At 58.1% G+C, this 115343-nt stretch carries 92 protein-coding genes, 3 tRNA genes, 1 other RNA gene and 3 pseudogenes (2 of these 99 cut by a window edge); 59 read left to right on the top strand and 40 right to left on the bottom strand.

What is annotated here, in order from left to right; translation table 11 throughout:
- Positions 1 to 1018, top strand: the end of a protein-coding gene (recB, locus tag JFU47_RS13885; RefSeq protein ID WP_201183581.1) for an exodeoxyribonuclease V subunit beta. It extends 2669 nt beyond the left edge of the window; only the last 1018 of its 3687 coding nucleotides appear in the window; its start codon lies beyond the left edge, outside the window; its stop codon occupies positions 1016 to 1018.
- Positions 1015 to 3117 (top strand): exodeoxyribonuclease V subunit alpha, encoded by a 2103-nt coding sequence (gene recD, locus JFU47_RS13880; protein ID WP_201183579.1) that lies wholly within the window; start codon positions 1015 to 1017, stop codon positions 3115 to 3117. The genes recB and recD overlap by 4 nt, the downstream gene beginning before the upstream one ends.
- On the opposite strand, the gene JFU47_RS13875 is transcribed toward recD, so the two are convergent.
- Positions 3114 to 4061, bottom strand: a complete 948-nt coding sequence (locus JFU47_RS13875; RefSeq protein ID WP_140681752.1) for a LysR family transcriptional regulator — start codon at positions 4059 to 4061, stop codon at positions 3114 to 3116. The genes recD and JFU47_RS13875 overlap by 4 nt on opposite strands.
- A 163-nt stretch (positions 4062 to 4224) precedes the next feature.
- Here JFU47_RS13875 and JFU47_RS13870 point away from each other — a divergent pair, with 163 nt between their 5' ends.
- Together JFU47_RS13870 and mmsB are read left to right on the top strand one after the other, a co-directional pair.
- Positions 4225 to 5751: a CoA-acylating methylmalonate-semialdehyde dehydrogenase gene (locus JFU47_RS13870; RefSeq protein ID WP_134422114.1), complete on the top strand. Its 1527-nt coding sequence runs from the start codon at positions 4225 to 4227 to the stop codon at positions 5749 to 5751.
- A gap of 10 nt (positions 5752 to 5761) precedes the next feature.
- Positions 5762 to 6649 carry a 3-hydroxyisobutyrate dehydrogenase gene (gene mmsB, locus JFU47_RS13865; protein ID WP_140681748.1) on the top strand — a complete coding sequence of 296 codons (888 nt, stop codon included), beginning with the start codon at positions 5762 to 5764 and terminating at the stop codon, positions 6647 to 6649.
- 170 nt (positions 6650 to 6819) lie between these two features.
- On the opposite strand, the gene JFU47_RS13860 is transcribed toward mmsB, so the two are convergent.
- Positions 6820 to 7164, bottom strand: coding sequence for a cupin domain-containing protein (locus tag JFU47_RS13860; protein ID WP_008024653.1), 345 nt, complete (start codon positions 7162 to 7164; stop codon positions 6820 to 6822).
- A gap of 286 nt (positions 7165 to 7450) precedes the next feature.
- Between JFU47_RS13860 and kynB the strand changes: the two genes are divergently transcribed.
- Together kynB and kynA are read left to right on the top strand one after the other, a co-directional pair.
- Positions 7451 to 8116 (top strand): arylformamidase, encoded by a 666-nt coding sequence (kynB, locus tag JFU47_RS13855; protein WP_201183577.1) that lies wholly within the window; start codon positions 7451 to 7453, stop codon positions 8114 to 8116.
- A complete protein-coding gene (gene kynA, locus JFU47_RS13850; protein WP_140681744.1) occupies positions 8113 to 8967 on the top strand; it encodes a tryptophan 2,3-dioxygenase in 855 nt (284 codons plus the stop codon). The genes kynB and kynA overlap by 4 nt, the downstream gene beginning before the upstream one ends.
- A gap of 64 nt (positions 8968 to 9031) precedes the next feature.
- On the opposite strand, the gene JFU47_RS13845 is transcribed toward kynA, so the two are convergent.
- Genes JFU47_RS13845 through antA form a run of 4 tightly spaced genes read right to left on the bottom strand, consistent with a single transcriptional unit; the run spans position 9032 to position 13398 of the window.
- The gene (locus JFU47_RS13845; protein ID WP_201183575.1) at positions 9032 to 10435 is read right to left on the bottom strand and encodes an amino acid permease; all 1404 of its coding nucleotides are present in this window, start codon (positions 10433 to 10435) and stop codon (positions 9032 to 9034) included.
- A 43-nt stretch (positions 10436 to 10478) separates the two neighbouring features.
- The gene (gene antC / locus JFU47_RS13840) at positions 10479 to 11498 is read right to left on the bottom strand and encodes an anthranilate 1,2-dioxygenase electron transfer component AntC (protein WP_201183573.1); all 1020 of its coding nucleotides are present in this window, start codon (positions 11496 to 11498) and stop codon (positions 10479 to 10481) included.
- 17 nt (positions 11499 to 11515) lie between these two features.
- On the bottom strand, positions 11516 to 12007 hold the full coding sequence (antB, locus tag JFU47_RS13835) for an anthranilate 1,2-dioxygenase small subunit (RefSeq protein WP_140681738.1): 492 nt from the start codon (positions 12005 to 12007) through the stop codon (positions 11516 to 11518).
- Positions 12008 to 12009: 2 nt separating this feature from the next.
- The gene (antA, locus tag JFU47_RS13830) at positions 12010 to 13398 is read right to left on the bottom strand and encodes an anthranilate 1,2-dioxygenase large subunit (protein WP_201183571.1); all 1389 of its coding nucleotides are present in this window, start codon (positions 13396 to 13398) and stop codon (positions 12010 to 12012) included.
- Between the two features lie 384 nt (positions 13399 to 13782).
- Between antA and JFU47_RS13825 the strand changes: the two genes are divergently transcribed.
- Positions 13783 to 14796, top strand: a complete 1014-nt coding sequence (locus JFU47_RS13825; protein ID WP_201183569.1) for an AraC family transcriptional regulator — start codon at positions 13783 to 13785, stop codon at positions 14794 to 14796.
- Between the two features lie 47 nt (positions 14797 to 14843).
- Here JFU47_RS13825 and JFU47_RS13820 read toward each other — a convergent pair whose 3' ends face one another.
- Complete coding sequence (locus JFU47_RS13820) at positions 14844 to 15317, bottom strand: Lrp/AsnC family transcriptional regulator (RefSeq protein ID WP_140681733.1); 474 nt, start codon at positions 15315 to 15317, stop codon at positions 14844 to 14846.
- Positions 15318 to 15537: 220 nt separating this feature from the next.
- Here JFU47_RS13820 and kynU point away from each other — a divergent pair, with 220 nt between their 5' ends.
- The 3 genes from kynU (at position 15538) to JFU47_RS13805 (ending at position 19703) form a co-directional block, all read left to right on the top strand.
- Positions 15538 to 16788: a kynureninase gene (kynU, locus tag JFU47_RS13815; RefSeq protein WP_201183567.1), complete on the top strand. Its 1251-nt coding sequence runs from the start codon at positions 15538 to 15540 to the stop codon at positions 16786 to 16788.
- A 103-nt stretch (positions 16789 to 16891) separates the two neighbouring features.
- Complete coding sequence (locus JFU47_RS13810; protein WP_201183565.1) at positions 16892 to 18205, top strand: OprD family porin; 1314 nt, start codon at positions 16892 to 16894, stop codon at positions 18203 to 18205.
- 88 nt (positions 18206 to 18293) lie between these two features.
- Entirely contained in the window at positions 18294 to 19703 is a 1410-nt protein-coding gene (locus JFU47_RS13805) for an amino acid permease (protein ID WP_201183563.1), read from the top strand.
- Between the two features lie 31 nt (positions 19704 to 19734).
- On the opposite strand, the gene JFU47_RS13800 is transcribed toward JFU47_RS13805, so the two are convergent.
- From JFU47_RS13800 to JFU47_RS13790, 3 genes are all read right to left on the bottom strand, one after another.
- Positions 19735 to 20106: a MerR family transcriptional regulator gene (locus JFU47_RS13800; protein ID WP_201183561.1), complete on the bottom strand. Its 372-nt coding sequence runs from the start codon at positions 20104 to 20106 to the stop codon at positions 19735 to 19737.
- A 63-nt stretch (positions 20107 to 20169) separates the two neighbouring features.
- On the bottom strand, positions 20170 to 20745 hold the full coding sequence (locus JFU47_RS13795) for an NAD(P)H-dependent oxidoreductase (protein WP_201183559.1): 576 nt from the start codon (positions 20743 to 20745) through the stop codon (positions 20170 to 20172).
- 45 nt (positions 20746 to 20790) lie between these two features.
- Complete coding sequence (locus JFU47_RS13790; RefSeq protein WP_201183557.1) at positions 20791 to 21675, bottom strand: LysR substrate-binding domain-containing protein; 885 nt, start codon at positions 21673 to 21675, stop codon at positions 20791 to 20793.
- Between the two features lie 223 nt (positions 21676 to 21898).
- Here JFU47_RS13790 and JFU47_RS13785 point away from each other — a divergent pair, with 223 nt between their 5' ends.
- Positions 21899 to 22663, top strand: coding sequence for a sulfite exporter TauE/SafE family protein (locus tag JFU47_RS13785; RefSeq protein ID WP_123365162.1), 765 nt, complete (start codon positions 21899 to 21901; stop codon positions 22661 to 22663).
- Here the strand turns inward: JFU47_RS13785 and JFU47_RS13780 are convergent.
- On the bottom strand, positions 22653 to 22967 hold the full coding sequence (locus JFU47_RS13780) for a putative quinol monooxygenase (RefSeq protein ID WP_201183555.1): 315 nt from the start codon (positions 22965 to 22967) through the stop codon (positions 22653 to 22655). The genes JFU47_RS13785 and JFU47_RS13780 overlap by 11 nt on opposite strands.
- A gap of 160 nt (positions 22968 to 23127) precedes the next feature.
- Here JFU47_RS13780 and JFU47_RS13775 point away from each other — a divergent pair, with 160 nt between their 5' ends.
- The 8 genes from JFU47_RS13775 to JFU47_RS13740 all read left to right on the top strand — a co-directional run bounded on the left by JFU47_RS13775 (position 23128) and on the right by JFU47_RS13740 (position 31712).
- A complete protein-coding gene (locus tag JFU47_RS13775) occupies positions 23128 to 23718 on the top strand; it encodes an NAD(P)H-dependent oxidoreductase (protein ID WP_201183553.1) in 591 nt (196 codons plus the stop codon).
- Positions 23719 to 23775: 57 nt separating this feature from the next.
- Positions 23776 to 24687: a LysR family transcriptional regulator gene (locus JFU47_RS13770; RefSeq protein WP_140681714.1), complete on the top strand. Its 912-nt coding sequence runs from the start codon at positions 23776 to 23778 to the stop codon at positions 24685 to 24687.
- A gap of 103 nt (positions 24688 to 24790) precedes the next feature.
- The gene (locus JFU47_RS13765; RefSeq protein ID WP_140895577.1) at positions 24791 to 25684 is read left to right on the top strand and encodes an NAD-dependent epimerase/dehydratase family protein; all 894 of its coding nucleotides are present in this window, start codon (positions 24791 to 24793) and stop codon (positions 25682 to 25684) included.
- Positions 25685 to 25906: 222 nt separating this feature from the next.
- Positions 25907 to 27352 carry a SulP family inorganic anion transporter gene (locus JFU47_RS13760; RefSeq protein ID WP_201183551.1) on the top strand — a complete coding sequence of 482 codons (1446 nt, stop codon included), beginning with the start codon at positions 25907 to 25909 and terminating at the stop codon, positions 27350 to 27352.
- A 186-nt stretch (positions 27353 to 27538) separates the two neighbouring features.
- A complete protein-coding gene (locus JFU47_RS13755) occupies positions 27539 to 28888 on the top strand; it encodes a GntP family permease (protein WP_201183549.1) in 1350 nt (449 codons plus the stop codon).
- Between the two features lie 15 nt (positions 28889 to 28903).
- Positions 28904 to 29764 carry a MurR/RpiR family transcriptional regulator gene (locus JFU47_RS13750; RefSeq protein WP_201183547.1) on the top strand — a complete coding sequence of 287 codons (861 nt, stop codon included), beginning with the start codon at positions 28904 to 28906 and terminating at the stop codon, positions 29762 to 29764.
- 1 nt (position 29765) lies between these two features.
- Positions 29766 to 31223 (top strand): N-acyl-D-amino-acid deacylase family protein, encoded by a 1458-nt coding sequence (locus tag JFU47_RS13745; protein ID WP_201183545.1) that lies wholly within the window; start codon positions 29766 to 29768, stop codon positions 31221 to 31223.
- Between the two features lie 120 nt (positions 31224 to 31343).
- Complete coding sequence (locus JFU47_RS13740) at positions 31344 to 31712, top strand: glyoxalase superfamily protein (RefSeq protein ID WP_140681704.1); 369 nt, start codon at positions 31344 to 31346, stop codon at positions 31710 to 31712.
- A gap of 42 nt (positions 31713 to 31754) precedes the next feature.
- Here the strand turns inward: JFU47_RS13740 and JFU47_RS13735 are convergent, their stop codons facing one another.
- From JFU47_RS13735 to JFU47_RS33595, 6 genes and pseudogenes are all read right to left on the bottom strand, one after another.
- A complete protein-coding gene (locus JFU47_RS13735; protein ID WP_201183543.1) occupies positions 31755 to 34556 on the bottom strand; it encodes an RHS repeat-associated core domain-containing protein in 2802 nt (933 codons plus the stop codon).
- A complete protein-coding gene (locus JFU47_RS13730; protein ID WP_201183541.1) occupies positions 34553 to 39028 on the bottom strand; it encodes a SpvB/TcaC N-terminal domain-containing protein in 4476 nt (1491 codons plus the stop codon). Before JFU47_RS13730 ends, JFU47_RS13735 begins: the two co-directional genes overlap by 4 nt.
- On the bottom strand, positions 39025 to 43212 hold the full coding sequence (locus JFU47_RS13725; protein ID WP_201183538.1) for a Tc toxin subunit A-related protein: 4188 nt from the start codon (positions 43210 to 43212) through the stop codon (positions 39025 to 39027). The genes JFU47_RS13730 and JFU47_RS13725 overlap by 4 nt, the downstream gene beginning before the upstream one ends.
- Positions 43213 to 43247: 35 nt before the next feature.
- Complete coding sequence (locus JFU47_RS13720) at positions 43248 to 45794, bottom strand: Tc toxin subunit A (protein ID WP_201183537.1); 2547 nt, start codon at positions 45792 to 45794, stop codon at positions 43248 to 43250.
- A gap of 231 nt (positions 45795 to 46025) precedes the next feature.
- Entirely contained in the window at positions 46026 to 46739 is a 714-nt protein-coding gene (locus JFU47_RS33600) for a methyl-accepting chemotaxis protein (RefSeq protein WP_403144941.1), read from the bottom strand.
- A 144-nt stretch (positions 46740 to 46883) separates the two neighbouring features.
- A pseudogene (locus tag JFU47_RS33595) lies at positions 46884 to 47810 on the bottom strand (methyl-accepting chemotaxis protein); the annotation flags it as partial.
- A 395-nt stretch (positions 47811 to 48205) separates the two neighbouring features.
- On the opposite strand from JFU47_RS33595, the gene pmrG reads away from it, so the two are divergent.
- Positions 48206 to 48877 (top strand): lipopolysaccharide core heptose(II)-phosphate phosphatase PmrG, encoded by a 672-nt coding sequence (pmrG, locus tag JFU47_RS13710; RefSeq protein WP_201183535.1) that lies wholly within the window; start codon positions 48206 to 48208, stop codon positions 48875 to 48877.
- A gap of 33 nt (positions 48878 to 48910) precedes the next feature.
- The gene (locus tag JFU47_RS13705) at positions 48911 to 49744 is read left to right on the top strand and encodes a phosphatase PAP2 family protein (protein ID WP_201183534.1); all 834 of its coding nucleotides are present in this window, start codon (positions 48911 to 48913) and stop codon (positions 49742 to 49744) included.
- Between the two features lie 122 nt (positions 49745 to 49866).
- On the opposite strand, the gene JFU47_RS13700 is transcribed toward JFU47_RS13705, so the two are convergent.
- Positions 49867 to 51306 (bottom strand): ArnT family glycosyltransferase, encoded by a 1440-nt coding sequence (locus JFU47_RS13700; protein ID WP_201183533.1) that lies wholly within the window; start codon positions 51304 to 51306, stop codon positions 49867 to 49869.
- A 345-nt stretch (positions 51307 to 51651) separates the two neighbouring features.
- On the opposite strand from JFU47_RS13700, the gene JFU47_RS13695 reads away from it, so the two are divergent.
- Positions 51652 to 52524, top strand: a complete 873-nt coding sequence (locus JFU47_RS13695; RefSeq protein WP_207202989.1) for a metallophosphoesterase — start codon at positions 51652 to 51654, stop codon at positions 52522 to 52524.
- A 12-nt stretch (positions 52525 to 52536) separates the two neighbouring features.
- Here JFU47_RS13695 and rimJ read toward each other — a convergent pair whose 3' ends face one another.
- From rimJ to JFU47_RS13620, 15 genes and pseudogenes are all read right to left on the bottom strand, one after another.
- A complete protein-coding gene (gene rimJ, locus JFU47_RS13690; protein WP_140681686.1) occupies positions 52537 to 53103 on the bottom strand; it encodes a ribosomal protein S5-alanine N-acetyltransferase in 567 nt (188 codons plus the stop codon).
- Between the two features lie 58 nt (positions 53104 to 53161).
- Positions 53162 to 54184, bottom strand: coding sequence for a sensor histidine kinase (locus tag JFU47_RS13685; RefSeq protein WP_201183531.1), 1023 nt, complete (start codon positions 54182 to 54184; stop codon positions 53162 to 53164).
- A gap of 9 nt (positions 54185 to 54193) precedes the next feature.
- Positions 54194 to 55654 (bottom strand): ATPase domain-containing protein, encoded by a 1461-nt coding sequence (locus JFU47_RS13680; protein WP_201183529.1) that lies wholly within the window; start codon positions 55652 to 55654, stop codon positions 54194 to 54196.
- The gene (locus tag JFU47_RS13675; RefSeq protein WP_342215377.1) at positions 55651 to 56127 is read right to left on the bottom strand and encodes a hypothetical protein; all 477 of its coding nucleotides are present in this window, start codon (positions 56125 to 56127) and stop codon (positions 55651 to 55653) included. Before JFU47_RS13675 ends, JFU47_RS13680 begins: the two co-directional genes overlap by 4 nt.
- A gap of 346 nt (positions 56128 to 56473) precedes the next feature.
- Positions 56474 to 57880, bottom strand: a pseudogene (locus JFU47_RS13670) (DUF2252 domain-containing protein).
- Between the two features lie 127 nt (positions 57881 to 58007).
- Positions 58008 to 58931, bottom strand: coding sequence for a hypothetical protein (locus JFU47_RS13665; protein WP_201183527.1), 924 nt, complete (start codon positions 58929 to 58931; stop codon positions 58008 to 58010).
- Positions 58932 to 59033: 102 nt separating this feature from the next.
- Positions 59034 to 59252 (bottom strand): annotated as a pseudogene (locus JFU47_RS13660) (hydrolase); the annotation flags it as partial.
- Positions 59253 to 59436: 184 nt separating this feature from the next.
- Positions 59437 to 59830, bottom strand: a transfer-messenger RNA (tmRNA) gene (gene ssrA, locus JFU47_RS13655).
- A gap of 115 nt (positions 59831 to 59945) precedes the next feature.
- Entirely contained in the window at positions 59946 to 60197 is a 252-nt protein-coding gene (locus JFU47_RS13650; RefSeq protein WP_111450480.1) for a hypothetical protein, read from the bottom strand.
- A gap of 243 nt (positions 60198 to 60440) precedes the next feature.
- Positions 60441 to 60713: a hypothetical protein gene (locus tag JFU47_RS13645; protein ID WP_201183525.1), complete on the bottom strand. Its 273-nt coding sequence runs from the start codon at positions 60711 to 60713 to the stop codon at positions 60441 to 60443.
- Between the two features lie 119 nt (positions 60714 to 60832).
- The gene (locus JFU47_RS13640) at positions 60833 to 63652 is read right to left on the bottom strand and encodes an FAD-binding and (Fe-S)-binding domain-containing protein (protein WP_201183523.1); all 2820 of its coding nucleotides are present in this window, start codon (positions 63650 to 63652) and stop codon (positions 60833 to 60835) included.
- On the bottom strand, positions 63649 to 64320 hold the full coding sequence (locus JFU47_RS13635; protein WP_201183521.1) for a LutC/YkgG family protein: 672 nt from the start codon (positions 64318 to 64320) through the stop codon (positions 63649 to 63651). The genes JFU47_RS13640 and JFU47_RS13635 overlap by 4 nt, the downstream gene beginning before the upstream one ends.
- Entirely contained in the window at positions 64320 to 65774 is a 1455-nt protein-coding gene (locus JFU47_RS13630) for a LutB/LldF family L-lactate oxidation iron-sulfur protein (protein WP_201183519.1), read from the bottom strand. The genes JFU47_RS13635 and JFU47_RS13630 overlap by 1 nt, the downstream gene beginning before the upstream one ends.
- A complete protein-coding gene (locus tag JFU47_RS13625) occupies positions 65771 to 66595 on the bottom strand; it encodes a (Fe-S)-binding protein (protein WP_201183517.1) in 825 nt (274 codons plus the stop codon). Before JFU47_RS13625 ends, JFU47_RS13630 begins: the two co-directional genes overlap by 4 nt.
- A 151-nt stretch (positions 66596 to 66746) precedes the next feature.
- Complete coding sequence (locus tag JFU47_RS13620; protein ID WP_201183515.1) at positions 66747 to 68441, bottom strand: lactate permease LctP family transporter; 1695 nt, start codon at positions 68439 to 68441, stop codon at positions 66747 to 66749.
- A 262-nt stretch (positions 68442 to 68703) separates the two neighbouring features.
- Here JFU47_RS13620 and JFU47_RS13615 point away from each other — a divergent pair, with 262 nt between their 5' ends.
- A complete protein-coding gene (locus JFU47_RS13615) occupies positions 68704 to 69471 on the top strand; it encodes a GntR family transcriptional regulator (protein WP_201183512.1) in 768 nt (255 codons plus the stop codon).
- A 116-nt stretch (positions 69472 to 69587) separates the two neighbouring features.
- On the opposite strand, the gene smpB is transcribed toward JFU47_RS13615, so the two are convergent.
- A complete protein-coding gene (gene smpB, locus JFU47_RS13610; RefSeq protein ID WP_008149046.1) occupies positions 69588 to 70070 on the bottom strand; it encodes an SsrA-binding protein SmpB in 483 nt (160 codons plus the stop codon).
- A 118-nt stretch (positions 70071 to 70188) separates the two neighbouring features.
- Here smpB and JFU47_RS13605 point away from each other — a divergent pair, with 118 nt between their 5' ends.
- Genes JFU47_RS13605 through JFU47_RS13595 form a run of 3 tightly spaced genes read left to right on the top strand, consistent with a single transcriptional unit; the run spans position 70189 to position 72341 of the window.
- The gene (locus tag JFU47_RS13605) at positions 70189 to 71592 is read left to right on the top strand and encodes a sodium-dependent transporter (protein WP_123365208.1); all 1404 of its coding nucleotides are present in this window, start codon (positions 70189 to 70191) and stop codon (positions 71590 to 71592) included.
- 7 nt (positions 71593 to 71599) lie between these two features.
- Positions 71600 to 72034 carry a type II toxin-antitoxin system RatA family toxin gene (locus tag JFU47_RS13600; protein WP_033058141.1) on the top strand — a complete coding sequence of 145 codons (435 nt, stop codon included), beginning with the start codon at positions 71600 to 71602 and terminating at the stop codon, positions 72032 to 72034.
- A complete protein-coding gene (locus JFU47_RS13595; protein WP_201183510.1) occupies positions 72027 to 72341 on the top strand; it encodes an RnfH family protein in 315 nt (104 codons plus the stop codon). Before JFU47_RS13600 ends, JFU47_RS13595 begins: the two co-directional genes overlap by 8 nt.
- Before the next feature lie 61 nt (positions 72342 to 72402).
- Here the strand turns inward: JFU47_RS13595 and JFU47_RS13590 are convergent, their stop codons facing one another.
- Positions 72403 to 72930, bottom strand: a complete 528-nt coding sequence (locus tag JFU47_RS13590; protein WP_201183508.1) for an outer membrane protein assembly factor BamE — start codon at positions 72928 to 72930, stop codon at positions 72403 to 72405.
- 97 nt (positions 72931 to 73027) lie between these two features.
- Here JFU47_RS13590 and fur point away from each other — a divergent pair, with 97 nt between their 5' ends.
- Complete coding sequence (fur, locus tag JFU47_RS13585; protein WP_003197684.1) at positions 73028 to 73432, top strand: ferric iron uptake transcriptional regulator; 405 nt, start codon at positions 73028 to 73030, stop codon at positions 73430 to 73432.
- 75 nt (positions 73433 to 73507) lie between these two features.
- On the opposite strand, the gene recN is transcribed toward fur, so the two are convergent.
- Positions 73508 to 75181: a DNA repair protein RecN gene (gene recN, locus JFU47_RS13580; protein WP_140681657.1), complete on the bottom strand. Its 1674-nt coding sequence runs from the start codon at positions 75179 to 75181 to the stop codon at positions 73508 to 73510.
- Positions 75182 to 75422: 241 nt separating this feature from the next.
- Here recN and grpE point away from each other — a divergent pair, with 241 nt between their 5' ends.
- The 8 genes from grpE to JFU47_RS13540 all read left to right on the top strand — a co-directional run bounded on the left by grpE (position 75423) and on the right by JFU47_RS13540 (position 85890).
- The gene (grpE, locus tag JFU47_RS13575; RefSeq protein WP_111450471.1) at positions 75423 to 75989 is read left to right on the top strand and encodes a nucleotide exchange factor GrpE; all 567 of its coding nucleotides are present in this window, start codon (positions 75423 to 75425) and stop codon (positions 75987 to 75989) included.
- A gap of 102 nt (positions 75990 to 76091) precedes the next feature.
- Positions 76092 to 78008, top strand: coding sequence for a molecular chaperone DnaK (dnaK, locus tag JFU47_RS13570; protein WP_008149038.1), 1917 nt, complete (start codon positions 76092 to 76094; stop codon positions 78006 to 78008).
- Positions 78009 to 78305: 297 nt separating this feature from the next.
- Positions 78306 to 79430 (top strand): molecular chaperone DnaJ, encoded by a 1125-nt coding sequence (gene dnaJ, locus JFU47_RS13565; RefSeq protein ID WP_201183506.1) that lies wholly within the window; start codon positions 78306 to 78308, stop codon positions 79428 to 79430.
- A 9-nt stretch (positions 79431 to 79439) separates the two neighbouring features.
- Positions 79440 to 80246, top strand: coding sequence for a 4-hydroxy-tetrahydrodipicolinate reductase (dapB, locus tag JFU47_RS13560; RefSeq protein WP_140681655.1), 807 nt, complete (start codon positions 79440 to 79442; stop codon positions 80244 to 80246).
- Between the two features lie 259 nt (positions 80247 to 80505).
- Positions 80506 to 81642, top strand: coding sequence for a glutamine-hydrolyzing carbamoyl-phosphate synthase small subunit (gene carA, locus JFU47_RS13555; RefSeq protein ID WP_201183504.1), 1137 nt, complete (start codon positions 80506 to 80508; stop codon positions 81640 to 81642).
- 120 nt (positions 81643 to 81762) lie between these two features.
- Complete coding sequence (carB, locus tag JFU47_RS13550) at positions 81763 to 84984, top strand: carbamoyl-phosphate synthase large subunit (protein ID WP_201183501.1); 3222 nt, start codon at positions 81763 to 81765, stop codon at positions 84982 to 84984.
- Positions 84981 to 85457, top strand: coding sequence for a transcription elongation factor GreA (gene greA / locus JFU47_RS13545; protein ID WP_046045786.1), 477 nt, complete (start codon positions 84981 to 84983; stop codon positions 85455 to 85457). Before carB ends, greA begins: the two co-directional genes overlap by 4 nt.
- Before the next feature lie 28 nt (positions 85458 to 85485).
- Positions 85486 to 85890, top strand: a complete 405-nt coding sequence (locus JFU47_RS13540; RefSeq protein ID WP_201183499.1) for an MFS transporter — start codon at positions 85486 to 85488, stop codon at positions 85888 to 85890.
- Between the two features lie 9 nt (positions 85891 to 85899).
- Here JFU47_RS13540 and JFU47_RS13535 read toward each other — a convergent pair whose 3' ends face one another.
- On the bottom strand, positions 85900 to 86208 hold the full coding sequence (locus JFU47_RS13535; RefSeq protein WP_008005472.1) for a YhbY family RNA-binding protein: 309 nt from the start codon (positions 86206 to 86208) through the stop codon (positions 85900 to 85902).
- A gap of 101 nt (positions 86209 to 86309) precedes the next feature.
- On the opposite strand from JFU47_RS13535, the gene rlmE reads away from it, so the two are divergent.
- The 17 genes from rlmE to JFU47_RS13450 all read left to right on the top strand — a co-directional run bounded on the left by rlmE (position 86310) and on the right by JFU47_RS13450 (position 102270).
- Positions 86310 to 86939 carry a 23S rRNA (uridine(2552)-2'-O)-methyltransferase RlmE gene (rlmE, locus tag JFU47_RS13530; RefSeq protein WP_007900501.1) on the top strand — a complete coding sequence of 210 codons (630 nt, stop codon included), beginning with the start codon at positions 86310 to 86312 and terminating at the stop codon, positions 86937 to 86939.
- 202 nt (positions 86940 to 87141) lie between these two features.
- Positions 87142 to 89052 carry an ATP-dependent zinc metalloprotease FtsH gene (gene ftsH, locus JFU47_RS13525; RefSeq protein ID WP_140681647.1) on the top strand — a complete coding sequence of 637 codons (1911 nt, stop codon included), beginning with the start codon at positions 87142 to 87144 and terminating at the stop codon, positions 89050 to 89052.
- 8 nt (positions 89053 to 89060) lie between these two features.
- Positions 89061 to 89912, top strand: a complete 852-nt coding sequence (gene folP / locus JFU47_RS13520) for a dihydropteroate synthase (RefSeq protein WP_201183497.1) — start codon at positions 89061 to 89063, stop codon at positions 89910 to 89912.
- A gap of 16 nt (positions 89913 to 89928) precedes the next feature.
- Positions 89929 to 91266, top strand: coding sequence for a phosphoglucosamine mutase (glmM, locus tag JFU47_RS13515; protein ID WP_201183495.1), 1338 nt, complete (start codon positions 89929 to 89931; stop codon positions 91264 to 91266).
- Between the two features lie 66 nt (positions 91267 to 91332).
- Complete coding sequence (tpiA, locus tag JFU47_RS13510) at positions 91333 to 92088, top strand: triose-phosphate isomerase (protein WP_201183493.1); 756 nt, start codon at positions 91333 to 91335, stop codon at positions 92086 to 92088.
- Between the two features lie 4 nt (positions 92089 to 92092).
- Positions 92093 to 92476, top strand: coding sequence for a preprotein translocase subunit SecG (gene secG / locus JFU47_RS13505; protein WP_017336473.1), 384 nt, complete (start codon positions 92093 to 92095; stop codon positions 92474 to 92476).
- A 22-nt stretch (positions 92477 to 92498) separates the two neighbouring features.
- Positions 92499 to 92584, top strand: a tRNA-Leu gene (locus JFU47_RS13500).
- 96 nt (positions 92585 to 92680) lie between these two features.
- Positions 92681 to 92757: transfer RNA gene (locus JFU47_RS13495), tRNA-Met, on the top strand.
- 138 nt (positions 92758 to 92895) lie between these two features.
- A complete protein-coding gene (gene rimP / locus JFU47_RS13490) occupies positions 92896 to 93354 on the top strand; it encodes a ribosome maturation factor RimP (RefSeq protein ID WP_010463487.1) in 459 nt (152 codons plus the stop codon).
- Between the two features lie 47 nt (positions 93355 to 93401).
- Positions 93402 to 94883 (top strand): transcription termination factor NusA, encoded by a 1482-nt coding sequence (nusA, locus tag JFU47_RS13485; protein WP_008024459.1) that lies wholly within the window; start codon positions 93402 to 93404, stop codon positions 94881 to 94883.
- Between the two features lie 27 nt (positions 94884 to 94910).
- Complete coding sequence (infB, locus tag JFU47_RS13480) at positions 94911 to 97442, top strand: translation initiation factor IF-2 (RefSeq protein WP_140681639.1); 2532 nt, start codon at positions 94911 to 94913, stop codon at positions 97440 to 97442.
- Between the two features lie 159 nt (positions 97443 to 97601).
- Complete coding sequence (gene rbfA / locus JFU47_RS13475) at positions 97602 to 98003, top strand: 30S ribosome-binding factor RbfA (protein WP_008149016.1); 402 nt, start codon at positions 97602 to 97604, stop codon at positions 98001 to 98003.
- Between the two features lie 3 nt (positions 98004 to 98006).
- On the top strand, positions 98007 to 98924 hold the full coding sequence (gene truB, locus JFU47_RS13470; protein ID WP_008149014.1) for a tRNA pseudouridine(55) synthase TruB: 918 nt from the start codon (positions 98007 to 98009) through the stop codon (positions 98922 to 98924).
- A 118-nt stretch (positions 98925 to 99042) separates the two neighbouring features.
- Positions 99043 to 99312: a 30S ribosomal protein S15 gene (gene rpsO / locus JFU47_RS13465; RefSeq protein WP_140681637.1), complete on the top strand. Its 270-nt coding sequence runs from the start codon at positions 99043 to 99045 to the stop codon at positions 99310 to 99312.
- Positions 99313 to 99509: 197 nt separating this feature from the next.
- The gene (pnp, locus tag JFU47_RS13460) at positions 99510 to 101615 is read left to right on the top strand and encodes a polyribonucleotide nucleotidyltransferase (protein WP_123365224.1); all 2106 of its coding nucleotides are present in this window, start codon (positions 99510 to 99512) and stop codon (positions 101613 to 101615) included.
- Positions 101616 to 101754: 139 nt separating this feature from the next.
- Positions 101755 to 101827: transfer RNA gene (locus tag JFU47_RS13455), tRNA-Thr, on the top strand.
- Positions 101828 to 101964: 137 nt separating this feature from the next.
- Entirely contained in the window at positions 101965 to 102270 is a 306-nt protein-coding gene (locus JFU47_RS13450; protein WP_140893851.1) for a DUF6388 family protein, read from the top strand.
- Between the two features lie 114 nt (positions 102271 to 102384).
- On the opposite strand, the gene nadC is transcribed toward JFU47_RS13450, so the two are convergent.
- The gene (nadC, locus tag JFU47_RS13445; RefSeq protein WP_129438593.1) at positions 102385 to 103233 is read right to left on the bottom strand and encodes a carboxylating nicotinate-nucleotide diphosphorylase; all 849 of its coding nucleotides are present in this window, start codon (positions 103231 to 103233) and stop codon (positions 102385 to 102387) included.
- Between the two features lie 285 nt (positions 103234 to 103518).
- Here nadC and JFU47_RS13440 point away from each other — a divergent pair, with 285 nt between their 5' ends.
- The 5 genes from JFU47_RS13440 (at position 103519) to JFU47_RS13420 (ending at position 110132) form a co-directional block, all read left to right on the top strand.
- Positions 103519 to 105729, top strand: a complete 2211-nt coding sequence (locus JFU47_RS13440) for a DUF1631 domain-containing protein (protein ID WP_201183491.1) — start codon at positions 103519 to 103521, stop codon at positions 105727 to 105729.
- A gap of 64 nt (positions 105730 to 105793) precedes the next feature.
- Positions 105794 to 106354 carry a 1,6-anhydro-N-acetylmuramyl-L-alanine amidase AmpD gene (ampD, locus tag JFU47_RS13435; protein ID WP_201183489.1) on the top strand — a complete coding sequence of 187 codons (561 nt, stop codon included), beginning with the start codon at positions 105794 to 105796 and terminating at the stop codon, positions 106352 to 106354.
- Positions 106351 to 107187: a regulatory signaling modulator protein AmpE gene (gene ampE / locus JFU47_RS13430; RefSeq protein WP_201183487.1), complete on the top strand. Its 837-nt coding sequence runs from the start codon at positions 106351 to 106353 to the stop codon at positions 107185 to 107187. The genes ampD and ampE overlap by 4 nt, the downstream gene beginning before the upstream one ends.
- A gap of 287 nt (positions 107188 to 107474) precedes the next feature.
- Positions 107475 to 109505 (top strand): methyl-accepting chemotaxis protein, encoded by a 2031-nt coding sequence (locus JFU47_RS13425; protein ID WP_201183485.1) that lies wholly within the window; start codon positions 107475 to 107477, stop codon positions 109503 to 109505.
- A 237-nt stretch (positions 109506 to 109742) separates the two neighbouring features.
- Complete coding sequence (locus tag JFU47_RS13420; RefSeq protein WP_140681625.1) at positions 109743 to 110132, top strand: hypothetical protein; 390 nt, start codon at positions 109743 to 109745, stop codon at positions 110130 to 110132.
- Here JFU47_RS13420 and JFU47_RS13415 read toward each other — a convergent pair whose 3' ends face one another.
- Both JFU47_RS13415 and cra read right to left on the bottom strand, forming a co-directional pair.
- Entirely contained in the window at positions 110133 to 110909 is a 777-nt protein-coding gene (locus tag JFU47_RS13415) for a TatD family hydrolase (RefSeq protein WP_201183483.1), read from the bottom strand.
- Positions 110910 to 110912: 3 nt separating this feature from the next.
- Positions 110913 to 111908, bottom strand: coding sequence for a catabolite repressor/activator (cra, locus tag JFU47_RS13410; protein WP_201183481.1), 996 nt, complete (start codon positions 111906 to 111908; stop codon positions 110913 to 110915).
- 288 nt (positions 111909 to 112196) lie between these two features.
- Here cra and ptsP point away from each other — a divergent pair, with 288 nt between their 5' ends.
- Positions 112197 to 115058, top strand: a complete 2862-nt coding sequence (gene ptsP / locus JFU47_RS13405) for a phosphoenolpyruvate--protein phosphotransferase (RefSeq protein ID WP_201183479.1) — start codon at positions 112197 to 112199, stop codon at positions 115056 to 115058.
- Positions 115058 to 115343, top strand: the 5' end (the start) of a protein-coding gene (gene pfkB / locus JFU47_RS13400; protein ID WP_201183477.1) for a 1-phosphofructokinase. 656 nt of this gene lie beyond the right edge of the window; 286 of the gene's 942 nt are visible here — the first part of the coding sequence; the start codon lies at positions 115058 to 115060; its stop codon lies off the right edge, out of view. The genes ptsP and pfkB overlap by 1 nt, the downstream gene beginning before the upstream one ends.

The raw sequence follows: 115343 nt of genomic DNA, 5'->3' as shown, positions 1-115343 counted from the left end.
GAGCTACGGTGAAATGCCTGAAGCGACCGTCGAGCACTACCATCCGCCGCGCAACGATGCGACGTTGCTTGCTCCGCTGATACCCAAGCGCAAGGCCAGCGAAAACTGGTGGATTGCTTCCTACAGTGCCCTGCGCATTGGCGACAGCATGAGCGTGGGCACTGATGAAGCGCCGGAGAACCCGCAAGCGCAAAAGCTCTTCGACGACGAACGCCTCGATCCCCAGGCACCACGAGAAGTGGTGGCCGGCGGCGCTGATATCCATCGATTCCCTCGTGGCCCGAACCCCGGCACCTTTCTCCATGGTTTACTCGAATGGGCCGGTGACGAAGGTTTTGCCGCCACACCGCAAGCGGTGGAAGACGCCATTGCCCGTCGTTGCAACCGACGTGGCTGGGAGGGCTGGATAACCGCCCTGAGCGACTGGCTGCAGCACCTGCTCGCGTCCCCGTTGCATATCGGCGGCGGGCAGGCCCCCGTGGTATTCGAGCAGCTCACCCAGTATCGGGTCGAGATGGAATTCTGGTTCGCCAGTCATAAGGTCGATGTGCTCAAGCTCGATGAACTGGTGCGTCAATACACCCACAACGGCGTGGCCCGAGTGGCTGCCGAGCCGGTGTTGCTCAATGGCATGTTCAAGGGCTTCATCGACCTGACGTTCGAGCACGACGGCCGCTACTACGTCGCCGACTACAAATCCAACTGGCTGGGCGTCGATGACGCGGCCTATACCGAGCAGGCCATGGAGCAGTCGATTCTCGACAACCGTTACGACCTGCAATATGTGCTGTACCTGTTGGCCCTGCATCGCCAGCTCAAGGCGCGACTTGCCGATTACGATTACGACCGGCATGTCGGTGGTGCGTTGTACCTGTTCCTGCGCGGTACACGCGCTTCCAGCCAGGGCGTGTATTTCGCCCGTCCTCCAAGAGAGCTGATTGAACGTCTGGACCGACTGTTCCAGGGCAAGCCAGAACCCAGGGCCGAACCCGCCTGGGAACAGGGAGTTTTGCTATGAGTCGCACCTTCGCTGATTTGCTGCCCACTTCGTTGACAGCCGAAAGCCTGGCGGATCTGGCGCCGCTGAGTCGCGCCGATGACTTGCTCTTGTTGCTGACGCGCTGGGTTGAGCGCGGCTGGCTGCGAGCGCTGGACAAAGCCTTCGTCGCTTTTCTTCATGAACTCGCTCCCGGCGATGATCCACTGGTGCTGCTGGCCGCTGCGTTGGCCAGTCATCAACTGGGCCACGGTCATGTGTGCCTGGATGTGTTCGAGACGCTCAAGGAGCCGGACTTCGCCCTGTCGCTGCCGCCGGAAGGTGATGTGCAAAGTGGCGCGATGTTGTTGCCGTCGCAATTGCTTGAGGCGCTGGACGGTGCCCATTGGTGCAAGGTCCTGGCCTCCAGCAGTCTGGTCGCATTGGCAGTCGACGGCCGCGAGGCGGCGCAGCATCGGCCATTGGTGTTATCGGGCAAACGCCTGTACTTGCGTCGCTACTGGGCTTACGAACGGCGAATCGACACCTCGCTGCGCCAACGCCTGGTCGAACACGAATCCACGCCGGATGATTTGTCCCAGCGCCTCACCCGTTTGTTCGGCCCAGCTCGGCCCGGCGAAGTGATTGACTGGCAGAAACTCGCCTGCGCCCTCGCAACCCGCAGCGCATTCAGCATCGTTACCGGTGGCCCGGGGACCGGCAAGACGACGACGGTCGTGCGTTTGTTGGCGTTGCTCCAGGCGCCGGCAGTGGAGGCGGGCAAGCCGCTGCGAATTCGTCTTGCTGCACCCACCGGCAAGGCTGCAGCCCGCCTGACGGAGTCCATCAGTCAGCAGGTCAGGACTCTGGAAGTCGATGAAACCGTGCGAGTGAAGATCCCGTCAGACGTCACCACCGTGCACCGTCTGCTCGGCAGTCGCCCCGGTACTCGACACTTCCGTCACCACGCCGGTAATCGCTTGCCGCTGGATGTGTTGGTGGTGGACGAAGCCTCGATGATCGATCTGGAAATGATGGCCAACCTGCTCGATGCATTGCCGGCCCATGCCCGTCTGGTGCTGCTCGGTGACAAGGACCAACTGGCATCGGTGGAGGCCGGCGCCGTGCTGGGCGACCTGTGCCGCGACGCCGAGGCCGGTTGGTACAGCCCACAGACTCGCCTGTGGCTGCAAGCGGTCAGTGGTGAAAGCCTGGATGCCAGCGGTTTGCAGGAAGACACCCAAGGCACTCATCCCCTGGCCCAGCAAGTTGTGATGCTGCGTCATTCACGTCGGTTCGGCGAGGGCAGCGGCATCGGCCAACTGGCTCGTTGGGTCAACCAGCAGCAACCCGAGGAAGCCCGCAAGTTGTTGGCAGCGCGAAGCCATGACGACGTCTTTTCCCTGCCCCTCAAGGGAGAACAGGACCGGGCGCTGGAACGCTTGCTGCTTGAGGGGCATGGCGATGGTCCGCAGGGTTATCGCCATTACCTGAGTCTCTTGCGCAGCCTGCGGCCACCGCTCGACAGCACGCTTGATGATCCCTGCTGGACCGATTGGGCGCGCCAGGTGCTGCAAGCCTTCGACACCTTCCAGTTGTTGTGCGCCGTACGCAAAGGGCCGTGGGGCGTGGAGGGGTTGAATCAACGCGTGACCGCCGCGCTGCTCAAGGCTCGGCTGATCGACAGCGACCAGCAGTGGTACGAAGGTCGGCCGGTGCTGATGACTCGCAACGACTATGGTTTGGGTTTGATGAACGGCGACATCGGCATTGCCCTCAAGCTACCGGAACGTGTTGGGCCGGAGGCAGGGAAGCAGGTGTTGCGTGTGGCGTTCCCGCGTAATGATGGTCAGGGCGGCGTACGGTTTGTTCTGCCAAGCCGGCTCAACGATGTCGAAACCGTGTACGCGATGACAGTGCACAAATCCCAGGGCTCGGAATTTGCTCATACGGCGTTGATTCTGCCGGATGCCCTGAACCCTGTGCTCACCAAGGAGTTGATCTACACCGGGATTACCCGGGCCAAAAACTGGTTCACCCTGATCGAGCCGCGTACCGGCGTATTCGAAGAGGCGGTGCGGCGCAAGGTCAAGCGCTTGAGCGGGTTGATGCTGGAGTTGGATGAGGTGAGCGCCGACTAATCGGCGAACAGCATCTCCCGACTTTCGCCCATCAACAGACTCTGATTTTGCTCTGTGACCGAACGGATGTAATCCCACAACAGGGTGATCCGCTTGAGCTTGCGCAGGTCCTCGCGGCAGTACATCCAGAACTGTCGTGTGATGTTGATCTCTTCCGGTAACACCGGCAGTAACCGCGGGTCCTGGGCCGCCAGAAAGCACGGCAGAATCGCCAGCGACCGCCCTTGCTGCGCAGCCACGAATTGCGCAATCACGCTGGTGCTGCGCAGGTTGGCACTGGCGCCGGGCAACACATTTGCCAGGTACAACAGCTCCGAGCTGAACGCCAGATCGTCGACGTAACTGATGAATGAATGTTTTCCCAGGTCTGCCGGGCGGCGGATCGGTGGGTGCTTGTCGAGATAATCCTGAGTCGCGTAGAGCTGTAATTTGTAGTCGCAGAGTTTGCAGCAGACGTACGGACCATGCTCCGGGCGCTCCAGGGCGATGACGATGTCCGCCTCGCGCTTGGACAGGCTGATGAAGTGCGGCAGTGGCAGGATGTCCACGGAGATCGCCGGGTAGGCGTCGACGAAATGGCTCAGCTGCGGGGTGATGAAAAAGCTGCCGAAGCCTTCGGTGCAGCCCATGCGCACATGCCCGGATAACGCGACCCCGGACCCCGAAACCTGCTCGCAGGCCATGTGCAGCGTGCTTTCAATCGACTCGGCATAACCCAGCAACCGTTGGCCTTCGGTGGTCAGGACAAAACCACTGGTCCGGGATTTCTCGAACAGCAACGTGCCCAACGCCGCTTCCAGCGAGCTGATGCGCCGCGACACGGTGGTGTAGTCGACCGCCAGGCGCTTCGCCGCGGTGCTGGCCTTGCGGGTGCGGGCGACTTCAAGGAAAAACTTGAGGTCATCCCAGTTCAACGAGCCTAGAGACGTGATGTTTTTTTGCATGATGGACCGGCTTTTATGTGCGTTCTTATTAGAAGTTTGCACATCTATACTCCAAAAACAGTCCGACAACCAATTCGCAACACGCGCCTCATCTCAAGGCGACTTTCTCGCCTTGGCTCCCTAGATAGCTCTCTAAATAAGAACAACGTCCCGGAGACCCAACATGAACGCATCGCTCACGCCAAACGAAACCACTGTCCAAACGGTAAAGCTGTTGATCGACGGCGAGTGGGTCGAGTCCCAAACCACCGAGTGGCACGACATCGTCAACCCGGCGACCCAGCAAGTGCTGGCGAAAGTGCCGTTCGCGACCGCGCAGGAAGTGGACGCCGCCATCAGTGCCGCCCATCGCGCCTTCCAGACCTGGAAGCTGACACCGATCGGCGCGCGGATGCGCATCATGCTCAAGCTCCAGGCGTTGATTCGCGAACACTCCAAGCGTATCGCCGTGGTGCTGAGCAACGAGCAAGGCAAAACCATCGCCGACGCTGAAGGCGATATCTTCCGCGGCCTGGAAGTGGTCGAGCACGCCTGCTCCATCGGCAGCCTGCAAATGGGCGAGTTCGCCGAGAACGTTGCCGGCGGCGTCGATACCTACACCCTGCGTCAACCCATCGGCGTTTGCGCCGGTATCACCCCGTTCAACTTCCCGGCGATGATTCCGTTGTGGATGTTCCCGATGGCCATCGCCTGCGGCAACACCTTCGTGCTCAAGCCGTCCGAACAGGACCCGATGTCGACCATGCTGCTGGTGGAACTGGCGATCGAGGCCGGTGTTCCGGCGGGCGTGCTCAACGTCGTTCATGGCGGTAAAGACGTGGTGGATGCACTCTGCACCCACAAGGACATCAAAGCTGTTTCCTTCGTCGGTTCGACCGCCGTCGGCACTCACGTCTACGACCTGGCCGGTAAACACGGCAAGCGCGTGCAATCGATGATGGGCGCGAAGAACCACGCCGTTGTGCTGCCGGATGCCAATCGCGTACAAGCGCTCAATGCGCTGGTGGGTGCTGGTTTCGGCGCGGCCGGGCAACGCTGCATGGCCACGTCTGTGGTGGTGCTGGTGGGCGCGGCCAAGCAATGGCTGCCAGACCTGAAAGCACTGGCACAGAAACTCAAAGTGAATGCCGGCAGTGAGCCGGGAACTGATGTGGGGCCGGTGATTTCCAAACGTGCCAAGGCGCGGATTCTCGATCTGATCGAAAGCGGCATCAAGGAAGGCGCCAAGCTTGAGCTGGATGGTCGCGACGTTACCGTTCCTGGTTTCGAAAAAGGCAACTTTGTCGGCCCGACCCTGTTCTCCGGCGTGAAACCCGAGATGCAGATCTACACCCAGGAAATCTTCGGTCCGGTATTGGTGGTGCTGGAAGTCGATACCCTCGACGAGGCCATCGCCCTGGTCAACGCCAACCCGTTCGGTAACGGCACTGGCCTGTTCACTCAAAGCGGTGCGGCGGCGCGTAAATTCCAGACGGAAATCGACGTTGGCCAGGTCGGCATCAACATCCCGATTCCAGTGCCGGTTCCGTTCTTCAGCTTCACCGGTTCCCGCGGGTCCAAACTCGGCGACCTCGGTCCGTATGGCAAGCAAGTGGTGCAGTTCTACACTCAGACCAAGACTGTCACCAGTCGCTGGTTCGATGACGACAGCGTCAACGACGGTGTGAACACCACCATCAACTTGCGTTAAGGACCCGGACATGAAAATCGCTTTTATCGGTCTCGGCAACATGGGCGCGCCGATGGCGCGCAACCTGATCAAGGCCGGCCATTCGCTGCGGCTGGTCGACCTGAACAAAACCGTTCTGGCAGAGCTGGAGCAACTGGGCGGCAGCATCAGCGCTTCGGCACGAGAAGCCGCTCAAGACGCGGAGCTTGTGATCACCATGCTGCCCGCCGCGGTGCATGTGCGCAGCGTGTGGCTGGGTGAAGACGGCGTGCTGGCAGGTATCGCCAAGGGCGTGCCGGCAGTCGATTGCAGCACCATCGATCCGCAGACGGCGCGTGAAGTTGCTGCGGCGGCGGCCAAGCAAGGCGTGGCCATGGCGGATGCGCCTGTGTCTGGCGGTACGGGCGGTGCGGCAGCCGGGACCCTGACGTTTATGGTCGGCGCTACCCCTGAGCTGTTCGCCACCCTGCAACCCGTGCTGGCGCAGATGGGCCGCAACATCGTCCATTGCGGTGAAGTCGGCACCGGGCAAATCGCCAAGATCTGCAACAACCTGCTGCTGGCGATCTCCATGGTCGGTGTCAGCGAAGCCATGGCGCTGGGCGATGCGCTCGGGATCGACACGACGGTGTTGGCGGGAATCATCAACAGTTCCACCGGCCGTTGCTGGAGTTCGGAGATGTACAACCCGTGGCCGGGTATCGTCGAAACGGCGCCGGCTTCGCGCGGCTATACCGGTGGTTTCGGTGCCGAATTGATGCTCAAGGATCTGGGGCTGGCCACGGAAGCTGCACGTCAGGCGCACCAACCGGTGGTGCTCGGCGCGGTAGCCCAGCAGTTGTATCAGGCGATGAGCCAGCGTGGGGAAGGTGGCAAGGACTTCTCGGCGATCATCAACAGCTATCGCAAACCGCAATAATCGGGCTGGAAACCTGTGGGAGTGAGCCTGCTCGCGATAGCGGTAGATCAGTTATCGTTGATGTTGAATGTGCTGGCCTCATCGCGAGCAGGCTCGCTCCCACAGGGGCAGCATGTACCCATAGATATTTACCGGGAAATCACGTCGGGTGACCTCCCGGTTTTTTTGCATCAGGCAAACACGAAATACTTGCGCACGGTTTCAACCACTTCCCACGTGCCTTTCATGCCCGGCTCAATGACGAAAATATCACCGGCACGCAGATGGATCGGCTCCTTTCCCTCTGGGGTGATGATGCAGTACCCCTCGCGGAAATCGCAGTATTCCCACTTCACGTATTCCACATACCACTTGCCTGGCGTGCAGATCCAGGTGCCCATGATTTTGCTGCCGTCTTCGCTGGTGTAGGCGTTGAGGTTGACGGTGTGCGGGTCGCCTTCGAGTTTTTCCCATTTGCAGGCATCGAGTACCGGCAGTGGGTGGGTATCGCGAAGAACGGTAATCGGTGCGGACATGATGACTCCGAGCGTTAGGGAGAACTGAAGTCGCACCCTATAGGGCTTGGTCCGGCACCAGTTGTCTGTGCTCGACATTGAGGTATCCAGAAGCGCAGCGGCCGTCGTCTGTTCATACAACACTTGGCGGTGGAAACCTGCGATGGGTACGTTGAAATTTCCTCTCGATAAACTGCCGATTCCTGGCAGTTTGTGCGAAAGCCTCAGGCTTTTGCGAACGTTTTTGCAAGAACATGCACAGGTATCACTCGTATCATTCACTTCGGAAAAGGCCGAGAGCTTTGTAATGAAAAAAACAATGTCGTGGTGGGACATCAGCCCGCCCTTGAGTACCGCAACACCGACCTGGCCGGGTGATACGCCGTTCCAGGAGGAGCGCGTCTGGACCTTCGGGCCTGAATGCCCGGTGAATGTCGGGCGTATCACGCTGTCGCCGCACACCGGCGCTCACGTCGATGCACCGCTGCACTACAGCCCGGAGGGCGCAGCCATTGGCGATGTGTCGCTTGATGTTTATATCGGGCCTTGCCGGGTGTTGCATTGCCTGGACAGCGGCCGACTGGTGCAACCTGAGCAAATAGAGAGTCGACTTGACAACCTGCCCGAACGCGTCCTGCTGCGCACGTATCGACAAGCGCCGCTGACCCACTGGGACCCGGATTTCACCGCCGTCGCCAAAGAAACCGTCGACCTGCTCGCCAGTCTCGGCGTGCGCTTGATCGGTATCGATACGCCATCGCTGGACCCGCAGCAATCCAAGACCATGGATTCGCACAACGCCGTGGCCCGTCACCGCATGGCTATTCTCGAAGGCATCGTGCTCGATGAGGTCCCGGAAGGGGACTATGAGTTGATCGCGCTGCCGCTGCGCTTTGCCAATCTCGACGCCAGCCCGGTGAGGGCAATTCTGCGTCCATTGAATTCACCGCAACGTGAGGAGCCTGCTCAATGAGCCAATGTCCCTATTCACCTGTTAACCAGACAGGGGAATGGCATAACGCCGAGCTGAATTTTTCTGATTCCATGAGCTACGGCGACTACTTGGATCTGGGGCGCATTCTCAGTGCACAGCACCCGTTGTCGCCGGACCATAACGAGATGCTGTTCATCATCCAGCACCAGACGTCCGAGTTGTGGATGAAGCTGATGTTGCACGAGCTCAAGGCTGCCCGCGAACACGTCCGGCTGGGAGAGTTGCCGCCGGCCTTCAAGATGCTGGCGCGGGTCTCGCGGATTTTTGATCAACTGGTGCATGCCTGGACGGTGCTGGCCACCATGACTCCCACCGAATACCACTCAATCAGGCCTTTTTTGGGGCAGTCGTCCGGTTTTCAGTCGTTTCAATACCGTGAGATTGAGTTCATTTTGGGCAACAAAAGCGCGACCCTGTTGCGCCCCCATGCCCATCGGCCGGAATTATTGCAGGAACTTGAAAAGGCGATCGCGACCCCTTCGCTGTATGACGAAGCGATTCGCTTGATGGTCAGCGCGGGCTTGAAGATTGACCCACAGCGTTTCGAGCGAGACCCAACCCTCCCGACAGAGCATGACGCCTCGGTCGAAGCCGCCTGGCGCGAGGTCTACAAAGATCCTTCGCGTTATTGGGATCTCTATCAACTGGCCGAAAAACTCATCGACCTTGAGGATTCGTTCCGTCAATGGCGCTTCCGTCATGTCACCACGGTTGAGCGGATCATTGGCTTTCAACCGGGAACCGGCGGCACTGAAGGTGTCGGTTATCTGCGCAAAATGCTCGATACCGTGCTGTTCCCGGAGTTGTGGCGGGTGCGTTCGACCCTCTGATCCCGTCCGTATAAAAAAGCCCCGGCATTCATTGAATGCCGGGGCTTTTTGTTGCGCTCTGGGACTATTGAGCGACTGGCAAGCCTCGATCCCTCGCTACACGCACCCGGTAGAACACGTAGATGATCAAGACCCAGACCGGGATGGCGAAGACCGAGGCGCGTATTCCCGGAATCATCCACATCACGCAGATGATCATGGCCATGAACGCCAGGCACAGGTAGTTGCTGAAGGGAAACCAGAACGACTTGAACCCTGGCACGATGCCTTGCTGGCCCATGATTTTACGAAACTTCAGGTGGGTCAGGCTGATCAGCGTCCAGTTAATCATCAGCGAGGCGACCACGAGTGCGAACAGCAACTCCAGCGCTTCGTGGGGCGCGAGGTAGTTGACCAGCACGGACAACATAGTGATCAGCGCCGAGATACCCAGCGCCCGCAATGGCACGCCCTGTTTGTTCAGTTTCATCAGCGACTTCGGTGCGTCGCCCTGTTCGGCCAGGCCGTAGAGCATGCGGCTGTTGCAGTAGACGCCGCTGTTGTAAACCGAGAGCGCTGCAGTCAGTACCACGAAATTGAGGATATGCGCGGCGGTATCGCTGCCGATCAGCGAGAAGATCTGCACGAACGGGCTGCCACTGTAGGCATCGCCCGAAGCGCCCAGGGTCTGCAGCAGTTGATCCCACGGATACAGCGAAAGCAGAACGGTGAGTGCGCCGACGTAGAAGATCAACACGCGATACACCACCTGGTTGATCGCCTTGGGTATCACCTTCCTCGGTTCGCTGGCTTCAGCGGCAGTGATGCCGACCAGCTCCAGGCCACCAAAGGAGAACATGATGAACGCCATCGACATCAGCAAACCGGTGGTGCCGTTGGGGAAGAAACCGCCGTGACTCCACAGGTTACTGACCGAAGCTTGCGGGCCCCCGGAGCCGCTGAACAGCATGTAGCAACCCAGGGCGATCATACCGATGATCGCCACGACCTTGATGATCGCGAACCAGAACTCCATCTCGCCGAAGACTTTGACGTTCATCGTATTGATCAGGTTGACCAGCACGAAGAACACCGCCGCGCTCACCCAAGTGGGGACTTCTGGCCACCAGAACTGCACGTACTTGCCGACAGCCGTCAGCTCGGCCATACCCACCAGCACGTACAGCACCCAATAGTTCCACCCGGACAGAAATCCTGCATAACCGCTCCAATACTTGTGGGCGAAGTGGCTGAACGAACCGGCCACCGGCTCTTCGACAATCATTTCGCCCAACTGGCGCATGATCAGAAAGGCAATGAACCCGGCAATCGCATAGCCGAGGATCATCGACGGACCGGCCGACTTGAGTACGCCGGCAGAGCCTAAAAACAGCCCGGTGCCAATCGCCCCGCCCAATGCGATCAGTTGAATATGACGATTTTTCAACCCCCGCTTGAGCGTTCCCTGTTGCAAGATTTCATCCGCCATCTCGTTCCCTTCTGATTATTGTTGTCAGGCCTGATTTGAAAGATCAGATATTACTCTCGGTGAATTTTTCGTAATACAGATGCACGGTCTCCAATGCCTGGGTCTGCAACCAGCTCTTGATCGACTCGACCATGGGCGGTGGCCCGCAGACGTACATGTCGATCGGCGCGTCGCGCAGTTCACTGGTGTCGAAATGCTCGGCAATGTAGCCGCGCTTTCCTGCCCATTGTGGCGAAGGATCGCTGACGACCTCGGTGTAGCGAAACCCCGGAATGCGCTCGGCATAGGCGGCGATGCGTGTGCGCTCGCACAGATCGGCAGCGTCTCGCACGCCATAGTACAAATGCACCGGTTGCGCGCACCCGCGCTCGGCGAGTTCGTCGAGCATACCCAGCAGCGCGGAAAGCCCGGTTCCGCCGGCCACCAGGATCAGCGGTTTGGCGACGTGCCGAAGATAGAAGGCGCCCAGCGGTGCCTCCAGGGCGATTTCATCACCCACCTGACAGCGTTCACGGATGTAGTTACTCATCACGCCGTCGGGCAGCAAGCGAATCAGGAACTGCAGCTGATTGCTGTTACTCGGTCGATTGGCGAACGAGTAGGAGCGCTTGCTTTGCGTTCCAGGGATCAGCAACCGGGCGTATTGCCCCGGCAAAAAATCCAGCAAGCCTGTCGTGCCCAGATCCAGATGCAGGATCGCAGTGCTGGCTGAGACCTGCCTGACTTCAGTGACTTTGCCGCTGAGTTGCTCGGGGCCCGAGGCGTTGCACAGGCTGGAAGCGAAGTCGAAATAAAACGCAGCATCGGACTTCACCCGAGTCTGGCAGGTGAGCATTTTGCGTTGTTGCAGGTCCTGGTTGGAGAGGGCTTCCTCATCCACATAGTCCTGGCTGTAGTCGCCCGACTCGCAGCGCCCCTGGCACGTTCCGCAGACGCCTTCGCGGCAATCCAGAGGAATGTTGATGCCGTTGCGCAGGGCGGCGTCGAGCAGTATTTCGTTAGGCTGTACGGGAAAGAACAGCGTCTTGCCGTCGGCAAAGCTGAACGCGACCTTGTGGTTCATGCCCGGTCTCCATGGTTTCAGAGGTGGTAGAAATCGAGCACCGAGTTGATGGTGTCGTTGAGCAGCAGGACATGCTTGCGGGTGATCAGCCAGCTGTCTGCGTGAGGCTTGAGGCGATAGGTCGCGCGGCCGTAGAACTGTTCGGACGTGGCCAGGCGATAGAACAAGGTGTGCCAGTTCAGACGCACCTCCAGCTCGCCGCCCTCGACCTCTTCGATCCGTACGTTGTTGATCAGGTGCAAGGTGCGCGGCATCGGCGTTGAGGACGCGGATTTGCCCGTGCGCAGGCGGAACACGCGGTCCTCCAGACCGGAACGATTGGGGTAGTAGATCAGCGACATTTCGCGCTTGGGGTCGACGGTGTAAACGTGTTCCGAGTCCCACTGCGGCAGGTGAAACTCGCTGTGCTCGTCGAACAGCTTGATATAGGCGTCCCACTCCTGGGCGTCGCACAGTTCGGATTTGCGATAGAAAAACTGTTCGATCTGGTACTGCAATTGCGCATTCATGTTCACACCTCACGTAGCTTCAGGGATTTCGCTTCCAGGCCATCGAGCAGGAATTTCTGCCAGTTGCTGTGCTGGTTGACGTAAAGCCCTTCGTGGGTGAATTCGGTTCCGGTCATGGCCGGGGCGATGCCGATCGACTCGCTGTTGGGCGTGGCGCCGGTTGCCCATTGGTGACTGCCACGGGAAATATCGCTCCAGCGTTCCAGGCGTGCCTGGAAACCACGCTGGGCTTCGCGGAACTCCACCAGGTCATCCGGAGTGCCCAGACCCGACACGTTGAAGAAGTCTTCGAACTGACGAATCCGGTTTTCACGATCCGCGTCCGACTCGTTTTTTACGCCCAGGCACTGGCTGATGATTTCAGTCTTGTTCCAGGCTATCGGGCGGATTATGCGCAGTTGCGAGCTGATCTGATCGAGGAAAAACAGGCTCGGATAAATGTTCAGATTACGCAGTCGGTGCATCATCCACTCAGCTTTTTCCTGACCGTGTTCTTCGATCAGCCGCGGCATGATCGTGGCGTAACCGGAGCGCACCGTCGGGTTCGGCATGTCACTGAACAGCAGGCTGTGGCCGTTATCGAAGGCGAACCAGCCGTCATCGGTATTGGCGTCGCCAGCGCCGAGTTTGCTGTAGTCGAGCGTGGTGCCGCTGTCAGTGCCGTTCTCGCTGTTGACCTGCTGGCGGTGTTGCACGGTGGCCACGTAGTTGTAGTGGACAGTGCTGACGTGATAACCGTCGAGGCCGTTTTCGTTCTGCAACTTCCAGTTGCCGTCATACGTGTAGGCTGACTTGCCGGGCAGCACCTCCAGCTCACCGGTGGGCGATTGGGCAACCATCATGTCGAAGAACACTTTGGCGTCGCCGAGGAAGTCTTCGAGGCTGTTATCGGCATGAACATCCAGGCTGATAAACACAAACCCCTTGTAGCTCTCGATGCGTGCTTTTTTCAGGCCGCGTGTGGCCTTGTCGAACCCTTCCGGGTATTCGCCGGGCGCCTTGACCTTCACCAGGCGGCCGTCGCTTTTGTAGCACCAGGCGTGGAACGGGCAGGTGAAGGTCGACTGATTGCCCTTGCCGACACGTGTCAGGGTCGTGCCGCGATGCTGGCAGGCGTTGATCAACGCATTGAGCTGACCGTCACCGTCGCGGGTGATGATCATTGGCTGGCGGCCGGCGCGCATAGTGATGAAGTCGTGATTGTTGGCCAACTCACTTTCGTGACAGGCATAGATCCAGTTCTTCTCGAAGATCAGTTCCATCTCCAGATCGAACAACTGCGGTTCGGTGAAAATGTCCCGGGCGATCCGGAACACGCCGTCTGTCGGACGGAAGTCCAGGCAGCCTTCGATAAATGATTTCCACTGCTCGACGTTTTTTTCGCCACTCATGGGTGTGTACCTTTTTTATTCGGACTAATCGGTTGCGCTCATTAGAGAGAGTGGGGCGGGCAGGGGTCTATCCGGTTTGTCGACGAAGGCAGTCCATAAAATTTGTGCGGTAACACCCCCGTATCGAGCTGGGCAGGTACTACTCAAACGTCGCCTGACGCGATGGACGGCTGCACCTGATTGCAGCAATCAGGTACTGTTTTGCAGGACGTCGGATGCTGTTCGATGACACTTCCGGGCTTCAAGCCGGGCGCGTTGTCCGCTTAGTAGATGATTACTATCCGCTGGGTTGGTACCGTCGTTTTGTGGCTTGGAATTTGCTCTTTCCTGCCTGATACGCGCCCTCAGAGCGCGCTTGAAAAATACCGCCGTGGGTGCCCCGTGATGAGTAGCAAAACTGATCCGCAGTTTCGCGACATTCGTATTGATAGCTTTGACGTTGAGGGTGCGCGGAACTGGATGTCCGGTATCTGCGGGCCCCATCGACTCGTGACCACCACTCCGGAGCGGATCCGCTTTCATCACAGCGCCAATGTGTTCAAGTCGATGGCCACAACCCTGGGCACGATTGAGTACGGTACCGACGTCACCGTCGATATCGAAGACCCTGAGCACTTCAGCAGTTACAGCCTGAGTTTGCCGTTGGTGGGCGAGCAGGAGCTGAGCAAGAACGGCAGCGTGGTGAAGTCCAATCGCGATCAAGGGGTGATCATTTCGCCGAATGAAAACCAGGTGCTGGCGATCTCCGGCGATTGTCGCAAGGTCCAGGTGGTCATCACCCGCGCCGCCATGAGTGAGTCTCTGGAAAGCATGCTGCAGCGACCGTTGGATGCGCCTTTGCGTTTCGAGTCGGTGATGGATGCGGTCGACGGGGCGTCGGCATCATGGTGGCGCATGGCGCGTTATTTCATCGCCGAGCTGGAACGCAGCAGTGAATTGTATGAACAAGTGGCCTTCACCCGGGATGTCGAAAGCTCTTTGATCAAGGGGCTGATCCTCGCCCAGCCGAACAATTATTCCGAAGAACTGCGGGACGTGTTGGGCGTGAAGCTGCCGCACTATCTGATCCGGGCCCGGCAATACATTCACGCAAACGCCCGGGAAGCTCTGCATCTGGAAGACATCGAAGCCGCGGCCGGAGTCTCGCGCTTCAAATTGTTCGAAGCGTTCAAGAAGTACTTCGCGCTATCGCCGATGGTCTACCTGAAAAAATACCGCTTGAACGCCGTGCGTCAGGACATTCTTGAGCACGGTTCTGCGCGCAATATTTCCGAGATCGCCATGGGGTGGGGCTTCACGCACCTTGGGCGTTTTTCTGCCGAGTACCGCAAGTTGTTCGACGAATCCCCAAGCATGACTTTGCAGCGTAACGAAGCCCGGAGCATGCGCGGCTTCTGAGGATCAGGACGCCCAAGGAGTTATCGATATCTCCCTGGCGGTTTCCCTTACTTGCGCACCACCAGATCAAGCAACTCCTCTCGCTCCTTGATTTTCTGCAGGACGATTTCCGAGCGGATATCGGTGACACCTGCTGTGCGGTTCAGATGGTTGACGATGAAATCGGAGAAGTGTTTGAGGTTGCGCGCCTGGACTCGCAAAACATAGTTGCTCGCGCCGGTAATCACATAAGCGGTGACCACTTCCGGCCACAACTGAACCTTCTTGATGAAGGTTTCGTGCCAGTCCTCGACGTCCTGTCGCAACGATACATGGACGATGGCTTCCAGTTCGATTCCCAGCCGTTCGGCATTCAGTACCGCGCGATAGCCGGTGATGATTCCCTCACTTTCCAACAGGCGCAAACGGCGTAAACACGCCGACGGGGACAGGGCGACTTTCTCCGCCAATTCCTGATTGCTGATGCGGCCATCCTGTTGCAGTTGGTGCAGGATTCGCAGGTCTGTCGAGTCGAGATTCATGGTTGGAGTAAATCCGCGTTTATTGGAGTTAGATTCGAATTTTCTGCGAGATAACTACTATAAGGCTGCTCACTTTGCACGAAAATTCTCCAAAGCTTCGTTCATTATTTCTCCACCGAGAAGGGGGGAATAGCGCCTGAAACATGGCACTGAAACCCTGGATCGACCCGATTATCGCGACCTGCCCGGACGGCATGTCATTCAAAAAACAGGACACTCAATGACGACAAGAAACGATTGCCTGGCGCTTGATGCTCAGGACGCTCTGGCGCCACTGCGTCAGCAATTTGCACTGCCCGAAGGCGTGATCTATCTGGACGGCAACTCCCTGGGCGCGCGACCGGTTGCTGCATTGGCGCGTGCTCAAGCGGTGATCGCCGAAGAATGGGGCAATGGCCTGATCCGCAGTTGGAACAGTGCTGGCTGGCGCGACCTGTCCGAGCGTCTGGGCAACCAATTGGCCGGGCTGATTGGCGCCCGTGATGGTGAAGTGGTGGTGACCGACACCACCTCGATCAACCTGTTCAAGGTGCTCAGCGCCGCCCTGCGGGTACAGTCCACACGGTCGCCGAAACGGCGAGTGATCGTTACAGAATCCAGCAATTTTCCGACCGATTTGTACATCGCCGAAGGTCTGGCGGACATGCTGCAACAGGGCTACACCTTGCGCCTGGTCGGTAGTCCCGAGGAGCTGCCGCAAGCGATAGACCAGGACACCGCTGTGGTCATGCTCACCCACGTCAACTACAAGACGGGCTATATGCACGACATGCAGGCCCTGACCGCGCTGACCCACGAATGCGGCGCGCTGACCATCTGGGACCTGGCGCATTCCGCCGGTGCGGTGCCGGTCGACCTGCATCAGGCACGTGCCGATTACGCCATCGGCTGCACCTACAAGTACCTCAATGGCGGTCCCGGCTCGCAAGCGTTTGTCTGGGTGTCGCCCGATCTGTGTGATCTGGTGGCGCAGCCGTTGTCTGGCTGGTTCGGGCATTCGCGGCAGTTTGCCATGGCGCCTCGCTACGAGCCGAGCGAGGGTATCGCTCGTTATCTGTGCGGTACCCAGCCGATCACTTCATTGGCGATGGTCGAGTGCGGTCTGGATATTTTCGCCCAGACCAACATGGCCAGCCTGCGCTGCAAATCCCTGGCGCTGACTGACTTGTTCATCCAGTTGGTCGAGCAGCGTTGTGCCGCACATGAGTTGACGCTGATCACCCCGCGCGAACACGCCAAGCGTGGCAGCCACGTCAGCTTCGAACATCCCGAAGGTTACGCGGTGGTCCAGGCTCTGATCGCCCGTGGCGTGATCGGTGACTACCGCGAGCCTCGGATCATGCGCTTCGGCTTCACCCCGCTGTACACGACCTTCACCGAGGTCTGGGATGCGGTGCAGATCCTGGGCGAAATTCTTGATCAGAAAACCTGGGCGCAAGCGCAATTCCAAGTGCGCCATAGCGTCACCTGAATCTCCGAGGTCCTTGTCTTGCTGCCGGATTTCACCGGTAGCAGGCTTTCGGTCGCCTCCAATAAAAAGTTCTGTGAAAACACAATAATAAGGAGCACGCAGAATGAAACTGTCCCTCTGGCCCGCCTTGCCGCTCGCCATCACTGGTTGTCTCGGTCAAATGGCCTGCGCCGCCTCCGACACTGGATTCGTCGAAGACAGCAGCCTGACCCTGACTAGCCGTAACTTCTATTTCTACCGCAACAACCTCAATAATCCTGGCGGTCAGAACTATCGGGACGAGTGGGCTCACGGGATCATGCTCGATTACCGCTCCGGCTATACCCAGGGCACCGTGGGTTTCGGCATCGATGCCTATGCGCAACTGGGCATCAAACTCGACAGCGGCAGGGGCCGAACCGGCACCGGTTTGCTGCCGGTCGATTCCGATGGTCGCCCCGAGGATGAGTATTCCGAAGCGGGCGGTGCGCTCAAGGCGCGGATCTCGAAGACCGAACTCAAGTACGGCAACCTGACCCCGCTTAACCCGGTATTCGGTACCGGCAATGCGCGACTGTTCACCCCTCAGGCCAATGGCTTTCAGCTGACCAGCAGCGAATTGAAAGGGCTGATGTTCGACGCCGGGCACTTCACTTCTGGTAACGACAGTACCTCGACCAACGACGATGGCGCCCTCAAGGCACTGTATGCCGGGGTGGAAACCCGCAGTGTCGATTATCTGGGCGGCAGCTACGCCCTGAGTGATCAATTGAACGTCAGCCTGTACGGTTCGCAATTCACCGATATCTGGCGGCAGTACTACGCCAATACCAACTACAGTTTCGCGCTAAGTGAAAACCAGTCGCTGAACCTGGATCTCAATATTTACCGCACCGATGACACTGGTCAGAGTCTGGCCGGCAAGATCGACAACACCACGTGGTCCCTGTCCACCGCCTACAAGGTCGGCGCGCATCGATTGACCCTGGCGTACCAACGCGTCGATGGCGATGAGCCGTTCGACTACCTGGGTTTCGATCAGCAGCCGGGTACTTCGATTTTTCTCGCCAACTCGATTCAAGTCCTCGACTTCAACGCCCCCAACGAGCGCTCCTGGCAATTGCGTTATGACCTGGACATGGCACCTTTCGGCGTGCCGGGCCTGAGCTTCATGTCGCGTTACGTCAGCGGTGACCATATCGACGACAGCCACTACGACGGCGGGGCCAATGGCGCTTATGGACGTTACGGCAGTGACGGCAAGCGCTGGGAACGCGACATTGAAGCGCGTTACGTCGTGCAATCAGGCAAGGCCAGGGATCTGTCGGTGCGAGTGCGTCAGGCCAGTGTGCGTTCGACCGCTCAGGTGGCCCTCGCGGACACCACCGACAACAACGAAGTCCGGGTGATCATCGAGTACCCGCTGAGTATTTTCTGATCCGTGCCCTGCTGTGTGTGGCTGATCCCCACGGGTAATTACAACGAGTTGCTCTCTTCAAGAAAGACAATATTCAGAGGACGGAAAAATGACCGATACCAGCGGTTTTGAAAGCATATCCAAACGCGAACAAGGCCTTAGGCGCCAGCTCACGTCGGGCCAGATGAGCATGATTGCCATTGGCGGTGCGATTGGCACCGGACTGTTTATGGGCAGCGCCTACGCCATCAACTATGCCGGGCCGAGCGTGCTGCTCAGCTACGCCATTGGCGCGATCATCACCCTGCTGTTGATGGGCTGTCTTGCGGAAATGACCGTCGCCCATTCGACCTCGGGTTCGTTCGGCGCCTATGCCGAATTCTATGTCAGCCCATTGGCCGGATTTCTGGTGCGCTATGCTTATTGGGCGGCGATTGTGCTGGCTGTCGGCACGGAAGTGACGGCGGTGGCGATGTACATGAAGTACTGGTTTGCCAACGTGCCGGAGTGGATATGGATCGTCTCGTTTTCCAGCATCCTGATCGTACTCAACGCCATTAGCGTGAAGACATTCGGCACCTTCGAATACTGGTTCTCGACCATCAAGATCGGGGCGATTGTCGGTTTTATCATCCTCGCGGTGTACGTGGTATTCGGTTCCGGTAACGCGGATTACGGTGTGCACAATTACACGGCCCATGGAGGCTTTTTCCCCAATGGTCTGCAAGGGATGTGGATCGCGGTGATCGTGTCGATCTTCAGCTATTTGAGCGTAGAGATGATCGCGGTGGCCGCCGGTGAAGCGCAGGACCCGGAGCGGGCAGTGAAGAAGGCCTTTCGCGCGACTATCGTGCGGTTGGTGGTGTTTTACCTGCTGACCCTGGCGCTGATGTTGGCCATCGTACCGTGGGTTCAGGCGGGTCACGCCCAAAGCCCATTCGTCACGGTCATGCAAACCATCGGCATTCCCGGCGCAACCGGGGTGATGAATTTCGTGATTCTGATCGCGGCGTTGTCGGCGATGAACAGCCAGCTCTACATCACCACGCGCATGATGTTCAGCCTGTCCCGTGGCGGCTATGCACCCAAATCCATGGGCGTATTGAGCAAGACCGGGATCCCGCTGAATGCCTTGTTGCTGTCGAGTTCGGGCATTGCCCTGGCGACCTTGCTCAACGTTCTGTACCCGGAAAGCTCCTTCACCTTGATGATGGCGATTTCCATGTTCGGCGCCATTTTCACCTGGTTCATGATCTTCCTGACGCACTACTGTTTCCGTCGCTACCACGAGCGCAATGGCGAACGAAAACTGTCTTTCCGTATGCGCCTGTTCCCGTACACCACATTGTTGGGGTTGGTGCTGATGGGCGCGGTGATGATCACCACCTACTTCACCGAAGCCTTCAAGATGACCCTGGTGTTCGGTGTGCCTTTCCTGCTGGTCCTCACGGTTGTCTACGGCCTCTTTTTCAGAAAACCCAAGGCGGCCGAGGCATTGAGTCCGCTGCCAAAGGTTTAGACAGGAGATGCCTGGTGTCGGCCGGTGGTTTTCAAAGACTGCCGAGCCGGCATTGATCCTGAGCACTGTTGAGGCTCGCCTCGAAGGCTTCCAGCCCGCAATGGAGTTGCTGCAGTGCGCCGATACTGTCCATCAGTTCGCGTTTCTTGTCGGCTATGGCTACTTGAGCAAGCTCCCACGGAAGTGCCTCGCCCCGGTGTTGTTGAAACATCGCCTGCAACTCTTTGAGCCTGAATCCCAGTTGTTGAGCACACTTGATGAAGATCAGCAGTTCGACGCTTTGCTGGTTGTAGATCCGGTATTTGCCACTGCGCTGTGCGGGCGGTAACAAGCCGATGGCTTCGTAGTGGCGGATACTCTTGACTGTGCTTCCCGACAGCCGCGCAACTTTGCCGATGTACATGAAAAATCCCTTTTTTGAATGTCCCGGAGTGCGCCCAAAAAGCCAGCGCATTATCAGGGAGATTCAATGGCTGGCAATAGCGTTCGCTTGTTTGAGCCACGTCTCGCGTTGCGCTGCTTTGGAGCCGAGAATCGGCCCGAAGGTGAGGGTCCTGGTTGGCTTGATGCCGCAGAATTCCAGGGTGGTTTTGCGTACCTGATGCAGTCCAGGCATGCGATAGATCCAGCGGTAATACCAGGACGGCGTGTCCATAGTCACCAGCAAATGCGCGCTTCGTCCATGCAGGAGTTTTTCGGGAAAGGCTTTGCCTTTGCGGTATTTGAAAGCGAAACCCGGCAGGAACACCCGATCGAAAAAGCCTTTGAGCAACGCCGGAACTCCGCCCCACCAGATCGGATAAACCAGTGTCAGGTGCTCGGCCCACACAATGTCCGCCTGGGCGCGGCGCAAGTCGACTTCCAGTGGCTGGGTCTGTTGATAACCTTCACGCAGCACCGGGTCAAAGTCCATTGCGCCTAGAAACAACTGGCGCACCTCATGCCCGGCGCGCAACGCCGACTGTGCGTAACGCTCGGCGAGTGCGCCGCAGAAGCTGTTGCTCGCCGGATGCCCGAGAATCACCAGAATTCGTTTGCCCATCGTCTCGTTCCTTGAAGATGAAAGCTCAAGGGTAAAGTCTGCCCCTCAGGGGAGAGTCAAGGCATGCAGCAAGGCCTTGGCGTAACCGGGCAAGGCGGCGAACTCCCGAGCACAGAGCAACAGTTTGCGCGTGGCCCAAGGTTCTTGCAGGGCGAGACTCTTGAAGGATTGTTCGCCACGCCAGCGCTCAACCGCCGCGAGGGGCACGATCGCCAGCCCGGCCCCCCGAGCGACCATGCGCATCACGCCATCGAAACCGTCGGCGCGGATGCGGATTTGCATGCGTGACCCGGTGTGCAGCGCCTGTTCTTCCAGGTACACCGCCAACGCGCTGTTGGCGTTCAGGCCAACGTAGTCGTGGTGCAAGGTGTCGCTGAAGCTCACGCCCCCTGCGTGTGCCAAGAGATGATCGCGGGGGGTTATCAGCACCAGTGGATCGTCGCGAAACGGGCGGGTCTGCAGGTCATCGGTGTCCACGGCGTCAGAGACGATGCCCAGGTCTGCCGCACCTTGGCGCAAGGCGTGGGTGATGCGAGCGCTGGGCAGTTCTTGCAGATCGATGTCGAGGTTGGGGTGGCTGCGAAGAAAGTCCGCGAGCAACTCCGGCAGATATTCGGTCATCGCTGTGGTGTTACACAGCAGCCGCACCTGGCCTTTGACGCCGTTGGCGTATTCGGCCAGATCCTGCTGCATGCGTTCGGCCTGTTGCAGCAGGACACGGGCATGTTGCGCCAAGGCCTTGCCGGCCGGGGTCGGGCTGACACCGCGGCGACCTCGCTCGAGAAACTCGATCCCCAGTGAAGCTTCCATGGCGCGGATGCGCGCACTCGCCGCCGCCAGGGACAGGTGGCTGCGAGCGGCGCCGGCGGTGATGTTGCCGCTGTCGAGGATGTTCAGGTAGAGGCGCAGGTCGGTCAGGTCGAAGTGCATCGCAGCAAGCTCGGAATAGGTGTTGCCTGATAGGACGCTTTCGCGAGCAGGCTCGCTCCCACAGTAGACCGAGTCAGCCCGGACGACGCGGTCACCTGTGGGAGCGAGCCTGCTCGCGAAGGCGTCAGTAAAAACGACGAAGCCTTAAGCCTCTTGCTGAACAAGAGGCTGCCTCAGTATATGGCAGATTTTCAAGCAGCCAATCCAGGCTCACGATAGCGCCATGAATACTCTCGCCGCGTTCTATCAAAACCTCGGTCTTGCCCTTTCATTGATGGTCATCGCTACCTTTCTGCTGGCCGGCATGATCAAGGGTGTGATCGGCCTCGGCCTGCCGACCATCGCGATGGGTTTGCTCGGTCTGGCTATGGCCCCGACACAGGCTGCCGCGCTGCTGATCATTCCCGCGACGCTCACCAATGTCTGGCAACTGGCATTCGGCGGGCATTTACTGGGATTGTTCAAACGCCTGTGGCCGATGTTGCTGGCAATTTTCATCGGCACCGGGGCCGGCACGTTGTGGATCGGCATGGCCGGTGGTCATTGGGTCGTGCGGGGATTGGGCGCTGCGCTGTTGCTCTATGCGTTGAGCGGATTGTTTCTGCCGACCTTGCGTGTCGGCCGTCACACCGAGCATTGGCTCGGTCCGCTTTGCGGCCTGTTGACGGGCGTTATCACCTCGGCCACCGGCGTCTTCGTGATTCCGGCCGTGCCTTATCTGCAAGCGCTGGGCCTGAGCAAGGATGAACTGGTGCAGGCGCTGGGATTGTCGTTCACCGTCTCGACCCTGGCCCTGGCTGCCGGCCTGTTATGGCGCGGTGCGCTGGGCGGTGGCGAGTTGACGGCGTCGTTGCTGGCGCTGATCCCGGCGGTGCTCGGCATGTTGCTGGGGCAATGGCTGCGCCAGCGGATCAGCGCCGTGCTGTTCAAGCGTGTGTTCTTCATCGGCCTGGGCGTGCTCGGCGGCCACTTGTTGATCAGCGGGTAGCGGACGACGGGCTAAGCATCTCGATGGCGCGGATATCGAAATCCCGTTCCAGGTACTCATCGCGCTGGTCGAGGAATTGCTTCATGTGCGGCAGGTTCGAGTGCACGTCCAAGTGAGCCTGGGACTGCCAGATCTCGTAGAAGATAAACAGCGTCGGGTCCTGTTTGTCGCGCAACATGTGGTACTCGATGCAACCGGGTTCGGCGCGGCTCGCTTCCACATAAGCGCTGAAAAACGCTTCAAAGGCGTCAGATTTTTCCGGGCGGGTCTTGGCGTGCAGGATGAAGCCTTGCAGTTCACTCATCAGAAATTTCCTCAAATTCAAAATCGGCGCAAGTGTATGGCAACAATCGCCTGTCGATTCGTGCGTATTGGTCAAATGAATTTTGTGAATCCGGCGCTTATTCCGCGCGAGGCAGATCGATACTCTGCCGCCATCGAATTCCAACCTTCCGAGACCTTTCATGAAAAAAGTCCTGTTGCTCAATGGCGGCAAAAAATTTGCCCACTCCGATGGCCGCTACAACGCCACCCTGCATGAAGCCGCGCTGAGCGTGCTGGATCGCGGCGGTGTCGACGTGAAAGCCACCTTCATCGACGAGGGGTACGACGTCGCCGAAGAAGTCGCCAAATTCCTCTGGGCCGACGTGATCATTTATCAGATGCCCGGCTGGTGGATGGGCGCGCCCTGGACCGTGAAAAAGTACATCGACGAAGTCTTCACCGAAGGCCATGGCAGCCTTTACGCCAGTGACGGTCGTACCCGTTCCGATGCCTCGCAAAAGTACGGCAGTGGCGGCCTGTTGCAAGGTAAGCAGTACATGCTTTCGCTGACCTGGAACGCACCGCAGCAAGCCTTCGACGACCCGACCGATTTCTTCGAAGCCAAGGGCGTGGACGCGGTGTACTTCCCGTTCCACAAGGCCAACACCTTCCTCGGCATGACCGGCTTGCCGACATTCCTGGCTGTCGATGTGATGAAACGCCCGAATATCGAGGCTGATGTGGCGCGCTATGAGCAGCATTTGACCGAGGTGTTCGGTCTGCCGGCGTAAGGTTCCTTTTGCCCCGCATCCAGCTACTATCAAGCCAGTTTTGAATGAGGGGCATCCGTGAAAGCCAGATCCGATGAGTTGCAGATTTTCGTCTGCGTGATTGAGTGCGGATCGATTTCCGCTGCGGCCGAACAGGTCGGGCAAACGCCTTCGGCAGTCAGCCGTACGCTGTCGCGGCTGGAGGCGAAACTCGATACCACGCTGATCAATCGCACCACGCGGCGCATGGACCTGACCGAAGAGGGCAAGTACTTCTTCGAGCACGCCAAGCTGATTCTCGATCAGATGGACGAGCTTGAAGAGCGCCTGACCTCACGTCAGCAAACCCCGTCCGGGCGTCTGCGAATCAATGCCGCATCGCCGTTCATGCTGCACGCCATCGTGCCGTACATCGACGAGTTCCGCCGGCTCTATCCGGACATCCAGCTGGAACTCAACAGCAACGATCTGATCATCGATTTGCTCGAGCAAAGCACCGACATCGCCATCCGTATCGGCACGCTTGCAGACTCGACCTTGCATGCCCGCTCTCTGGGTTGCAGTCCGCTGCACATCGTCGCCAGCCCGGCTTACCTGGAAAAACACGGCGTACCTGCGCAGGTGGCAGACCTGGCCGGGCATACGCTGCTGGGCTTTACCAACAACGAAGGCCTCAACCAATGGCCGCTGCGCTACGTGCATGGCGACCGCTGGCCGATTCAGGCTTCAATCAGCGCCTCCAGCGGCGAGACGATCAGGCACTTGGTGCTGGAAGGTCAGGGCATTGCCTGCCTGTCGCATTTCATGACGATTGATGACATCCGCGCCGGACGTTTGCAGGTGCTGCTGGCGGATTTCAACAGCGGCTATCGTCAGCCGATCAACGCGGTGTACTACCGTAACTCGCAACTTGCGCTACGGATTCAATGCTTCCTGGACTTTATCCAGGGCAAATTGGCGGCTTACGCGAACGCGGATTTCAAGGGCTGATTCGTGACCCCTGCGCAAGAGTGAATTGGGCAACGCTGTCTGTTTCCGCAGGCATCGGTCCTCGATACTGGCTGCATCACTTATTAACGCAGGGAGTCTCTCCATGAACGTATTCGTAACCGGCGCTGCAGGTTTTATCGGCGGCTCCATCGCCACGGGTCTGGTCCGTGCCGGCCACAAGGTCACCGGTCTGGTGCGCAGCGCCGAACAAGCCAATGAACTGAGCGCTCTGGGCATCACCCCGGTGCTCGGCACGCTTGACGACAGCGCATTGCTGGCCGAGCAGGCCCGCGCGGCCGACGCCGTGATCAACGCCGCCAGCAGCGACCATCGCGGCGCGGTAGAAGCGATGCTCGATGCACTTCGCGGTTCCAACAAAGTGTTCCTGCACACCAGCGGTTCGAGCATTGTTGGCGATGCGTCGGGCGGCAAATCCAGCGACGTTATCTATTACGAAGACAACCTGCCGGCACCTACCGTCGACAAGGCTGCTCGCGTGGCCATCGACAACCTGATCCTCGCCGCAGCGAAGGACGGGGTGAACTCGGCAGTGATCTGCAACACCCTGATTTACGGCCACAGCCTGGGCGTCAAACGTGACAGCGTGCAGCTTCCACGTTTGCTGAAACAGGCGCGTAAAAGTGGGGTGGTCCGGCATGTCGGTACCGGCCAGAACATCTGGTCCAACGTGCACATCGAAGACGTGGTCTCCCTGTACCTGCTGGCGCTGACCAAAAACGTACCGGGCACCTTCTACTTCGTCGAAAGCGGTGAAGCGTCGTTCATCGACATGACCACTGCGATTGCCCAAGCGCTGAAGCTGGGTGAGCCACAAGATTGGCCGCTGAAGGACGCCGAAGCCGAGTGGGGTTATGAAATGGCCAACTATGGCCTGGGCTCCAACAGTCGGGTTCGCGGTAAAAAGGCGCGGGAGTTGCTGGGCTGGGCGCCGAAGCGGACATCGGTGATTGAATGGATTCGTGACGAGATGGTTTGAGTTCGCTCTAAACCGCTTCATCGTTCATCGTCGGAACGCCGCCCGGAGCCGGCTCGCTCCCACAGTGGATCTTCGTCGTACACAAAATCTGTGTCGAGTGCAGATCAAATGTGGGAGCGAGCCTGCTCGCGATTGCGTTTCTGACGACCCAACAACTGGCCGGGCCGCCCTCAATTCCGTAACATCCGCCCCCTCTTTTCCCGCCTGTATTTTAGGTCAGCCATGAAACCCAAACATCTGCGCGCCGATACCCTGGCCGGGCTCACCACGTCTTTCGCTCTTCTACCCGAATGCATCGCCTTCGCGCTGGTTGCGCACCTCAATCCATTGATGGGGCTTTACGGCGCTTTCATCATTTGCACCCTGACCGCGCTTTTCGGTGGGCGACCGGGCATGGTGTCCGGCGCTGCCGGGTCGATGGCCGTGGTGATTGTTGCGTTGGTGGTGCAGCACGGCGTGCAGTACTTGCTGGCCACCGTGCTGCTGGGTGGGTTGATCATGCTGGCGTTCGGGTTGCTGAAGCTTGGCAAGTTGGTGCGCATGGTGCCGCACCCGGTGATGCTCGGCTTCGTCAACGGTCTGGCGATCATCATTGCCCTGGCGCAGCTGGAACACTTCAAGAGCGGTGACGTCTGGCTCAGCGGCACGCCGCTGTACTTGATGGCAGGGCTGGTTGCCGTGACGATGGCCATCGTTTACTTGCTGCCGCGCCTGACGCGCGCCGTGCCGCCGGCGCTGGTGGCGATTCTGGGCGTTGGACTGGCGGTTTATCTGCTCGGTCTGCCAACCCGCACCTTGGGTGACATGGCGCACATTGCCGGCGGTTTGCCGACCTTTGCGCTGCCAGACATTCCCTGGAGCCTGGAAACCCTGCGCATCATCGCTCCTTACGCGATATTGATGGCGTTGGTCGGCTTGCTGGAAACCCTGCTGACCCTGAACCTCACTGACGAGATCACCGAGAGCCGTGGTTACCCGGATCGCGAGTGTGTGGCGCTGGGGGCGGCCAACATGGTCTCCGGGCTGTTTGGCGGTATGGGCGGTTGCGCCATGATCGGGCAAACCGTGATCAACCTCAGTTCCGGTGGTCGCGGTCGGCTGTCCGGTATTGTGGCCGGTGTGCTGATTCTGCTTTTCATATTGTTTTTGTCGCCGCTGATCGAACGCATCCCGCTGGCCGCGTTGGTTGGGGTCATGTTCGTGGTGTCGCAGCAGACGTTCGCCTGGGCCTCGCTGCGGGTGTTGAACAAAGTGCCGCTGAATGATGTGTTGGTGATCATCGCGGTAACGGTCATTACGGTGTTCACCGATCTGGCCACCGCCGTGCTCTGCGGGATCATCATTGCGGCGCTCAACTTCGCCTGGCAGCAGGCCCGCGAGCTCTATGCCGACAGTCATCTTGAAGTGGACGGCAGCAAGCTCTACCACCTGCACGGCACGCTGTTCTTCGCCTCGACCACGCCTTTTCTCAACCAATTCGACCCCGCCAACGACCCACCCGTAGTGACGATCGATTGTCGTCACCTGAGCTTCGTCGACTACTCGGCGATAGCCGCGCTAAAAACGCTGCGTGAACGCTACGCCAAGGCCGGCAAGCACCTGCGCGTGCTGCACTTGTCCGAACGCTGCAAGAAACTGCTCAAACGCGCTCGCGTGAATCACGACTAACACCAATCCCGGCAGGTGTGATGAAAATCTACCTGCCTGATTTTCATGACCTACGACCTCCCATACCTCTGCGCGACATCCCTTATCCCTCCACGAAAATTACTTTCACCTCGTTTGAAAATCACACCTCGAAATGTTTTATGAGTTTCACAACCCATTCGACGTGACCCTTTCGAGGAGTACCGCATGACACCGTCCTTCGGCTATTGGCTGCTGGTTTACGCCGCCATCGCCATCATCGCGTTGATCGTTCTGATCGCCCGTTACCGACTCAATCCGTTCATTGTCATCACCTTGGTGTCCATCGGCCTGGCGCTGCTGGCCGGGATGCCGCCGTCGGGCGTGGTGGGGGCGTACGAAGCGGGCGTCGGCAAGACGCTGGGCCATATCGCGCTGGTGGTCGCACTGGGCACGATGCTCGGCAAAATGATGGCCGAGTCCGGCGGCGCCGAGCAGATGGCGCGAACGTTGATCGACCGCTTCGGTGAGAAAAATGCGCACTGGGCGATGGTCTGCATCGCTTTCCTTGTAGGACTGCCGCTGTTCTTCGAGGTCGGTTTTGTACTGCTGGTGCCGATCGCATTTACCGTGGCGCGGCGCGTGGGCGTGTCGATTCTGATGGTCGGTTTGCCGATGGTGGCCGGGCTCTCGGTGGTCCACGCGCTGGTGCCGCCACACCCGGCGGCGATGCTGGCCGTGCAGGCCTATCAGGCCTCGGTGGGGCAGACTTTGCTCTACGCGATCCTGATCGGGATTCCGACCGCGATCATCGCCGGTCCCTTGTACGCCAAGTTCATCGTGCCGCGCATTCAACTGCCGGAAGATAACCCGCTGGAGCGTCAGTTCCTTGAGCGTGAACCGCGCGACAGCCTGCCGGGTTTCGGCATCACCATGGCGACCATTCTGTTGCCGGTGGTGCTGATGCTGGTCGGTGGTTGGGCCAATCTGATTTCCACGCCGGGCAGCGGTTTCAATCAGTTTGTGTTGTTCATCGGCAATTCGGTGATCGCCTTGCTGCTGGCGACCTTGCTGAGCTTCTGGACGCTTGGCCTGGCCCAAGGCTTCAACCGCGAATCGATCCTCAAATTCACCAACGAATGCCTGGCGCCGACCGCCAGCATCACCTTGCTGGTGGGCGCGGGCGGTGGCTTGAACCGGATTCTGGTGGACGCTGGCGTCACCGACCAGATCGTCAGCCTGGCCCAGGTATTCCACCTGTCGCCGCTGTTGATGGGCTGGCTGTTCGCTGCATTGATGCGCATCGCCACCGGATCTGCCACGGTGGCCATGACCACCGCGTCGGGCATCGTCGCGCCGGTGGCCATTGGTCTGGGTTATCCCCATCCAGAGCTGTTGGTGCTGGCGACAGGCGCGGGGTCGGTTATCTTTTCCCACGTCAATGACGGCGGTTTCTGGTTGATCAAGGAATACTTCAACATGACCGTCGCCCAGACCTTCAAGACCTGGACGGTGCTCGAGACCATTATCTCGGTCGTCGCCTTCGGTCTGACCGTTGGCCTTTCTTATCTGCTTTAGCCGGAGCCGCCCGCCATGGACATCCTCTACCAGATCCGCGCCCGTCAGGATTCCTTCAGCGCGGGTGAAGGACGCATCGCTCGGCTGATGCTCGACGACGTAGGATTTGCCTCCGCCGCCAGTCTCGATGAGCTGGCGCTGAGAGCGGAAGTCAGCACCGCCACACTCTCGCGTTTTGCCCGCACCGTTGGCTGTCGCGACTTGCGCGATCTGCGCCTGCAACTGGCTCAAGCCAGCGGTGTCGGCAGTCGCTTTTTGGACCCGGCGGGCACGCCCGAGCAGTCGGCGTTTTACGGGCAGATCGTTGGCGATATCGAGTCGACCTTGCGCCAGCATCTGTCGGCGTTCGACGAATCACGTTTCGCCGATGCGGTGAAGCTGCTGGGCAAGGCGCGGATGATTCACGCCTTCGGCATGGGAGGTTGCTCGACCTTGTGCAGTGATGAATTGCAAGTGCGGCTGGTGCGATTCGGCTACCCGATCTCGGTGTGTCACGACCCGGTGATGATGCGCGTCACCGCCGCCAGCCTTGATGCCGAGCGCGCCGTCATTGCCTGTTCGCTGACCGGCCTAACGCCCGAACTGCTCGAGGCCGTCGAGCTGGCGCGCAGCTACGGCGCACGAATTGTCGCCATCACCCGGGCCGACTCGCCGCTGGCGCAATTGGCTGATGTGCTGCTGCCGCTGCAAGGTGTCGAAACCTCGTTCATCTATAAACCCACGGCGGCGCGCTACGGCATGTTGCTGGCCATCGACGTACTCGCCACCGAGCTGGCGCTGGCCAATCCTGAAGACAATCAAGAGCGTCTGCGGCGGATCAAACTCGCCCTGGACGATTACCGCGGCGGCGACGATCACTTGCCGCTGGGAGACTGACATGATGTACGACACGCTGATCCGCAACGCCCTGATTATCGATGGCAGCAACGCGCCCGGTTATCCCGCCGACGTGGCGATTCTGAACGGCCGCATCGAGCGTATCGGTAACTTGCACGATGCCAGCGCCACCGAAGAAATTGACGCCGCCGGTCGCGTGTTGGCACCAGGTTTCATCGACGTGCACACCCACGACGACACCGTGGTGATCCGCCAGCCGCAAATGCTGCCCAAGCTCAGCCAGGGCGTGACCACGGTGATTGTCGGCAACTGCGGGATCAGCGCTTCTCCGGTGAGTTTGCGCGGCGATCCGCCCGACCCGATGAACCTGCTCGGCACCGCCGCGGCGTTTGTTTATCCAAGGTTCAGCGACTACCGCGCCGCCGTCGAAGCGGCGAACACCACGCTGAACGTGGCTGCACTGGTCGGTCACACGGCGCTGCGCAGCAACCACCTCGACGACCTGTTTCGAACCGCAACACCCGATGAAATCACCGCGATGCGCGAGCAACTGCGCGAGAGTCTTGAGGCCGGAGCGTTGGGTCTGTCCACGGGGCTTGCCTATGCCAACGCGTTCTCGGCTTCCACCGATGAAGTGATGCAATTGACCGAAGAGCTGACCGCCTTCGGCGCGGTCTACACCACCCATTTGCGCAGCGAATTCGAGCCGGTGCTGGAGGCCATGGACGAAGCATTCCGGATTGGCCGCCACGCGAAATCGCCGGTGATCATTTCCCATCTCAAATGCGCAGGCGCGGGTAACTGGGGGCGCAGTCCGCAACTGCTAGCGTCCCTCGAACACGCGGCGAAAACCCACCCGGTAGGCTGCGACTGTTATCCCTATGCGGCAAGTTCATCGACGCTGGACCTCAAGCAAGTCACCGACGCTCATCGCATCACCATCACCTGGTCAACGCCGCACCCTGAAGCGGGTGGCCGTGACCTGATGGACATCGCCGCCGAATGGGGCGTGCCGCTACTTGACGCCGCTCGACGCCTGCAACCGGCCGGCGCGGTGTATTACGGAATGGATGAGGCGGATGTACGAAGAATCCTCGCGCATCCGCTGTCGATGGTCGGCTCTGACGGTTTGCCGGAAGACCCGTTTCCGCATCCTCGTTTGTGGGGCGCTTTCCCACGGGTGCTCGGGCATTTCAGTCGCGACGTGGGGCTGTTTCCGCTGCACACCGCCGTACACAAGATGACCGGGTTGTCGGCGGCGCGATTTGGATTGAAGGAACGTGGCGAAATCCGTGAAGGACATTGGGCGGATCTGGTGTTGTTCGATCCTGTGACCATCCGCGATGTGGCGGATTTCAATGATCCGCAACGGGCGGCGGAAGGGATTGATGGGGTGTGGATCAATGGTGTTTTGAGTTACAGCGAAGGTCAGGCAAATGGAAGAAGGGAAGGGCGGTTTCTGGCGCGGCAAGGGGACTTGCGTGATGGATTTCAGTAAGCATTCCGAGTGCTGCGTCACAGTGATGGCACATTGAAACTAAAGAAAGCCATTACCAAGCCGAAGCGCTGACATCTCGCCCGGCTACACTCTGGGCCTTATCAGTCTGGGAGCAACTCCATGAGCTTCGGCAAAACCACCCCGGTCCTGCGGATTTTCGATGAAACCAAGGCATTGGAGTTCTACGTCGACTTCCTGGGGTTCAAGATCGACTGGCAACATCGCTTCGAGCCGAATTTTCCGCTGTACCTTCAGGTTTCCCGAGGAGAATGCGTGCTGCATTTGTCAGAGCATCACGGCGACAGCTCGCCGGGTTCGGCACTACGTATCGAGACGGACGAGCTGGAGGCGTTTCAGCAGCAACTGCTCGCCAAGGAATACAAGTTTTCGCACCCACAGATCCAGGCCATGCCCTGGGGGAGCCAGGACATGACGATCAGTGATCCGTTCGGGAATCGGTTGGTGTTTACCAATGCGATCAGTGTTTGAACGGATTGGGCTTTTGGGAAGCGTTTCAGTCAGGCCACGCTGTCAATGTCCAGGGCCGTTTATTTGCTGTACGCGAGCGTTATACGCTGCGTAATTTATGGGCGTGCGATGGGTCCAGACCTGGACCGATTTGGGAATGATGCCGCTGCAATTTAAGCAGGCTATAAATGGCTTTGGCGCGTGCGGACCGATTAATTTAGTGGTGGAAAGATTCGTATTCGAAAGCATTCTTTCAGCCTTGTCCGGGAAGAGAGCAACAATTGAGTTCAGCGCCCGCACCTCGCCATGAGCCCCTGGTCCTCCGGTCAGTATGGGAATGATCCCGTCACTGTGCTCGATATGCTTTTCAATTAAATCGCGGGTCCATTGCTGGAGTTCATGGGCGTTCGCGGCTGTTCTGCTTAGTGTTGGGTGCTCCTCCAGCATATCCAGACTTATTGTTATTCTTTGAAGCCGGTCATCTTTCGTGGCGCTATATCGACTGGCCAAATCTGTCATGTAGTCAGCCGTATTACCGATCTTGTAGCTTCCGAAGCTCAAGTAGAAGTCAGGGCTTGTGGCGGTGCCTGCATAATTGTTATCTACCCCGGAGTAATTCCGCGGGCCAGATCTTGGCCCATTCAAGTTGTAGAACCGGCTGGCGTTCACGATCCCCTCATCCCGCTCATCCCAAAAGTCGGCAGTAGAGTGAACAACAAGATCTTTCAGACTATTTTTGCTGAGGCCGAATTCGGGATCACGTCCACCGGCATCTTCGGTTGGCTTTTTCTGTTTCTTTGCTGTGCCGCCCGCGTTGGCATTCGCAGTCGTTACGATTTTTTTCGCAACTTCATCCTTTAGCCACGGGGTAGTGAAATCAATGAATTGTATTTTGCCCAACCCTTGGTGATCGATAAATCTAACGGGGTTATTCCCCACCATGGCGTACAGATTCAACCCGTCCACCGGGCCAGCCGGATCGGGGCTGATCCAGCGCTGCAACCACGGCGCGTAATACCGATGACCGTAGTAATACAGCCCACTGGCATCGCGCTCCTTGCCGGAATACCGGATGGTTCGGTAGTCGGCCTCCACGGCCGAGCGGGACGCTACCCATGCCGTTCCTCCATACGGCAAGTAACTCTCCTGACTGATCAGCCAGGCCTTATCGTCGAGTTCGATTGAACTTGAACCCAGATGATCATCGAGGCTATAGCGCAACTGGTTTGCCGCGATGCCGTCCGGCCGACCTTTGGTCCAGTGCAGGTAGCGAACATTGCAGCGCCCGGCTTGCAGGGTGATGACTTCCAGTCTTTCGTTATGGCGGGTACGAATTTCGAGGCCCGGCAGATAGCGGACCTCTCGGGTGTGAGTCACCGACGCGGCATGGGTTGTGTGGATTTTTCGTACGCGTTGCCCGTTACTGTCGTAGCAATAACGTTCATCGTCATCAGGGCCATCCTCACGCGTCACCAGCACTACGTTGTCAAGTTGATCGCGTATGTTCCATTGCAGCGATCGGCCGGGTTGCAGTGCTTGCAGATTGCCGTTTGTATCGAATGTTGCGGTCACACCGGGCGTTGAGTCGCCCTTGTTCCAGGACAAGAGGCGATTGCTTGCCGCTGCAACGTTCAGCGTCCGGGTGTAGTTATTGCGATCACGCACATGGCGCAGTTCGGTCAAGTTACCACCCGCGTCGTACTCGTACTGTTCTGAAAAGTTGAACAGTTGCAGCGCATCAACAGGTGCCCTGCTGGACATGGGGAGGTGGGGTTGGTTGTTCGGTCCCGCTGCTTCACGACCTGTAGCGCTGATCAGTTGATAGAGGCTGTCGTAGGTAAACGTGCTGACGGCTTCAACCTTCTGGTTACTGCCGAACTGTGCCGGCTGGGCTTTGTCTTCGATTTTCGTCACATTGCCCACGGCGTCATAGGCGTAGTGAAGATCTTGCAAGATGCTCGACGAAACGGATGCGCTGAGTGAGGTCAGTCGACCGCTGGCCGGGTCGAACACTGCACGGCTGATAACATCATTCCCGGCAGTCTGGGATTCAACCTGACCAAACGCGTTATAGCGCAGATCCTTGAAGATGATCTGTTCAGTCGTCGCCTCCTTGATCAACAGGCTGACGGCCTTGAGCTGGCCGGATACGTCAAACGAGAAGCGCAGTCGATGTCCGCCTGCATCGATCTGTTGTATGGATTGTCCCAGTGCGTCGTACTGCCAGATCGTCGCATGTCCTTTACTGTCTTCAAGCAGGCTGTCACATGCTTTCTCGTCAGCCGGCCAGTTTGGTCGATCGGCGTTGCGCAGGAAGTGCCGCGTATGGCCAAGGGGTTTGGCGCAGATCGCGTGTCCTTCAGTAATCAAGGTGCCGGCGCAGTCATCATGACGAGTCAGCTCTCCACACAGATTACGTGATGCGTTCTGTGGAGAGCTGTCGCCGTAGGTCATACGCTCGACTACGTTCAGGGTATCGCCTGCTGCTTGTTCCTGGATGCTGACCGGCCTTAGTTGGTCGTCGTAGTGGGTGTGCCGAACATTGCCGCGCTGGTCCCAGTTACGCACTATGTGTCCTGCGTCTGCGGGTAGATTGACCTGCCACCCGGCGTCAACACTGTCTGTCTGTAACAATCTGCCGGACAGGCTGTAAATGCTGCTCAGATTGGCCCTGGACTCGCCGTGGGACAGTCGTGGATCCCACTGCGCAACCAGACGCCCCGCAATGTCATGCAGTTGGCGCGTTATCCTTGCCTGTGCTGTTGCGGCCGCGTCGCTACGCCAGTAAGCGACATGCCGGGTTGTCAGACCTCGGCTGTCGACCGCGGTCAGCGTCGGTGTCTTGCTATGCAATTGCGCGCTCATGCGGCACCTCCGGAAATGGCAGGTGTCTTGGGCGTGATCTCTTCGAGCGTATCGTTCTCGTCCTCCTCAACGGTGTACCAGGGATGTCGGGTTTGCCGCCGCATATAGGAAAGGTCGCCTTGTCTGGCGAGTCGTGTGCAGGCTGGTCGGCCCAGCGCATCGTAAAACTGCAGGTCGTAGTGGCCGAACTGCCGCAAGGACACATCGTTGATGTACTGATGGTGATTGGCAAAGTACGGCCGGTAAGTGCGGATCGCCAATCCCTTGTTGTTGTATTCAACCCGTTCGCTGATACGCCAGCGCATAGCTGACACCAGCTCGAGCGGTTTTCCATTTTCAAGCGTCAATCCACCCTTGGCGTCGACAACATAAGCGGTCCCTGATTCAACCAATTGCTTGCTTTGCAATGTTCGGCCGAAGCCATCAAGGCAAGTAACGCTGATGTGGATTTGTTGCTGCTTGTCGTCGGGGTAACGATCGGCGACCAGGGTGGCGACGTGTATCGGCTCACGGGGCGACTTGTCGATTTCGATCTTCAATTTCTCATCATCGGCAGAGTGCTTCTCAAGTGCCGCCAGACGATCTCGGGCACGATTGCAAATAAACCCACCGGGCAGCAAATCGCCCTTGGTTATGCAGCGCGCCAGCCAATCAGCCTCTTTCATGGCCGCCTCCGAGATGCATCCCATCCAGCTGAACGGCGCTGAAAATGTGGTGCTGGCGGCTTTCTGTAACGCTTTTTTACCGTCTGCGATGGCATCGCCGGGCCTGGTGAATGTCGGGCGCTTGTAATCAGCAATCGGTTTGAAACCTGTGGGTTTGTTGCCTTCGGTGCCGTAAAAACTGTTGGCCAGCAACCGGCCAAAGCTGTTGTAGAGAGCTTCCTGGACGTTGCCGTTCGGGTCGACGATGCGCAGAGGTAGAAGCGAACGATAGTCGTAGGTTGCTTGAGTGGCACAGCGATCGGGCAGCCTGAACTCAGTGATCAGACAACAATGCTTGTCATAGAAAACCTTGGTCACGCCTTGGCTCTTACTCGCTTGGAAACTCTTTATTTTGTAGAAGCCCGCCAAAGTGGCGTAGGTCGAAAAAGAGCTTTTGACCGACCAGAATTTTTCTGAGGACGCCGAAAAAAAATCGGTCATGCGCTGATAGCCAATTTGTTCGATCAGCTCTTCTGTGGGGCGACTCGCCTGCGGCAATACGTCGAAAGCAGTCAGGGCCGTTTCGTCGAGCTCGGCAGTTTCCAGATAGTCGGCAAGGGCTTCGAAGTGCGCGACACCCTCCTCGAGGGTTTCTGCGGTTGAGGTGTTCTTATAGCGCTGCACCGAAAGGCCAGTCAGAACACTCTGGTGGGTCCAGGCTGATTCCTTTACCCGTTCGAGGAGTTTTTCGTACGTCATGTCCTTTGCCGGCAGCCCTCCATTCTCGGGCGCCTTGGGTCGTTTCTGTGCCCGGGTGCGCTGACGATAGGGCAGGCCCAGTCGCCATCCTTGGGGCGCATCCAGATGGATGAACTCGGCGCGGGTTTCGCTCAGGTAGTAGAACTGTTGCGCCGGATCATGCGCATCGTGCCACCATTGTTGTTGATCGGTATCGCTGAAGGGCGGGGTGTCGTCGGCGGCTTTGCGTCTGGCGTAATGGACACTCACGCTGTGGGTCAGAGCGCCGTACGGGTCATGCCGCAGATTGAAGGTGTGCTGACATTGCGGGTCATCAGCGATGCCTTCGTATTGATAGCTGATGGATTCCAGCGCCAAAGGCAACATCCGGGCGTAGTGCCGTTTGCCTTGCGGCACTTGCAGCAAGCGAACCCGATAGCGGTTTTCCTGGACAGAATAGAGCGTGCTGATTCCTGAGCGCTCATCGATGCCAAAGACTTCGCTGCGCAGCACTTGGCCACTCAGGGCGCGTGCCATTTCCAGGGTTGTCGACAGGTCTGGCGAATCGATTACAGCGTCACTGTCAGTCTCGGACCGGTATTGGCAAAGCAGCGATTTGCCCGGTTCCACAGCGTGTTTGTCAGTGACGTCGAAACCGTCACGGGGCATGTCCACCGCTTGTCCCGTATGGAACCAGCTCTTTGTCAGGCATGGCGTTGTAAAACCTTGCAGTGGGGTATCACTGGGGGGCGTTTCACTGTCGACCTGTAGCAATAAGCCGAAGCCGCGAAACTCCCGCTCGATACCATCGTAGTAGCCTTGGCGATAGGAAAAACTCTGGGTCAGGCGATTGCCAGTGATCTCGTCGAGTTGGGTCTTTTTCGAGACCACATGCATGGCAAATGGTATGTGACAGATGGGAGGTTTGCCGGCTTTGATTTTCTCCGCTTTCTCATCCAGCCATTCCTGCGCCGAACTGCGATAACTGATGCAGTTTGCGGCGCCCATATTGTTATTGGCGCCGATGAGCAAATAGGGTTTTGCACTGACGAAATCGTAGCGCCAATGGCGGGGCGTCATGTTCGGCGTGCTCAGTATCAGGCTGGAGCAGCCGAGCCCTTGAAGGCTGTCGAAGCTCACCTGACATAAACTGTTGAAGCGAACACCCTCTGGCCAGGTCAGCCTGACCGGCGGAGCAAAGCTGTTGCCGCTGCGGTTCATATAGATAAGCGCATGCTTGGACTCCAGGTAAATCAGGTCGGTAGCACCAGAGCCGTCCAGATCCGCCAGACGAATACGCGAAGCGTCGAACGCCTCGTATGCAATGCCCGGCGACCCGAGCACGAGACCTTTGCCGAAACGCCCGCGGCCCAGGTTTGGCCAGCACGTCACTTCGTTGTGACGTATGCGTACCAGGTGTTGTTGACCACTGCCGAGCATGTCGCTGAAGGCAACCAGTTCGCCGGGTGAAGACGTCAGCACGGGAAGGTCGTCTTCATCCTTTTTACGAGGCACTTCGACAGCGGGGGCGAAGCCTTTCTTGCGCCGGTTGGCGTACAACCGGACGCTTCGGGGTCCTATCATGGCGAGGTCGCTGAGTCCGGCACCCATCAGGTCGGCCAATTGGCTTTTTCGCTGGAAAAACTCAATCGGGAACGCATCGAACGTGGCAAATCCTGACCACTTTCGCTCGGCATCAAGCGAGAAAAACCCGCTTGACTTCGGCTGGGCAGTGATCAAGTCCAATCGACCATCGCCAGTCAGATCGCTCAGTGACTGAAACGCCATCCTGGCGGATGCAGCCGTCGGTACTGCGGGGACGACGCGCAGCTGGTCGTAAGCCACCTCGTTGCTTTTGGCTTTGGCGCGAATGGGTTCGCGGTAGTACCAGCCAGCGCTATCCCGATACAGCACACCCGCCAGACCTTCGCCGTACAGGTCCACCAATTGATAACGTTGCCCGTCGTTGAGACCGGTCATGTTCTGAAACGGCTGCCAGGTGCTGGAGGTTGCCGGTAGTTCAAAGGCGCTGTAGGTGAATTCCATGGGCGGGCGGTTTTCGGCGGTCGTCGACTCTGCGTAAGCCTGCTCATGGGCGGCGCTCAGATGCTGATACCCCAGAGGCGTCTGTCGGTAATCGATTAACAGGCGTCTGACCAGAACCGGATCGTTACCCAGCTCTGCGGGAAAACGATGGAACATTAGCACCTGGCGGCACAGGCGATGTGTGCGTATTTCAAAGCCATAGGCGAAACTGGAAAAAGCGTCGCTGCGTGTTAGCCATTGCTGTCCGGCGTACGCCGGTTTCTCTTGATAATCCAGGCTGCGTTCGCCGTAGTCGAACACCAGTTCGAAGTGCCATTGCACCGTTTTCAGCTGATCCGGTTTCCATAAATACAGCTGCGCGTCGGCCTTGAAATTGCCATAGCTCACGCTGCTCAGGTAGCGCTGCGCCTTTTCTGCCGTGTACTGGTAGAGAATGTGCTCGCCGTGCGGGTTCACGCTTTCCTCCAGCAACCATTCGGCAACACGGTTCGCATCCTCGGGATCGGCGCGACGCGATGCCGGTTGTCTGCCGAACACGTGAAGGCTGCCATCGGCACCGTGCACCAGCCAGAAACCCGGTCTGTCGTTTTTGGAAGACCAGTGTTCGATTCGGTCAAAGCTTTTTTCGAGGCGCGGGAAGTGGCGTACCACGGTGTAGGTCGTATCCAGTTGCAGATCGTTGTAGCGAGTAATGTTGGTTGTGAGCGTGCCCTGAGCGCCTTGCTCGGGCATCCACACCACTGCGCCGGGGCCGACGATCTCGTCATCGTCGGCATAGGCCGGCACACCTTTGCTGGTGCGTCGCGCCACGACAGGCAAAGAAACTCCCCAGCCGATGCCAAACTCACTGTTACCGACTGAACTGCCATAGCTCAGCGACAAGTCAGGTGCGAAGCCGCGTCCCGGAGAAATGGGTAAGGCGACTTCATACGAGGCAGCACCCTGGGCGCCGATATCGCCAAAACCCTTGCCGATGCTTTGAATGGCGCCCCCGCCTTTTGGCAGTACAGGAGCGGCGACGGACATTGTGCCTTGTTCACTCATCGCGAAACTCCAGGCCTTTTGGCCGTGTATTTCACATGCACGATGATGTCGGTCAGCGAATCAAGCATGGCTTTCTGCGCCGTGTGGTTCGGGAAGGTCAGGCGCCACGTTGAAATCGCCCCGGTGTATTCGAAAGGCAGGTAGCGTTCATCGAGGAGGTTGAGAGTGAACAGGCCGCTATCGTCGTCTCCGGTGGAAAGCGCGACTTGTTGTTTAACGCGCGGATCCTTGATGCTCGGTCCTTTGGTATCGGTAGACAGGTACATCGAACTGGACGTTTGAGTCAGCGTTGCCCTGATGTTTTCGTAGGGGCTCACAATGCCCGGTATCGTCACGCTGAGGGTCTTGATACGCCGCAGGTAATGTCCTTGTCCCTTCCAGTCGTCTTCAAACATTTTATGGGTCAGTTCGAAATCACAGCTCCCTTCCTCTATGAGCGAGGTGTGAATCTGCTCCCAGGTCCGATTGATCTTGCTGGTCTTGTCCTTATCCCTGAGAGTTCTCAGGGATACGGTTTTAGTGATTTCCAGGCCGCGACGGTTAGCCTTCAGGAATTCGGCCTGCATTGTCACCAGGCGGCTCTTGAGGCTCTCACCTGCTGAAAGACCACGGTAAGTGGTGTTCCACTTCCCGGGTTGAATGAACCGTCTGGTGTAGTCGGCGCACTCGTATTGCCAGCAGGCCTCGGCGGCCAGGCATAAGTCCAGCGCCACTTCATAAGCCTGTTCATACAACGTTGAAAATTGATTGTTGAGCCATTGATAAAGCTGCTTGTTGGTAAAGCGCTTGCGGAGAAAGTCGTGGTTGTCTCGGGCATGGCTCAATGCTGTTTCAGCCTGTTTCAGCTGCAGGCGAGTGACCTTTTCCTGCTCGGCAGATTGCGCGATTTGTGCCGTGATCTGTGTCAGCTCAAGTTGTGCCTGATTACGATTCAACGCCCACTCCTCCCGACGGCGAGCGAACTGTGCATTACGGTCGAGGTTGCTCGCCTCGGAACGAGCCTGCGTAGCTCGCAGCTGTGCGAGAGCGCTGGTGGCATAGGCTGTCCCTTCCCAGCGCGAACCACCGTTGGCGACGCCAAAGATGTTTGGAATCAGCATCAGGCCGCCTGCGACGGCCTGGGCGGATGCTGAAGCCATTTCTTCGGTGGCGCTGCTCAAATACAGTCGACCAGCCTCGGCTTCTTCCGGGGTTACATCTTTCTCCAGTAATTGCTCGTAGTGCTTCAACCGCCCGAGGGTGACTTGTTTGCCAGTGTTTAAAAACTCACGGTTTTTACTATCAACGCTGAGCGCCTGGGTTTGTAACGCGACGGAAATTTTTGCCATGTCCCAGGCTTGTTGTTGCTGCTGCTCTTGCAGATGAGCCTGTTCCTGGCGTTCGATCAGCGACAATAGCGTGGAACCGAACTGGATCACGCTGTCTACCGCACTCAACGCCTGACTGTGCATGGCGTTGAAGCGATAGTGCCAGAGCGCAGGTTTGTGTAATTGCGAATTGGCGCCATAGGAGACGCCCGACGCACGGAGGCTGACCAGAACTTTCGGGTCCATGGGCGCCGCGAACAATGGCAAACGCAACGGCTTGCCGCTGATGTCGATGTTGTGTCGCAGGTTGTACAGGCGACTCTCGACAATGTCCCAGCGTTTGAGTAGCTCCGGGTTGAACGGCACGCGCAGGCTCGAAGTCTGGATAGCAGGCAGCGCCTCTCGTACGTCTCCTCCTGGGAGCCTGATCGAGCCATTGGCGTTCAACAGGTTCAGTGTCTTCTTAAGTGCACGGCGCTTCTCGGTGTGGTTCGCGCTCAGTGCTTTCAAACTGATGGACGACCATTGATCCGCCCATTGAATAACCGGGCGCGAGCCAAGAAGAGTCGATGCTCGCATATACCAAAGCTTTGCCTCGACGAGACTATCTGGCGTCAATTCCCGGTACGTGGCATCGCCCCGATTGATCAAGATGTCGAGATAAAGCAAGTAAAGCGCCTTGCGAGCGTGCACTGGGTAGCTTTGGGAAATCATGTGCGGATCATGCGGGGCGCGAGCGGCATAGGAGGGCACGTCGGTGCCGGTCAAGGGCACAGTCTTCCAGCATTCGGACAGTCTTCGGCCCGGATCGAAGAGGTATTTGATCCAGCGTTCGGCCTCGACGTATCGCCCTTCCGCGTTTAATCGATGTGCTATCAACCAAGGTAAATTAAGGAACAGCTCTGCGTAATAGCGGCCGTTGGGGCCGTGAAAGTCCATGGATTGATCAGAGTCGCCATTAGATATTTTCGGTTCCCGCAACTGTTGTGTTTCCCGGCTGAACAGTTCATCCAGACTGTTCTCGGCACGACCGGTCAGCTCGGTGGCAAGCAAGGTATTGAGTCTGATGGGTTGACGATCTACCAGACCGATATCGCTGTGCAGTATCAATGAGTCTGAAAAATCGAGATATTGCACTGAATTATTATTTGAAAGTTTTGGAGTGCTAAAACGATCCGCCGTACTAACTTCAATGCCCCCGCCAAACCAATGCTCGTCATTTTCATGTATTGTTAAACCATATTGGAATATTTCAGTGGTTCTAATTAGGTTGCAATTTTCAAAATGGAAGTGGTACGAATCCGTCCCTGAGATAAGAGGGGTGGTTTGAACGAGTTGGGGCATTGCTGACTGTTGAACTACAAATAAAGAAGCTGCTTGCGAGTTTGAAATTAAGTCCGGATTTAGATTCAGGTAAATGATTGTTTCTGAACTATGCATCGCGTAATCTACTTTGTAGTATATTGAGTCAGTTGTCAATAATGGTGTCTGGGTAGGGGCAGGTTTTATGGTTCCATGTTTCGTGTGATTTGTTTCCTGCTTTGATTGCAGGTAGAAAACAGGTTTGGATAACTCGTTTATAGGGTGTTTGTGAATGTTGTATGCAAGTTTGTAATGCGGAAGTGAAAGAGGCTCTAGTATGTTGTAGCTCCGAGAGGGAGGGCCAGGGATGTGAGTAAGATTTTTATTAATGCTTGCGGAACTTAAAAAGAGAGGGGTGTTGTTTTGCTTGTGCTCATAGCGATTCCACCCGTCGTAAACACCGTTTGTATAGGACGTCCTTGGCAGCATTAATTCTGCTTGCTCGCCATACAATACGATGGCAAGGAGCAGAACGTCTTGTGAATTCTCTCTGTTTTGGACGGCTACCGTATTTATACGTGATTTTATTTTGTCTGGGTGCAGGTCGGATAATGGAGTTTCTTCGATAGGGCGTGATGTGTGTTTGCCAAGCAAGCCATTATTGACATATTCGTTCAAGACCGTTTGCGGTGAGCTCCAGGTGTCGTTAGTCTTTTTGTAGCAGTAACTCATCAACAGTTGGGGGTCTCTTCTATTTTCTGTTACGCCCGCCGGGTCTTGATGAATGCACTGGGCCCAGGTAACGAACAGCCGATTATTGAACCAGACAGGGCGAATGGTGTGTTCGATGGCGTCGTGCGGAATAGGGATATCTGCTTTTTCCCAGTCCGACCATGCGTACGGTTCGGGATGGTCCTGTTTGACACGTTTTCCACTTGCGGTTTTCTCGCCGTTATATGGCCGTTCGGCCATGTTCAGTGAGCGCCAGAAATAAGTATGCCCGGAGCGTGATTTGGCAATGAAATAGTATTTGCTATTGGCGAAATCCGTGCCGTCAATATACCCATTGAGAATGTTTAGATTGGATACTTCCTCAAAGCGCGTCAGGTAAGATTTTACGGCCGACTCAATGGCCTCAGGTTGAATCCGGCTTTGGTTTATGTCGTTTTTCAGTTGTTTGAAATTATCGCTGTCCGTGTTTCTGAGGCTTGGATCGAGGTAAATCTCAGGGTAATACAATAGTTTTTGGTGGCCCGCCCAGATTGAGTAACGACGCATTTCGTCGGTCCAGGTCTTTACTCGCTCAGGCGTTTTAGTCGCTGGGCCGTAGCCGGGCTCCATGTCATGCAGAATGCGGTAAGTGTATTGCTGCAGGCTGGCAATGGCACACGCAACGGGGGAAGTGCGAACACGCTGGCTAACCTGTACATCAAGCAACCAAAACTCGCTGAGATCCTCGACAGTCTTTAGCTTGAGTGTCTTTTTGGTGGTGTCGGAGGGCACAACTTTCTTCAAGTAATACGCCAGCTGAACATCGCGCAGGGTTTCATCAAGTTTTGTTAGTGCATCGTTCATATTCAATCCTTGAATATTTGCAAAAGAAAGGCGTGTCAGAAATGAGCCGCGATCAGGGCTTCCCCAACGGTTTTCCAGTCTGCGGCGGGTTTTTCGGTGTTTAACGAAGCTGCCAGTTTCAGGTTGTTGACCGACAGGCCTGTCTCTTCGCAGCATTTTTTGCAGCGTATGACCCAATCCACTTCTTCCATTGATCGGGCGCGCTGGTGCGGCAAATCGGCAGTCAAGGTACCGACCTCTTCAATCGTCCAGTTCAGGAGCTCAGCCAGTGAGGTGTTGGAATTGTTAATTGCCACAGCGTCCGACTGTCCATTGGCCTGTTCTAGGTAGTTCAGAAGCCTGGTTTCTGCTTGTACATGGTGGTGGGTGCAAGTACTGAATCGATCAAGCAGATACAGCGTATGGGGCGTCAGTGTCCCGCTGTTGCCGTGTGCAAGCCATGCCGGGTTATTCAGCAATTTCAGTAATGAGGCATTGCTTATCAACAGCGCCTGTATTGCCTCGGTAGCGCGCAGTGCGCTTGCGAATAACCGTGGTTTTTTCCCGGAGACGAACGTCTGCGGAGTCATTTCATCGAAAATCGCGACTTCGGAAGTCTCGGCCAATTTCATCGCGCACGGGACTTGTTCCCTGGTAAGAGCGGCCACATCGTGCAGAAGTTTTTGCACCAGAAAAACTTTTTTCTCATCCGTGTCATGCGGACTGTTTTGAACGGTTTTAATTTGATCTTCCAGTGTCGGGTTCAACGCCAGTTCGTCCTGGGTTTTATCGAGTAAGCGGCACCATTGCTTGACCGAATAGTTATTTTGCTTGAGCCAGTCAACGGCCCAATCCATCGCCATCAGTACGTCGAAAATGTCGCTTTCGGAACTGCTTTCCGCCTTTATGGTCCCTGTCACCAACGACTTACAGAATGCTTCGCCCCCCAGCAATCGTGCCAAGTCTGTGCATTCAGAAGGTGACAAGCCAAACATCTGGGCGATTCGTGCCTGACGGTAAATGGCAGAGGCGCTCGAGAGATCATGTTTGAATGACGTCAGGTGTTTCTTGCTTTGTCGCGCGATAAGTAGAAAGTCATCCTGTGTGACACTCGAATCTAGCCCCGCTTTTAAAAAGTGTAGTGTCGCCAGGGATTCAGGGGCGTCGATATCAATGTCTTTCCCATTGTTTTCTATCAGAGGGCTCGTGGATGGCTTGGTTTTACTGAATACCTGATCGAACAATGATTCGCGATCACCGCAGGAGTAAGTTGGCATGTTGTGGTAAAGCGAAGCAAACTCTTCTGGCTTGATGCTAAAGCGCTTGTTCATGTAGTGATACACGCCGAGTGCCCGTAACATGTTGCTGTTCATGCCACGATGTATGCCCGGTGCCGACAGGTCGACGTTAGTAGTTAAAGTGTCAAGCTCGGCGAAGGAAATATCTGTCCAGCGGTGCAGTCGGATCATTCGTAGCATGCGATCCAAACGGTGTGTGTTTAAGTTGTAAAATTTCTGGTCCGCCGCAAAAACTTTACCGTCTGATTTTCTATTAATGTACAGGCAGCCATAAAGATGGCGAGCGGACCATAAGTTATGAATTGACTCGTTTGGGAAATATTTACCGTAAGCCAGTAATTGTTCAATCTGATCGCCTGTCAGTCCGGTTAACTCCTGGAAACTATTGACGCTCCACAAAAGATGGTAGTTTTCAGAGCCGTAGGCATTCCATGCCACATCGTCACCGTACGGCGCGGTGAGCAGTTTCTGTTGTTCCGGACTTAAACCTGATAGCAGTTTTTGAGACTCGGCTCGCGTTCTCGAAGTTCCTCCATAAGTCGAATTTACTCCCGAGAACGGCAGTTCAAGACTGACCCGATAATTAAACTCACCCAGCGCCGGCTTATCATCGCCCAACGCGAGCAGGCATTTGTGATGATGTAAATCGTAGGGCAACTGAAGCGGATAGTGCTCGCTGGCCAATACCTCTTGAACGGTCTTTTTGTTGTTGGTTTTATCCAGATGTTGTTGGATATGAGTCTTCAAGGTGTCGTTGACGATGCTCCGCGTCGGGCGTTCAACGAAAGTGCTTTGTGCGTCCAGCATTAATGCCGGGAGATCAGGGCGGCGTTGTTCCAAGGTGATTTTGTTTGAGTGTGTAGATGATTTTTCCAGTTCAAGGGCAAACCGATACAGCGCCCTCAGATAGGCCGCGGGAGAGTTGTTGGCCGCTATATTGCCTTCATGGCAAAACTGGTCCCAGTTTTCCTTGAACAGCGATTGATAGGTGATGGGTACGGATGCCTGTTCGGAATCTGCGTTTCGTCGGTTACGCTGTATAACGTCGTCGGACGATACCTGATGCTCGTAATACAGACGATTAATCATGTGTGCACATGCAACCGCGTTGTCATAGATCTGCTGTGCATCGGCAGCGCTGTGCAGTGCTAGCGCATTAGCAAAATCTTCCGGCGACATGCTGACGATGTCGAACACCGAGTCAATCTGCATATTCTGCATAGCTGTTTTGAATTCGGTGTTTGTTCCGTCTTCGCTGGAAGTAGGGTCAACGAGTGGGTACAGAAGGGCGTCGTTATCGTCCATGTGTTGTGTATCTCCTGATCGAACAGAGTGTTCCGGTCAGAAGAAACTACAGAAGCTAGCAGCACGGGGAGATAGGAGGACTGAGATTGATCCGTATGAAAAGACGATTTTTCGTGCGGGTTCTTAGGGGAGGGATGCAGGTTTTTCAGGCAGATGCCGATGGCAGGCTCGTTGCCAATGGCTCCCACCTTGCGTGGGAGCCTTGGCAAATATGAGTCATAGGGGTGAGGGTTAAACCCTGAAGTGGCTAACCATCATCTGCAACTGATTGCCCAACCGCGCCAGTTCAACACTGGACGCAGCGGTTTCATCGCTGGCGGCGGCAGTCTGTTCGGACACGTCGCGCACGTTGATGATGCTGCGGCTGATCTCTTCGGCCACGGCGCTTTGCTGTTCGGCGGCGGCAGCGATCTGCTGGTTCATCGACTGGATGTTGGACACCGTGCGGGTGATGTTTTCCAGTGACACGCCAGCCTTGCGGGTCAGCGCAACGCTGCTGTCGGTCAGGGCGCGGCTGTTGTTCATCACGGCGGACACTTGTTGTGTGCCGTTCTGCAGACCGGCCACCAGGCCTTCGATTTCTTCGGTGGATTTCTGCGTGCGCTGAGCCAGGCCACGGACTTCGTCGGCAACCACGGCAAAGCCACGACCGGCTTCACCGGCACGGGCGGCTTCGATGGCGGCGTTGAGCGCCAGCAGGTTGGTCTGTTCGGCCACGGCCTTGATCACGTCCATGACGCTGCCGATCTTGTCGCTTTCCTGTTGCAGCACGCTCATGGCTTCGGTGGAGCGTGCCACTTCGGTGGCCAGGCGCTCGATCTGGGCGATGGCTTCGTTGACAACCTTATCGCCTTCGCGGGCTTCGCCGTCAGCAGCGGCGGCCGCCTGGGAGGCTTCTTCGGCGTTGCGCGCAACTTCCTGCACGGTGGCAGTCATCTCGTGCATGGCGGTCGCCACTTGATCGGTTTCGATCTTCTGGCTGTTAACCCCGGCGCTGGTTTGCTCGGTCACGGCGGACAGCTCTTCGGCAGCGCTGGCGATCTGGGTGACGCCGTCGCGGATGCCGCTGATCAAGTCGCGCAGGGTTACACCCATGCGAGCGATGCCTTGTTGCAACACGCCGAGTTCGTCGCGGCGAGTCACTTTGACGTCCTGGGACAGGTCGCCGCTGGCGATGCGTTCAACCACGGCCAACGTGTCGCGCAGCGGGCCGGTAATCTGACGGGTGATGATCACGGCAGCAATGATGCCTACCAGTAACGCCAGCAAGGTGCTGATCAGCTGAAGTGTGCGAGCCTGGGCGCTTTCGACGTCACGGCGGTCGAGCTGGATCTGATACAGCTGGTCGCTCAGGGTTACGATAGCGGCGCCCTGGTCGGTCATTTCCTTGCGCGCCTGCACTGCATCGCTGTTCGCCGCTTTATAAGCCTGCAAGGCGCTGCGGTAGTTGGTCAGTGCGGTTTCCAGCTGACGCAGGGCGTCTTGCTGGGTGTCGGCGAAATGCACGTTGAGGGGGGTAAGGCTGGCGATCGCCACGTCCAGTTGGCCGACGGCTTTTTGCTCGGTCTCGGCGTTGGTGGTCGCGGTGTAGCCGCGCACTTCGTAGCGGGCCAGCAAGAAGGCTTCCTTGGCCGCCGTGATGGCCTGGAATTGTTCGAAGCGCTGGTCGCTCAGAGGCATTTGCTGCACGCGGGTGTTGATGGCGTTGATCAGCGTGTTGGCGGTGTCGGCATTGGCGCCCATGGTGTCGCGCGCGCTGTTACCGGTGCGGTACGCGCTGCGCATTTTGTTCAGGGATGTCTTGTAGGCGTCGATGACGGCGCCTTGCTCTTTGAGCAGCTTGAGGTTTTCCGGGCTCTTGAATTTCACCAGCAGCGCTTGTTGCTGAGCGGAAAACGCCTCGAGCGTGGTCTGGACGTTCTGTGCGGCGGTTTCGTCGCCGTTGGTCAGCATGTATTGCAGGCGAACCACACGCAGCTTGGTCAGGCCGGCATTGAGCTGGGTGATGTCGCTCATCCAGTTGCTGCGGTCAATCAATCCGCCCAGGCTCGTCCAGCCGGTCAGGGCGAGGACGCAGGTCAGGGCCAGGACCAGGCCGAACCCCAGGCCCAGCTTCATGTTCACGCTGATATTGCCGAACCAGCTATTCATCAAAAGTCCTCCAGGAACGTTGTGCTTCTAGATCGTCGGTTGGCTGGAAGATTGTTGTTTTTGGTCGCCAGCAAGGTGTGTAGCAGGACTGTATCGGCAGCCATTGCGAGAGCTGAATGGTTTTTGCGGGACCGATGTGTAACAAGGCTTTTGTGCAGGTCTTAAGCTTTTTTTCACATGCGTTTCACCGACTGCCGACGCCAGCCTACTTACTCTCGCCGCACCGAAGAAAGTGATGCGTGCCTGAGAGGCGGTTTGATGTGGTATTGAGACTGAGTCTGTTCGGGGTAAAACGCTCGATTGATCTGAGCCGTTTTGCCCGCTATCGCAATGCGGCTGTCGTGCTCGGCTCGGCGCTGTTGGTGATTCCGCTGACGGTGTGGCTGTTGCGGCCGGCCGCTGTACCGGACCTGGCCCATGGCAATGTGGCCGGCGCCCGGGCGTTGGCGGCCGATTGGGCCAAGGGCAACGTAATCGTGCTGGTGCGTCACGTCGAACGCTGCGATCATTCCAGCGCCGCCTGTCTGAGCGGTAACGATGGCATTACCGCTCGCGCTCGCAGCGTCGCGGTGGGGGTCGGTGCACAGTTCGAGCAACTGGGGCTGAGCAGGGCCGACATCTACAACAGCCCCATGATCCGTACAGCGCAGACCGCTGGCTACATGTTCAACAAGGTCGGAGTCGGTGAAGAATGGTTGATCAATTGCAAGGGCAGCATGCTGCGTGACACTCTGGCGCACAAGGTGGCCGGGCGAAACCTGATTCTGGTGACCCACAGCGAATGCATGTCGCAACTTGAGAAAGACCTCAAATTACCGGCTTCCACTCTCGGTTATGGTGCTTCCTTGTTTATTTCTGCCGAAACGCCTCAGGCGCCGCACATGCTCGGCTTCATCGAAGCCTCGGATTGGCACTCGGTGACCACCGAATGAGTTTTTAATCATCTCTCTGGATCAGGACACACCATGCTCACTGCTTCCCACTACCGCTTTTACTGGGCGAACTTCGGCATTCCGCTGGCCTGCGCGGCCGTGGTTTTCCTGCTGTTCGACCTGACCAAAATCGACATCGCGTTCAATGATCTTTTTTATGATCCGATCACCAAGACGTTTCCGCTGGATCATATCTATCTGTTCGAAAAGATCACCCATAAATGGGCGCGGATCATCCCGAACTGGACCGGTGAGATAGCGATCATCGGCGCCTTGCTGTCGTTTCTCTGGCCACGCCTGAAGGCAGAAAAGCACTCGAAAATCATCGCGTTCCTGGAAAAAATCAAGGCCGCGCCGGTGCTTCGATTTGCCAACAAGCACCGTCGGGACTTTCTCTATGTGGTGTTTGCGTTCTCCATCAGCACGGGTGTCATCCACTACCTCAAGGGCCACACCAGCGTGTACTGCCCGGTCGAAACGACCCAGTACGCGGGGAAAATCGAGCATAAGGAGTGGTATCAGAATTTCGATCTGCTGAAAGTCGCCGGCAAGGGTCGCTGCTGGCCGGGCGGGCACGCCTCGGGCGGTTTCACCATGCTGGCGCTGTACTTCGTGGCGCGCCGCTACCGCTGGCGCTATTCCAAAGCGGTCATGTACGGCTCGCTGCTGCTCGGTTTTGTCTACGGCACGACGCGGGTTGTGCAGGGCTGGCATTACATGTCCCACACCTTGTGGGCCGGGATCTTCGTGTGGCTGGCGTGTTTGCTGACAGCGCTGGCGTTCTACGGGCGGGCGCGGCTGGAGCAGCCGGTGCTGCAAGCGCATGAGCGGCCTGAAAACGCTGCTCAGACGCAGACGGTTAGCTGATTCAAAAGGCTTGAACGACAAAACCCGCCAACCCTGAAGAGGGGGGCGGGTTTTTTATTGCTGTCCCGTGGCGCGGCGGTTGGGAGATGGCCTTCGGTGTGACTGAACCGCCGGCAGAGGGTTCACTCCCCGACGAAATAATACGCCTGACGCCCCACCATCATGATCTTCAGCACCTTCAACGGAGCGGCCGGTTCGCTCTCACCCGGCATCACCGCCACATTGCTCGGGGACGCCTTTAAAAACTCATGCAGCTGCGCCTCGGTGTCCAGTCCCTTGATCACCCGTTGGGTGTAGAACACGGTGGCACCGTCTAGCCGTTCATTGGCCTGGAACAGCGCGACTTGCTGCCCTTTGGCCTGTAGCGTCTGAATGTGTTCGGTCAGTGGCAGGAAGGACAGCTCGACGTCGGCCCGGGGTATTGCCCATTGCGCGGCGGCCAGGTAACTGGCGATCACCACCGTGAGCAAACCGGCGGCCACACCTTGTCGGTGCCGGGCAATACGGCCGATCAGGCTCGAGGCGCCTTCACGGGCCTTCAGTCTTTGGAGCAGGACGTGGGCATACTCCGCCGCAATCACGGCGGCGGCGGGCGTCATCGACATCAAGTACACGGTGCGCTTGCTCGAGGCCAGCGTCAGCACGACGAACTGCGCCAGTATCCACAGGGTAAAAAACAGCAAATAACGGTTGGCCATCAGGCTTTTGCGAAAGTGCCACAACCCCAGATACACCAGAATGTTCCAGGGCAGGAACGCTTCCGGCAGCTTGGCCAGGTAGTAGTAGAACGGTTCGTAATGCCCGGCTTCGACGAAAGAGCCGCTGAATCGGCCGACGCTGTTGGTCAGCAGTACTTCGCTTACGGCATGGGCACCGTCGCGTTGGTACAGCGCAGCGAGCCAGATCAGCAGCGGGATCAGCCCCAGCAGTGTCAGCAGCCCAGGTCGTAGCCAGTCGGCCACTTTCAGGCGTTTGTCTATCAGGCTCTCGGCAAGCAGGAACGCGAGGATCACCACCCCGGGCATCGCCAGTCCCAATACACCTTTGCTTAAAGTGGCGATGGCAATCCCCGCGGCAAACAGCAAGGCGTTGCCAACCGTGGCGTGCCGTTGTCCCTGGAAAAACGCCAGCAGCGCCATGGTCACGCCGAGGGCGAGCAAGGCGTCCTCACCGACACCGCGCACGTTGCTCCAATAACTGGCCATGGTTGCCAGCAGGATCCCGGCGGTCCAGGCAATCGTCTTCGGCCGGCCGAACCGGCGCAGCATGGCGTACAACACCATCACGGTGAACAACCCGGCAAACGCCGATGCCAGCCGCACCGTCCACGGCGTGCCACCGAACACACGGATCGCCCCGGAGTCGAGCCAGAGGCTCAGGGGCGGTTTCTCCAGGAAGGATTCACCGAACAGGCGCGGCGTCACCCAGTCGTCATCCAGGTACATTTCCATGGCGATCCCGGCGACCCGGGCTTCGGTAGAACCTTGCAATTGATGGTTGCCAAAGGCGAAGAAAAACAACAAGCAACCAAGCAGGAAAAGCAACGGGGCAGGACGCGACATAAGGTTCTGGCCATTGACGAAAGGGGGCCGAAAAAAAACGGGCTAAAAAAAGTATACGGGGCGAATTCTTAACAAAGTGTGAACAACTGGTGTGATCTATTAATAGCAAATGTCGACCCTTGCTTTCCCTTAATGCCTGGCTGGCCATGCCAAGTGAGCCCTTGATTGAAGCGACCCCAAACTCCATCGTCCGCTGCAAAACGTTTTGTCCCCGGAAAGGCTGTTCGCAGGCTAAGCATCGTCGCAATCATCTTGCTGATTGGCGCAGCGATAGTCGGGTACTGGATATTTACACCGCCGGCGCCGTTTGTTCCGTTGAGTGGTCTGGATCCTTCCGCCGTGTCGATGATTGCCTTGGGCGACCAAGGCAGCGGCGATCTGCAACAGTGGCGAGTGGGGCAGGCCATGGAGCGAGTCGCGGCCAGAGACGGGCGGCTGGACATGGTCGTGCTGTTGGGCGACAACTTCTATGGCAAACCGCTGACCAGTACCCACGACCTTGGCTGGCAAATGAAATTCGAGCGCGTCTATTGGGGCCAGTGGCTGAGTCATGTGCCGTTTTACGCCGTACTGGGCAATCACGATTACCCCAAGTCGCAAAAGGTCGAACTCGAATATGGCCGGCTGCGCAAGGGCTCGGGTCGCTGGCAGATGTCGAGCAACTTCTACGTCAAGGATTTCGGCAGCGTCGATGGGCGCCCGTTGGTGCGAATGGTGTTCCTCGACACCTCGGCGCCACGGGAATCCTTTCAGCGTCAGATCGACATGCTTGACCAGGCCTTCCAGCAACCGGGACCGGCACCTGTATGGCGCATTGCGGCGGCCCATCACCCGGTCCGCAATCATGGCCAGCATGGTGAGGACGGTGAACTGGTCAACCTGTTGTTGCCCGCACTGGAACGCAACAAAGTCGACGTGTTCCTCGCCGGGCACGACCACAATCAGCAACTGCTACTGCGCGCGGCCGAGCCAGCCTGGGTGGTTTCCGGGGCCGGGGGTCAGAAACTCTACGCCGTTGGCGCCGCAGCGCAGGACACCTCGTTTGCCACCGCACACGCCGGTTTTGCCAAACTTGATTTGAATCCCAGCCAATTGCGGCTGACCTACTATGACGATCGAGGCAACCTGGAAACCGGTTATCGTTGGGACCGGGATTGTCAGTGGATGGCCAAAGGCTGCCTGTTGCCCGACGTTGCGCAAAAGGTGGTCGTGCAATAACACGATGAGCGCTTAGCGGTACTCGGTACTCGGCGCCGGGTTGATCAACGCCGTCAACACATGATCCTGCCAGCGCCCGGCGATACTCAGGTAGGCCTTGGCGTAGCCCTCACGTTCAAATCCCAGACGCTCGAGCAGCCGCGCACTGCGTTCATTGCCAGGGATGTAATTGGCCATGATCCGGTGCAGCTTCTGCTCATCGAACATATAGCCGATTCCCGCCTCCAGTGCTTCCAGCATCAAGCCCTGGCCCTGATGAGATTCGTCGATGTGGTAACCGAGATAGCAGGCCTGAAACGCCCCGCGAGTGATGCCGCTGAAGTTGCAGGCGCCGATCATCTGACCGTTGTCCGGATCCAGCAACGCGAAATGCACCGCCAGACCGGCCTGGAAAGCGCTGGCTTGCACCTCAAGGCGCGGGCGGATGCGTTCAGGGCTGTGGTAATCGACGGGGCGAATCGGCGACCACCGGGCGAGATGCCTCAGGTTGCGTCGGTAGAAGTCGCTTTCCAGCGCCGCCTGTTCAGGGTCGAGCACTGCCAGCGTCAAGCGTTTGCAGGGCAGGGATAGCAGCGGCATAGGGCGCTCCGGTTCACGGGGGATCGTCGCGCAAGCATTACGTGGCCTGCGGAAAAACTCAAACCGCCAGCGGCAACGTCACGATAAAGGTGCTGCCCTTGCCGTCACCGTCGCTCATGCCGATGACCGTGCCGCCATGGGCTTCGACCAGCTCGCGAACGACTGTCAAGCCAATGCCCAGGCCCGCGCCATTGAAGCCGACCGCGTGAACATCCTGCACAAACGGGTCGAAGATAAACGGCAGCGCCTGAGCGGAAATACCGATGCCGTCATCGCAAATGCTTATCTCCAGCACGTCGTCCTTGGCCGTGACCGAAAGCGTGACATTGCCACCCGGTGGCGTGTATTTGGCCGCGTTGCCCAGCAGGTTGCCGAGAATCTGCGTGAGGCGCACAGGGTCACCATTCATCGCCAACGCGCACTCGGGCAGTTCAGCGGTGAAGTGCAAATGGTGAGCCGTCATCACCGGGCTGCACACGTCGATGGCCTGATGGATGATCTGCACCATGTCCACGATGCGGCAATCGAGGCGCAACTTGCCGGTGCTGGCGCGGGAGACATCGAGCAAATCGTCTACCAGCCGCGACATGTGCTGCACCTGGCCTTCGATCAGTGCCTGCATGCGCGGCAGCTCCTCACTGGGCACGCGTACCAGACGTCCGGCGATCATGCTGATGGGTGTCAGCGGATTGCGCAGTTCGTGAGCCACCAGGGTGAGGATGTTGCGTTGTTGTTCCAGGGTGTGTTCGGCCGAGGCTTGAAGGTCTTGCGCGCTGAGGGCCGCGATCACCAATTGCGCGTTGGCTTCACGCATCTCCAGGAACAGTCGTTGTTCTTCCTGCGTGCGCTGGGGTTTTTCTGCATCGGACTGCGCCAGCAAAATCGCCAGCACCAATTGCTGATTGGCCTCGATCAGTTGCTCGACCTGCTGGCTATCGACCAGCCGGGTGTTGGCGTCGCTCAGCTCTTTTCGCAGCGCCGCCAGCACCGCCCGTGCCTCAACAGTTTTCTGGCCGAGCAGGAACAGTTCGCGAGCGGCGGTGGCCATCGCTTGCTCGTTCTTGCCATTGGCCTCACTCATGGTTTTTGCTCATCCGTCGTCTTTGCCCAAACGCTGCCGGGTTGGCCGGCCACCGAGTAAGCCTTCCTGGTCTGGCAACATCTCGCCGATGTGCAAACCGTTATTGTCGATGTGGTACTGGCGCAACTCATCGGAGTGAGCGCTGGCCCGCACCTTGACCACGGCCATGATGCGCAGCAAGCGGCTCTGCACTTCAATGTAGCGCTGAACGATGATGGCGTCGGTGAGAAATGCCGTGCCGTAAGGGCTGAAGCGCAGGTCGGTGTAGCGGTCTTCCAGCTCTGAGGTCATCAACACGCTGACCCCGGTGCTCGTCAAAGCAGTGACCATGCGCGACAGCGACTCGCGAAAGTCTTCGCGGAAGGTCGGCGCGAGCGCCAGTTCGAAGCCAGACAGCGAATCGATCACCACGCGGGTGGCTTTCAGTCGGCTGATCTCGCTGAGCAGTAAATGCACGATTTCGTCGATGGACAGGTCCGGGGCGCGGCTGTCCACCAGACTGACCTGTCCGCTCTGGATCAGGTCCGCAAGGGTGGCGTTCTGGGAGTGATTAGGCCGTTGTTCAAACACCGCGATCACGCCGGTTTCACCATTTCTCGCGCCCTCGGCGAGGAAGGTGGACGCTAGAATGCTTTTGCCCGAGCCCGACGGCCCGGCCACCAGCAAGGAATAACCACGGGGCAGGCCACCACCCAGCATCTCGTCGAGCTGTGGCACGCCCATTTTCAGGCGCTTGATGGGGAACTCCAGTGGTGCTTCAACCGGGTTCAGGGCCGCAGGCGCAAAAACCTTGATCCCCGACGTCGCGATACGGAAGGTGTGCAGCCCTGGCAGCGTTGGCTGGCCGCGCATCTTCATGATTTCCATCTTGCGCACCATGGAATTGCGCTGAACGCTCTGGCGCAGCCAGATCAGGCCGTCGGCCACGGTGAAAATCGGGTTGGTGTCGGTTTCGGTGAAGTATTCGCCGATCAGGAAGGTCGTCGCCTGCCAGGTGGTCATCAACATGCCCAGTTGCTGAACGAACTGCGGCAGATTGTTGTTCGGGTTGTCCTGGGTCTGGCTGGCCAGCACCACCGAACGGAACGAGTCGACGAACACCAGTGACGGGGAGTGAGCCTCCACCTCGCTGACGATACGCCGCAGCACTTCGTCCAGATTCCCGGCCAGGGTGTCGTCCGCCAGGTTGACGTAGCGGATCGACTGGTTGATCGCTTCGCTGTCGAAAAAGTCGAATTGCTGCTGGTAACGCAGCATCTTCAGCGGCGGCTCGCCGAGCACCGTAAAAAACAGCGCCGGGCGCTCGGGCGTCGCCAGGGCGAACATCATCTGATGCGCCAGGGTGGTTTTGCCACAGCCAGGCGGGCCGGCGATCAGGTTGAACGAAAACTCCGGCAATCCTCCGCCCAGCACCTCGTCCAGTCCTGGCACGCCGGTGGCCAGGCGGTTGATAGTCACTTTGGTGCTCATGGCGAAATTTCCTGCGAAGGGGTGTCGCTCAAAGAAGGTTCCCACACGCCACGAAGCAAACGTGCGGTGAGCGAGGGCCCGATCAGCGTGGTCAGCAGCTCATAAAACGTGGTCAGCAACACGTCACCGAAAAACAGCGCATCGGTTTCGCTTTGCGCGACGAGTACGGACTTGAGGGCAGTCAGATCCAGGGAGGCCGCCTGCACACTGTCATAGGTGCCGGCCAGGCGCGGATGCCTGGAGGCGCACAGATGAAGGCTGCGGCGATAAAGCGCGACAACCCCTTGTTGGCCGATGATGGGCGTGAGGGCTGCGTCCATATCCTGCAATATTGATGCGATCGCTTGCGCGACTGTTGCAATGTCAGCGTTGGGGCCAACGCGGTGCGCCAGAGAAGCTACGATCTGGCGGCTCTCTTCGCTTAGCGTGGACATGGCTAACTGATATCCGATGAACAGTGCTTGATGGTACACCCTATGGCGGTGCCGGGAGTGGTTTGCGTCAGGGGATTGCGGCAGGGCCCGAAAACCTGACTCTTTCTAGAGTATGGCTCTATAAAGTCCCTCCGGTTGGTGCACAAACAAGGAAACATTGGCTTTTTTGGCGAAATCGGATCGGCTTTTTGATCGTTTAAAGTGCCCATAGATACTGTTTTGAGCCCACTGAAAACAAAACAGCAGGCAAAAAAAAGCCCGCGGGAGGGCGGGCAAACCGTAGTTTCTTGAATGAGCGAGCGCAATGTACCCGTTGGTGAACGGTCGTGGGATGAAGAAAAATTCATGTCGATGAGTGCCCGCCGCTTCAGACCCTGAGACACGCCTACGGCAAATGATCCGCTGCAAAGTCCACTTCCGAGCGTGCCCGCAAACGGCCCTTGCGGCAAGCCTGCTGGAATCGCTCAAAGTCGCGCTCATTCTGCTCGGCGTAGCTTTGCGCATACTTGAACAACGCGTCGGCCAGTGCATCGCTCTTGCCGATGTAGCCGCTGATGTGTGCTGCGTTTCCCGACGATTTGGCATGGGCGCGGGCCAACGCGCGACCACAAATGCGTCCGTAGGCGGCGAAGGTGTCCGCATCGAACGTCTCGAGTTCAGCCGAGACTTTCATGTCGCGCAACTGGCGCACATAGAAGTGTCGACCGCTGGGGCCGGTGGTCCAGCCGAGGAACAGGTCACTGGCCGATTGCATCAACCGTTGGCCATCGACCACGCGCTGACCGTTATGCCGCACCCGCGATTTAGTCTTCACATAATCGGCAAGCACCGAACGACGTGCCTCCTTGAACTGCAGGAACAGCGGGAACTCCTGATCATCGGTCAGCAGGGCCACCAGGCATCGAGTCCCGACGCTGCCCACTCCGACCACTTTGAACGCCATGTCCTGAACGTGAAAACGCGCCAACAACTCACGACGGTCGGCTTGCAGTGTGCCGGGATAGTCGCGCATGAAGGCGTCGTAAAGCGCACGCTAGTCCGACAGGCGCAGCCAGTCGTCGTCGGCATCCAGCAGCGTGGTGTTTTCGTGTAAATGGAAAATTTCCGGCAGGTCATCCCGAATGATCAGTCGGCCATGTGTGTCACGTTCACTGATTTTCGGTAGCAGTTCAGCATGGGTGCGACGTTCAGCTTTTTCGATGGCGCGCTCTACATGCTCCAGTGTCGCTTTGCTCGCCTGCTGCCGCAGATCGCGGTAACTGATGGACTCGTACCAGGTTTCCATGGCGCTTTGTTCGGCGCATTCGAGCATGGTCTGCTGGTAGGCGCCGACCACCTGGCGGCAGACAGTTTCTTCGACCGTGTCGCCATGGCGCAGGTCGCGTGCCGCCACCACGAAGCTCGCCACCAGCCGTTTCAAGTCCCACTCCCAAGGGCCGGGATGGGCTTCGTCAAAATCGTTGACGCTGAACAGCAGATTGCGTTCCGGCGTTGCAAAACCGCCGAAGTTCATCAGATGACTGTCGCCGCAGATGGGCGATATCAGGCCCATGCTGGATGTTGCGGCCAAGTCGTGGGCTTGCAGCAGCGCGTTGCCGCGATAGAAGGTAAACGGCGAGACCAGCATGCGGCCATAGCGCAACTCGACCAGCGACTTGATGCGGCCTTCACTGGACGTTTTGATCAGCGGCAGCGGGTCGCGATTTAGTTTCCCTATGGCCGCCTGCGAACTGCGGGAGCAGTTCTTGCGTGCATCCTTGCCTTGCTTCAAGCGGTCGTTGAGGGTGGTCATGTGGGCTCGTTTGATGAGTGTTTTTGAACGTGTGAGAGATGAGTGTAGAAGGGCTCCGGGTCTTCATCCGAAGTGTTTGGGCTTTGATCGTGGGGGCGAACGGGAGCAACTCAGCAACGAGCGTCCTTCAATACTCAGTCGTCCCCAAAGCCCTCAAAACCCACCCCGCCTCACCAGGCATCAACGTGTACTGAACCTGCCGAATTTTCCCCGTCCTGCCCGCATCGGCATCTGTGCTGTCATAAACCGGGAACCGTTGCACCAACGCATTTTCCACCACGGCAAACTCATCCTCGCCCTGGTAGCCCACGGCTGTTTTCGGGTTCTCGCTGACAGGCGGTAGATAAATCTCGCTCAGCGACTTTTTGCGGTTGGCAGCGTAAGCAATGAGCTTGCCCGGCATCCCGCGTCCCGGTGACCTGATGAAGACGTAAATCTCTGGAGAGCCATTGCGATCAAGGTCGGCGACCTCTGCTCTGACGATGGTGCCGGTGAGGGGGCGTACGATCTCTGAGTTATCTATTTCCAGACCTTGGGGGGCAATGCGTAGAGCACGATTTCCATCGATCGACACGCTCGTCACGTGAAAGCCAATGCCCTGCAATTCAAGTGTCTGGTCGAACGGCTGGTTGCTATCCGTCGCATCACCCGAGTTCAGGCTTAATGAAAGGCTGTAGTTGGCCACTTCATTGCGCCGAGCGGCGTTGCGCATCAGGTATACCTGAACCGTATATTCGCCATCGGCGGGCAATGGTCCCAGAAAGTGATTGCCCATGATCGATCCGTTAAACAACGCATAGTCCGCACCTTTCGCGGTGATGTTGAAGTAGGCAGAGGCGTTGGAAGACTTGAAGTCCACGGTCATCATTTGGCCGGCCTTGGCGTTTAGACGGTACTGAGCAGTGAGCGGGCCTTTGATGGATTGGGCGAACCTGACGGTGTCGGAGCCATTTTTGAAGGTGACCTGCTCGACACGATGAGCGATCTCGGAGGCGGCGTGTACAGGCACAGAAACCATGGCGGCCAGGACGGCTGCGATCCATATGTTCATGTTGATCTTCCTGAGTGAGTGGTTGCTCAAGCGGTTGCAGGTAAGCCCGCAGCATAGGTCCAGTTGCGTTGAATCGCCGACTAATACGTTGATTACAACTCACCCGTGCTTGATGAAAATGCGATCGACCAGGATCAGGCTGTCATCGTCTGGTGCGGGGTGCCCGCCGAGTTGTTTCGGGAAGGGTGTTTTGGATTCGTCGTGGCGCTCGACGGTGGCGACGCCGGGCAGGGTATCGATGAGTGTCTGGATACGTTCGATGAGCCATTGATGTGGGGCGAAACCGGGCTGGACGTCGATGATGAGGAGGGCTTGGCGCATGGGCGTCTCCGTGGGAGGTCGCGACGACGATGATGGCTTGGCTGCGGGGTTTTTTGTGGTGGTCTTGCGAGCCTTATCGCGGGCAGGCCTGCTTTTGCCGGGGGTGGTGATGCTGCCTACAGATATGACCAAACCCCAGATGCAACAAAACCCGCACTTGGCGGGTTTTGTTTTGCTTCGTATTTGGTGGAGCCGGGGGGATTTGAACCCCCGTCCGCCAGTACTCCGCTGTCGGTACTACATGCGTAGCCGTGTCTATTAAGTTAACCCTCAGCGACCCGACGGGCAGGGTGCTTTGGGCGAGTTGTGTAAGTTTTAGCCGCTTCGTCCACAACGTACTGCACGGCGATTCTGTTCTATATGACAATCACTTTGGGTTTACAGACATCCCCTGATGATTGCTGGACCCGAAGGTACCAGGAGGGAAGGGCTAAGGCTGCTTACGCAGCGAGAGCGTATTCCCCGTAGGTTTCGTCATTGGCAACTATAGAAAGTTGCAACAGTGGATTTACGAGTTCTGTTACCAACTCGGCATGCACCTAAAGTTTCGCAACCGGCGTCGAATCCTAAACGGCCCCGAGCCTGTTGCTCTGTGAATCAAAGTGAGCAACAAGCCTGCGCAGTGTACGCCAACACACGTCAGAAGGCCAACCGGAAGGTTGGCCGCGAGTGATTATGGGTTGGGTTCGTTGCTCAGTTTGTCAGCGCCAATGCCTGGATGGCCTCGGTGGCGCATTTCTTGTCGTCACCGGCGGCTTTTGAAGTTTTGGCGCTGGCCAGCAGTCTTTTGATCTCCGGTGCGTTGGTGGAGGTCGCTGGTAGCGCATTCACTTTGGCTTCGAGCTCCTGCAGTTTGCTCGTACAAAGGTCGTTGTCCGCTGCAAATACGGGAGAGGCCAACATTGCAGCAGACATGAACAAACCAGCGAGTGCGGTACGTTTCATGGATATCTCCTTGTGCTGATGGTCTCGGTGCTGCCGTATGAGTGGGCGGCTCGGCCGAGGTCGGAAAATAAGCCACGATTGATGGGCCTACTTAAAAGACCACGAAGCTGCGCAGGAATTCGGTTTTTTCAATCCGAAACAGCCCCAAGCCTGTTGCTCTTTGAATCCTGATGAGCAACTAGCTTGTGCGGTGTACGCCAACAAGGCCCACAAGGCCAACCCGAAGGTTGGCCTTGTGCTGGGTTACTTCCCGCCTTTGTTCGCGTTCTTGAGGTCCTGGATGGTTTGGGTGGTCTCGGCGATGCAGTCGTCAGTCCCTTCCTTGGTGCCTTTTGCCTGATCGGCTTTGGCGTTCTTGACGCTGTCCATTACCTGTTCAGTCATTTCCGGAGGAATCTGTGCCTTGGCATTTTCGATGGTTTTCAAGTTGACCGCACAGAGGTCTTCGGCGGCAAACGAGGTGGACGCCATCAGCGAGGCAGTAACGAACAGACCTAACAGTACAGAACGTTTCATGTGTATCTCCTTGAACTGAGGGTCCAGACTTCGCTGGCCGTCAGGACGGGCTGCCGAGTTTGGGTAAAGCCCGGTAGCGACCGGGCTAATTCTGTGGACTACGGCAGCGCGTCAGGGTTCTATCTCTCTTGCGTAACCCTTGCCTGCGTTACCCGATCCACCAGATAGACTAGCCCGTGGTAATCAATTCCGCCGTGCTGCGTCAGACCTATCTCACACGTGCGGCTGGTCGAAATCCCCTCGCTGCATTGCTGAACCGCATTCTTGAGCGTTCTTAACGAATGAGCGTTCAATTGCGGCGTAGTGAAACCCTTGTCCCCGGCAAATCCGCAACAGTGAATGCCCTCGGGAATCACCACGTTTTTGCTGCACTTGCGCGCCAGATCGATCAATGCCTGACTTTCCCCAAGGTGCTGGGTGCTACAGGTGACGTGCACTGCGATTGGCGCTTCCTGGGGCGTGAAATCAAGACGATCCATCAGATGCGTACGAATGAAACGCACCGGGTCGTACAGGTCCAGGCGCACATCACCCAAGTCCTGGGCGAGGCGCAAGGTGCAGGGGCTGGTGTCGCAGTAGATCGGGTCGAGCCCGCCGCGACTGGCGTGCAGCAAGGCGCCGATCAGTTCCTGGCGTTTGTGTTCGGCCTGTTCGGCGTAGCCCTTGGAGGCGAACGGTTGCCCGCAGCAGAGGTTGTCCAAATTGTCCGGGAAGACCACTTGGTAACCGGCCTTTTCCAGCAGCCCACGGGTTTTGTCGTACAGCGACATTTGCTCTTTATCACCCGCCGCCGGGCCCATTGCCCGCGACACGCAGGCCGCGAGGTACACCACTCGAGGGCGTTCGTCCGACACTGTCGGGCTGAAGCGAATGGCTTTTTCCGGTTGCGGCATGGCGTTGGTCCACTGTGGGACCTGACCTTTGGATAGGCGCGTCAATGTTGCCGAAAGCTTTGCCAATCGTGGCGCCCCCAACAGCATCCGCGCGCCATTGGCCACATGCAGGGTGAAACGCGCGCCTTGCAGCGCAGTGGCGAAATTGCCTTCCAGCCAATTGGCGGTTTTCGTATGAGTTGCCTTCCGGCTGCGGAGCTTTTTCACCAGCTCGCCGGTGTTGATTCCTACAGGGCAACGTTGTGCGCAGAGGCCGGTGGCGGCGCAGGTATCGATGCCTTGGTATTCGTACGCGGCTTCGAGTTCGGTGGTGTCCACGCCAGCGCGTTTCTTCGCCTGAATGTCACGCCAGATCACGATGCGCTGGCGCGGGCTCAGGGTCAGGCCTTTCGACGGGCAGACCGGTTCGCAGAAACCGCACTCGATGCACTTATCCACAATCTCATCGGCGGCCGGCAACGGCTTCAGGTGCTTGAGGTGGATCTGCGGATCCTCGCTGAGCACCACGTCCGGGTTGAGAATGCCGTTGGGGTCGAGCAGGCGTTTAAGCTGCCACATCAACTGGTAGGCATCGCTGCCCCATTCCAGCTCGACAAAGGGCGCCATGTTGCGCCCGGTGCCGTGTTCGGCTTTCAGCGAACCGCCGAATTCCACCGCAACCAGTTGCGCCACGTCGTCCATGAACGCCTGATAGCGTGCGACTTCTTCCGGGTTGTTGAAGCCTTGGGTGAAGACGAAGTGCAGATTGCCTTCCAGCGCGTGTCCGAAAAGGATCGCTTCGTCGTAGTGATGTTTGTCGAACAGCTCGATCAGGCGGTTTACGCCGATGGCCAGTTGTTCAACCGGGAAGGTCACGTCTTCGATGATCACCGTGGTGCCGGTTTTGCGCACGGCGCCGACGGCGGGGAAGGTGTCCTTGCGGATCGCCCAGAGCCGGGCGTTTTCCACCGGGTCTTCGGTGAAGTCGACCTGTTTTTCCACCGGGAACGAGGTCAACGACGCCATGATGTGCGCCAGTTGTTCCTGCAGCAGTGTGGACGATGCGGCGCGGGATTCGATCAGCAAGGCGCAGGCATTGTTCGACAGCTGTTGTACGAAAGCGGGCATGCCGGGTTTGTCCTGCACCGAACGCAAACTGCGTCGGTCCAGCAGTTCGACGGCCGACACCGGTTGGCTTTTCAGCACGGTGACGGCGTTGCAGCAGGTCTCCACGTCCGGAAATACGATCAGCGCCGAAGCCTTGTTCGGGTGGTCGATCACCGTGTCGTAAGTCACCGCGCTGATGAAACCGAGGGTGCCTTCGGAGCCCACCAGCAAGTGGCTCAAGATATCCACAGGCTCGTCGAAATCCACCAGGGCGTTGAGTGACAGCCCGGTGGTATTTTTCAGACGGTATTTGTGGCGAATTCTCGCCGCCAACTCGGCATTGGCGCGGGTTTCGCGGCCCAACGTTGCCAGGCGTTCAAGCAGCGTAACGTGGCTCTCACGAAACGCCGCAACACTCGCCGCATCTTCGGTATCGAGACGGCTGCCGTCGGCCAGCACCAGACGAATGCCAGCCAAGGTGTGATAGGTGTTTTGCGCCGTGCCGCAACACATGCCACTGGCATTGTTGGCGACGATGCCGCCGATTTTGCAGGCATTGATCGACGCCGGGTCCGGGCCGATCTTGCGACCGAACGGTGCCAGCCATGCGTTGGCCTGTGCGCCGATCACACCCGGTTGCAGACGGATTTGCGTGCCTTGGCCCCGGATCTCGCGACCGTTCCAGTTATCCCCCAGGACGATCAACACCGAGTCACTGATGGCCTGGCCGGACAGGCTGGTGCCGGCGGCGCGGAAGGTCACCGGGACTAGATCCCGTTGCGCCAGTTTCAGCAGCGCGACTACTTCATCTTCTGACTCGACACGAATCACCAGTTTCGGAATCAGCCGGTAGAAACTGGCGTCGGTGCCGAAGGCCAACGTTGACAGCGGATCGTCGAAACGTCGCTCCTGGGGAATCAGTTGCTGCGCATCTCGCAGGAAAGCCGCGGGTAGATTCATTGGTCCTCCAGGATCATGACCACGAGATCTTTCGGACCGTGAGCGCCGTAGGCCAGGACCTGCTCGATGTCGGCGGTTTTCGACGGGCCGGATACCAGCAGGGCGTTGGTCGGCATGCCTTGGGCCCACTCGAATTCCTGCTGCACTTGATAGAAGTTGTCGCGGATTTCACTGGCCTTGAGCAGGGCGAAATGCACTGGCGGCACCAGGCTCATCAGGCGCGGTTCTTCCCGCGTCGGCCAGAGAATCAGGCTACCTGTGGCGGCGATTGCGCCGAGGGTGCCGGTCAGGCTGGCCGGCGTGTCATTGAACAATTCGGTCTTCCATTCTTCAACCGGACGGTCGTAGGATTTGAGCGTTGGCAGATCAGGATTTTTCGCCCAGTGCTGAGTGATACGTTGACCGTGAGGCGTCGTCGGTGCAATCAACAAACTCGGCAACTGACGGTCCCGCAACAATTGAGCAAGCAACGAAGGCCAACCTTCGGCGGACGTCAGGTGGATTTCGGTGTGTACCGCTTCCATCAGTTTGCGCAGCTGCGGGATGCGTTGCTCGGCGGTGTACGTGTAGGGCGCTGTCACCAGTTCGACGTCGAACTCGTCAGGCACCGGTGTGGCGCCGGTCAGACTTTTCCGTAATTTGGCGAGGATATTTTGCTTGGCGCTCATCAGCGATCTCCCTGTTTGGCCAGATGCTCGCGGGCCATGTCATGCAGTGAGCGGGCAGCGGGTTTCGGTGCGCTGTGGTTTTGCGTCCAGGGGCCGACGTTGCTCGGCGCCAGTGCTCGCAAGCGAGTAGCGAAGAAGCCGAACAGTCGATAAAGCGTGGGTGAACTGTTGAGCTTCGCCCAGGCATTCCAGATAAACCGTTCTTTGCGCGAGTACTTGCTGCCCTGGCCGCGCATCACTTGATGAGGGCTGTCCGGGGCTTTGACGTTCTCCTCCCGTAGGCGACGCAGCAGTGCCGGAATCGGAATTTTTACCGGGCAGACTTCACCGCAAGCGCCACACAACGACGAGGCGCTCGGGTGGTCCGGGACTTTCGCCAGACCGACCATGTGCGGGGTGATGATTTTTCCGATAGGCCCAGGGTAAACCTCCCCATAGGCATGGCCGCCGATTCGGGTGTAGACCGGGCAATGATTCATACAGGCGCCGCAGCGGATGCAGTTCAGGGTCTGGCGCAATTCGCTGTCGGCGAAGGCCTGGCTGCGACCGTTGTCGAGCAATACCAGGTGCACTTCCTGCGGACCGTCGAGTTCATGTTCCTTGCGCGGGCCGGAGATCATGTTGACGTAGGTGGTGATCGGCTGGCCGAGGGCTGAACGGGTCAGCAGTGACAGCAGCGGCACCACATCGCGCAGGTTTTCCACAACTTTTTCGATGCCGGTGACGGCGATGTGCACCGGTGGCACCGTGGTGGTCATGCGCCCGTTGCCTTCGTTTTCCACCAGCAGCAAGGTGCCGGTTTCGGCCACGGCGAAGTTCACGCCGGAGACGCCGATGTCCGCTTCGAAGAATTTCTGCCGCAAGACTTTGCGACCGATCTGAATGAGTTGGTCAACGTCCTTGGTGTATTCCACGCCAAGTTTGTCGTGGAACAAGGACGCGACCTGACCGGCATTCTTGTGGATCGCCGGCATAATAATGTGTGAAGGCTTCTCGTGGTCGAGCTGGACGATGTACTCGCCCATGTCCGATTCCAGGCATTCAATGCCCTGTTCAGCGAGGAAGTGATTCATTTCCATCTCTTCGCTGACCATCGATTTGCCCTTGATCACTTGCCGCCCCTCGTGAGCGCGGATGATCGAGAGGACGATGCCATTGGCCTCGTCTACCGTTTCCGCCCAGTGCACTGTCACACCGTTGCGGGTCAGGTTCTGTTCAAGCTGCTCGAGCAGGTCGGGCAACTTGGATAAAGCACGGGCGCGGACAGTATTGCCCAGCACTCGCAAATGTTCTCTTTCGTGGGCATCGCTGAAGGACGCTGCCCGTTTTGTCATCAGCGAATCCATCGCCGTGCGAAAGTTATTTCGCAGTTGCTTGTCACCCAACGCCTTGTGAGCCCGGGTGCGAAAATCTTCTTCCACGGCAACCGTAGGAATAATCGCGGAAGCGTTCATTGAACACCTCCGGTTCGCTGCCAGAGGAAACTGGCCAGGTGTTGGCCGCGCAACGCTTCCTGCTGTTTCTCCAGTGAGCCGTTGATGTTCATCAGGCAACCGCAATCGGCACTGAGTACCTTGTGCGCGCCGGATTCCTTCAACGACCGGGTCTTGTCAGCCACCATCGCGCCGGAAATGTCTGGCATACGGACGCTGAAAGTCCCACCGAAGCCACAGCATTCACTTTCATGGTTGTGGTCGACTCGCTCCACATTGCTCAGCTGCGCCAACAACTCGCGGCCATGCAAGTGGGTGTTCATCTCACGGCGTGCCGAGCACGACGTGTGCAACGCTACTTTGACTGGCTCGCCACTGTCCTTGAGCTGCACCTGGCAGACAAACAACAGAAACTCGGCCAGTTCATAAGTCCGGGCAGCCAGCGCCTGAACCTGTATCAGCGTGTCCGGCTCGTCCTTGAACAAGTCGACGTAGTGTTCGCGCAACATCCCGGCACACGATCCCGATGGCACCACCACCGGAAAGTCCCCGGCAAACAGCGCCAGTTGCGAGCGTGCCACGGTCCTCGCCTGCTCGGTGTAACCCGAGGTGTAGGCCGGTTGCCCGCAGCAGCTTTGCCCCTGCGGATACTCGACACGAATGCCTTCGCGTTCCAGCAAGTGAATCGCGTCCATCCCGGCTTCAGGGTAGAACAAATCCACCACGCAGGTTCCGAACAGGTAGACCCGTGACGGTTTCTCGCTGGGGTATTGCCGAGGCTCGGGCAGTGGCGGGGCGACGCGGGTCGCATTCGGCGCTGCGTTGTAAAAAAGCTCGCTCATCAGGCGTGTCTCCGGGTAGTCCCGGTTATCCGTCTGTTGAGGCTGCTGAATATAGAGAGGCAAGCTTTCAGCAGCCTTACAGACCGGGTTGTGAATAGCTGACGCCGGAATCGTGGTCCGGCGTCGGTTTTATCGGTGTTTTCTGTAGTCCTTAGTGCACCAACATGCCAGTGAGCCAATAGGCCTGGATGTAGGTAATCAGGCCGACGATCGTTGCGAAGAACAGGCTGTGCTTGAGGGTGAAACGGAACAGATCCGATTCCTTGCCTACCAGGCCGGTCGCGGCGCAGGCCACGGCGATCGATTGTGGCGAGATCATCTTGCCGGTCACGCCACCGCTGGTGTTCGCCGCAACCAGCAACACATCGTTGACGCCGATCTGGTGCGCAGTGGTCGCTTGCAGCGAACTGAACAGTGCGTTGGACGAGGTATCGGAACCGGTCAGGAACACACCCAACCAGCCGAGGAACGGCGAGAAGAACGGGAAGGCTGCGCCGGTGCCGGCCAGTACCAGAGCCATGGTCGAAGACATGCCCGAGTAGTTGGTGACGAAGGCAAAGGCGAGCACCATACCGATGGACAGAATCGGCCAGCGCAGCTCGTAGAAGGTCTCTTTCAAAGTGGTAAGACCAGTTTTGACATTGATCTTCAGTACCAGCATCGAGATCAGCGCGGAGAAGAAAATCGCCGTGCCGGTCGCGGAAATCGGGTCGAGTTTGAACACCGCCGGGATAGCGGTCGGAGCGGCCACGATCGGTGCGACCTTGATCACCATTTGGTCCAGGTGCGGGATCGCGAAGTTGAACACCCAGCTGTACATCGACCCGCCAGCGGCAAACATCGCCTTGAAAGGTTTCAAGGTCCAGATGGTCACCAGCACGGTGAGGATCAGGAAGGGTGACCAGGCTTTGAGAATTTCACCGAGGCTGTAGGGCGAAGCCACGGTGCTGCGCGGCAGGCCGAAACCGCCAGCGCTGGCGCTCACCACGGAAGCCGAGACGGCACCGACGATGTGTTGACCTGCGGCGCGTTTCGGTTGCCAGACTTTCAGGAACAGTGTCAGGGAAATCAGGCTGACCAGGGCCGAGGTGATGTCCGGCAGTTCCGGGCCGATGAAGTTCGATGTGAAATATTGGGTGATGGCAAAGCTCAAGCCGGCCACCAGTGCTGCCGGCCAGGTTTCGCGAACGCCGCGCAGGCCATCCATCATGAACACCAGCCAGAACGGCACGAACAGCGACAGCAGCGGCAGTTGGCGGCCCGTCATGGCGCCGATCTTGAACGCGTCGATACCGGTAACTTGCCCGGCGACAATGATCGGAATCCCCAAGGCACCGAAAGCGACCGGTGCGGTGTTGGCGATCAGACACAGGCCCGCAGCGTACAACGGGTTGAAGCCCAGTCCTACCAACAGTGCGGCGGTAATCGCGACCGGCGCACCGAAACCGGCGGCACCTTCCAGGAAGGCGCCGAAGCAGAAGCCGATCAGCAGCACTTGCAGGCGCTGGTCGTCGGTGATCGACAGCACCGAGCTGCGGATCACTTCGAACTGACCGCTCTTGACCGTCAGTTTGTAGAGGAATACCGCCGCCACGATGATCCAGGCAATCGGCCACAGACCGTAGGCGAAACCATAGCCGGCGGCGGCGAAGGCCATGTCGACGGGCATCTGGAAGGCGAAGATCGCCACGGCGATGGACAAGGCCAGTGTGATGCTGCCGGCCACGTGTCCTTTGAGTCGGAACACGGCCAATGCCAGGAAGAAAAACACGATGGGGATAACGGCCGCGAGCGCGGACACGCCGAGACTGCCGAGCGGAGTATAGAGCTGTTGCCAGGTTTGCATATGGGGTGGCCCCTAATTGTTGTTGGTCAGGCACTGGTCAGCGTTCTTGGATAATTGGTAATACCAATTTACAATCGCTGTTGGCTAGGGTAAAAGCCTTGTAGGCGGCGTGTCAATTTGCCGCTCTAAAACTTTTGTCGAATACGCGGTGCAGAAGTCATCTGGTCCGTTCGACCAAATGCCGTCTGGCAGGTGCTGACACAGCCCTGATAGGCCAGAATAGAGACCCCGGCGAGACGTCGGGATCGTGGAGAATTGAGTTATGGGGTTTGATCAAATTCGTCAGCGCCGTTTGTCTGACGATATTGTCGAGCGGCTCGAGGGGATGATTCTCGAGGGCACGCTGAAGGCGGGTGAGCGCTTGCCGGCCGAACGTGCGTTGGCCGAGCAGTTCGGCGTGTCACGCCCTTCGTTGCGCGAAGCGATTCAGAAACTGGCGGCCAAGGGCTTGCTGGTCAGTCGCCAGGGTGGCGGCAATTATGTGGTGGAGTCGCTGGGGTCAACCTTCAGCGATCCGCTGCTGCATTTGCTGGAAAGCAACCCTGAAGCGCAGCGCGATCTGCTGGAATTTCGTCACACCCTGGAAGCCTCCTGCGCCTATTACGCAGCCATGCGTGCTACGGACGTTGATCGCGAGCGATTGACCGCGGCCTTCAACGAATTGCAGGACTGCTATACGCGTCACGACGAGGTAAGTCGGGCGGAAGAGGGGGCAGCGGATGCGAAATTCCACCTGGCAATTGCTGAGGCCAGTCACAACGCGGTGTTGCTGCACACCATTCGCGGCTTGTTCGATCTGCTCAAACGCAACGTGGTGACCAATATCGGCGGGATGTACAAGCAGCGTACAGAAACTCGCGACATGCTTATCACGCAACACCGGGAGTTGTACCTGGCGATTATTGAAGGAAGGGCCGAGCAGGCGCGGGAAGTCTCCAGCCGACACATTTTGTACGTGCAGGAAGTGCTGGAAGAAGTGCGTCAAGAAGTACAGCGCATGGCTCGGGCGGAGCGGCGCAAGGGGATGTGATTGTTTGAAACAAAAGATCGCAGCCTGCAGCAGCTCCTACATGGATACGCGATCTATGTAGGAGCTGCCGCAGGCTGCGATCTTTTCGCTAGCGCCACAACGCTCAGGCTGAAAGATTAATCTTCCTTGCCCTTGTTGCGCACCGCACGCTGCAACTCGCGACCGGCGTCGCGTTCGCGTTCGGTATCACGCTTGTCGTATTCCTTCTTACCCTTGCCCAGGGCGATCTCGCACTTGACCATGTGCTTGCTCCAGTACCAGGACAGGCACACGCAGGCATAACCTTTTTGCTGCACGGCCGTGGCCAGCTTTTCCAGCTCGCGCCGGTTGAGCAGCAATTTTCGGGTGCGGGTCGGATCAGCTATGACGTGGGTGCTGGCGGTCATCAGCGGCGTAATGTGGCTGCCGAGCAGCCAGGCTTCGCCATCCTTGAGCAGTACGTAACTGTCAACCAGTTGTAGCTTGCTTGCCCGCAGACTTTTTACTTCCCAGCCGGCCAGGACCAGACCAGCCTCGAACTTATGCTCGATGAAGTAATCGTGTCGCGCCTTTTTGTTTTGCGCGATGGTCCCTGTTGGGTGTTTCTTCTGTTTAGCCATAGGGGCGGCATTATAGGGAGTTGCACGCGAGTCGGCTACGGTATCGCTACGTGCTTGAGCAGGTTGATTGAATCCCGGACAATGCGGCCTCTTTTTTGAACGCTTGGGCGTGATAACGATGTCGACAGACAAGGTTTCTGTCCACGGCAGTTGGGCTAGCCGCTGGGTCTTCATACTCGCCGCGACGGGCTCGGCCGTGGGCCTGGGTAGTATCTGGAAATTCCCGTACATGGTCGGCGTCTACGGCGGCGGCGCCTTCGTGCTGATGTTCCTGGCCTGTATCGCGCTGATCGGTGTGCCGGTCATGCTGGCCGAAACCCTGATCGGCCGTCGTGCACGTCAAAGCCCGGCCAACGCCTTAAAGGTATTGGCGCTGGAAGCCGGGCACTCGGGTAAATGGTCCTGGGGCGCATTCGCCGGGATGATCACGGCATTGCTGATCCTGTCTTTCTATAGTGTGGTGGGCGGCTGGTCTCTGGATTACATCATCGACATGGGCCGTGGCGACTTCCAGGGTGCAACGCCCGACCAGGTCGGCGCGTACTTTGGCAATGTCATTGCTGATCCGTGGCGCCTGACACTTTGGCACACGATTTTCATGCTGCTATCGGCCGTGGTGATCGCCAAAGGCGTGGTTGCAGGTTTGGAGCGCAGCTTGCGGATCATGATGCCGCTGCTGTTTGTGATGGTGATTGTTCTGCTGGGTTACAGCATGACTACCGGGCATTTCATGGAAGGCGTGCATTTCATGTTCGACTTCCACCCGGAAAAAGTACTCGACGGCTTGCTGCCCGCCATGGGGCACGCGTTTTTTTCTCTGAGCGTGGGCGTCGGTTCGATCATGATTTACGGCGCTTATATGCCAAAGAACTCATCGATTTCCGGCACCATCGTCGGCGTGGCACTGCTCGATACCTTCGTTTCCCTGGTGGCCGGCCTGGCGTTGTTTCCGATTGTGTTCGCTGGCGGTCTGAACCCAAGCGAAGGTCCTGGCCTGATGTTCGTCAGTCTGCCCTTTGCCTTCGGTAACGTAGCGTTCGGCCAGTTGATGGGCGTAGTGTTCTTCGTGCTCGTAGCGATTGCTGCCTGGAGTTCGGCGATTTCCCTGCTTGAGCCGATGGTGGCTTACCTGGTTGAACGCACGAAAGTCAGCCGCGCGTGGGTCACCTTCTGGCTGGCATTTATCTGCTGGTTTGTCGGTCTGGGCACGGTGTTTTCCTTCAATATCTGGAAAGAAGCCAAATTTTTCGTGAACGAAGGCGGGGTGTTCCACCTCTATCAATGGGGTGCGGCCGGTGGCCTGGACTTCTTTGGTGTGATTGATTTCTTCACCTCGCGGATCATGTTGCCACTCGGTGGTTTGTGTTTCGTGGTGTTTGCAGGCTGGGTGATGGGGCGTGAAGCGGTACGAGACGAGTTGTCGATCCGCAGCCCGGTGTTGTTCACCCTGTCCTTGTTCTTGATGCGCTATGTGGCGCCCATCGGCATTCTCGTAGTGTTTGCCGCCCAGCTGTGGAAGTGACGCTGACATGACGACACACATTCAACGTTCGGCCCTGCTGCCGTACCCGGCACAAGCGCTGTATGACCTGGTCAACGACGTGGCCCGTTATCCGGAATTCCTGCCGTGGTGCTCCTCGGCCGAAGTCCTGGAGAGTTCTCCTGAGCATATGCGCGCTAGCGTCGGCGTGGCCAAGGGCGGGCTCAGCCAGCATTTTGTAACGCGCAACACGCTGGTGCCTGGGCATTCGATCGAGATGAACCTCGAGGAAGGCCCGTTCAATCAATTGCATGGCGTCTGGGTGTTCAAGCCGTTGGGCGAGAAAGCCTGCAAGATCAGCCTGGACCTGTCGTTCGATTACGCCGGGCCGATTGTCCGCGCGACCCTGGGGCCGTTGTTCAATCAGGCGGCCAATACGCTGGTGGATGCCTTCTGCCAACGCGCCAAGCAGATGCATGGTTGAGGCCGTGATCGACGTTGAGGTGGTGTATGCCGCCATTGATCGTCAGGTGCTTCTCTCGGTGACGGTTCCGGCAGGAACAACCGTGCGGGCGGCTTTGCTGAAGTCAGGCATCGGCGAGGCGTTTTCGGAGCTGGATCTGGCCAGTTGTCCGGTGGGGATCTTCGGTAAAGTGATCGCTGATCCGGACAGGCATCTTGCCCAGGCTGGAGATCGCATCGAGATATACCGGCCATTGCTGGCTGATCCGAAAGAAGTTCGTCGGTTGCGCGCAGCCAAGGCTGCTGAGGCCAAAACCCGGAATCAGTGATTCGCTCAAATGCTGGACAATAAAAAACCCGGACATGCCGGGTTTTTTATTGCGTCGCAAACTATTGCGGCGAGGTTTCCAGAGGTTCTGGAGTCGGGACTGGAGCGGTTTCTACACCGTCGACATCCTTCTGGATCTGGTCCAGCAACGAACCTGGCTTGACCGGTTTTTCTGGTTTCGGCTTCTCGGCGTTTTCTGCTGGCGCAGCAACTGTAGCGCCGCTGTCCTTGCCGAGAATGGCTTCGTCGCGGCTCACGCCTGGCATGAAATCACCAGAGAGGCTGACAAGCTGGTCATTTGGGTTGAAGATAACGCTAATCCGTTCCTGTTGGCGTTCACCACCACCCGGTTGCAGGCTGTACAGATAATCCCAGCGATCGGCATGGAACGTGTCGGTCAACAGAGGGTTGCCCATGATAAACCGTACTTGCTTGCGGGTCATTCCCGGGCGTAACTGGTTTATCATGTCCTGCGTGACGACATTGCCCTGCTGGATGTCGATTTTGTAAACCCCGGGGAATGAACAACCGGCGAGTGCGAGCAGTCCCACAAAGGTGAAACTGGTTAGCAAGAGCTTGGTGTTTTGCATCGGTGGGCGACTTCCACTATCTTGGCTGGGACAACGTAAACGCCGATCATACCCGCATTAAGAGAAGCTGCGAAGCAGCATCGCGAGAAAGCTGACCATGGTTGAAAATAGCGAACTACGCAAAGCCGGCCTCAAAGTGACCCTTCCACGGGTCAAAATTCTGCAAATGCTCGATTCCGCCGAGCAACGCCACATGAGTGCCGAGGACGTCTACAAGGCGCTGATGGAGGCTGGTGAGGACGTCGGTCTGGCCACGGTTTACCGTGTCCTGACCCAGTTCGAGGCAGCAGGCCTTGTGGTGCGGCACAACTTCGACGGGGGCCATGCGGTCTTCGAACTGGACGACGGCAAGCATCACGACCATATGGTCAACGTCGAGACCAGTGAAGTGATCGAATTCTTCGACGAAGAAATCGAGCGACTGCAGAAGGCAATCGTCGACAAGTATGGCTTCGAGATGGTTGATCACAACCTTGTACTGTACGTACGCAAGAAAAAGTAAGCATGTCGCGCGAACTTAAGGTTCGCGAAACGAGCGAAGGCGACCCCAGGGTCGCCTTCGTGCTTTCTGCTGGTCTTAAATTTTCGCGGTGACGACCATTTTCCTGGCATGAGCCAGAGATTCCTTTGTAAGGTCGATGCCTCCCAGCATCCGCGCCACTTCTTCAACACGATCGTTCTTGCTCAGCTTGGAGACGGCTGTGTGAGTGGCATCTTCGCCGCGCACTTTGTGTACGAATAGATGTTGATGTCCCTGCGCTGCTACTTGGGGCAAGTGAGTTACCGTCAATACCTGCCCGCGCTCCCCAAGTCGACGCAGCAATTGGCCCACGATTTCGGCGGTCGGGCCGCCGATGCCCACGTCCACTTCGTCGAACACCAGGGTCGGTACGCGGGAGGTCTGCGCGGTGATCACTTGAATCGCCAGGCTGATCCGTGACAATTCGCCGCCGGATGCCACTTTTGCCAGCGCTTTCAACGGTTGGCCCGGGTTAGCACTCACCAGCAGCTCTACCTGCTCAAGGCCATTGGGTAGCAGTTCATCGCTACTGTTGGGGCGCAGTTCGATAGTGAAGCGCCCGCCGGGCATGCCCAGTCGCTGGATTTCCTGCTCTACGGCGCAAGCCAGGCTGCTCGACGCCTGATGACGCAAATCGCTCAGCTCACGAGCCTTCTCCTGATAATGACGGGCATAGGAGGCCAGTTCATCGCTCAGTCGCTCGATGGATTCGTCGTTGGCATTCAGGGTTTCAATTTCATCCAGCAAACGCTGCTGCATCTCGGCCACTTCAGTCGGCTGGATGCGGTGTTTGCGCGCCATGGTATAGATCGCATCAAGGCGTTCCTCCAGGTACTGAAGGCGCGCTGGATCGGCATCGAAGTTATCAAGGAAGCGGTTCAGTTCTCCCACGGCTTCTTCAACCTGGATCTGTGCACTGGTCAGCAGGCTGCTGGCTTCACCCAGGGCCCCAATCGAATTGTTGACGCTCGAAAGGCGATTGAGGCTGGCGGTGAGGGCGTTCAGCACATTCCCGGAATCACTTTCGCTGCATTGTTCGACCACTTGCCGGCAAATGCCCAGCAGGGTTTCGGCGTTGGTGAGGTTCTTGTGTTCCTGTTCCAGCTGCTCTAGCTCACTTTCGCCGAGGCCGAGGTTTTCCAGCTCTTCGAGTTGATAGCTGAGCAATTGATGGCGAGCGCGCTGCTCATCGCCGGAATTGGAAAGGCGTTCCAGCTCCTGGCGGGTCTGGCGCCAGCGTTGGGCGGCCAGGTGTACCTGGCGGGCAAGGTCCGTTGCTCCCGCGTACTCGTCGAGCAGGCGGCGATGCGTGTCGGTCTTGAGCAGGGATTGATGTTCATGCTGGCTGTGGATATCGATCAGCAGTTCGCCCAGGGCTTTGAGGTCGCCGAGGGGGCAGGGCGTGCCGTTGATGTAGCCACGCGAGCGCCCTTCGGCGGTGATCACCCGGCGCAGAATGCACGGGCCGTCGCTCTCCAGGTCACGCTCGGCCAGCCAGGCACTGGCTTCTGGAATGTCGACCAGATCGAAGGTTGCCAGGATATCGGCCTTGTCGGCGCCGGGGCGAACCACGCCGCTGTCGGCGCGATCGCCCAGGGTCAGGCCGAGGGCGTCGAGCATGATCGACTTGCCGGCGCCGGTTTCCCCAGTGATCACGCTCATCCCGCGATCGAGTTCGAGATCGAGATGTTCAACGATGGCGTAGTTATGTACGGACAGGTGCACCAGCATAAAGGCCGCTCCCAGGCTTTAGGTCTGGTTATTTATACAGTGTTTTGTTTCTGGCTGACAATGCCCTCCCTTAGCTCGATTTGCTTGATCCGACGAAATCCTTAGTGCGCCTGGGAATGCCAATGCAGGTGTTTTTTGTAGGGTTAATAAATCAGCGCCCCTTGAAGCTGAATTTTGCGGCCCCATATAGCTGGGCAGAAGCGCGAGTTGAGCTCGCGGACGATATTGAAAGGAGAAATCTATGGCTGACGAACAGACAGTGGATACGCAAAATCTAGACGCCGATCAGGCTGCCCAGGTCTCGGGTGATGAGCTGGCGGCTCGTGTTCAAGTGCTCGAAGAGCAATTGGCTGGCGCTCATGATCAGGCTTTGCGTGTAGCGGCTGATCTGCAGAACGTCCGCCGTCGCGCCGAGCAGGATGTAGAAAAGGCTCACAAGTTCGCACTGGAGAAATTCGCCGGTGACTTGTTGCCGATCATCGACAGCCTGGAGCGCGGTCTGGAGTTGTCCAGCCCGGACGACGAAAGCATTCGTCCAATGCGCGAAGGCATCGAGCTGACCCTGAAAATGTTCCAGGACACCCTGAAGCGTTATCACCTGGAAGCGATCGATCCGCATGGCGAACCATTCAACGCCGTTCAGCATCAGGCAATGGCCATGCAGGAAAGCGCCGACGTCGAGCCGAACAGCGTGCTCAAGGTGTTCCAGAAGGGCTATCAGCTCAACGGTCGCCTGCTGCGCCCGGCCATGGTCGTGGTCAGCAAGGCGCCGGCACCGGTTTCGCCTTCGATTGACGAGCAGGCTTGAAATTAGCCGCAAGGCCCCCATTTAGAAGTCAAGCGTTTAAGTGCTACCGCAGTTAGCCACCACTGCTGCGGCAACCAAATCCAAAGTTTCGGGAGAGTGAACATGGGCAAAATTATCGGTATCGACCTGGGGACTACTAACTCCTGCGTCTCCGTGCTTGAAAACGGCGTAGCCAAAGTTATTGAAAACGCTGAAGGCACGCGTACCACGCCGTCGATCATCGCTTACGCCAACGATGGTGAAATCCTCGTTGGTCAATCGGCCAAGCGTCAGGCTGTGACCAATCCGCACAACACCCTGTATGCGGTGAAGCGTCTGATCGGTCGTAAGTTCGACGAAGAAGTCGTACAGAAAGACATCAAGATGGTCCCGTACAAAATCGCCAAGGCTGATAACGGCGATGCGTGGGTTGAAGTGAACGGCCAGAAAATGTCGCCGCCACAAATCTCGGCTGAAATTCTGAAGAAAATGAAGAAGACCGCCGAAGACTACCTCGGCGAGCCAGTGACCGAAGCGGTGATCACCGTTCCGGCCTACTTCAACGACAGCCAGCGTCAAGCTACCAAAGACGCCGGCCGTATTGCGGGCCTGGACGTAAAACGTATCATCAACGAACCAACCGCAGCCGCTCTGGCATACGGTATGGACAAGGCGAAGGGCGATCACACCGTGATCGTTTACGACTTGGGCGGCGGTACTTTCGACGTTTCCGTGATCGAAATCGCTGAAGTCGATGGCGAGCACCAGTTCGAAGTATTGGCCACCAACGGTGACACGTTCCTGGGCGGTGAAGACTTTGACATTCGTCTGATCGACTACCTCGTTGACGAATTCAAGAAAGAAAGCGGCATGAACCTTAAAGGTGACCCGCTGGCCATGCAGCGCCTGAAAGAAGCCGCCGAAAAAGCCAAGATCGAACTGTCTTCGAGCAATTCGACCGACGTGAACCTGCCGTACATCACTGCAGACGCCACCGGTCCTAAGCACTTGAACGTGAAAATCTCCCGCGCCAAGCTCGAAGCGCTGGTAGAAGACCTGGTTCAACGCACCATCGAACCTTGCCGCATCGCTCTGAAAGACTCCGGCATCGACATTGGCGCCATCAACGACGTGATCCTGGTCGGCGGTCAGACCCGTATGCCACTGGTTCAGAAGCTGGTGACCGAGTTCTTCGGTAAAGAAGCGCGTAAAGATGTGAACCCGGACGAAGCGGTTGCCATGGGTGCTGCTATCCAGGGCGCAGTATTGGCCGGTGATGTGAAAGACGTTCTGCTGCTGGACGTTAGCCCGCTGACTCTGGGTATCGAAACCATGGGCGGCGTGATGACCGCGCTGATCGAGAAAAACACCACGATTCCTACCAAGAAATCGCAAGTGTTCTCGACTGCCGACGACAACCAGGGCGCTGTGACCATTCACGTGCTGCAAGGTGAGCGTAAGCAAGCCGCTCAGAACAAGTCTTTGGGCAAGTTCGACCTGGCCGAGATTCCACCAGCACCACGTGGCGTGCCACAAATTGAAGTGACCTTCGACATCGACGCCAACGGCATTCTGCACGTAGGCGCCAAAGACAAGGCTACCGGCAAGACTCAGTCGATCGTGATCAAGGCCAACTCCGGTCTGTCCGAGGAAGAGATTCAGCAGATGATTCGCGATGCTGAAGCCAACGTCGACGCAGATCGCCAGTTCGAAGAGCTGGCAACCGCTCGCAACCAGGGCGATGCGCTGGTTCACTCGACTCGCAAAATGGTCGCAGACGCTGGCGATAAAGTGACTGCTGAAGAGAAGACTGCAATCGAAGCTGCTGTTGTTGCGCTGGAAGCCGCTGTCAAAGGCGACGACAAGGCCGCGATCGAAGCCAAGGTTGAAGAGCTGTCGAAAGTCTCCGCTCCAGTGGCGCAGAAGATGTACGCCGAGCAGGCTCAACCTGCTGAAGGTGCTGCACCGCAAGGCGAATCGGCTGAGAAGGCTGACGACGTCGTCGACGCTGAGTTCGAAGAAGTCAAAGACCACAAGTAAGTTGTTGGTCGGCCGGTTGACTGCCTTTAGGCAGTGACTGGTAGGATGTCGCCGCGCGGGGGCTTGCTCCCGCGTTGGCGTGTCTGGAGTTAGCGAATTTTTACAGCATGCGACAAGGCTCGTGTGTTGGCGGTATGGCCGGGAATGCTCCTGCTTTTCGAGCTGAAAGTACCGCATCGAATCAAAGACCAGGATCGTTGAATTGACGTGAGTTGGGTCCGGGCCTGTATTGGGGCTCAACGAGTTTGGCAAGGCTCAGGAGAGGTTTGCCGGACGTCCTTAAGAGTGCAAAGACTTATGGCAAAGCGTGACTATTACGAAATATTGGGTGTTGAGCGTGGCTCTAGCGAAGCAGACCTGAAAAAGGCCTACCGTCGCCTGGCGATGAAGCACCACCCGGACCGTAATCCCGATGACAAAGCGTCGGAAGATATGTTCAAGGAGGCCAACGAGGCCTACGAAGTCCTGTCCGATTCCAGCAAGCGTGCGGCCTACGACCAGTATGGTCATGCCGGTGTCGATCCGAGCATGGGCGGCGGTGGTGCCGGGTTTGGCGGTCAGAACTTCTCCGACATCTTTGGTGATGTCTTCAGTGACTTCTTCGGTGGCGGTCGCGGCGGTTCTCGTGGCGGCGCTCAGCGCGGCAGCGACCTGCGTTACACCCTGGAACTGAATCTGGAAGAAGCGGTGCGCGGCACGACCGTGAATATCCGTGTTCCGACATTGGTCAACTGCAAGCCGTGCGACGGTTCGGGTGCCAAGAAAGGCTCCTCGCCGATCACTTGCCCGACGTGTGGCGGTATCGGTCAAGTCCGTATGCAGCAGGGCTTTTTCTCGGTGCAGCAGACATGCCCGCGCTGCCATGGCCAGGGCAAGATCATTTCCGATCCGTGCGACTCGTGCGACGGTCAAGGTCGTGTCGAAGAGTACAAAACCCTTTCGGTGAAAGTGCCGGCCGGCGTCGATACCGGTGATCGAATTCGTCTGTCCGGCGAAGGCGAGGCGGGGGCTCAGGGTGGTCCGACTGGCGACCTGTACGTGGTGATCAACGTGCGTGAGCACGCGATCTTCCAGCGCGACGGCAAGCACCTGTTCTGCGAAGTTCCAATCAGCTTTGTCGATGCTGCGCTGGGTGGTGAGTTGGAGATTCCGACCCTCGATGGTCGAGTCAAACTGAAAATCCCTGAAGGGACTCAGACCGGCAAGCAGTTCCGTGTTCGCGGCAAGGGCGTTGCGCCAGTGCGCGGTGGCGGTGCTGGTGACTTGATGTGCCGAGTGGCGGTCGAAACCCCGGTCAATCTGGGGCGTCGTCAGCGCGAACTGCTGGAAGAGTTCCGTAGCTCGCTGGCAGATGACAACAGCCATTCGCCTAAAACCACGGGTTGGTTCGAAGGCGTGAAGCGCTTCTTCGGCGATTTGTAAGGAGTCGGCATGCGACGTATAGCTGTGATGGGCGCTGCCGGGCGCATGGGCAAGATTCTGGTCGAGGCGGTTCAGCAACGCGCACCGCTGACCGGGCTGACGGCAGCCATCGTGCGCCCCGGCAGTACGCTGATTGGCGTGGATGCTGGTGAGCTGGCCTCGCTGGGGCGGATCGGCGTTCCACTGTCCGGCAATCTGGATGCAGTGGCTGATGAGTTTGACGTGCTGATCGACTTCACGCTCCCGGAAGTCATGCTGAAAAACCTGGCGTTCTGCCGTAAGGCGGGCAAGGCCATGGTGATCGGCACGACAGGGCTGGACGCCGCGCAGAAGCAACTGCTGGCCGAGGCCGGCAAGGAAATTCCGATCGTGTTCGCAGCCAATTTCAGTGTCGGTGTAAACCTGTCGCTGAAGCTGCTCGACATGGCTGCTCGTGTGCTGGGTGATGACGCGGATATCGAGATCATCGAGGCTCATCATCGGCACAAAATCGATGCGCCTTCAGGTACGGCTCTGCGCATGGGTGAAGTCATCGCAAATGCCCTGGATCGTGATCTGCAGAAGGTTGCGGTGTATGGCCGTGAAGGCCATACCGGTGCTCGCGAGCGTGAAACGATCGGCTTTGCCACTGTTCGCGGTGGTGATGTGGTCGGCGACCATACGGTGCTGTTCGCCTGTGAGGGTGAGCGACTGGAGATCACGCATAAAGCGTCCAGTCGCATGACCTTCGCCAAGGGCGCGGTACGTGCTGCGTTGTGGCTGGACGGTCGTGAACCGGGTCTTTACGACATGCAAGACGTACTCGATCTGCGTTAAGATGCGCCCGAAACCGGGTTCCAACACAGTGTTTGGGCCCGGTTTTATTACGCCAAGCGACGTCCTGTCGCATTCTCCGGCCTTTAAGGCTCATTGGCGGTAGACCAAAAATGCCTTTTTCTGTAAGCTACAGCTTTAGTGTGTCCACTAAAAGCGCGCAGAATTATTCGGTGAAGAAGCGGGGTGACGTGTCCATACGTCACTCCGCTTTTTTACAACCTGCGATCGCCCTTTCAGGCTTTATTTACGGGAGGTCTTCTTGACTAAGCCAGCCATACTCGCCCTTGCTGATGGCAGCATTTTTCGCGGCGAAGCCATTGGAGCCGACGGTCAAACCGTTGGTGAGGTGGTGTTCAACACCGCAATGACCGGCTATCAGGAAATCCTTACCGATCCTTCCTACGCCCAACAGATTGTTACCCTGACTTACCCGCACATCGGCAACACCGGCACCACGCCGGAGGACGCCGAGTCCAACCAAGTCTGGTCCGCTGGCCTGGTCATTCGTGACCTGCCGTTGGTTGCGAGCAACTGGCGTAACACGATGTCTCTGTCCGACTACCTGAAAGCCAACAACGTTGTGGCAATCGCCGGTATCGACACTCGCCGCCTGACACGCATTCTGCGTGAAAAGGGCGCGCAGAACGGCTGCATCATGGCCGGTGACAACATTTCCGAAGAAGCCGCCATCGCCGCCGCTCAGGGGTTCCCTGGCCTCAAAGGCATGGACCTGGCGAAAGTCGTCAGCACCAAAGAGAAATACGAGTGGCGCTCGACTGTCTGGGATTTGAAAACCGACAGCCACGCGACTATCGAAGCCTCCGAGCTGCCGTACCACGTAGTTGCCTACGACTACGGCGTCAAACTGAATATCCTGCGTATGCTGGTCGAGCGCGGTTGCCGCGTGACGGTAGTGCCCGCGCAGACACCAGCGGCTGAAGCGCTGGCATTGAAGCCGGACGGCGTGTTCCTGTCCAACGGCCCTGGTGACCCGGAGCCTTGCGACTACGCGATCCAGGCGATCAAAGATGTGCTGGAAACCGAAATTCCGGTCTTCGGTATCTGCCTTGGTCACCAACTGCTGGCCCTGGCCTCCGGTGCCAAAACCCTGAAGATGGGTCACGGTCACCACGGTGCCAACCACCCGGTCCAGGATCTGGACACCGGTGTGGTGATGATCACCAGTCAGAACCACGGTTTTGCGGTAGACGAAGCGACCCTGCCAGCCAACGTCCGCGCGATCCACAAATCGCTGTTCGACGGCACCCTGCAAGGTATCGAGCGTACCGACAAGAGCGCCTTCAGCTTCCAGGGTCACCCTGAAGCCAGCCCTGGCCCGAACGACGTAGCACCACTGTTTGATCGCTTCATCAACGAAATGGCCAAGCGACGCTAATCGCTCGCCTTTGATGTAGCAAAGCTTGAGGGCGGTCCCGACACACGGTGGCCCCCTCAGGTCTTCAAAGATTGAACAAGACGGCTTGCCGACTGACCTGCGGATTTGAGTGACAAACCCATGCCAAAACGTACAGACATTAAAAGCATCCTGATTCTCGGCGCTGGCCCGATCGTGATCGGCCAGGCCTGCGAATTCGACTACTCCGGCGCCCAGGCCTGTAAAGCCCTGCGCGAAGAGGGTTACCGCGTCATCCTGGTGAACTCCAACCCAGCGACCATCATGACCGATCCGGACATGGCTGACGCCACCTACATCGAACCGATCAAGTGGCAGACCGTTGCCAAGATCATCGAGAAAGAGCGTCCGGACGCGCTGCTGCCGACCATGGGTGGCCAGACCGCTCTGAACTGCGCACTGGATCTGGAGCGCGAAGGCGTTCTGGAGAAGTTCGGCGTAGAGATGATCGGCGCCAACGCTGACACCATCGACAAGGCTGAAGACCGTTCGCGCTTCGACAAGGCGATGAAATCCATCGGCCTGGACTGCCCGCGTTCGGGTATCGCCCACAGCATGGAAGAGGCCAACGTGGTCCTCGAGAAGCTCGGCTTCCCGTGCATCATCCGTCCGTCCTTCACCATGGGCGGCACCGGTGGCGGTATCGCTTACAACCGTGAAGAGTTCGAAGAAATCTGCGCCCGCGGTCTCGACCTGTCGCCGACCAAAGAGCTGCTGATCGACGAATCCCTGATCGGCTGGAAAGAATATGAGATGGAGGTTGTCCGCGATAAGAAGGACAACTGCATCATCGTCTGCTCCATCGAAAACTTTGACCCGATGGGCGTGCACACCGGTGACTCGATCACCGTTGCTCCGGCACAGACCCTGACGGACAAGGAATACCAGATCATGCGTAACGCCTCGTTGGCGGTACTGCGTGAGATCGGCGTGGAAACCGGCGGCTCCAACGTTCAGTTTGGCATCTGCCCCGACACTGGCCGTATGGTCGTGATCGAGATGAACCCGCGTGTATCTCGCTCTTCGGCACTGGCCTCGAAAGCCACTGGTTTCCCGATTGCGCGTATCGCTGCCAAGCTGGCGATCGGCTACACCCTGGACGAGCTGCAGAACGAAATCACCGGCGGCGCTACTCCTGCATCCTTCGAGCCGTCGATCGACTACGTCGTCACCAAGCTGCCACGCTTCGCCTTCGAGAAATTCCCGAAAGCCGACGCGCGCCTGACCACTCAAATGAAGTCGGTCGGTGAAGTCATGGCCATCGGCCGGACTTTCCAGGAATCCCTGCAGAAAGCCCTGCGCGGTCTGGAAGTGGGCGTTTGCGGTCTGGACGAGAAGCTCGACCTGAGCAACCCGGAAAGCATGAGCGTGCTCAAGCGCGAACTGACCGTGCCGGGTGCCGAGCGTATCTGGTACGTGGCTGACGCCTTCCGCGCCGGCCTGTCGGTCGAAGACATCTTCGGCATGAACATGATCGACCCGTGGTTCCTGGTGCAGATCGAAGATCTGATCAAGGAAGAAGAGAAGGTCAAGACCCTGGGTCTGGCCAGCATCGACCACGACTTGATGTTCCGCCTCAAGCGCAAAGGCTTTTCCGACATGCGTCTGGCCAAGCTGCTGGGCGTGACCGAGAAGGCTCTGCGTCGCCACCGTCACAAGCTGGAAATCTTCCCGGTCTACAAGCGCGTTGACACCTGCGCGGCCGAGTTCGCCACCGACACCGCTTACCTCTACTCGACGTACGAGGAAGAGTGCGAAGCCGCGCCGTCGGGCCGCGACAAGATCATGATCCTCGGCGGCGGTCCAAACCGTATCGGCCAAGGCATCGAGTTCGACTACTGCTGCGTACACGCGGCACTGGCGCTGCGCGAAGACGGTTACGAGACCATCATGGTCAACTGCAACCCGGAAACCGTTTCGACCGATTACGACACCTCCGATCGTCTGTACTTCGAGCCGGTGACCCTGGAAGACGTGCTGGAAATCTGCCGCGTCGAGAAGCCAAAAGGCGTGATCGTCCAGTACGGCGGCCAAACCCCGCTGAAACTGGCTCGTGCCCTGGAAGAAGCTGGCGTGCCGATCATCGGCACCAGCCCTGACGCTATTGACCGTGCCGAAGACCGTGAGCGCTTCCAGCAAATGGTTGAGCGCCTGAACCTGCGTCAGCCGCCAAACGCCACTGTGCGCAGCGAAGACGAAGCGATTCGTGCGGCCAGCAAGATCGGTTACCCGCTGGTGGTTCGTCCGTCCTACGTACTGGGCGGCCGTGCGATGGAAATCGTTTACGAAGAAGAAGAGCTCAAGCGCTACCTGCGCGACGCGGTGAAAGTGTCCAACGACAGCCCGGTGCTGCTCGACCACTTCCTCAACTGCGCCATCGAAATGGACGTGGATGCGGTCTGCGACGGCACCGACGTAGTGATCGGCGCAATCATGCAGCACATCGAGCAGGCCGGCGTTCACTCCGGTGACTCTGCATGCTCCCTGCCGCCGTACTCGCTGCCTGCACACATCCAGGACGAGATGCGCGAACAGGTCAAGAAAATGGCCCTGGAACTGGGCGTTGTCGGCCTGATGAACGTTCAGTTGGCGCTGCAAGGCGAAGACATCTACGTCATCGAAGTCAACCCGCGCGCTTCCCGTACCGTACCGTTCGTGTCCAAGTGCATCGGTGTTTCCCTGGCGATGATCGCGGCTCGCGTGATGGCCGGTAAAACCCTGAAGGAAATCGGCTTCACCAAAGAAATCATTCCGAACTTCTACAGTGTGAAAGAAGCGGTGTTCCCATTCGCCAAATTCCCTGGCGTGGACCCGATCCTGGGCCCAGAGATGAAGTCCACCGGTGAAGTGATGGGCGTGGGCGACACCTTCGGTGAAGCGTTTGCCAAAGCCCAAATGGGCGCCAGCGAAGTGCTGCCGACCGGTGGTACCGCGTTCATCAGCGTGCGTGATGACGACAAGCCACTGGTTGCAGGCGTGGCCCGTGATCTGATCAACTTGGGCTTCGAAGTGGTCGCCACTGCCGGTACTGCCAAGCTGATCGAAGCCGCAGGCCTGAAAGTGCGTCGTGTGAACAAGGTGACCGAGGGTCGTCCGCACGTGGTCGACATGATCAAGAATGACGAAGTCACCCTGATCATCAACACCACCGAAGGTCGTCAGTCGATCGCTGATTCGTATTCCATTCGTCGTAATGCCTTGCAGCACAAGATTTACTGCACCACTACCATTGCTGCTGGCGAAGCTATCTGCGAAGCGCTGAAGTTCGGTCCCGAGAAGACCGTGCGCCGCTTGCAGGATCTACACGCAGGATTGAAGGCATGATCAAATACCCAATGACCGTCAAGGGCGCTAAAGCCCTGGAAGAAGAACACGCTCACCTGACCAAGGTCGTCCGTCCGAAGCTCAGCCAGGACATCGGTACGGCCCGCGAGTTGGGAGACTTGAAAGAAAACGCCGAATACCACGCTGCTCGCGAGCAGCAAGGTATGGTCGAGGCGCGGATCCGCGACATCGAAGGCCGCATGCAAAACGCGGTGATCATTGATGTCACGACCATTCCTCACACCGGCAAAGTGATCTTCGGCACCACCGTTGAAATCGCCAACGTCGAGACGGATGAAAGCGTCACTTACCACATCGTTGGTGAGGATGAGGCTGACTTCAAGCTCGGCAAGATTTCGGTCGGCTCGCCATTGGCCCGCGCCTTGATTGCCAAGGAAGAGGGTGATGTGGTTGCCGTGAAAACGCCTGGCGGCGTTATCGAGTACGAGATTGTCGAAGTTCGCCACATCTAAGCGCAGGCGCCCGCTACGCGCGGGCGCCTTGCTTTGGCAGCTGACTCAGATGTTGTGGGTTGGTGGTCTGTGGCTATTGCACATCGGTCTGCTGCCGGTGCTGGGCAAAATTGGCCTGGCACCGCTGCTGATCGACGAAATCGCAGGCATGCTTGATGCGCTGATGGTGGGGTTCGCCGCAGCGTGTGTGATTTTTCAGGCTTTGGTGCTGGTTCAGGCCGAGGGCCTTGCCAGTCTATGGCGCGATACTCGCGGGCAACTTCTGCTGATGGCGCTGTTCGCGTGTGCGATGTATGTCGCGGTGCGTATCGGTTGGCCGGATGCCGTGCGTTGGCAGGTGTTCAGCTATCTTGTTCTGGGCTTTTCCGGGCTGGTGCTGGTGTTGCAGCCGGTGCCTGGATGGAGCGGCAGGGTGCGCGAAGCACACCCTTGACCCTTGTCATCACTTGAAGCGATGGACGTTCGACAGCTGCTTGTTGACGCTGAAGTTCTTGCGGTAAATCAGTGCCATCTTGCCGATGACCTGAACCAGGTCCGCTTTGCCGACCTTGCACAGTTCTGCAATGTTCGCCAGGCGCGACTCGCGATCGAGGATGTTGAGCTTGATTTTAATCAGCTCGTGATCCGCCAAAGCGCGTTCAAGTTCGGCTAACACACCTTCAGTCAAACCGTTGTCAGCCACAGTCAAAACTGGTTTCAGATGGTGGCCAATGGATTTGTACTGTTTCTTCTGCTCTTGAGTGAGCGGCATAATCTGACCCTTTAGTCTGGATTCTGTAAAATGGCGGCCATTTTACCCGAGGGTTCGTGGATCCGCCCAATTAATCACGACCCTTATCATCGAGGTGCCCAATGGCGCGTTCCAAGACAAGCCTTGGTTGGCTGAAAAGACATGTCAATGATCCCTATGTGAAGCAGGCGCAGAAGGATGGTTACCGCTCGCGTGCGAGTTACAAGCTTCTGGAGGTCCAGGAGAAATACAAGCTGATCCGTCCGGGTATGAGCGTTGTCGACCTGGGTGCGGCGCCCGGCGGCTGGTCGCAGGTCACTAGTCGGCTGATCGGTGGTCAGGGGCGTCTGATCGCCTCGGACATCCTGGAAATGGACAGCATTCCGGACGTGACTTTCATCCAGGGTGACTTCACCCAGGACGAAGTGCTCGCTCAGATCCTTGAGGCCGTGGGTAATTCGCAGGTGGACCTTGTGATTTCCGATATGGCCCCCAATATGAGTGGTACGCCTGAGGTGGACATGCCAAAAGCCATGTTTCTATGTGAGCTGGCTCTTGATCTGGCGGCTCGGATACTCAAGCCGGGTGGTAATTTCGTGATCAAGGTGTTTCAGGGCGAAGGGTTTGATGCTTACGTGAAGGACGCTCGTCAGAAATTCGACAAGGTCCAGATGATCAAGCCGGACTCTTCCCGTGGCAGTTCCCGCGAGCAATACATGCTGGCTTGGGGCTACCGCGGCCGTAGTGAGTAAATCGAGGTTTTTTTGCGGGTCGATAGGATTTTCGTATTTCGCCCCGTGAGCATTAGCGAATATTGTGTAGAAAGTGTTTCACAAAGGGTTACAGACGGCGCCTGCCAGAGTCGTAGGTAATGTAGTAAGTTAGGCCGGTGAATATCATGCGAAGCGCGCGCCATTAGCGGAGCTTGCTTCAGAGGGTAGTTAATTGAACGATATGGCAAAGAATCTGATCCTGTGGTTGATCATCGCGGCTGTCCTGGTGACAGTGATGAACAACTTCTCCAGCCCTAACGAGCCGCAGACCCTCAACTATTCCGACTTCATCCAGCAGGTCAAGGATGGAAAGGTCGAGCGCGTAGCGGTTGATGGCTACGTGATTACCGGCAAACGCAACGATGGCGACAGCTTCAAGACCATTCGTCCGGCAATCCAGGACAACGGTCTGATCGGCGACCTCGTGGACAACCATGTCGTAGTCGAAGGCAAGCAGCCTGAACAGCAAAGCATCTGGACTCAGCTCTTGGTCGCTAGCTTCCCGATCCTGGTGATCATCGCCGTGTTCATGTTCTTCATGCGGCAGATGCAGGGCGGCGCCGGTGGAAAGGGCGGGCCAATGAGCTTCGGCAAGAGCAAAGCGCGCCTGCTCTCCGAGGATCAGGTGAAAACCACCTTGGGTGACGTTGCTGGTTGTGACGAAGCCAAGGAAGAAGTCGGTGAGCTGGTCGAGTTCTTGCGTGATCCGGGCAAGTTTCAACGTCTGGGTGGTCGCATTCCTCGCGGCGTGCTGATGGTGGGTCCACCTGGTACCGGTAAAACCCTGCTGGCCAAGGCGATTGCTGGCGAAGCCAAAGTGCCGTTCTTCACCATTTCCGGTTCCGACTTCGTAGAAATGTTTGTCGGTGTTGGTGCCAGCCGTGTTCGCGACATGTTTGAACAGGCCAAGAAACACGCTCCATGCATCATCTTCATCGATGAAATCGACGCCGTCGGTCGCCACCGTGGTGCCGGCATGGGTGGCGGTCACGACGAGCGTGAGCAGACTCTCAACCAGTTGCTGGTAGAGATGGACGGCTTCGAAATGAATGACGGCATTATCGTCATCGCTGCAACCAACCGTCCGGACGTACTGGACCCTGCGTTGCTGCGTCCGGGTCGTTTCGACCGTCAGGTTGTCGTCGGTCTGCCGGATATCCGTGGTCGCGAGCAGATTCTCAAGGTTCACATGCGAAAAGTGCCAATGGGTGACGACGTCGCTCCGGCTGTGATCGCTCGTGGTACCCCTGGTTTCTCCGGTGCCGACCTGGCTAACCTGGTGAACGAAGCGTCGTTGTTCGCGGCCCGCGCCGGCAAGCGCATCGTCGAAATGAAAGAGTTCGAATTGGCCAAAGACAAGATCATGATGGGCGCCGAGCGCAAATCCATGGTCATGTCCGAAAAAGAGAAGCAGAACACCGCTTACCACGAGGCAGGTCACGCTATTGTTGGGCGCGTCGTGCCTGAGCATGATCCGGTCTATAAGGTGTCGATCATCCCGCGCGGCCGTGCGCTGGGTGTGACCATGTTTCTGCCGGAAGAAGATCGCTACAGCCTGTCCAAGCGTGCATTGATCAGTCAAATCTGCTCGTTGTACGGCGGCCGTATTGCTGAAGAAATGACCTTGGGCTTCGACGGCGTCACCACCGGTGCGTCAAACGACATCATGCGTGCCAGCCAGATTGCACGGAACATGGTAACCAAGTGGGGCTTGTCGGAAAAACTCGGCCCGTTGATGTACGCAGAAGAAGAGGGCGAAGTGTTCCTCGGTCGCGGCGGTGGCGGTCAGGGTACAAGCTTCTCCGGTGAGACGGCCAAGTTGATCGACTCCGAAGTGCGCAGCATCATTGATCAGTGCTACGGCACGGCCAAGCAGATCCTCACCGATAACCGTGACAAGCTCGACGCCATGGCTGATGCCTTGATGAAGTACGAAACGATCGACGCTGATCAGATCGACGACATCATGGCGGGTCGTACGCCTCGTGAGCCTCGCGACTGGTCAGGCGGCGCCGGTACCTCCGGAACTCCTCCGGTGGCACAGGATCCGCGTCCGGAAACACCGATCGGCGGTCCGGCTGCTGACGTTTAAGGTTTGAAATGACTTCTGTTCAGTCCTCGACCCGGTTGCCTTGCGGCAATCGGGTTCTTGATTTAGCCGTGACGCACGTCATGGGTATTCTCAACGTCACTCCCGATTCCTTCTCTGATGGCGGCCAATATAGCCAGCTTGATGCGGCCTTGCGCCACGCTGAGGCTATGGTGGCGGCCGGCGCGACGTTGATTGATGTCGGTGGCGAATCGACCCGGCCGGGTGCCAGGGTGGTATCGCCGCTGGAAGAGCTTGAGCGCGTAGCTCCGGTCGTCGAGCGAATACACCGCGAGCTGGATGTAATTATCTCGGTCGACACTTCCACGCCAGCTGTCATGCGCGAAGCCGCACGACTTGGCGCGGGGTTGATCAATGACGTGCGCTCGCTGCGGCGCGATGGCGCTCTGGATGCGGCCGCGGCCACTGGCCTGCCGGTCTGTCTGATGCATATGCTCGGTGAGCCGGGCGACATGCAGGACAATCCGCAGTATCAGGACGTCACGAAAGAGGTGGGCGAGTTTCTCGCCGAGCGCATGGCTCAGTGTGCGTCGGTAGGAATTACAGCGGACCGGATCATCCTTGATCCGGGCTTTGGCTTCGCAAAAACCTTGGAGCACAATCTAAGCTTGTTCAAGCATATGGAGGCCCTGCATACCTTGGGGCGGCCCCTGTTGGTCGGGGTCTCGCGAAAGAGCATGATAGGCCAAGCGTTGAATCGTCCGGTTGGCGAGCGTCTGTATGGTGGTCTGGCGCTCGCAGCGCTGGCTTCGGTCAAGGGAGCGCGTATATTGCGCGTCCATGATGTGGCCGAAACCGTCGATGTGGTGCGAATGATCGCCGCAGTGGAATCAGCCGAATAAGAATGATGGAGCACTTATGACTAAGAAATACTTTGGCACCGACGGCATTCGTGGTCGGGTTGGCGAATATCCGATTACTCCTGACTTCATGCTCAAGCTCGGCTGGGCTGCTGGTATGGCGTTCCGCAAAATGGGCGCCTGCAAGGTATTGGTGGGCAAGGACACTCGGATCTCTGGCTATATGTTCGAGTCTGCGCTCGAGGCCGGACTTACGTCGGCAGGTGCCGATGTCATGCTCCTGGGCCCGATGCCGACACCGGCCATCGCCTACCTGACGCGTACCTTCCAGGCCGAAGCGGGAATCGTGATCAGTGCCTCGCACAACCCTCACGATGACAATGGCATCAAGTTTTTCTCCGGGAAGGGCACCAAGCTTCCTGATGAAGTCGAGCATATGATCGAAGAGTTGCTCGACACCCCGATGACCGTGGTTGAGTCGAGCAAGATCGGCAAGGTATCGCGCATCAACGATGCTTCAGGCCGCTATATCGAATTCTGCAAAAGCAGCGTCCCGACTGGCACCAGCTTCGCGGGCCTGAAGATCGTGATCGACTGCGCCCACGGCGCGACCTACAAGGTGGCGCCTAGTGTATTCCGTGAGCTGGGGGCCGATGTCGTTGTGCTTTCTGCTCATCCTAACGGCCTGAACATCAATGAAAATTGCGGTTCGACCCATATGGAGCCACTGCAAGCTGCTGTATTGGCCGAGCATGCTGATTTGGGTATCGCCTTTGACGGTGATGGTGATCGGGTTCAGATGGTTGATCATACCGGTGCTGTCGTCGACGGTGATGAGTTGCTGTTTATCATTGCTCGCGACCTGCATGGGCAGGGCAAGTTGCAGGGGGGGGTGGTCGGTACGCTGATGAGTAACCTGGGGTTGGAATTGGCCCTGGCGGATCTGGCAATTCCTTTTGTGCGGGCCAATGTTGGCGACCGGTACGTAATCTCCGAGTTGCTGGAGCGCGGTTGGCTGGTGGGTGGTGAAAATTCGGGCCACATTGTCTGCTTCAACCACACCACCACCGGTGACGCGATCATTGCCGCGTTGCAGGTATTGATGGCGTTGAAGACCCGCTCCGAGGGGCTGGCGCAATCGCGTCAGGCGCTGCGCAAGTGCCCTCAGGTACTGATCAATGTACGATTTGGCGGTGGTGCGAGCCCTCTTGATCATCCATCCGTCAAGGAGGCTAGCGAGCGCGTTACCAAGGCTATGGCTGGTCGTGGGCGTGTACTGTTGCGCAAGTCCGGGACGGAGCCGCTGGTGCGGGTCATGGTCGAAGGCGAGGACGAAACACAGGTTCGTGGCTACGCCGAAGAGCTGGCAAAACTGGTTACTGAAGTTTCTGCCTGATTTCGGCTTGCCAGCCATGATTGTGTTGGGTAACATCTGCGCCCACTTTGACCGACGAGGTACAGCATGCGTCGCCCTATGGTAGCTGGTAACTGGAAGATGCACGGTACCCGCGCCAGCGTCGCTGAGCTGATCAATGGCCTTCGTCATCTGGCCTTGCCGAGCGATGTTGATGTAGCGGTATTCCCGCCTTACTTGCATATCAATCAAGTGATTGATGGCTTGAACGGCAAGTCGATTTCGGTCGGCGCGCAGAACTCTGCGGTGGAATCCATGCAGGGTGCGTTGACCGGTGAAGTTGCGCCGAGTCAGTTGGTGGATGCAGGCTGTTCTTTTGTGCTTGTCGGGCACTCCGAGCGCCGCCAGATAATGGGCGAGCAGGACGGAGTGCTGATTCGCAAGTTTGCAGCGGCACAGGCATGTGGCTTGATTCCGGTGTTGTGCGTAGGGGAAACCCTTGAAGAGCGCGAAGCTGGAAAAACTCTAGAGGTTGTCGGGCGTCAGCTAGGCAGTATCATAGAGGAGCTCGGTGTTGGTGCTTTTGCAAAAGCGGTAATTGCTTACGAGCCGGTCTGGGCCATTGGTACCGGGCTGACTGCTTCGCCGCAACAGGCGCAGGATGTGCATGCAGCCATTCGCGCTCAGTTGGCGGCAGAGAATTCTGAGGTCGCGCAAGGTGTGCGGCTTCTATACGGCGGCAGCGTGAAGGCGGCCAATGCGGTCGAACTGTTCGGCATGCCGGATATCGATGGGGGGCTCATTGGTGGGGCTTCCCTGAATGCAGATGAGTTCGGTGCGATTTGTCGCGCCGCGGGAAACTGAAAAAATGCTGGAAACAGTCGTAGTCGTTTTTCATCTGCTGGGTGCATTGGGCGTAGTTGCTCTGGTATTGCTGCAGCAGGGTAAAGGTGCGGATGCTGGCGCGTCTTTCGGAGCAGGTGCTTCAAATACTGTGTTCGGAAGCCAAGGTTCCTCTACCTTTCTTAGTAAGTTTACTGCTATACTTGCCGCCGGTTTCTTCATAACCAGCTTAGGGTTAGGTTACTTTGCTAAAGAGAAAGCTCACCAGCTGACTCAAGTAGGTTTGCCAAACCCGGCAGTGTTGGAAGTTCCAAAGCAACAACCGGCTTCTGATGATGTACCGGTGCTTCAAGAGCAAAAGTCGGCTACTCCAGCGACTGACGTGCCTCCAGCTCAAGAGCAAAAGTAAGAAGGGTTTCAAACGTAGTATTGCCGAGGTGGTGGAATTGGTAGACACGCAACCTTGAGGTGGTTGTGCCCATAGGGTGTAGGGGTTCGAGTCCCCTTCTCGGTACCAATTATCAGGAGAGCCCGCTGTTGCGGGCTTTCTTGTAGGTGGAAGGTTACATTGACCCTGTCAGGGATCGGTCGTATACTTCCGCCCCAGCTTTGTCGCGGGGTGGAGCAGTCTGGTAGCTCGTCGGGCTCATAACCCGAAGGTCGTCGGTTCAAATCCGGCCCCCGCAACCAGTTTAAGGAGCCCCTTTTAAGGGGCTTTTTGTTAGCTGGACACTTTCAACGCCGCTGTTCGACGGCGTTTCAAGGATGGGCGTTTCGCCCATTTTTTTATTTTGCACAGCATGCACATACATGCACGAGGGGGTTCAGGTGTCGAGCAAGCTAGAAGAGTTGCAGGCCTTGCTGGCCCCGGTGGTCGTGGCCCTAGGCTATGAATGCTGGGGTATTGAGTTTTCGGCTCAAGGTCGCCACTCAATGTTGCGCGTTTATATCGATAAAGAGGGCGGCGTGCTGGTGGACGATTGTGCCATTGTCAGCCGTCAGATCAGCGGTGTTCTGGATGTTGAAGATCCAATCGCCGTTGAATACACCCTTGAAGTTTCCTCGCCTGGCATGGAACGCCCGCTGTTCACTATTGAGCAGTTTGCAAAATTTGCCGGTGAACAAGTGAAGATCAAGCTGCGCTCGCCTTTTGAAGGCCGACGCAACTTTCAGGGCCTTCTGCGCGGTGTAGAAGAGCAGGACGTCGTGGTGCAGGTAGAAGACCATGAGTTCCTGTTGCCGATCGATATGATCGACAAGGCCAACATTATTCCCAGTTTTGACTGAGACGCGGATCCCGCGGATCCAATGGCTTGCGAAAGGCGAGGCGTACGATGAGCAAAGAAGTACTGCTGGTTGTTGAGTCGGTATCCAATGAAAAGGGCGTACCGGCAAACGTAATTTTTGAAGCGCTGGAGCTGGCTCTGGCCACTGCTACCAAAAAACGTTTCGAGGACGAAGTCGATCTGCGTGTGGAAATCAATCGCCACACCGGTGCTTACGAGACATTCCGTCGCTGGACTGTCGTCGAAGAAGCTGACTTGGACGATCCTGCCATCGAAACCTGGCCGAGCAAGGTTGCAGAAACGCATCCTGGTGCTCAGGTTGGTGATGTAGTCGAAGAAAAGATCGAGTCCATTGAGTTCGGCCGTATCGCTGCACAGACTGCCAAGCAAGTCATCGTGCAGAAAGTTCGCGAAGCCGAGCGCGCTCAAGTCGTTGATGCCTATCGCGAGCGCCTGGGAGAAATCATCTCCGGCACCGTGAAAAAAGTGACCCGCGACAACGTGATCGTCGACCTGGGCAACAACGCCGAAGCGTTGCTGGCTCGCGAAGACATCATTTCTCGCGAAACCTTCCGGGTTGGCGTGCGTCTGCGTGCGCTGCTCAAGGAAATCCGCACCGAGAACCGCGGCCCGCAGCTGATCCTGTCGCGTACCGCGCCGGAAATGCTGATTGAGTTGTTCCGCATCGAAGTGCCGGAAATCGCTGAAGGCCTGATCGAAGTAATGGCTGCGTCCCGTGATCCGGGTTCGCGCGCCAAGATCGCGGTCCGCTCCAAGGACAAACGCATCGACCCGCAAGGCGCTTGCATCGGTATGCGCGGTTCGCGCGTCCAGGCAGTGTCGGGTGAGTTGGGCGGTGAGCGTGTGGACATCGTCCTGTGGGACGACAATCCGGCTCAGTTTGTGATCAATGCAATGTCGCCGGCTGAAGTGGCGGCAATTATCGTTGACGAAGATGCCCATGCAATGGACATCGCCGTTGGCGCAGACAATCTGGCTCAGGCCATCGGTCGCGGTGGTCAGAACGTGCGTCTGGCTAGCCAGTTGACTGGCTGGACCCTGAACGTGATGACCGAATCGGACATCCAGGCTAAGCAGCAAGCAGAAACCGGCGACATCCTGCGCAACTTCATCGACGAGCTGGAAGTCGACGAAGACCTGGCACAGGTGCTGGTAGATGAAGGCTTCACCAGCCTGGAAGAGATTGCCTACGTACCGTTGGAAGAAATGCTCAACATCGACGGCTTTGACGAAGAAACCGTCAACGAGCTTCGCGCTCGCGCCAAGGATCGTTTGTTGACCAAAGCCATCGCTACTGAGGAAAAGCTGGCAGACGCCCATCCGGCCGAAGACCTGCTCTCGCTTGAGGGTATGGACAAGGATTTGGCGATGGAACTGGCGGTGCGCGGCGTAATTACCCGCGAAGACCTGGCCGAGCAGTCTATTGACGATCTGCTCGACATCGACGGCATTGACGATGATCGTGCCGGCAAGTTGATCATGGCCGCCCGAGCCCACTGGTTCGAGTAATTAGGCGCGGCCTGAGGAGAGAAGTGCATGACGCAAGTCACGGTGAAACAACTGGCCGATGAGGTCAAAACACCGGTAGAGCGCCTGTTGCAGCAGATGCGTGAGGCAGGTCTGCCGCACACCGCCGCCGATGAAGGTGTGAGCGATAGTGAGAAGCAGTCTTTGCTGACTCACTTGAAGAGCAGCCACAAGGCGAAAGTGGAAGAACCGCGCAAGATTACATTGCAGCGCAAAACCACCAGCACCCTGCGTGTTGCTGGCAGCAAAAGCATCAGCGTTGAAGTGCGCAAGAAGAAAGTCTTCGTACAGCGCAGCCCGGAAGAAATCGAAGCCGAGCGCAAACGCGAACTGGAAGAACGTCGCGCAGTAGAAAATGCTGCTCGTCAGAAGGCTGAAGAAGAAGCCAAGCGTCGCGCCGAAGAAGAAGCGCGTCGCCAGCCTGCTGCTGCGCAATCCGCTACTAACGACGCCGTTGCAGCACCTGCTGCAGTTGCCGAGCCAGTACGTGAAAGCGCGCCGGTTGTGGCGGCTGCACCAGCGCCGTCTGCCGACGTTCGTAACAAGCCGAACGAACAGCGCCGTCCGGATAAACCACGTGCCGACGATAACAATCGTCGCAGCGGTGGTGGCGACGGCGAGCGTAAAAACGCTCCGCATCGTGCCTCGGTCAAAGAGAAAGCGCCTGCTCCACGCGTTGCCCCACGTACTACCGACGAAGAAAGCGATGGCTTCCGTCGTGGTGGTCGCGGCAAGGCCAAGCTGAAAAAACGCAACGCCCACGGTTTCCAGAGCCCAACCGGCCCTGTCGTGCGTGATGTGCAGATCGGCGAGACCATCACTGTTGGCGATCTCGCGAATCAGATGTCGGTCAAGGCAGCTGAAATCATCAAGTTCATGTTCAAACTGGGTACTCCAGCGACCATCAACCAGGTGCTTGATCAGGAAACTGCTCAACTGGTAGCCGAAGAACTGGGCCACAAAGTGACCCTGGTCAGCGATACCGCCCTGGAAGATTCCCTGGCCGAGTCCCTGAAGTTTGAAGGTGAGACGTTCTCCCGTGCGCCAGTCGTGACCGTAATGGGCCACGTTGACCACGGTAAGACCTCGCTGCTCGACTATATCCGTCGTGCCAAGGTAGCTGCTGGCGAAGCCGGCGGTATCACCCAGCACATCGGTGCGTACCACGTTGAAACTGATCGCGGCATGGTCACTTTCCTCGATACCCCGGGTCACGCTGCGTTTACCGCAATGCGTGCTCGTGGTGCCAAGGCGACTGACATCGTGATCCTGGTCGTTGCAGCGGACGACGGCGTAATGCCGCAGACCATTGAAGCAGTCCAGCACGCCAAGGCTGCCGGTGTTCCTCTGGTAGTTGCTGTGAACAAAATCGACAAGCCGGGCGCTGATCTTGATCGCATCCGTAGCGAACTGTCGGTTCACGGCGTGACTTCGGAAGAGTGGGGCGGCGACACCCCGTTCGTATCGGTTTCGGCGAAAGTCGGTACTGGCGTGGACGAGTTGCTCGAAGCTGTTCTGCTGCAAGCTGAAGTTCTGGAACTGAAAGCGACTCCTTCGGCTCCAGGCCGTGGCGTCGTGGTTGAATCGCGTCTCGACAAAGGTCGTGGCCCGGTTGCTACCGTTCTGGTTCAAGACGGTACCCTGCGCCAAGGCGACATGGTGCTGGTCGGTTCGAACTATGGCCGTGTACGTGCCATGCTCGACGAGAACGGCAAGCCAATCAAGGAAGCCGGTCCTTCCATCCCTGTCGAGATCCTCGGCCTGGACGGTACCCCGGACGCTGGCGACGAGATGAGCGTGCTGTCGGACGAGAAGAAAGCCCGTGAAGTGGCTCTGTTCCGTCAAGGCAAGTTCCGCGAAGTCAAACTGGCTCGCGCTCACGCCGGCAAGCTGGAAAACATCTTCGAAAACATGGGTCAGGCAGAGAAGAAGACGCTCAACATCGTCCTCAAATCCGACGTCCGTGGTTCGCTGGAAGCGTTGAACGGTGCCTTGAACGGCCTGGGTAACGACGAAGTGCAAGTGCGTGTTGTCGGTGGCGGTGTCGGTGGTATCACCGAGTCCGACGCCAACCTGGCACTGGCCTCCAACGCTGTACTGTTCGGCTTCAACGTGCGTGCCGATGCTGGCGCTCGCAAGATCGTCGAGCAGGAAGGTCTGGATATGCGTTACTACAACGTGATCTACGACATCATCGAAGACGTCAAGAAAGCCCTCACCGGTATGCTGGGCAGCGATGTTCGCGAGAACATCCTGGGTACCGCTGAAGTGCGTGACGTGTTCCGTTCGCCGAAGTTTGGCGCGATCGCCGGTTGCATGGTTATCGAAGGTGTTGTTCACCGTAACCGTCCAATCCGTGTACTGCGTGAAGACATCGTTATCTTCGAAGGCGAGCTGGAATCCCTGCGCCGCTTCAAGGATGACGCTTCCGAAGTACGTGCCGGCATGGAATGCGGTATCGGCGTGAAGAGCTACAACGACGTCAAAGTCGGTGACAAGATCGAAGTCTTCGAGAAGGTTCAGGTTGCTCGCAGCCTCTAACTCGCGCACTTCAAGGGCCACGATGAGCCGCCGCATGCAGATGCGCGGCACAGCGTCAGGACTCTAAACGCAACGCCCGGTCTGGCTTTTGTCAGGCCGGGCGTTTGCCGCTTTCAGACCCTTCGGGTTTCACCGTGGGGCAGTAACAGGTAACAAGACATGGCAAAAGAATACAGCCGTACCCAACGTATCGGCGATCAGATGCAGCGTGAGCTGGCACAGCTGATCCGTCGTGAAGTCAAAGACCCGCGCGTCGGCCTGGTCACCATTACCGCTGTTGAAGTCAGCCGTGACGTCGGTCACGCCAAGATCTTCATCACCGTGATGGGGCAAGACAACGCCGAAGACATCGCGCAAAGCATCAAGGTGCTCAACTCCGCCGCCGGTTTCCTGCGCATGCAGTTGGCTCGCGAAATGAAGTTGCGCAGCGTTCCACAGTTGCACTTCCACTACGACGAAAGCGTCGTGCGTGGTGCTCATCTGTCGGCATTGATCGAACGTGCGGTAGCTGAAGACAATCAGCATCCGGTTGCGGCAGAAGCCGAAGACACCAAGGAGTAATCGGTGGCTCAGGTCAAACGTATCCGTCGTAACGTCAGCGGCATCATCCTGCTCGACAAACCACTGGGGTTCACCTCCAATGCGGCGTTGCAGAAGGTTCGCTGGTTGCTGAACGCCGAGAAGGCCGGGCACACAGGCAGTCTCGATCCGCTGGCCACTGGCGTGTTGCCGTTGTGCTTCGGTGAGGCCACCAAGTTTTCGCAATACCTGCTCGATTCCGACAAGGGTTACGAAACCCTGGCGCAACTGGGCAAGACCACCACCACGGCGGATGCCGAGGGTGATGTGTTGCTGGAGCGCCCGGTGACCGTTGGTCGCGCCGATGTCGAAGCAGTACTGCCGAAATTTCGTGGGCAAATCAGTCAGATACCGCCCATGTACTCGGCGCTAAAACGTGATGGCCAGCCGTTGTACAAGCTGGCCCGGGCAGGTGAAGTAGTGGAGCGCGAACCGCGATCTGTTACTATTACGCGCTTGGAATTACTGGCCTTTGAAGGTGATACTGCGCGGCTTGCAGTGGATTGCACCAAAGGTACCTATATCCGCACCCTGGTGGAGGATATCGGTGAGCAACTCGGTTGTGGCGCATACGTTGCTGAACTGCGACGTACCCAGGCCGGGCCTTTCACGCTGGCCCAGACAGTCACGCTGGAAGAGTTGGAAGCGGTACATGCCGAAGGAGGCAACGAAGCGGTCGACCGCTTTTTGATGCCCTCGGACAGCGGCCTGCTGGATTGGCCACTGTTGCAGTTCTCGGAGCACAGCTCGTTCTACTGGCTTAACGGCCAACCGGTACGAGCCCCGGATGCACCGAAGTTCGGCATGGTACGGGTACAGGATCACAATGGTCGCTTCATCGGTATCGGTGAAGTGAGCGAAGACGGGCGCATCGCGCCACGTCGACTGATTCGGTCAGAATGACCGAACGAGGGTGGCTGTTAACAGGCACGGTCACTTCCTCATTTTTAGATACAGGGATTTGTCCCTGGCCTGTTGAAACCGTTTCTTTGAAACAGTTTCCTGATAAAAGGATTGCCTCATGGCTCTCGACGTTCAAGAAAAAGCTCAAATCGTAGCTGACTACCAGCAAGCTGTTGGTGACACTGGTTCGCCAGAAGTGCAAGTTGCACTGCTGACCCACAACATCAACAAGCTGCAAGGTCACTTCAAGATCAACGGTAAAGATCACCACTCCCGTCGTGGTCTGATCCGCATGGTAAACCAGCGTCGTAAGCTGCTGGACTACCTGAAAGGCAAGGATCTGGGTCGTTACCAGGCTCTGATCGGTCGCCTGGGTCTGCGTCGCTAATAAGCGATTGCGCTAGAGGTTGGTTGTCTGTCGTACGTCAGTGGGTTTCCCGCTGGCGCATGGCAGGCTCCCAGCCTCAAGTTTTATCTGGATACCTGCTTTACCTGGACAATGACAGTCGGGCCGATTCCCGGCGTTGCCCAAGAATTTCGCAAGAAGACAAGTTCCCCAAGAGCCACAAAAGAAGGTAGGACACCGTGAACCCGGTAATCAAAAAATTCCAGTTCGGTCAGTCGACCGTTACCCTCGAGACTGGCCGTATCGCCCGTCAGGCCTCCGGCGCAGTATTGGTCACCGTTGACGACGACGTCAGCGTGTTGGTGACTGTGGTCGGCGCCAAGCAAGCCGATCCAGGCAAGGGCTTCTTCCCTCTGTCCGTTCACTACCAGGAAAAGACTTACGCTGCCGGTAAGATCCCTGGCGGTTTCTTCAAGCGCGAAGGCCGTCCTTCCGAGAAAGAAACCCTGACTTCCCGACTGATCGACCGTCCGATCCGTCCGCTGTTCCCAGAAGGCTTCATGAACGAAGTGCAGGTTGTCTGCACCGTCGTTTCCACCAGCAAGAAGACCGATCCGGACATCGCTGCGATGATCGGTACCTCGGCTGCCCTGGCTATCTCCGGCATTCCTTTCGATGGCCCGATCGGCGCTGCACGCGTTGCGTTCCACGAAAGCACTGGCTACCTGCTGAACCCGACTTACGAACAACAGAAAGCTTCGAGCCTGGACATGGTCGTTGCCGGTACTTCGGAAGCCGTGTTGATGGTTGAATCGGAAGCCAAAGAGCTGACCGAAGACCAGATGCTGGGCGCGGTACTGTTTGCTCACGACGAGTTCCAGGTGGTGATCAACGCCGTTAAAGAACTGGCCGCTGAAGCTGCCAAGCCAACCTGGACCTGGGCTCCTGCGCCTGAAGCCACCGCTCTGCTGGGCGCTATCCGTGCCGAGTTCGGCGACGCGATCTCCCAGGCTTACACCATCACCATCAAGGCCGACCGTTACGCTCGCCTGGGTGAGCTGAAAGACCAGGTTGTGGCCAAGCTGTCCGGTGAAGAAGGTCAGCCTTCCTCCAGCGAAGTCAAAGCTGCTTTCGGCGAAATCGAATACCGCACCGTTCGCGAAAACATCGTTAACGGCAAGCCACGTATCGACGGCCGCGACACCAAGACCGTACGTCCTTTGAACATCGAAGTCGGTGTTCTGCCAAAGACCCACGGTTCGGCTCTGTTCACCCGTGGCGAAACCCAGGCTCTGGTAGTCGCGACTCTGGGCACCGCCCGTGACGCACAACTGCTGGATACCCTGGAAGGCGAGAAAAAAGACCCGTTCATGCTGCACTACAACTTCCCTCCGTTCTCGGTAGGTGAGTGTGGTCGTATGGGTGGCGCTGGTCGTCGCGAAATCGGTCACGGCCGTCTGGCCCGTCGTTCTATTGCAGCCATGCTGCCTGCTGCCGACGTGTTCCCGTACACCATCCGTGTTGTATCGGAAATCACCGAGTCCAACGGTTCGAGCTCCATGGCTTCGGTCTGCGGCGCTTCCCTGGCTCTGATGGATGCCGGCGTTCCGATGAAGGCACCGGTTGCCGGTATCGCCATGGGTCTGGTTAAAGAAGGCGAGAAATTCGCCGTCCTGACCGACATCCTGGGTGACGAAGACCACTTGGGCGACATGGACTTCAAAGTAGCCGGTACCGCCAAAGGTGTGACCGCGCTGCAGATGGACATCAAGATCAAAGGCATCACCGAAGAAATCATGGAGATCGCTCTGGGCCAAGCCCTGGAAGCGCGTCTGAACATCCTCGGTCAGATGAACCAGATCATTGGCCAGTCGCGTACCGAACTGTCGGAAAACGCTCCGACCATGATCGCGATGAAAATCGACACCGACAAAATCCGTGATGTCATCGGTAAAGGCGGCGCGACCATTCGTGCGATCTGTGAAGAGACCAAGGCTTCGATCGACATCGAAGATGACGGCTCGATCAAGATCTTCGGCGAAACCAAGGAAGCGGCTGAAGCGGCACGTCAGCGCGTTCTGGGCATCACCGCAGAAGCTGAAATCGGCAAGATCTACGTCGGTAAGGTTGAGCGCATCGTCGACTTCGGCGCATTCGTCAACATCCTGCCGGGCAAGGACGGTCTGGTTCACATCTCGATGCTGAGCGATGCTCGCGTTGAGAAAGTGACCGACATCCTGAAAGAAGGCCAGGAAGTGGAAGTACTGGTACTGGACGTGGACAACCGCGGCCGTATCAAGCTGTCCATCAAAGACGTAGCAGCAGCCAAGGCTTCGGGCGTTTAATCACTCCCCACGCCTGACCGCTTCAACGTTATAAAAAATGCCCCGCAGTGAAAGCTGCGGGGCATTTTTTTGCCTGCAAAAAAATGAGACGAGCCATGAAGTTGCCTGACCCCAAAGTCAGTGCTAGGTTTAGCCCACTGCCCGTGTAGCTCAGTTGGTAGAGCAGCGCACTCGTAACGCGAAGGTCGCAGGTTCGATTCCTGTCTCGGGCACGAGCGACACGTTGTTTTCAGATGATCCCGAATGGTTCTGAAGGCCAGACAAACCGGGCTTCAAACGGTTTTTTTGCGTCAGAGAGATCCTTGATGATCCAGATCCATCTTCCATTCCCCAGATCAAAGAGAACGCCATGACCGTTAAAGAATTGACCCAAGAAGCCAGACACGAAGAAGCGCTGAAGAAGTATTTGCTGGAGTCGCCCCAGCTAGCCGAAGAGATCAAGGACTTGCCCGCCGACGATCAGAAAGACCAGGTCCAGTGGGCATTCGAGGATGAGGCAGAATCCCAGGGCTTGCAGCCGTGGGAACTGACGCTCAAGTACACCTCAACTCCTGAAGAGTTCGAGGCTGCGCGCCTTGTTCTGCACAAGGAGGCTGCCGAGGTGTTGGGCGTCGAGTGGGAAGAGTACTGCGAGATGAATAATCTGGTGGTCTGACCTGTGGGAGCGAGCCTGCTCGCGAAGAGGGCGTGTCAGTCGACGTAATTGACGCCTGACTCACCCCTTTCGCGAGCAGGCTCGCTCCCACATTTGGCACGAGTGTTTTCTCGATCAAAGGCTCAGGCGCATCGACAGGTCGACAGCCTTCACATCCTTGGTCATCGCACCAATCGAGATGTAATCCACCCCGGTTTCGGCGATCGGTAGCAGCGTGCTTTCGTTGATACCGCCGCTGGCCTCCAGTTTCGCCTTGCCGCCGTTCAGGCGCACGGCTTCACGCATGTCATCCAGACTCAACTCATCGAGCATGATGATGTCGGCACCGGCCGCCAGGGCTTCCTTCAGCTCCTCCAGGCTTTCCACTTCGATCTCCACCGGTTTGCCCGGGGCAATCTTGTGCGCGGCTTTGATGGCCTCCGGGATGCCACCGCAGGCGGCAATATGGTTTTCCTTGATCAGGAAGGCGTCGTACAGGCCGATGCGGTGGTTATGGCACCCGCCGCAGGTCACGGCATACTTCTGCGCCAGACGCAGCCCCGGCAAGGTTTTGCGGGTGTCGAGCAACTTCACCTGGGTCTCGGCAACGTAATCCGCCAGGTACTGCGCGCGCGTGGCCACGCCAGAAAGCAACTGCAGGAAGTTCAGTGCACTGCGTTCGCCCGTTAGTAGCGAGCGCGCCGGGCCTTCGAGGTGGAACAGCACCTGATTGGGTTTCACCCGCTCGCCATCGCGCACCTGCCAGTGCACCGCAACACGTGGATCCAGCTGCCGAAACACTGCATCAACCCAGGCTGTGCCGCAGATGACGGCAGCGTCGCGGGTGATGATCGTGGCTTTGGCCAGGCGTTCGGCCGGGATCAGCTGTGCGGTGATGTCGCCGCTGCCGATGTCTTCGAGCAACGCACGGCGCACGTTGGCTTCGATTTCGGCGGTCAAATCGGCGAGACGTAGATTCGGCATAACGGACTCCACAAACAAAGTGGCGCGATTATAGGGCCATGGCGCTAGGCAACCCAAGGCATCAGAGGCATTCCCATCGCTCTGAAACCTGCATTTGGTCGATTCGCCTGTGCAATCGACACTCAGTCAGCGTGTGCCATAAGCGTCTATTTCAATGGGAAACGCAGAGTCTGCTGGTAGAGGGGACATCTTTTGCAAGATAATCCGCCTTGCTTTTGACGTCATGGCTTTGACGTGGATTTGGATTGACGATTATTCGAAGACTCACCGTTTCAGGAGGCCTGAATGCACAACGACGGGAATGTAGTGCCTTTGCACAAGGTTGCTACCGACCAGGCGACCCACTCGCCGCTCGCCCGCCTGCCTGTGATTCTGCTTCAGGTTCGCGACAAGGCCGCCCAACAGCTCAGGCATGGTTTGCAGGAACTGTTCGATAACGCCGACGACACACTGTTCGAAATGGCCGACCGGGCCCGCAATGACGTCGAACAGAACCTCTTCTTCGAAGCCATGCGCGACTTGCGCCTCAAGCGCAAAAACATCGAACGCGGCTTTCTCGAACAATTCTTCGCGGCTTTTGTCAGCCTCACCCAGTACGACATCACTCAGTCCGCCTCGCCCCAGACGTTGGTCTTCGACGCTTCGGTGGCGCTGCCCGATGACGACATGGAGCGCAGCGTGACAGTGGAGGCGATGGTCAGCAAAGTGCTGAACCGCGACGGCTTCGCCCTGGACCAACTGATCGCCCGACTCAGCGCACTGCTGGGCAGGGAACTGCTCGATCAGCACAATCCCATGGGGCCGGCGATGCTTTGCGGGTACTTTATGCAGGCCGGGCGCAACCTGGGGGTGGAGATCAAGGTCAAGCTGATCATCCTCAAACTGTTCGAGCGCTATGTGCTCAGGGATGCCAATCAGCTCTACGCCGAAGCCAATCAGTTGCTGATCGCTACCGGTGTTCTGCCGGACCTTAAGCCCGCCCCTGCGCGTCGGGCCAAGGATCGTGCGGCGTCCAGCGTCGGAGCTGAACCCGCGCCGGCCAACACTCGCGCAGGTGTCCCGCCGATCGACGACAGCGTGCAGGAAGTCTTCGCCGCGTTGCAGGAATTGCTGTTTCACGTGCGCGGCAGTGTCGCGCCGACTCTTGAAGCCAGTGCCCAGACACAGCCGATTTCCACCTGCGACCTAATGCGGCTGCTCTCGCACTTGCAGCAATATGTGCCGGCGCCGGCAGCCCAGGACGACTTCGATCTGCGAAACCAGCTCGAACAACTGCTGACCCGGGTCAGCGTCAAAAGTGGCAAATCACGCGTGGTCGGGGTGGCCGACGAAGACGTGATCAACCTGATCGCCATGCTCTTCGAATGCATCCTCGATGACCGCAACCTGCCGGATTCGCTCAAGGCGTTGATCGGCCGTTTGCAGATCCCGATGCTGAAAGTGGCGGTGCTCGACAAGAGCTTCTTCAGCCGCAGCAGTCACCCGGCCCCACGCCTGCTCAATGAAATCGCCACCGCAGCCATGGGCTGGGGCGAGTGCGACGACCATCAACGCGACAGCCTGTATCTGCGCATCGAGCAAGTGGTACAGCGGTTGTTGAATGATTTTGTCGATGATCCGGCGGTGTTTTCCGAAATGCTGGCCGATTTTCTCGCCTTCACCAGCGACGAGCGCCGTCGCAGCGAGTTGCTGGAGCAACGTACCCGTGACGCCGAAGAAGGACGCGCCAGGACTGAGCTGGCCCGTCAGCGCGTCGAACAGGTACTGAATCAGGCCTTGTTGGGCAAAGTATTGCCGCAACGGGTGGTGGTGTTTGTCCAGGAAGCGTGGAGCCAGGTGCTGCTGCTGACCTGTCTCAAGCACGGCGATCAGTCGGCCGAGTGGCACGCCGATGTGCAGTCGATGGAGCAATTGATCTGGAGCGTGCAGCGTCATGATGAGCCTGATGCGAGCCTGCGCTTGTTGGCGCTGGTGCCTGGGTTGCTCAAGTCGCTGCGCGACGGGCTGAGCGGTTCGGCCTTCGATCCGTTCGCCACCAGCGAATTTTTCAGCGAGCTGGAAGCCTTGCACGTTCAGCTGTTCGAGCGTCCAGGGCAAAAGCTTGAACAGCCTGTCGATACGCCGGTAATGGTCCAAGTGCTGCAGGAAATCGTCCTGCGAACCGCGGACGAAGGGCCAGCCGAAACGGCGTCAGTGCGCTTGCCGGAGGACGATGCCGGTCTGCTTCAGGTCGATCAACTGCGGTTGGGGTGCTGGGTCGAGTTTCAGGAAGACGAGGAAAACACCCTTCGCTGCAAGCTGGCGGCGATTATTGAAGCCACCGGCAAATACATTTTCGTCAATCGCACCGGGATGAAAGTGCTGGAGCGCAGCCGCACCGGTCTGGCGCAGGAATTCCGTCGTGGCGCGGTGCGCGCGCTGGACGACACTTTGCTGTTCGACCGGGCGCTGGAGTCGGTGATCGGCAACCTGCGGCGCCTCAATCACGGCAAGTGATCGCGCGCCGAGGGTCTATCGCGGCATACTGGGCGCCTACACAGTCGTCGTTGAAGGAACCTGTATGCAGTTGGACCCCGCGAGTGGTTGGTGTCAGGGCGTAGATATTTGCCCCTCGCCCAACTTCAATGCGCGCCCCTCGGACGAAATTTCCCTGCTGGTGATCCACAACATCAGTTTGCCGCCTGCGCAATTCGCCACCGGCAAGGTGCAGGAATTTTTCCAGAATCGTCTGGATGTCACGGAGCACCCCTACTTTGAAGGGATCGCCAACCTGCGTGTGTCTGCGCACTTTCTGATCGAACGTGACGGCACCGTCACTCAGTTTGTCTCTTGTCTTGAGCGTGCCTGGCATGCCGGCGTCTCGAGTTTCGAAGGGCGGGAAACCTGTAACGATTTTTCCGTGGGTATTGAACTTGAAGGCACGGATGATCTGCCGTTCACCGACGCTCAGTATCAAGCGTTGACAACCCTGACCCGACAGCTGCAAAGCGCGTTCACGGCCATCATCGCACAGCGCATTTGCGGGCACAGCGACATCGCACCCGGGCGTAAAACCGATCCTGGGCCGGCGTTCGACTGGGCACGCTATCGTGCCGCCCTGGCAAAAGAGGAACAACAATGAGTTTTCTGGTGTTGCTGTTGGCGGTCTGGATCGAGAAATTCTCGGCCCTGCGTCATCGGGTTCAGCGCGATGGTGGATGGGTTCGCGAGCTGAACAAGCTTGAGGTCAGTCCGCGTCTGGCGAAAAGTCCGTGGCTGATCCTGGTGATACTGGTGTTGTTGCCAGTGGCACTGCTGGGTTTGCTGCTGGTGGTACTGGACCCGGTGGCTTACGGTTTGCTGGCGTTGCCGGTGCACCTGCTGGTGGTGATTTACAGTCTGGGCCGCGGTGATCTGCTGGCCGGTCTCGGGCCGTTTCGCGATGCCTGGCGTCGGGAAGACCTGCAAGCTGCCGCTCATGTAGCGGACCGCGATGTGGGTATCTGCGCCGATAGCGGCGAACAACTGTTGGAACGGGTCGAGGGGCATCTGCTGTGGGAGGCTTATCAGAGCTTTTTCGCGGTGATTTTCTGGTACTTCCTGCTGGGGCCGGTTGCAGCCCTGAGCTATCGACTGCTGGCCCTGGCCGAAGAGCACGGGCAAAACCCGGCCGTGGTCGAGCGCGCCGTAAAACTGCGTCATGCGTTCGACTGGGTGCCGGTGCGTCTGCTGGCGGCGAGTTTTGCGTTGGTCGGCAATTTTGTCGCGGTCGGCCGAGTGATGTTGCACGAGCTGCTGAACTGGAACATCAGCGCCGCCCAATTGATCGAGAAGGTCGGGCTGGTGGCGGGTGAAATCCCGGCGCCAGTGGTCGGGCCTGACGGCATCAACAGCCTCGACCGGATCTGGGAACTGCTGCTGCGCGCGGCAGTACTCTGGTACGCCGGTTTCGCGTTGTGGACCGTCCTTCCGTAATGACGCTGACCCCTGTAGCAGCTGGCGCAGCCTGCGTTCGGCTGCGCAGCAGTCGCCAATTCATTCACCGCGGTTTGTCTGGCTCACTGCGTAATCAGTATTTACGACTGCTGCGCAGCCGGACGCAGGCTTCGCCAGCTGCTACAAGACCGCGTGCATCTCGCCGTTAACCTTAAGTTACAAAACCTCCCGTCGATTTAGGCTATACAGAGCTAGCGCCGAATAGTGGCTATCTGCTGTCGACCCGCGCCTGCCAATAAAAATAAGAAATCAAAGGGAGACTTCCAGTGAAGAGCTTGCTCTATCCCGCCGTCGCGCTGATGAATCGCCTGAGCTTTGGCATGAAGTTCAGCCTGATCAGCGTGCTGTTCCTTGTGCCGATGTTGGTGACCAACTTCTATCTGGTGCGCGATTCTTATCGAGAATTCCAGGGCACCCGGGTCGAGCTGCAGAGCCTTGACCTGCTGGGCAGCAGCCTGACGTTACGGCGCGATCTGGAAACCCTGAACAACCTGGTGCAGATCAACGTCACCCTTGGTCAGTCCGGCAAGGCTGGCAATGTCGAGTCGCAGATCAGTACTCTGGGGCAAAATGTGCTGACCCGTTTGCAAGGGCTGACGGCGATGACCGCGGACCCCGAGCAAATCATGGTTTTCGATGGCAAGCGCGATGAAATGATCGCCGCGTTCAAGGCCCAGCAAGCGGAAAACTCCCTGCAAAGCAAAAGCGCGATGATCGGCAAGTTGCTCGGCAACGCACAAATTTTCAGCCAGATCATCGCCAGTCAGGCCGGCCTCAGCCGCGACACCCAGAGCGACATGCGCCAGCTGAGCGAACTCATCACCAATGTCACCCCGCCCGTGACCCAGCTTCTGGGCGAAGGCCGGGCGATGGGCTCTTTTTCGCTGGGGCAGGGCTTTCTCAACTCGGCATCGAGTACCCGTTTTGATGAGTTGCTGGCGCAGATCGAAAAACTGCACGCCGAATATGCCCTGAAGTTGCAGGACGCGCTGGGCTCCAGCAAAGCGGCACGGGAAACCCTGGCCGCTCAGGCCGATAGCAGCAAGGCATCGTTGAAAAAGGCCAGTGAACTGTTCGAAGAGCAGGTAGTGATGGCGGACACGCTGGATGCGCCGTGGCAGGGCTTTTACGATCAGGTCACGGGCCTGATGGACAAGACCTACCAACTCAACGAAGCCACCCTGAAGTTTCTCGGCACCCAGCTGCAACAGCGACTGGAGCAGAACCGCACCCATATGGTCTTGCAGGCCGTGGCGCTGTCGGTGGTGTTCGTGTTGATTTTTTACCTCTATGGCGGCTTCTACGCCTCGACCCGCACCACCCTCAAGCGTCTTGGCGCGGTGATGGATAAGGTCGCGGCCGGCGACATGACGGTGACTTTCAGCGCCAACAGCCGCGATGAACTGGGCGAGTTGGGCGAGGTGTTCAACGGCACCGTAAAGAAAATCCATGACCTGATCGAGCGGGTGGGGCACACCGTCGGTGAGGTCGAGCGCCAGGCCGGGCAGGTGCAGAACGTCTCCACCCAGAGCAACCAGGCCGTGGCGGGGCAGCGCTCGCAGATCGAGCAGGTCGCCACGGCCATGAACCAGATGTCGGCCACCTCCCTTGAGGTTGCACGCAGTGCCGCAGCAGCGGTCAGCAGCGCTCATAGCGTCAACGATGAGACCATCAGCGGGCGCGGGCTGGTGGAATCCCAGCAGGGCAGCATCGCTGCACTGGCCAGTGAGATCGACCAGTCGGTGCTGGTGATCAATCAGCTGGCCAGCGACAGCCAGTCCATCAGCCGTGTGCTGGAGGTGATCAAGAGCATCGCCGAACAGACCAACCTCTTGGCCCTCAACGCCGCCATCGAAGCCGCTCGGGCCGGTGAGCAAGGCCGTGGTTTTGCGGTGGTGGCGGACGAGGTCCGGACACTGGCCAAGCGCACCCAGCAATCGACCGAGGAAATCGAGCAGATGATCGCCAAGCTGCACAGCGGTGTCGGCGCCGCGGTGAAGGCGATGGGGACCAGTCATCAGATGGCCAACGGCACGGTGGGGCAGTCGGAAAAGGTTCAGCAAGCGCTGGAAAACATCCTCGGTGCCGTCGGCATGATTGTCGATCAGAACCAGCAAATTGCCGCCGCGGTAGAGCAGCAGACCGCCGTGGCCCATGACATCGACCAGAATATTGTCGAGATTAACCGTGCCGGTGAGCGTACTGCCGAAGGTGCACACCAGACGGAGGACGCCAGTCGCGCGTTGTCGGCTCAGGTGGTGGAGCTGAAGCAACTGATCAGCGCGTTCCGGGTCTGAAGCCACCCCGGCACACCTGTGGGAGCGAGCCTGCTCGCGAAAGCGGTCTTCAGTCGACATCAATGTTGAGTGATATACCGATTCGCGAGCAGGCTCGCTCCCACAGGTTTTTATGCTCCGTCTGTAGTATTTGTTCCCTTCTCAGGTAGGCAATGTCCGGTTTTCATCCGTCGTCTGGTTTTTGGTCTTTAATGACGGAAGATCAATCACTTGGACCTGCCCTGAGGAGGCTCGGTTATGTCAGCTGTAACGATTGGAATCCAGGGTCATTGCGCTCATTGCGGGAGCACACTTCTGCTCAAACCCTGGCAACTCAACGCCATTGCGATCAACGAAGCGTTCGAGTGTTCCCACTGCCAGAAAGCGTTGCAACTGAACGATCCGAAACAGATCAAGCGCTTCAAGTCCCTCGACTCCCTGGCATTGCTGCGGGCGAGCACGTTGGTCATGGTTTGTACCGCGTTGCTGGTGGCGTTGGTGTTGGAGTGGATCGGGATGTTCAGCGTCGTGGAGCAACTGAATTTTTCGCTGTTGGCGATTTTCGTCTATTTCGCCGTCATGCGGTTTGCCCGGCACCGGCAACACATGACGCTGACGCTGGAAGCCGCCAAAGCCCACGCCGACTGATTACCAGTTGAACAGCTCACAAGCGTTGACCGTGCTGGCGGCGGCCAATTGCTCAGGGCTGATTGCCATGATCCCGGCCAATGCCGAGCAGATCGCCGGCAGATGCGCCGGGCTGTTGCGTTGGCCGGGGAACATGGCGGGCGCCATGTCCGGCGAATCGGTTTCCAGTACCACCGATTCAAGCGGCAATTCGGCCAGCACACGATGCATGCGCAGGGCCTGAGGCCACGTCGCGGCACCGCCCAGGCCCAGTTTGAAACCGAGTTTGATGTATTCGCGGGCTTCTTCTTTGCTGCCGGCGAAGGCATGAATGATCCCCGCGCGTTTCAAGCGAAACCGTTTAAGCGTGGCAATCACCGCCGCGTGGCTGCGTCGCACATGAATCAGCGCGGGAAGATTGAAGTCCGCCGCCAGTTGCAATTGCGCATCGAACAGTGCCTGTTGGCGTTCACGGTCCAGGGTTTCGATAAAGTAATCCAGACCGATCTCGCCCACCGCGCACAACTGTCGATGACCCGCCAACCGGGTCAGCCAATCACCCAGTTCGTGTAAATCTTCAGGGCGATGATCACCCAGATACACCGGATGCAAACCGAACGCCGCATACAGATCGGGATCGCTCTGCACCAGATCCCAGACCCGCTGCCAATTGCCCTGATAAACCCCCAGCACCACCATCCGCCGCACCCCGAGGGCGCGGCTCTCGGCCAGCAGCGCCTGACGATCCTCGTCGAAGTCCGGAAAATCCAGATGAGTGTGGCTGTCGATCAGCTCCACGGTTCAGTCCTGGCGAATACGCTGTTTGAAGGTCCGCGCGATGGCCTGCACACCGGGTCGGTAATCCGATTGCTCGATGGCCGCCAGGGCCAGTTCCAGAGCCTTGTCGGCGATGAGCTGATGCTGTTGGGCCATGGCGTTGACCGGCAGCGGCAGGAAATCCAGCAGCTGTGTGTCGCCGAAGGTGCCGAGGCGCAGCGGGCGGGTTCTGAGCGGGAAGTCGTGCAAGGCATCGAATACGCCCTGAAGTAGCACGTAGGATGTGGTCACCAGCGCATCCGGCAAATGGCCCAGACGCTGTAGCAGTTCTTCCATCAACTGTTTGCCGCACTCACGGCTGAACGACTCGCCGTGTTCGATCAGTACTTCGCCTTTGAACCCGTCCAACGCTTCTTTGAAACCGCCCGCCCGCTCCTGGCTGATGCTCAGTTCCGGGCGTGCGCCGATCAGTGCGATCTGTTTGGGCAGCGGGTCCAGTAGACTGCGGGTCAGTTGCAGGCTGGCCTCGCGGTCATCACTGATCACCGAACAGAAATGCTCAGGCTCCATGACCCGGTCGATCGCGATGATCGGAATGCCCTTGGCCTGCAATTGGCGATAGCTGTCATCGCCGGCCGGCAGGCAACTGGCAACGATCAATGCATCGCAGCGTCGGGCCCGGAACAGTTTCAGCAATTGTCGTTCGCTGTCCGGTGCATCGTCGGAACTGGCGATCAGCAGCTGATAGCCGCGAGCCCGGGCGCCTTGTTCCAGCAGTTTGGCGATGCGCGCGTAACTGGGGTTTTCCAGGTCCGGCAGAATGAAACCCAAGGTGCGGGTGTGCCGACTGCGCAGCCCGGCAGCTTGGGGATTGGGCGTAAAGCCATGTTGTTCGACGACCGCACGCACGCGCTCGACGGTGGCACTGCTGATACGTTGTTGTTCTGCCTTGCCATTGATGACATAGCTGGCGGTGGTAACGGACACACCGGCCAGTTGGGCGATATCACTGAGTTTCAACCCGGGTTTTCCTTGTTTTTTCGAGCTTGCCTCGACATTTTCGCCAATCCTACCCGATTAAGGCAGGCGACCATCGTTGCGACGCATCCGACAATTGGACTTCAAGGATGAGACATTATCGAGTAACGTGCCAATCATTCTAGATTAAACGTTTCAGCAAGCGTATTTTCTACGTTATGGGCTCCTTTGCCGGTTCTGCCGCGAAACCGCCAAAAGTTGTGACTAAGGGCCTAAGCTGAATCATTCAAAACAATACCTGGCGTCAAAAGGCGCCAAAAAGGAGAAAGCATGCTCGAGCTCACCATAGAGCAGATATCCATGGGCCAATCGGCTGTGGATAAGTCCGCAGCGTTGCACCTGCTGGCGCAGCATCTGGTCACCGATGGCCTGGTGGCCGAGGGTTATCTCGCCGGGTTGCAGGCGCGCGAAGCCCAGGGCTCGACCTTTCTCGGTCAAGGTATTGCCATCCCCCACGGTACGCCGGAAACCCGCGATCAGGTGTTTTCCACCGGCGTGCGGCTGATGCAGTTTCCTGAAGGCGTGGACTGGGGCGACGGTCAGATCGTCTACCTGGCGATCGGTATTGCGGCCAAATCCGACGAACACCTGCGCCTGTTGCAATTGCTGACCCGCGCCCTCGGCGAAACCGACCTGGGCCAGGCGCTGCGTCGCGCCAGTTCCGCCGAAGCTTTGTTGAAACTGCTGCAAGGCGCGCCGCAAGAACTGGCGCTGGATGCACAGATGATCGGCCTCGGTGTGTCCGCCGATGACTTCGAAGAGCTGGTCTGGCGTGGTGCACGTTTGCTGCGTCAGGCCGATTGTGTGAGCAACGGTTTCTCTGCCGTGTTGCAGCAGGTCGATGCGTTGCCGCTAGGCGATGGCCTGTGGTGGTTGCACAGCGAGCAAACGGTCAAGCGTCCGGGCCTGGCCTTCGTCACCCCGGACAAACCCATGCGCTACCTCGGCCAGCCGCTCAGCGGTCTGTTTTGCCTGGCCAGTCTCGGTGAAGCCCATCAGGCCTTGCTCGAACGCCTTTGTGCGTTGCTGATCGAAGGTCGCGGCCACGAATTGGGCCGGGCCACCAGCAGCCGTAAAGTCCTTGAAGTCCTGGGCGGTGAGCTGCCGGCGGATTGGCCGAGCGCTCGCATCGCGCTGGCCAACGCCCACGGCTTGCACGCGCGTCCGGCGAAGATCCTCGCGCAACTGGCGAAAAGTTTTGAAGGTGAAATCCGCGTACGCATCGTCGATGGCCAGGACAGCGCCGTGTCGGTGAAGAGCTTGAGCAAACTGCTCAGCCTCGGCGCCCGTCGCGGTCAGGTGCTGGAATTTGTCGCCGAACCGAGCATCGCCGCCGATGCCTTGCCAGCCTTGCTGGCCGCCATCGAAGAAGGCCTCGGTGAAGAAGTCGAGCCGTTGCCAGCCGTGAGCCAGCAGCGCGAAGTGATCGCCGATGTGGCCGAAGTGGTCCTTGCGCCAGCCTCCGGCAGTCTGGTTCAGGCCATCGCCGCCGCACCGGGCATCGCCATCGGCCCGGCGCACATTCAAGTGCTGCAAACCATTGATTACCCGCTGCGCGGTGAGTCTGCCGCCATCGAGCGCGAGCGTCTCCAGCAGGCGTTGGCGGACGTGCGTCGCGACATCGAAGGTTTGATTGAACGCAGCAAGTCCAAAGCCATTCGCGAGATCTTCATCACCCACCAGGAAATGCTCGACGACCCGGAATTGACCGATGAAGTCGACACCCGTCTCAAGCAGGGCGAAAGCGCCGAAGCGGCGTGGATGGCGGTGATTGAAGCGGCGGCCAAACAACAGGAATCGCTGCAGGACGCCTTGCTCGCCGAGCGCGCCGCCGACTTGCGCGACATCGGCCGTCGAGTGCTGGCGCAACTGAGTGGCGTCGAAACCCCGAGCGAGCCGGAGCAGCCGTACATTCTGGTGATGGATGAAGTCGGTCCGTCCGATGTCGCCCGTCTTGATCCGGCGCGCGTCGCCGGCATCCTCACCGCCCGTGGTGGCGCCACCGCTCACAGCGCGATTGTCGCCCGAGCCCTCGGGATTCCGGCGCTGGTCGGTGCCGGCCCGTCCGTGTTGCTGCTGGCACCGGGTACGCCGTTGCTGATTGATGGCCAACGCGGCCGCCTGCACGTAGACGCCGACGCGGCGACCTTGCAGCGCGCCACCGAAGAGCGCGACACCCGCGAGCTGCGTCTGAAAGCGGCCGCCGAACAACGTCATCAACCGGCCCTGACCACTGACGGTCATGCAGTCGAAGTGTTCGCCAATATTGGTGAAAGCGCGGGCGTCACCAGCGCGGTGGAGCAGGGCGCCGAAGGCATTGGCCTGCTGCGCACCGAACTGATTTTCATGGCCCACTCGCAAGCGCCGGACGAGGCGACCCAGGAAGTCGAATACCGTCGCGTCCTCGATGGTCTGGCCGGTCGGCCGCTGGTGGTGCGCACCCTCGACGTGGGTGGTGACAAACCGCTGCCATATTGGCCGATCGCCAAAGAAGAAAACCCGTTCCTCGGCGTGCGCGGTATTCGCCTGACCCTGCAACGTCCGCACATCATGGAAGCGCAGTTGCGCGCGTTGCTGCGCGCTGCGGACAACCGTCCATTGCGGATCATGTTTCCCATGGTCGGCAGCGTCGATGAATGGCGCCAGGCGCGGGACATGACCGAACGTCTGCGTCTGGAGATTCCGGTTGCCGATCTGCAACTGGGGATCATGATTGAAGTGCCGTCGGCTGCATTGTTGGCGCCGGTGTTGGCCAAAGAGGTCGACTTCTTCAGCGTCGGCACCAATGACCTGACCCAATACACCCTGGCCATCGACCGTGGTCATCCGACCTTGTCGGCCCAGGCGGACGGCTTGCACCCGGCGGTGCTGCAACTGATCGACATCACCGTGCGCGCGGCGCATGCCCACGGCAAGTGGGTCGGCGTGTGCGGCGAGTTGGCGGCCGATCCGCTGGCGGTGCCGGTGCTGGTCGGACTGGGTGTGGACGAGCTCAGTGTGTCGGGTCGCAGCATTGCCGAGGTCAAGGCGCGGGTTCGCGAACTCAGCCTGGCGCAGACCCAAATCCTTGCCCAACAGGCCCTGGCCGTGGGCAGCGCCAATGAAGTGCGCGCACTAGTGGAGGCCCTGTAATGGCCAAGATCCTGACCCTGACCCTCAACCCGGCGCTGGACCTCACGGTCCAGTTGCCGCTGCTGACCCCCGGCCAAGTCAACCGTAGCGACGAGATGCACACACATGCCGCCGGTAAAGGCGTGAACGTGGCACAAGTGCTGGCGGACCTTGGGCATCAGCTCACGGTCAGCGGTTTCCTCGGGGAGGACAACCTTCAAGCGTTCGAAACGCTGTTCGCCAAACGCGGGTTTGTCGACGCGTTCATCCGTGTTCCGGGTGAGACGCGCAGCAACATCAAACTGG

Source organism: Pseudomonas sp. TH39(2020) (assembly GCF_016650715.1).
Lineage (GTDB): Bacteria > Pseudomonadota > Gammaproteobacteria > Pseudomonadales > Pseudomonadaceae > Aquipseudomonas > Aquipseudomonas mandelii_C.
The sequence above is the reverse complement of the archived record's forward strand: the minus strand, read 5'-3'. Positions and strand labels throughout refer to the sequence as shown.

What these genes read in the sequence shown, in the direction of transcription:
- recD (WP_201183579.1), top strand. Translation starts at nt 1,015, where the DNA reads ATGAGTCGCACCTTCGCTGATTTGCTGCCCACTTCGTTGACAGCCGAA.
- JFU47_RS13875 (WP_140681752.1), bottom strand. Translation starts at nt 4,061, where the DNA reads ATGCAAAAAAACATCACGTCTCTAGGCTCGTTGAACTGGGATGACCTC.
- JFU47_RS13870 (WP_134422114.1), top strand. Translation starts at nt 4,225, where the DNA reads ATGAACGCATCGCTCACGCCAAACGAAACCACTGTCCAAACGGTAAAG.
- mmsB (WP_140681748.1), top strand. Translation starts at nt 5,762, where the DNA reads ATGAAAATCGCTTTTATCGGTCTCGGCAACATGGGCGCGCCGATGGCG.
- JFU47_RS13860 (WP_008024653.1), bottom strand. Translation starts at nt 7,164, where the DNA reads ATGTCCGCACCGATTACCGTTCTTCGCGATACCCACCCACTGCCGGTA.
- kynB (WP_201183577.1), top strand. Translation starts at nt 7,451, where the DNA reads ATGAAAAAAACAATGTCGTGGTGGGACATCAGCCCGCCCTTGAGTACC.
- kynA (WP_140681744.1), top strand. Translation starts at nt 8,113, where the DNA reads ATGAGCCAATGTCCCTATTCACCTGTTAACCAGACAGGGGAATGGCAT.
- JFU47_RS13845 (WP_201183575.1), bottom strand. Translation starts at nt 10,435, where the DNA reads ATGGCGGATGAAATCTTGCAACAGGGAACGCTCAAGCGGGGGTTGAAA.
- antC (WP_201183573.1), bottom strand. Translation starts at nt 11,498, where the DNA reads ATGAACCACAAGGTCGCGTTCAGCTTTGCCGACGGCAAGACGCTGTTC.
- antB (WP_140681738.1), bottom strand. Translation starts at nt 12,007, where the DNA reads ATGAATGCGCAATTGCAGTACCAGATCGAACAGTTTTTCTATCGCAAA.
- antA (WP_201183571.1), bottom strand. Translation starts at nt 13,398, where the DNA reads ATGAGTGGCGAAAAAAACGTCGAGCAGTGGAAATCATTTATCGAAGGC.
- JFU47_RS13825 (WP_201183569.1), top strand. Translation starts at nt 13,783, where the DNA reads ATGAGTAGCAAAACTGATCCGCAGTTTCGCGACATTCGTATTGATAGC.
- JFU47_RS13820 (WP_140681733.1), bottom strand. Translation starts at nt 15,317, where the DNA reads ATGAATCTCGACTCGACAGACCTGCGAATCCTGCACCAACTGCAACAG.
- kynU (WP_201183567.1), top strand. Translation starts at nt 15,538, where the DNA reads ATGACGACAAGAAACGATTGCCTGGCGCTTGATGCTCAGGACGCTCTG.
- JFU47_RS13810 (WP_201183565.1), top strand. Translation starts at nt 16,892, where the DNA reads ATGAAACTGTCCCTCTGGCCCGCCTTGCCGCTCGCCATCACTGGTTGT.
- JFU47_RS13805 (WP_201183563.1), top strand. Translation starts at nt 18,294, where the DNA reads ATGACCGATACCAGCGGTTTTGAAAGCATATCCAAACGCGAACAAGGC.
- JFU47_RS13800 (WP_201183561.1), bottom strand. Translation starts at nt 20,106, where the DNA reads ATGTACATCGGCAAAGTTGCGCGGCTGTCGGGAAGCACAGTCAAGAGT.
- JFU47_RS13795 (WP_201183559.1), bottom strand. Translation starts at nt 20,745, where the DNA reads ATGGGCAAACGAATTCTGGTGATTCTCGGGCATCCGGCGAGCAACAGC.
- JFU47_RS13790 (WP_201183557.1), bottom strand. Translation starts at nt 21,675, where the DNA reads ATGCACTTCGACCTGACCGACCTGCGCCTCTACCTGAACATCCTCGAC.
- JFU47_RS13785 (WP_123365162.1), top strand. Translation starts at nt 21,899, where the DNA reads ATGAATACTCTCGCCGCGTTCTATCAAAACCTCGGTCTTGCCCTTTCA.
- JFU47_RS13780 (WP_201183555.1), bottom strand. Translation starts at nt 22,967, where the DNA reads ATGAGTGAACTGCAAGGCTTCATCCTGCACGCCAAGACCCGCCCGGAA.
- JFU47_RS13775 (WP_201183553.1), top strand. Translation starts at nt 23,128, where the DNA reads ATGAAAAAAGTCCTGTTGCTCAATGGCGGCAAAAAATTTGCCCACTCC.
- JFU47_RS13765 (WP_140895577.1), top strand. Translation starts at nt 24,791, where the DNA reads ATGAACGTATTCGTAACCGGCGCTGCAGGTTTTATCGGCGGCTCCATC.
- JFU47_RS13760 (WP_201183551.1), top strand. Translation starts at nt 25,907, where the DNA reads ATGAAACCCAAACATCTGCGCGCCGATACCCTGGCCGGGCTCACCACG.
- JFU47_RS13755 (WP_201183549.1), top strand. Translation starts at nt 27,539, where the DNA reads ATGACACCGTCCTTCGGCTATTGGCTGCTGGTTTACGCCGCCATCGCC.
- JFU47_RS13750 (WP_201183547.1), top strand. Translation starts at nt 28,904, where the DNA reads ATGGACATCCTCTACCAGATCCGCGCCCGTCAGGATTCCTTCAGCGCG.
- JFU47_RS13745 (WP_201183545.1), top strand. Translation starts at nt 29,766, where the DNA reads ATGATGTACGACACGCTGATCCGCAACGCCCTGATTATCGATGGCAGC.
- JFU47_RS13740 (WP_140681704.1), top strand. Translation starts at nt 31,344, where the DNA reads ATGAGCTTCGGCAAAACCACCCCGGTCCTGCGGATTTTCGATGAAACC.
- JFU47_RS13735 (WP_201183543.1), bottom strand. Translation starts at nt 34,556, where the DNA reads ATGAGCGCGCAATTGCATAGCAAGACACCGACGCTGACCGCGGTCGAC.
- JFU47_RS13730 (WP_201183541.1), bottom strand. Translation starts at nt 39,028, where the DNA reads ATGAGTGAACAAGGCACAATGTCCGTCGCCGCTCCTGTACTGCCAAAA.
- JFU47_RS13725 (WP_201183538.1), bottom strand. Translation starts at nt 43,212, where the DNA reads ATGAACGATGCACTAACAAAACTTGATGAAACCCTGCGCGATGTTCAG.
- JFU47_RS13720 (WP_201183537.1), bottom strand. Translation starts at nt 45,794, where the DNA reads ATGGACGATAACGACGCCCTTCTGTACCCACTCGTTGACCCTACTTCC.
- JFU47_RS33600 (WP_403144941.1), bottom strand. Translation starts at nt 46,739, where the DNA reads ATGCACGAGATGACTGCCACCGTGCAGGAAGTTGCGCGCAACGCCGAA.
- JFU47_RS13705 (WP_201183534.1), top strand. Translation starts at nt 48,911, where the DNA reads ATGCTCACTGCTTCCCACTACCGCTTTTACTGGGCGAACTTCGGCATT.
- JFU47_RS13700 (WP_201183533.1), bottom strand. Translation starts at nt 51,306, where the DNA reads ATGTCGCGTCCTGCCCCGTTGCTTTTCCTGCTTGGTTGCTTGTTGTTT.
- JFU47_RS13695 (WP_207202989.1), top strand. Translation starts at nt 51,652, where the DNA reads ATGATTGCCTTGGGCGACCAAGGCAGCGGCGATCTGCAACAGTGGCGA.
- rimJ (WP_140681686.1), bottom strand. Translation starts at nt 53,103, where the DNA reads ATGCCGCTGCTATCCCTGCCCTGCAAACGCTTGACGCTGGCAGTGCTC.
- JFU47_RS13685 (WP_201183531.1), bottom strand. Translation starts at nt 54,184, where the DNA reads ATGAGTGAGGCCAATGGCAAGAACGAGCAAGCGATGGCCACCGCCGCT.
- JFU47_RS13680 (WP_201183529.1), bottom strand. Translation starts at nt 55,654, where the DNA reads ATGAGCACCAAAGTGACTATCAACCGCCTGGCCACCGGCGTGCCAGGA.
- JFU47_RS13665 (WP_201183527.1), bottom strand. Translation starts at nt 58,931, where the DNA reads ATGAACATATGGATCGCAGCCGTCCTGGCCGCCATGGTTTCTGTGCCT.
- JFU47_RS13650 (WP_111450480.1), bottom strand. Translation starts at nt 60,197, where the DNA reads ATGAAACGTACCGCACTCGCTGGTTTGTTCATGTCTGCTGCAATGTTG.
- JFU47_RS13645 (WP_201183525.1), bottom strand. Translation starts at nt 60,713, where the DNA reads ATGAAACGTTCTGTACTGTTAGGTCTGTTCGTTACTGCCTCGCTGATG.
- JFU47_RS13640 (WP_201183523.1), bottom strand. Translation starts at nt 63,652, where the DNA reads ATGAATCTACCCGCGGCTTTCCTGCGAGATGCGCAGCAACTGATTCCC.
- JFU47_RS13635 (WP_201183521.1), bottom strand. Translation starts at nt 64,320, where the DNA reads ATGAGCGCCAAGCAAAATATCCTCGCCAAATTACGGAAAAGTCTGACC.
- JFU47_RS13630 (WP_201183519.1), bottom strand. Translation starts at nt 65,774, where the DNA reads ATGAACGCTTCCGCGATTATTCCTACGGTTGCCGTGGAAGAAGATTTT.
- JFU47_RS13625 (WP_201183517.1), bottom strand. Translation starts at nt 66,595, where the DNA reads ATGAGCGAGCTTTTTTACAACGCAGCGCCGAATGCGACCCGCGTCGCC.
- JFU47_RS13620 (WP_201183515.1), bottom strand. Translation starts at nt 68,441, where the DNA reads ATGCAAACCTGGCAACAGCTCTATACTCCGCTCGGCAGTCTCGGCGTG.
- JFU47_RS13615 (WP_201183512.1), top strand. Translation starts at nt 68,704, where the DNA reads ATGGGGTTTGATCAAATTCGTCAGCGCCGTTTGTCTGACGATATTGTC.
- smpB (WP_008149046.1), bottom strand. Translation starts at nt 70,070, where the DNA reads ATGGCTAAACAGAAGAAACACCCAACAGGGACCATCGCGCAAAACAAA.
- JFU47_RS13605 (WP_123365208.1), top strand. Translation starts at nt 70,189, where the DNA reads ATGTCGACAGACAAGGTTTCTGTCCACGGCAGTTGGGCTAGCCGCTGG.
- JFU47_RS13600 (WP_033058141.1), top strand. Translation starts at nt 71,600, where the DNA reads ATGACGACACACATTCAACGTTCGGCCCTGCTGCCGTACCCGGCACAA.
- JFU47_RS13595 (WP_201183510.1), top strand. Translation starts at nt 72,027, where the DNA reads ATGGTTGAGGCCGTGATCGACGTTGAGGTGGTGTATGCCGCCATTGAT.
- JFU47_RS13590 (WP_201183508.1), bottom strand. Translation starts at nt 72,930, where the DNA reads ATGCAAAACACCAAGCTCTTGCTAACCAGTTTCACCTTTGTGGGACTG.
- fur (WP_003197684.1), top strand. Translation starts at nt 73,028, where the DNA reads ATGGTTGAAAATAGCGAACTACGCAAAGCCGGCCTCAAAGTGACCCTT.
- recN (WP_140681657.1), bottom strand. Translation starts at nt 75,181, where the DNA reads ATGCTGGTGCACCTGTCCGTACATAACTACGCCATCGTTGAACATCTC.
- grpE (WP_111450471.1), top strand. Translation starts at nt 75,423, where the DNA reads ATGGCTGACGAACAGACAGTGGATACGCAAAATCTAGACGCCGATCAG.
- dnaK (WP_008149038.1), top strand. Translation starts at nt 76,092, where the DNA reads ATGGGCAAAATTATCGGTATCGACCTGGGGACTACTAACTCCTGCGTC.
- dnaJ (WP_201183506.1), top strand. Translation starts at nt 78,306, where the DNA reads ATGGCAAAGCGTGACTATTACGAAATATTGGGTGTTGAGCGTGGCTCT.
- dapB (WP_140681655.1), top strand. Translation starts at nt 79,440, where the DNA reads ATGCGACGTATAGCTGTGATGGGCGCTGCCGGGCGCATGGGCAAGATT.
- carB (WP_201183501.1), top strand. Translation starts at nt 81,763, where the DNA reads ATGCCAAAACGTACAGACATTAAAAGCATCCTGATTCTCGGCGCTGGC.
- greA (WP_046045786.1), top strand. Translation starts at nt 84,981, where the DNA reads ATGATCAAATACCCAATGACCGTCAAGGGCGCTAAAGCCCTGGAAGAA.
- JFU47_RS13535 (WP_008005472.1), bottom strand. Translation starts at nt 86,208, where the DNA reads ATGCCGCTCACTCAAGAGCAGAAGAAACAGTACAAATCCATTGGCCAC.
- rlmE (WP_007900501.1), top strand. Translation starts at nt 86,310, where the DNA reads ATGGCGCGTTCCAAGACAAGCCTTGGTTGGCTGAAAAGACATGTCAAT.
- ftsH (WP_140681647.1), top strand. Translation starts at nt 87,142, where the DNA reads ATGGCAAAGAATCTGATCCTGTGGTTGATCATCGCGGCTGTCCTGGTG.
- folP (WP_201183497.1), top strand. Translation starts at nt 89,061, where the DNA reads ATGACTTCTGTTCAGTCCTCGACCCGGTTGCCTTGCGGCAATCGGGTT.
- glmM (WP_201183495.1), top strand. Translation starts at nt 89,929, where the DNA reads ATGACTAAGAAATACTTTGGCACCGACGGCATTCGTGGTCGGGTTGGC.
- tpiA (WP_201183493.1), top strand. Translation starts at nt 91,333, where the DNA reads ATGCGTCGCCCTATGGTAGCTGGTAACTGGAAGATGCACGGTACCCGC.
- secG (WP_017336473.1), top strand. Translation starts at nt 92,093, where the DNA reads ATGCTGGAAACAGTCGTAGTCGTTTTTCATCTGCTGGGTGCATTGGGC.
- nusA (WP_008024459.1), top strand. Translation starts at nt 93,402, where the DNA reads ATGAGCAAAGAAGTACTGCTGGTTGTTGAGTCGGTATCCAATGAAAAG.
- infB (WP_140681639.1), top strand. Translation starts at nt 94,911, where the DNA reads ATGACGCAAGTCACGGTGAAACAACTGGCCGATGAGGTCAAAACACCG.
- rbfA (WP_008149016.1), top strand. Translation starts at nt 97,602, where the DNA reads ATGGCAAAAGAATACAGCCGTACCCAACGTATCGGCGATCAGATGCAG.
- rpsO (WP_140681637.1), top strand. Translation starts at nt 99,043, where the DNA reads ATGGCTCTCGACGTTCAAGAAAAAGCTCAAATCGTAGCTGACTACCAG.
- JFU47_RS13450 (WP_140893851.1), top strand. Translation starts at nt 101,965, where the DNA reads ATGACCGTTAAAGAATTGACCCAAGAAGCCAGACACGAAGAAGCGCTG.
- nadC (WP_129438593.1), bottom strand. Translation starts at nt 103,233, where the DNA reads ATGCCGAATCTACGTCTCGCCGATTTGACCGCCGAAATCGAAGCCAAC.
- JFU47_RS13440 (WP_201183491.1), top strand. Translation starts at nt 103,519, where the DNA reads ATGCACAACGACGGGAATGTAGTGCCTTTGCACAAGGTTGCTACCGAC.
- ampD (WP_201183489.1), top strand. Translation starts at nt 105,794, where the DNA reads ATGCAGTTGGACCCCGCGAGTGGTTGGTGTCAGGGCGTAGATATTTGC.
- ampE (WP_201183487.1), top strand. Translation starts at nt 106,351, where the DNA reads ATGAGTTTTCTGGTGTTGCTGTTGGCGGTCTGGATCGAGAAATTCTCG.
- JFU47_RS13420 (WP_140681625.1), top strand. Translation starts at nt 109,743, where the DNA reads ATGTCAGCTGTAACGATTGGAATCCAGGGTCATTGCGCTCATTGCGGG.
- ptsP (WP_201183479.1), top strand. Translation starts at nt 112,197, where the DNA reads ATGCTCGAGCTCACCATAGAGCAGATATCCATGGGCCAATCGGCTGTG.